This is a genomic window from Gordonia sp. OPL2, from assembly GCF_003797825.1.
In the GTDB taxonomy this organism is placed as follows: Bacteria; Actinomycetota; Actinomycetes; order Mycobacteriales; family Mycobacteriaceae; genus Gordonia.
The window spans coordinates 1-81,923 of record NZ_RKME01000026.1 but is presented as its reverse complement, the minus strand read 5'-3'; the positions used below and the strand labels follow the sequence as shown (position 1 = coordinate 81,923).

The window sequence follows — 81,923 nt, the reverse complement described above, 5'->3', positions numbered from 1 at the left end:
CCATCGAACCCCGAGACGTCGCCTAACCAAACACCGGCCAACCAGGGTCGCAACCACCGACCCCATTCCAGCATGCCCCAGGGGGTCAGCTACCCAACTCACCTCACCGAACTCTTCGGATCAGGGACCGGGGGACGCCGGATCGCGTCGCTCCTCAGGGACCACGGGACGCTGGATCGCGTCGCTCCTCAGGGACCACGAACGCCGGATCGCCTCGCTCGTCAGGGAACGCGAAACCACGCGCTCGTCCGGTCAGGGGCCGGGCGTGGCGGTGGCGAACGACATCGACACCAGGACAAACTGGCGGACCCGCCCCGGGACGCGTGCACCGCAGGTCGACAGCAGCGGATCGGACAGGTGCTCGGCCAGGGTCACCTGGACCGGCCCGTCAGATCCCTTCAGCCGCACGTGGATTCGGTGATCGGACCGGTCGACGCCAAGTGGGGCGAGTGCGTCGATCCGGTCCTCGCCGGTCTTCTCGCGGACGAAATGCTGTGCCGCCTGAACGGCGTGCGGCAGCGACGTACGGCCGCGCAACAGCGAATCGACCAGTCGCCCTTGGGTGTACCGGTGGATGAGATCGGCGGGATCGGCCACCGAATCGACGCGTCCATAGCAGAGTCCGTGCGGTAGGACCAGCATCGTCGCGGCGAACCGATCACCGCCGACGTGAGAACACTCCCACGTCCATTCGGGGTAGGCGTCGGCGATCGCCGACGTCGCTGCGCGGCCCCGGACCGCGCAGCATTGGTCGTGCTTGCCGTGTGCGCAGATCGCAACGACTGGCTCCGACGACGGCTCACCATCGGAACCGTCGAGGGCGAGGTCGAGATATCCCGACGGATCGTCCACCTCGCCGCGGTGCACGCTCTCTGCGCCCGGCTCCGCATGGACGACGAACCATCGCCAGCGCGGCGTCGCCGAGCGTCGCCCGGGTCGGCGGATCGCGACGATACGCATGCCGGTCGCCTCGACCCGACGCACGATGGCACGGCCCAGCTCGGGATCAAGGATCGACGGGGAGGTGAGGAACACCGACGGACCCCAGGGGCCGGCCACCTCGAGGAACAACCACGACGATCCGGCGGAGGCGGTGCCGAACATGGGGTCGTCGCGCTCCGCAGACTGATCGCTGCAGGGACGGCGATCGATCATCCTTGCCAACCCGTCATCGACGTCGACTGCTCCGCCTCCGAGGGACCGTCAGCATGCAGGGGTACGACGACGGCCTCCCGAAGGAGTCGACGCAGCACGACCGTTCCGTCGGCGGCATCAAGTCCCGGAAGCTGGTCCGCGCTGACGGCCGAGCCCGTCACGATCCGGCTGAGGGCCTCGCCGCAGAACGACGGGAAACCGACCGTCCGATCCGGCAGGCGCAACTCGACGCGTTCACCGGCGGGGACGACCTCGCCCACCAGTCCGCGGCGCCACCGGACAACCGTCTCGGCCGTCAGTGAGTCCGCGGCATCAACAGTCGCCAGCGGTCGGACCGCCTCGGGACGCGTACGGTCGGCATGCCGAGTCGCGAGTGCATCGGCCGCGCCGATCGCCCACGAACCCGCTCGGTTCTGCCATTCGTCGACAACCGTCGCCATCGCCGTACGCACCACCGCCGCGGTGTCGTCGCGGTCCGTGACGTCGATGCCGAGGGGCAGAGAGGCACGCAGGTCGTCGATGGACCCGGCCTCCTCGACGATCGCTGCCAGCACATCGCGCACGGTCACCGGCGAGACGCCGATCGTGAGGTGGACCGACGTCTCCCCCAGCGCTTGGGCCGAATGAATCCATCCGCGAGGCAGATACAGCGCGTCGCCCGGTTCGGGCACGACGTCGAGTACCGGCTCGTCGCGGGCACGTCGAGAGACGGCGGTTCGGTGATCGGTCCACGGTTGAGAGGACAACGGATCGCGGTGCACCGGCGCATGGATGGTCCACCGCTTGCGGCCTGCGGTCTGGAGAACGAACACGTCGTGCACGTCGTAATGCGGATCGAAGCCACGATTGGACGCTGGAGTGATGTAGGCGTTCGCCTGCACGGGGTGGCCGAGGTCGTCGACCATCCCCCGCACGAAGTCGATGACCGGTGGCCAGAGCCGGTGCAAGCCTTGGAGCACGATGGTCGCGCCGCCGCCGAACTCGGCCAATACCTTTGCCGAGTCGACCTGATCGGGCATCTCCGCACCGAATCCCTGCGGCCCGACGTAACTGTCGCGAGCGAGGAGTCCGCCGTCTCTGGCCATCCGGATGAACGGCGCCCGCACCCCGCGCTCGGCGAGCAGCTCGTCGACCATTCCGGCCGTGAGCAAGTCGTCGAAGTCGCGAGGCAGGGACGCCGAATTGCTGTGCAGCGGTTGCCGACCCCAATACTCCTTCGCGAAGGTATCCGGATCGACCGCGATACAGCGACTCAGCACCGGGCGGCCGTCATGCGGTGCCGTCTGCGCCTCCGTCGTGACCGCCGGGGTTGGAGCCACCATCGGCCGGTCCCTCACCGGCATCAGCGGTACCGTCGGCGCCACCGTCGTGCCCGCCGGGGTTGGAGCCACCATCGGCCGGTCCCTCACCGGCATCAGCGGTACCGTCGGCGCCACCGTCGTGCCCGCCGGGGTTCGAGCCTCCGTCGGCAACTCCTTCGCCGCCGGCGCCGGAGGTGGTGATGTCATCGTCATCGAGTGCCATCGGTGATCCTTTCTGCTCTCGAAGCCTCCGAGGATCGGCGACTCCTGTCTCCACTATGGGCAGCGGGGCGTCCGATGTCCCGACGTTTGGCCGGATCTCCACCGGGCGGTGCGATCGTTACGACCGCCACCGCTCACCCGTTTCGGATGATTCCCCGTCACCGGTCCCGGCAAACACGAGTCGCGCACCATTCCCGGCGTAGCGTTCTGTCGGTGAGAAAGTGGGGCGTCCTGCTCATCCTGTGTGCGGCGCAGTTCATCATGGTGCTCGACACGACGGTGATGAACGTGTCGGTCTCGGCGGTGGTGGTCGACCTCGACACCACCATCACTCAGGTACAACTCGCGATCACGCTGTACACCCTGGTCATGGGGTCATTCATGCTCTTCGGCGGCCGCCTCGGCGACATGTTCGGTCGTCGGCGGGTCTTCGCGATCGGACTGCTCGTGTACGGCGCAGGGTCCCTCATCACAGCATTCAGCCCGAACATCGGCACTCTGCTGTTCGGCTGGTCGTTCGTCGAAGGTGCCGGGGCCGTCCTGGTGATGCCGGCCATCATCTCGCTGACGGCCGCGAACTACGACGGCAAGGATCGCGCGACCGCGTACAGCGCACTCGGCGGCATCGCCGCGGCGGGCGCTGCCGCCGGACCGCTGATCGGCGGTTGGGTCACCGAGACCCTCACGTGGCGGGTCGTGTTCGCGGCAGAAACGGTTGTCTGCGTGCTCGTCATCGCGTGTATGCGGGTCATCGCCGACACCGGGCGATCCGACTCACGGCGGATGGATTGGGGCGGCACCTTCCTGTCCGCGGCAGGTCTCGGGCTGATCGTGCTCGCCCTGTTGAAGTCGGGGACGTGGGGCTTCGTCAAACCCTCCGGCGCTCTCGAGATCGGTGGCACGGAGATCACGCCGTTCGGCCTGTCGATCGTCCCGTTCATGATCGCGGTCGGCATCTTCGTCCTCATCGGGTTCGTCCACTGGGAGCGCCGCGTCATCGCGCACGGACATCCGCCGTTGATGCATCCCGATCTGCTGCGAAAACTCCAGCTGCGCAACGGCCTGGTCATGTTGATCGCGCAACAGACGATCATCGGCGGGATGTTCTTCGTGATCCCGATCTACCTGCAGTACGTGCTGCTCAAGAACGCCTTCGAAACCGGCCTCACCCTCGCCCCCATGTCCGTGGCGATGTTGATCGCAGCCTTCGCCAGTCCGAGATTCGCTGCGACACAGTCACCTCGACGAATGGTGACGATCGGTCTGCTGCTGGTGATCGTCGGGTCGTCGGTGCTGATCACCACGATCGACCCGGAGCTCGACGGGGTGATCTTCGGCATCGGGATGGCGGTGTTCGGTGCGGGATTCGGTCTCATCGCCTCGCAACTGGGCAACGTGGTGATGTCGTCGGTGGGCGGGCGTGACCGCGGGGAGGCCGGTGGGCTGCAGGGCACGGCGCAGAACATCGGCACGTCGGTGGGTGTCGCGGTGCTGGGTGCGCTGCTGATCGCCTCGCTGAGTTCCGGCTTCTCCGCCGCCAGTCAGGCGGATCCCGATGTCTCCGCGACCACCAAGACGCGGATCGCCGAGGCGTCGGCCGACGGGATCGAGATCCTCGGACGCGACCAGCTGGAGAAGGTGGCGCAGGACAACGACATCCCGGCAGATGAGGTGACGACCCTGGTCGACCACTATGTCGAAGCACAGTTGTTCGCCATCAAGATATCGATCCTGCTGGCCGTCTTCCTGGCCGCCGTCGGCCTGGTGATCGCCCGACGGCTCCCCCGAGTGCCCGCCGCCGAACTGTGACAGCCGAGTCCGGCGACGGCACGTGTCGTCAGGCGCCGAGGATCTTGGCCTTCTGAGCGGCGAACTCCTGCTCGGTCAGGATGCCCTGCTGGTAGAGCGCACCCAGCTCCTTGAGTTGTTCGATGGTGTCGGAAGCCGGGGCGGCCGCGGGTGCCGGCGCGGCGGGGGCGGCCTGCACGGGCTGCGCCGCGGGTTGGGAGTAGCGCTGCTGATTGTCGTAATCCTGTTGCGCCCAGCGGTTCGCCTGACGGCGGGCGACGCGGTTGCTGACCGACGTGGCGGTTCCGGCGATGACGGCGGTACGTGCTGCGGCTCGGATCAGTCCTGGCATGGGGATCTCCTCAGATATGGGCGGATGTGGCGTCGGTGGGTGGCGAGGTCAGGCCTCGACCTCGTCGAGTGCAGCGACGAACTCGTCGTAGGGAATGCGCCCGGTCGCGACGACCTGCGCTCCGTTGCCGCGCAGCGCGGCCGCGAACTGTGCGGCCCAGGCGTTCTCGTACACCAGCAGGGCGGCGGCCGAACCCGGCTCGAGGACCGAGGACGCCTCGGCGACGTCACTGTCGCCGATGAGATCGGCCGACGCACCGTCGAGGATCGCGAACTCGGCACCGAGCTCGTCGAGCGCCAGTTGGGCGACGGTACCGTCCTCGGATTTCATGATGAACGCGAAGTCGATGATGCGGATGATGCCGCGCTCGACCAGATCGATGAGGTGAGGGAGGGCTTCTCCGTTCGGCTGTTTGCTGCCGGACCATTCCACCACCACGTAATCGATGGGTCCGATCTCCTGAACGACTTCTTCGGCCATGGGATCTCCTCGCTGGGTCGCGATTGACAGTGACGGCCGATCGGATGGCACGGTGATCGACCTCCGCCTCGATGGTAGATCGCTGCGATGGAGGTGTGAGGCGACGACGCACATCTCATACCTATCGGGCGAGACATGGATACGCTGATCGGATGTCGAGCACCGGCGCGCCGGCCGCCACCGCCCGGGTCGTGAGCGCGGGAATCCTGGTGGCGCTGGCCGGGATCTGTTACTCGTCGTGGGTGCTGGAGTTCCTCTGGCCGAGTCCCCTCGACCCGCTGCGGAGCTTCCTCAGTGAGCTCGACGCCGCCCATCGCCCCCACCGCGAGGTGTATGTCGCCGGAGACATCACGACGTCGTGCGCCGCGATGCTGGCCGCAGTGGTCATGATGGTCCCCCGGCCACTCGTGCGTGGCTTCCCGGCGATCTGCGCCGTGGTCGCCTTCGCCGCCTTCGGCGCGTCGACCATCGCCGATGCGCTGCTGCCGATCGAGTGCATCCCCGGCGTCGACGCCGGGTGTCCCTCCGAGCCGAGCGGAATCCTGCCGCAACTGCATCACGTGCACGCACTCACCAGCACACTCGCCGTGTTCTCGATCTTCACCGTGATGATCGCGGCGATCGTCGCCGCGTTCCGGGACGGCATCTGGCCCCCGCTGCGGGTGTCCGGGACGATCGTCTTCGCGATCGTCGTCGTGGCGACGGTCTGGATGCTCGTGGCCGACAATTTGAGCGGCGACTACCGCCTGGGTCTGGCACAACGAATCCAGGTGGGTGGAATGACGGTGTGGCTGATCATCTGGGGATGGTCGATCATCGCGAGCCGCCGCCGCGACGATCGACCGTCCACAGGGTCGTGATCGGCGCTACCTGAGGTCGACGACGCCGGCGGCCGGTTCGTCGTCATACATCTGGACGATGTGGTCGGCGTACTTCGTCGCAATCGGCTTGCGCCGCAACTTCATCGTCGGCGTCAGCTCGTCGCCTCCCGGATCCCAGGCGTCGGGCACGATGGTGAATCGCTTGATCTGCTCGACCCGCGACAGAGTGCCGTTGCCCTGGCGGATCGCCGCGGTCACCTCGTCGATCACCTCACGACGACCCGCGACGGCCGCGACGTCGGCGTCGGGGATGTTGAGGTGCTTGGCCCGCGCGGCCGCCGCATCCGGATCGAGGACGACGAGCGCCGACACGTACGGTTTGGCGTCACCGATCGCGACGACCTGACCGATCAACGACGACGCGGCCTTCATCGCGTTCTCGATGTTGGTGGGCGACATGTTCTTGCCCGCCTCGTTGATGATCAGTTCCTTCTTGCGGTCGACGATGGTGACGTTGCCGTCGGCGTCGATGGAGGCGATGTCGCCGGTGGCGAGCCAGCCGTCGGCGTCGATCGTCTCGGCGGTCTTGTCGGGTTGCTTGCGGTATCCACGCATGACCACGGGTCCGCGGATGAGGAGCTCGCCGTCGTCGGCGAGCTTGGTCTCGACTCCGGCCACCGGCTTGCCGACGGTGCCGATCTTGAGGTTCTCCGCCGTGGTCATGGTGGAGACGCCCGTGGTCTCCGACATCCCCCACACCTCGAGCACCGGGATCCCGAGTCCCAGGAAGAACTGCAGGACCTCGGCCGGGATGGCCGCCGCGCCCGAACCGGCGAAGGTGATCTCGTCCATCCCGATCGCGGCACGGACCTTGTGCAGCACCAGTTTGTCGGCGAGGCCGTGCTGGACACCGCCCAGCAGGCCTTCGCTGCGGCCGTCGAGGTGTGCCTTCGCCGACGCCGCTCCGGCGCCCAGCGCCCAGGCGGCGAGATTCTTCTTGACCGGACTGGACTCCTCGGCCATCTTGGCCTCGATGCCGGCGCGGATCTTCTGCCAGACACGTGGGACGCCGAAGAAGAAGGTGGGACGCACCTCCGGCAGTGCGGCGGCGATCTCACGCGGATCGGGCACGGTGGTGACCTGGATACCGCGGACCATGTTCGCCCCGTGCGACGAGACGCGGTCGGCGATGTGCGCCGCCGGCAGGTAGGAGATCACCCGGTCGTCGAATCCGACCTCGACGTGCTGTTCGAGGGCGGCGAGCTGGGCGATCACATTGCGATGCGTGATCTCGACACCTTTCGGCGGACCGGTCGTGCCGGAGGTGTAGATGAGGGTGGCCAGATCCTCCGGTTGCACGGCACGCCAGGAGGCGTCCAGATCGAAACCGTCGGGCGCGGGTGTGGCCTCCAGTTCGGCCAGCGTCATCGCATCGCTGGCCGCACCGTCGACGACGACGGTGGTCGTCACCGCGGTGTTCGCCGCGCGGATCGCGGGCAGAAAGACCTGCTCGGTGATCACCACCGTGTTCTCGGCGTTGCCGAACAGGTACTCGATCTGCTCGGGCGAACTCGTGTTGTAGATCGAGAAGGGGATCGCCCCGAGGTGCAGTGCCGCGGTGTCGACGAGGTGGAACTCCGGTCGGTTCGTCAGCATGATGCCGACGGTGTCGCCATGGCCGACGCCCAGTGCGGCGAGACCGCCGGCGATCGCCTCGACCCGCGCAGCGTACTGCGCCCAGGTGATCTGTTGGATTCCGCCCACGGTGCGCAGGGCGACCGCGTCGGGACGGAGGGTCACCGTCTGCTGGAATGCCTCCGGGAGCGTGGCCACCGCGGCCCCGCTCTCATGTGGAAATGTGATGCGTTCTGTCTCCGCCATGACCGAAATCCTCGCTTTGCCCGACGTTGTGGTCGGCATCACAGTACCGACAGTTCGGGCGTACGGGCAGCAATCGGCGACATTGGTAATCCAACGGTAAAAATGTCACGTCAGAGCCGCATTTCGGCGGTCCGACGCCGTGGATCAGGTGGCCACCGGACGAAGCTCCCAGGCGCCGCCGCCGGTCAGCTCGAGCACCTCGGTGTGGTGCTGATCGGTGGTGCTGCGGTGACTGACCGACACCAGGATGATGTCGGGGAGTTCGGTGCGGATCAACGAGTACAGCGAGTACTCGAGTCCCTCGTCCACCGCCGACGTCGCTTCGTCCATGAACACGACCTCCGGCCGGGTCAGCAGGATGCGGGCGAACGCCACTCGCTGCTGCTCGCCCGGCGAGAGCACCTTCGACCAGTCCTCCTCGTCGGCGAGCCGGCCCGTCAGATGCGGCAGGAACACCTGTTCCAACGCGGCACGGATGGCGTCGTCGCCGACGTCGTCGGGCAACGCGGGATAGGCGACCGCGGTGCGCAGATCGCCCAGCGGGATGTAGGGGATCTGGGAGAGGAACAGGGTGCGATCGCCCGCCGGTCGGGTGAACTCCCCGTCGACGAACGGCCACAACCCGGCGAGCCCGCGCAGCAGAGTGGTCTTGCCGGACCCGGAGCGGCCCTTGACGACGAGGGCGTCGCCGGGATCCAGGGACAGATTGAGGTCGCTCACCAGGTCGTCCCCGGTCGGGGTCGAGATGTCGACGTCGGTCAGGCGGACCGCGCGGTCGCGGTCGGCGGTGGCGATCGACGGCAGCACACGCGATTTCTTGTCGGCATCCTCGAGACCGTCGAGACGGATGATCGATGCGCGCAGGTCGGCGAAATCGTCGTAGGAGTTCCGGAAGAACGACAGGGCGTCGTGCACGTTGCCGAAGGCATCGGCGGTCTGGGTCATGTCACCGAGGCTGATGCGGCCCTCGAAGAATCGTGGCGCTTGGACGAGATAGGGAAACACCACCGAGAGCTGGGTGATGCTGAAGTTCCAGCCGACGAACTTCAGGTTGCGGTAGATGATCTGCCAGTAATTCGCGATGACAGCGCCGAAGCGGGTCATCAGATTGTCGTGTTCGACACGCTCACCGCGGTAGAACGCGACGTTCTCGGCACCATCGCGTACCCGGACGAGGGCGTATCGGAAATTGGCGGTGAGACGTTCGCGCCAGAAGTTCAGCCGGATCAACGGATGACCGATCCAGAATGCGATCGCGGTGGCGATGAGTACGTACATGAACACCAGCCACACCATCATCCGCGGGATCTCGACGCCGCCGATGGTCATGGGGCCGGAGAGGTTCCAGAGGATCTGCGTGAACGACACGATGGTCACGAGAGCCGGGATCACGCCGTTCGTGGACGAGCCACCGGAACTGAACAGCAGCAACCGGCTCGATTGGGCGACGTTCGTGATGTCGGCCTCGATGCGCTGGTCCGGGTTGTCGATACCCGGCTGGATGCCGGAGTCCTTGCTGTCGTCGCCGAGGTCGACGAAGCGGTTGCGATAGAACGCACTCCCCTTCATCCAATCCGCCGTCGCGTGGGACGTCAGCCACTGACGCCACCTGATCTCGAACGCGGCGCCGATGTACAGCTCGATCAGGGTGCGCACCACATGCACGGTCGCGATGATCGCGAAGACCCACATCGAGTGCCAGAACCCCGTCTTGCCGGCATCGATCAGCTGCTGGGCCTGGGAGCCCTGTCCGGTGAGGCCCGAGCCCACGTTCTGCAGCGACGTGTAGAGGTCATTGCCCCAATAGGAGAACAGAATGGTCATCCGCACGCCGAAGATGCAGAACACCAGCAGGGCCAGAAGGTAGGCCCACGCGACGACGCGAGTGGAGGGTCCCCAGAAGAAGTCGCCGTTGACCCGCCAGAACTGTTGCCCCCAGCGGGTGAACCGGGCGATGAGGAATCCCACCACCACGAGTGCGACGAGCGATATCGCACTGGCGATCACGATCCACCTCAGAGATGTCCAGATCTCGGTGGACCAATCGATGCTGTATTCCATCAACCCCCCTCGGCATCCGCCGGCTGCGGTCGGACAGATCGCCGCAGTCTAACCCGCGCGGTGTCATCTCACCGGACGACCCGCGATCGGATTCAACCCAGGGGTCGCAACACGACTCCGGCGGCAAGGGCCGACTCGGACACGGTCTCCTGGAAGGCATTCCCGACACGGACGACATATCCCCCATGTCCGGCCTCGACGTCGCGAGCGCTGAAGGGGAGTTCGCAGCGACCGGATTCGGCGGTCCGGCGCTGCCCGAGCGTGGTCGTCGCGAGCTCGGTGCCACGCTCATCGGCGATCTGCACGGGTGTTCCCGGTCCGATCTGCATCTGCTGCACCGGGACCGACGGGCACACGAGGACACCTCGGGCGGTGAAGAAGGAGGCGTTGATCGATCCGACCAGAAGCGCGACGACCGCGATCGCGGCGAACGCCAGACCGGCGAGAGAACTGATCACCATGATCGGTGAACGGGTGCTGCGCTGCCAGGTCCGTTGCTGCAACATCGGCCCGGACTGCAGCCAATACTGCGGCTGCACCGGCGGCTGTCCGGGGTGAGGCGCAGGCTGATTCGGGATCGGATCGGTCCGGGGCGGCTGGGCCGAGGTCATGGAGAACAGTCTGCCATCGGGGGGTCTCGATACGACGCCTCGCCTGGCGGCTCGGTGTCTACTCGACCGACGAGAATAGACCGACACCGGCGAGTGCGCGACCGGCGATACAGGACCGACCGGTGTCTACTCGACCGACGAAGAACGACCGGCGGAGGAGCACCGCCGACGAGGGACCGCTGGTGGCTGCGCGCCTCAGTTCTTCGGCGGGAAGTACTTGATGAGAGCCTCCTGCACGACCGAGGTGGCCAGGGTGCCGTCGCGCATCCAGAACCTTCCTGAACCCATCCCGCGCGAGCCGGACGCCACCGGTGAGCGGGTGGCGTAGAGCATCCAGTCGTCGAACCGGAACTCGCGGTGGAACCACATGGAGTGATTGACGGTGGCGGCGAAGAGTCGATCGATGCCCCACGACAATCCGTGCGTGGTGATGATCGAGTCGAGCACGGTCGTGTCCGACGCGTAACACATCGCGGCGACGTGCAGGATCGGGTCGTCGGGCATCGGGCCGTCGGTCTTCATCCACACCCGGTTGTCCTTGAGCTTCTCCCCCGCGTCACGCACCTTCCACGTGGGGTCGTTGGCGAAGCGGATGTCGATGGGGTGCATCGCGTTCACGAACGTCGCGATGCGGTCCTCGTATCCCTTGAAGTGCTCGCCCAGCGGGGGCAACTCCTCCGGGTACGGCACCTGTGGGATCTCGACCGCGTGCTCGAGTCCGGCGGCGTTGTCCTGGAACGCGACGAGCATCGTGAAGATCTCTTCGCCGCCCTGCATCGCGGTGACCTGACGGTTGGCGAACGCCTTCCCGTCACGGAACCGTGCGACGCGATACTCCATCGGCTTGCTGACGTCGCCACCTCGGATGAAGTGGGCGTGCAACGCATGCACCGGCGGTGTGCCACGTGTCAGGGTGCGGGACGCCGAGATGACCCCCTGGGCGAGCAGTTGACCGCCGAAGGTGCGGGCGGTCTTCTGCTCTGGGTGCTGCCCGAGGAAGAGGTCGTCGTCGCGCTGCTCGACATCGAGGAGTTCGAGGAGTTTGCCGAGATCCGCGGATTGTTCGGTCATGAGAGCACACCCTATGCCCTCGGGCGCGGGGGTCTCGATACGACTCCTCGCTGCGCTCGTCGTCTACTCGACCGGCGAAAGAAGAAGACTTCTCGACTCGCGGAGCGACGGGACTCCTCCCGCGCCCCTTCGTCACGCCTCAGGGATCGATTGCTTCGGTCAGTGGTCCTGTTCGCCGATGCGGTGGACGTGAATCATGTTGGTGGAGCCCACGGTTCCGGGCGGGGCGCCGGCCACGATGACCACCACGTCACCCTCGTCGAGTCGACCGATCTTCAGCAACTGCTGATCGACCTGGTCGATCATGTGGTCGGTGGTGTCGACATGATCGACGATGAACGTCTCGGTGCCCCAACTCAGCGCGAGCTGGCTACGGACCTCCTGGGTCGGTGTGAACGCCAGCAACGGCAGCCGCGAATGCAGGCGCGCCAGCCGCCGCACGGTGTCGCCGGACTGGGTGAACGCGACGAGGGCTTTGACCTCGAGCCGCTCACCGATGTCGCGGGCGGCGTAGGAGATGATGCCGCGCTTGGTCCGCGGCACATGCGACAGCGGAGGCACATCACGCGGACCGCCCTCGACCGCACGCGCGATCTTGTCCATCGTCAGCACCGCGTCGATCGGCCACTTGCCCACCGACGTCTCACCCGAGAGCATCACCGCGTCGGCACCGTCGAGCACGGCGTTGGCCACGTCGGAGGCCTCCGCCCGCGTCGGACGCGAATTCTCGATCATCGAATCGAGCATCTGCGTCGCCACGATCACCGGCTTGGCATTCTCCCGCGCCATCTGGATGGCACGCTTCTGCACCAGTGGCACCTGTTCGAGCGGCAACTCCACACCGAGGTCGCCGCGCGCGACCATGATCGCGTCGAACGCCAACACGATCGCCTCGAGATTCTCGATCGCCTCCGGCTTCTCCAGCTTCGCGATCACCGGGATGCGCCGGCCGACGCGATCCATCACCTCGTGGACGATCTCGATGTCGGCCGGACTGCGCACGAACGACAACGCGATCATGTCCACGCCCAGCTTGAGCGCGAACTCCAGGTCCGCGATGTCCTTCTCCGACATCGCCGGCACCGACACGTTCATCCCCGGCAGCGACAACCCCTTGTTGTTGCTGACCGGACCGCCCTCGGTCACCCGGCACACCACGTCGTTGCCGTCGATGCCGGTCGCGGTCAATCCGACCTTGCCGTCGTCGACGAGCAACCGGTCGCCGACCGAGGCATCCTCGGCCAGCTGCTTGTAGGTGGTCGACACCCGATCGTGGGTTCCCTCGACATCGTCGACGGTGATGCGGACCTCGTCGCCGGTGGCCCACATGACCTCACCGTTGAGCGCACCGTCGTCGCGGAACTTGCCCAGACGGATCTTGGGTCCCTGCAGATCGGCGAGAATGCCCACGGCCTTCCCCGAGGCGTCGCCGGCCTTGCGCACTCGCTCGTAGACGGACTTGTGGTCCGAGTGCGAGCCGTGGCTGAAGTTGAGCCTCGCAACATCCATCCCCGCCTCGACGAGCTCTTTGAGACGCTCGTCGCTGCTGGTGGCCGGACCGAGGGTGCAGACAATCTTTGTACGCCGTGTCACTGTGTTCACCTTAGTCGGGTTGGGTCGCCATCTCTATCTCGGTGGCGAGTGGTCACCTGCCGGCCACATGGTGTTAGAGCAGGTCAGAGGACGGTCCCCCACCGTCGCGAACAGAATGAAACCGACGATCCCGCGCGCGTTGCGTCCGTTGTCGGCGCGGTCACCGCACCGACAGCGGCAACGCGGCCGGCCGCACCGGCGACGGCAGGTCCGATTCACCCATCAGGAACTCGTCGACGGCTCGCGCCGTCGACCGGCCCTCGGCGATAGCCCACACGACCAGCGACGCCCCCCGATGGGCGTCACCACACACGAAGACGCCGGGCGCGTCGGTCTGCCAGTCGCTGCCGCACGACAGCGCACCCCGTCCGTTCGGCTCGATCCCGAGATCGTCGAGCAGCGGTCCGCGACTCACCCCGGAGAAGCCGATCGCGAACAGTGCCATGTCGCAAGGGATCTCGAACTCATCGCTGATCGGTGTGACGACGCGGCGACCGTCGGACTCACGTCGCACCTCGACCTCGGCGAGCACCAGGGTGGTGACGTTGCCGTCGGTGTCGCCGACGAATCGCTGCACCGCGACCTGATACTTGCGTTCGCCGCCCTCGGCGTGCGCCGACGATGTCCGCATGACCAGCGGCCAGGTCGGCCACGGTGACCGGCTGTCGTCGCGGTCGCTCGGGAGCTCGGGGTTGTAGTCGAGTTGCACGACCGATGCCGCGCCCTGCCGGTGCGCGGTACCGAGGCAGTCGGCTCCGGTGTCGCCGCCGCCGATGATGACCACATGCTTGCCGGCCGCGGTGATCGGCGACGGCCCGTCGCCCTCACACTCGCGGTTGGCCGGCACGAGGTGTTCCATCGCCAGGTGCACCCCGCGCAGGTCTCGGCCGGGAACGGGGTTGTCGCGGGCCTCCATCGCGCCGATCGCCAGTACGACGGCCTCGTGCCGGGACCGCAGCTCGGCGACCGACAGATCGGTGCCGACGTCGCAGCCGGTCACGAACTCGGTCCCCTCGGCCCGCATCTGCGCGATCCGCCGGTCGATGTCGGATTTGGGCAGCTTGTACTCGGGGATGCCGTATCGCAGCAGTCCACCGATGCGGTCGTCGCGCTCGTAGACGGTGACGTCGTGACCGGCCCGGGTGAGCTGCTGTGCCGCGGCGAGACCCGCCGGTCCGGATCCGACGACGGCGACGGACTTGCCCGACCGTGCCGCGGGCGGTTCCGGACCGATGATGCCCTCGGCCCACGACTCGCTGGCGATGGTCTTCTCGATCCGTTTGATGGTGACGCTGCCGCCGGTCGTCGGCTCGCTGATCGACAGCACACACGCCGACTCGCAGGGCGCGGGGCAGACGAGTCCGGTGAACTCGGGGAAGTTGTTGGTGGCGTGCAGGCGTGCGCTCGCCGCGTCCCACCGTCCGCGCCGGACGAGGTCGTTCCACTCGGGGATCAGGTTGCCCAGCGGACATCCGGCGGTGCCGGAGTGGCAGAACGGGATGCCGCAGTCCATGCAGCGCCTCGCCTGTTCGGACACCTCGCCCAGTTCGCGCAAGGGGTTGTCCGGGTGAGCGTAGACATCGTGCCAGTCCTGCACCCGCTCGGCGACCGGCCGGTACTGCGCCTCTTTCTTGGGGATCTCCATGAACCCGCGTGGATCAGCCACGTGCCGCCTCCATGATCGCTGAATCGACGTCGCGCCCTTCGGCTTCGGCCATGCGGGCGGCATCGAGAACTCGTTTGTAATCGGTCGGCATGACCTTGGTGAAGGCCAGGCAACGCCGCGGCCAGTCGGCGAGCATCGATGCGCCGACGGCCGAGCCGGTCAGCTCGGTGTGGGTGGCGATGGTGTCACGCAGGAACCGCAGGTCGTCGGGGTCCGGACGCAGCAACTCGACCATCGCCATGTTGACCTTCGCCGGATCGAGATCGTAGACGTAGGCGATCCCGCCGGACATGCCGGCCGCCAGGTTGCGCCCGGTCGGCCCGAGGATCACCACTCGCCCACCCGTCATGTACTCACACGCGTGGTCGCCCACGCCCTCGACGACAGCGGTGGCACCGGAGTTCCGGACCGAGAAACGTTCGCCCACTCGACCTCTCAGGTAGACCTGGCCCGACGTCGCGCCGTACAGGATGGTGTTGCCGGCGATCACCTGATCCTCGGCGATGAACCAGGCGTCGGGATTCGGGGCGACGACGATCTTGCCCCCGCACAATCCCTTCCCGACGTAGTCATTGGTGTCGCCCGACAGCCGGATGGTCACGCCCGGCGGCAGGAACGCCCCGAGCGACTGGCCGGCCGAGCCGGTCAGCTTCACCACGATGGAGTCCTCGGCCAGACCATCCGCGCCGTACCGTCGGGTGACCTCCGAGCCGAGGAGCGTGCCGACGGTCCGGTTGACGTTGCGCACCGGGAGTTCCAGCGTCACCGGGTGCGCGTCCTCGAGTGCGCCCTCGGCCAGCTGGATCATGGTCTGGTCGAGCGCCCGGTCGAGCCCGTGGTCCTGTCCCCGCATCCGCCGGGTGGGACCCTTGTCCTCGTACCTTCGGAAGATCGGCGACAGGTCCAGACCGCGACTCTTCCAGTGGGCGACCGCCTCGTCGGTGTGCAGCCGTTGCGACTGTCCGATCGCCTCGTCGAGCGTGCGATAACCCAGCTGCGCCAGATACTTTCGTACATCCTCGGCGATGAACCGGAAGAAGTTGACGATGTGTTCGGCCTGCCCGGTGAACCGGGCACGCAACTGCGGGTTCTGGGTCGCGACCCCGACGGGGCACGTGTCGAGGTGACAGACCCGCATCATTATGCAGCCGGACACGATGAGCGGGGCCGTGGAGAACCCGTACTCCTCGGCACCGAGCAGCGCCGCCATGATGACATCGCGTCCCGTGCGCAGGGCACCGTCGCACTGCACCGTGATCCGGTCGCGAAGACCGTTGAGCATCAACGTCTGCTGGGCGTCGGCGAGCCCGATCTCCCAGGGGGTGCCGGCGTGCTTGAGAGAGGTCAGCGGAGAGGCCCCGGTACCGCCGTCGTGGCCGGAGATCAGGACGACGTCGGCGTGCGCCTTGGACACGCCCGTGGCGACAGTTCCCACACCGACCGCACTGACCAGCTTCACGTGGATGCGGGCCTGCGAGTTGGTGTTCTTCAGGTCGTGGATCAGCTGGGCCAGATCCTCGATCGAGTAGATGTCGTGGTGCGGTGGCGGCGAGATCAACGCCACGCCCGGCGTCGAATGACGCGTCTTGGCGATCCACGGGTACACCTTGTAGGCCGGGAGCTGCCCTCCCTCACCGGGTTTCGCACCCTGCGCCATCTTGATCTGGATGTCTGTTGCGTTGATCAGGTAGTCGCTGGTGACGCCGAAGCGTCCCGACGCGACCTGCTTCACCGCACTGCGTCGCTCGGGGTCGTAGAGCCGATCGACGTCCTCGCCGCCCTCCCCCGAGTTCGACCGACCGCCGATCCGGTTCATCGCGATCGCGATGGTCTCGTGCGCCTCGGCCGAGATCGACCCGTAGCTCATCGCACCGGTGTTGAATCTCGTCATGATCGACTCGATCGGCTCGACCTCGTCGAGCGGGATGGGGTCGCGGCCGAGATCGAAATCGAAGAGGCCCCGCAGCGTCCCGCCCTCGCGAGACAGCTTGTCGACCTCGTCGGAGTACTTCTGGAAGACCTCGGCCTGACCGGTCTTCGTCGCGTGCTGCAACAGGAAGATGGTCTCCGGGGTGAACAGGTGCAGTTCACCCTCCCGGCGGTACTGGTACTCGCCGCCGACATCGAGACGGCGGTACACCTGCTCGGTCGGGTTCTCCGGGAACGCGCGATGATGGCGCATCCGGACCTCTTCGGCGAGCTCGTCGAGACCGACCCCCTCGATCCGGGACACCGTCCTGGTGAAGTACTCCTTGACGACCGCCGACGACAGGCCGACGGCCTCGAAGGCCTGCGACGCGGTGTAGGAGCTGATGGTGGAGATGCCCATCTTGCTCATCACCTTGAGGACGCCCTTGCCCAGCGCCTCGAGGTAGTTGCGGATCGCCTTCGACGGGGGCACGCCGGTCAGCTCGCCCTCGGCGATGAGGTCCTCGATCGTCTCGAGCGCCAGATACGGGTTGACCGCGGCGGCGCCGAACCCGATCAGCAGCGCGATGTGGTGCACCTCCCGGGCGTCGCCGGATTCGACGACGAGCGCGACCTTGGTGCGCTCCTTGGTACGGACCAGGTGATGGTGCACCGCCGAGATCGCCAACAGCGACGGTATCGGCGCATGCTCACGGTCGGTGCGCCGGTCGGAGATGACCAGGGTGGTGTGGCCCTCGGCAATGGCCTGGCTCGCGCGCATCCGCAGGTCCGCGAGAGCCGCCTCGAGGCCGGGACCGCCCTCGGCCACCTCGTAGAGCCCGTGCAGCACCTTCGCCGACAACCCCGGGTTGTCGCCGTCGTCGTTGATGTGGACGAGTTTCGCCAGATCGTCGTTGTCGATGACCGGCCAGTGCAGCAGGATCTGTCGGCACGACGCTGCCGTCGGGTCGAGCAGATTCTGCTCGGGTCCCATCACACGTGCCATCGACGTCACGATCTCCTCGCGGATCGCATCCAGCGGCGGGTTGGTGACCTGGGCGAACAGCTCGACGAAGTAGTCGTAGAGCAACCGGGACCGCTGGGACAGCACCGCGACCGGGGTGTCGGTGCCCATCGAGCCGAGCGGCTCGTACCCGGACGCCGCCATCGGCGTCAGCAGCACGCGCAGGTCTTCCTCGGTGTAGCCGAAGGACACCTGGCGTCGCACCACCGTGTCGTGATTGGGCTTGTAGACGGGCCGGTTGGGCAGGGTCGCGATGTCGAGCAGGCCGGCGTGCAGCCATTCGTCGTACGGCTCGGCGTGGATCAGGTCGCCCTTGATCTCCTCGTCGGGGATGATCCGTCCCTGCTTGGTGTCGACGAGGAACATCCGACCGGGCTCGAGACGCCCTTTGGAGATGACGTCGTCCACGGGGACGTCGAGGACGCCGGCCTCCGAGGCGAGGATGACCCGGCCGTCGCGGGTCTGCCACCACCGGCCCGGACGCAGGCCGTTGCGGTCGAGCACGGCCCCGACCACGGTGCCGTCGGTGAAGGTGACGCACGCCGGGCCGTCCCACGCCTCCATCAGGGACGCGTTGAACTGCAGAAAGGCGCGCCGGCGAGGATCCATGTCGCCGACGTTCTCCCACGCCTCGGGAACCATCAGCATGACCGCGTGCGGCACGCTGCGACCGCCGAGGTGCAGCATCTCGAGCACTTCGTCGAGCGACGCCGAGTCCGACGACTCGGGCGTGCAGATCGGGAATGCGCGGCTGAGGTCGCCGGGGATGAGATCCGTGGCCAACAGGGCCTCACGTGCACGCATGCGATTGCGGTTGCCACGGACCGTGTTGATCTCGCCGTTGTGCGCGACGAATCGGAACGGGTGCGCAAGCGGCCACGATGGGAAGGTGTTGGTGGAGAAGCGGGAGTGGACGATGGCGATCGCGCTGTGGCAGCGGTCGTCGCGCAGGTCGTCGTAGTAGAGCGGCAGCTGCATCGTCGTGAGCATGCCCTTGTAGACGATGGTGCGGCTCGACAGCGACGGGAAGTACAGCCCGGTGCCCGCCTCCTCGATCTCCGGTGTCACGCGTTCGGCCTGCTTGCGGAACGGGAATATGTGGCGGTCGAGGGCGAGTCCGCCGATACGCTGCGCACCGGCGGCCGGATCGACCGTGACGAAGAGTTGCATCATGAACGGCATGCAGCCGGCGGCGGTCTCGCCGATGTCGGCGCGGGCGGCGTCGACGGGCAGTTCGCGCCAGCCGAGGATCGTGATGCCCTCGGCGTCGGCGAGGGCGCTCACGCGTTCGATCGCACGCTCACGCAGAGTGGGGTCGACGGGCAGGAAGCAGGTCCCGGCCGCGTAGGTGTTGTCGCCCTCGGGAGTCGGTGCGGGTAAGTCGAAATCGACGACTGCACGCAGCAACTCGTCGGGCAGCTGGATGAGAATGCCCGCGCCGTCGCCGCTGTTGACCTCGGCGCCCGCCGCCCCTCGATGCTCGAGATTCTCGAGCGCCAACAAGCCGTCGGCGACGATCGAATGCGATCGGCGACCGTGGACGTCGGCGACCATGGCGACGCCGCATGAGTCGACCTCGGCTTCGGGATCGTAGAGACCCTGCTTGGCCGGGAGCGCAGAAAACAACATCTCGAACCTCCACTCGACTCGTGACGAATCGCAATGCTCGATGTCCTCAGGGACAACGCTGGCCCGTGGAGCAATGACGATGCAGGGTCGGATGGGCTGATCCCGTGCACCGCGAAACCTCATCGTATCCGACCGAATCCGCCGGTGCGCTCTCGTCGGATGTGATCGATGTCGGATCGTGGTGTGATCCGGGCGACCTGTGCGGTCGGGCGCTACTTGTTGTCGGCGGGATCGGTGTCGGCGGCAGGGTCGGTGTCGTCGGCAGGGTCGGTGTCAGCGGCAGGGTCGGTGATGTTCGGGGTGTCGTCGGTGTCGGCTGTGTCCGCGGTGTCCTCGGCCGGGTTCGGGGCGTCCTCAGCCGTATCCGGGGTGTCCTCGGCGTCGTCGGCCGCGTCCGGGGAATCCTCGGCTGCGTCCGGGGTGTCCTCGGCTGTGTCCTCGGTGTCCTCGGTGTCCGCGGTGTCCTCGGCCACGCCCGGGGCGTCGTCAGCGAGTGCGTCGTCAGCGAGTGCTGGTTCGGTGACCGGCTGGTCATCCGACTCGAGGACCCAGGAATCGCCCGAGGCGTCCGAGGCCACCGGTTCGCCGTCGTCGGTGCGCGGGGTGTGCCGTGCGATCGCCGCAGCGAGCGCGGCCTGAGCAGCGCTACCGGTGTCGGGCGCGTCGACGTCGGCGCTGTGCGCCGGCGGTACGGATGCCGCCCCGGCCGTCGGAACGGGTTCGGAGGAGGGTGCCGCCGGCGGGACCGGAGGGGTGTCGAGTGTGGCGACGCGGGCGGCATCACCACGGTCGGTGTCAGCGTCGGCATCGAACCGGTCGTCGACGTAGCCGAGCTCGCCGAGTTCTTCGAGTTCCTCGGCGCGACCCGGGTGATAGATCGACAGCCCTTGTTCCCGCCCCTTCGGTGCGAGCACGAAATAGGCAGCGGCGCAGGCAAACACGACCACTGCGGTGAAGACGTTGATCCGCGTGCCGAAGATGTGGGTGGCGGGGTCGGAGCGCATGAGCTCGACACCGAACCGGCCGACGCAGTAGCCGGCGACGTAGAGCGCGAAGAGTCGTCCGTGCCCGATGCGGAACCGTCGATCGGCGACGACGAGCAGGATCACGACGAGAACGTTCCACAGGAGTTCGTACAGGAATGTCGGGTGCACGATCGCGACGACATTGCCGTTCGACGTACCGGTGATCAGGCCGGGATCGGCGAAACCGTCGGAGTCGACGCGCTCATAGATCTTCAGCCCCCACGGAACGGTGGTCTCCCGTCCGTAGAGCTCCTGATTGAAGTAGTTGCCGAGTCGGCCGATCGCCTGGGCCAGCAGGATCGGCGGGGCGAGCGCGTCGCCGAACGGCGGCAGTTTGATGCCATGTCGCCGGGCACCGATCCATGCACCCAACGCACCGAACAACACCGCACCCCAGATACCGAGACCGCCGTCCCAGATCTTCAGAGCGTCGATCGGATCCTTCGGTCCGTCGCCGAAGTAGGTGCGCCAGTCGGTGGCGAGGTGATACAGCCGGCCGCCGACGAGACCGAACGGGACCGCCCAGATCGCGACGTCGAGGACCTCACCCTCTTGTCCCCCACGAGCCTTCCAGCGGCGGTTGCCCCACCAGACGGCGACGATGATTCCGGCGATTATGCACAGCGCATACGCCCGCAGCGGGAGCGGGCCGAGGTACCACACTCCGGCCGGTGGACTGGGGATGTAGGCCAGGATCGTCGAACCCGCTTGAGGCGTCGGCACCGTCACGCCTGCCACCCTAACCGACCCGCGCGGGCGTTCCGCCCACCGCCGGGTGGCTACTCGATCGCGAGCGTGGGCAGGGCGCCGACGGCGTCGGCTACGACGTGGCGGGTGACGCCGACCGAACTCCGTCGGCCAGTTCACCGACGAGCGCCGAGAGATCCCGGGTACCGGCTTTCGCGGCGCTGACCAGCGCGGAACCGACGATCACGCCGTCCGCATAGGCGGCGATCTCGGCGGCCTGCGCCTTGTTGCGCACGCCGAGTCCAACGCCGATAGGGATGTCGGAATGGGCCCGGACACGCGCGCACAGTTCCGGCGCGGCGTCGGAGACGGCGTCGCGGGCGCCGGTGACACCCATCGTCGACGCGGCATAGATGAAACCTCGCGACGCGTCCACGGTCATCGCCAGCCGCTCATTGGTCGACGACGGCGCGACGAGATAGATCCGGTCCAGTCCGTGGTCGTCGGAGGCCGTGTGCCAGGCGGCGCCCTCCTCCGGGATCAGGTTCGGGGTGATCAGTCCGGCGCCGCCCGCGCTCGCGAGGTCGCGGGAGAACCTGTCGATGCCGTACTGCAGCACCGGGTTCCAGTAGCTCATCACGACCGACTGGCCGCCCGCGTCGGAGATCGCCTGAACGGCGGTGAACACGTCACGCACCCGGACACCCGCGGCAAGTGCGGTGTCGGCGGCCTCCTGGATGGTCGGTCCGTCCATCACCGGGTCCGAGTACGGGACACCGACCTCGATGATGTCGCAGCCCGCCTCGACCATCGCGCGAAAGAACTCGACCGACTTCTCGACGGTCGGATAGCCGACGGGCAGGTATCCGATGAGAGCGCTGCGTCCCTCCTGGCGGCACCGGGCGAATGTCGGACCGAGCCGGGACGGAGCAGTGTGGGTGATCGTCGCGGTGGTGCCGGTGCTCATACGGTCTCCCCTGTCTGCTCGCCGCCGGCGGACGCCTCGTCCTGCGACGGCGGCTTGTCGAACAGGTCGAACCACCGGGCCGCGGTGTCGACATCCTTGTCGCCTCGTCCGGACAGGCTGACGACGATCACCGCGCCCTCGCCGAGTTGCTGCCCCAGTTTGAGGGCGCCGGCCACCGCGTGCGCCGATTCGATCGCCGGGATGATGCCCTCGCGACGGCTGAGCAGGGCGAGCGCGTCCATCGCCTCGGTGTCGGTGATGGGCTCGTAGGTGGCGCGGCCGGTGTCCTTGAGGTAGGCGTGCTCCGGACCGACGCCCGGATAGTCCAGTCCCGCCGAGATCGAGTGCGACTCGATGGTCTGGCCGTCCTCGTCCTGCAGGAGGTAGGAGTACGCCCCCTGGAACGCGCCGGGTGTGCCGCCGGTGAACGTGGCGGCGTGGCGGCCGGTCTCGACCCCGTCACCGGCGGCCTCGTAGCCGACCAGGCGGACGTCGGTGTCGTCGATGAACGGATGGAAGATGCCGATCGCATTCGATCCGCCGCCGACACACGCCACGACGGCGTCGGGGAGCCGAGACGTCTGCTCGAGGATCTGTGCCCGCGCCTCCAGGCCGATGACACGCTGGAGATCACGCACCATCGCGGGGAACGGGTGCGGCCCGGCGGCCGTGCCGAAGCAGTAATAGGTGTTGTGCGCGTTGGTGACCCAGTCGCGCATCGCCTCGTTGATCGCGTCCTTGAGAGTGGCCGACCCGTTGTCGACGGCGATGACCTCCGCGCCGAGCAACCGCATCCGCGCGACGTTCAGCGCCTGGCGGTCGGTGTCGACGCGGCCCATGTAGACGACGCAGTCGAGGCCGAGCAGGGCGCAGGCGGTCGCGGTGGCGACACCGTGCTGACCGGCCCCGGTCTCGGCGATGATGCGCGACTTGCCCATCCGCGCGGCGAGCAGTGCCTGGCCCAGGACGTTGTTGATCTTGTGGGAACCGGTGTGGTTGAGGTCCTCGCGCTTGAGGAAGATCCGTGCGCCGCCCGCGAATTCGCTCAGTCGCTTGGCCTCGTAGAGCGGTGATGGACGCCCGGTGTAGTCGCGCTGCAGACGATCGAGTTCGGCGAGGTAGTCGTCGTCACGGCGAAGCTTCTGATACGTGGTGGTGACCTCGTCGATCACCGCCATCAGCGCCTCGGGGACGTGCCTGCCGCCGTAGACACCGAAGTGGCCGCCCTCGTCGGGCTCGATCGACGTGCGGGTGGTGAGGCCGACGCTGGCGGCGGGATAGGACGTGTCTGGGGAATCGGTATGCGCGGTCACGGTCTCTTGTTCGCTATCGGGGTCCGCAGGCGGAAAAGGCTGTCAGCGAACCGGTTTCGGGCAGGACGGGTGGGTACCCGCGGTGACCAGCTCGGAGACGGCGGCCCGGGGGTCGCCACTGGTGACGAGCCCCTCCCCGACCAGCACGGCGTCCGCGCCGGCACCGGCGTACGCCAGCAGATCGGCGGTGCCGCGCACGCCGGACTCGGCGATGCGGATCACCTTCGTCGGCAGGCCGGGGGCGATGCGGGAGAAGCAATCGCGGTCGACCTCGAGGGTCTTGAGGTTGCGGGCGTTGACACCGACGACGGATGCGCCGGCCTCCAGCGCGCGGTTCGCCTCCTCCTCGGTGTGCACCTCGACGAGCGCGGTCATGCCGAGGCTCTCGGTGCGGTCGAGCAGGGACGCGAGCACGTTCTGTTCCAGTGCGGCGACGATCAGCAGGATGACGTCGGCGCCGTGGGCTCGTGCCTCGTGGATCTGGTACGGACCGACGATGAAGTCCTTGCGCAGGACCGGGATGTCGACGGCGGCACGGACGCTGTCGAGGTCGTCGAGCGAGCCGCGGAAGCGGCGCTGCTCGGTGAGCACGCTGATGATCCGCGCACCGCCTGCCTCATAGGCGCTCGCCAGTTCGGCGGGGTCGGCGATGGTGGCGAGATCTCCCTTGGACGGGCTGGCACGCTTGACCTCGGCGATGACCCCGATGCCCGGCAGCTGTAGCGCCGCCATCGCATCCTTGGGGTCCGGGGCCTTCGTGGACGCCGCCTTGACAGCCGCGTAGTCGACCACGGCTTCGCGCGCGGCGACGTCAGCTTTCACTCCCTCGATGATGGAGTCGAGGACAGTCGGCGAGGTCACGACCGTTGGCCCCCTTTCGATGTTCGTGTGGTCTCAGGGTAGCCGGAGGGCCTGATCGTCCTGTGGCCGGGTTGGCTGCTCAGCGCTGGTCTCCTCGGCGTCGTTCTTCCCCGTGGTCGTCGTCGGGGACCTCGGTCGGATCGATCCCGGTGTCGAGTGCGTCCCACAACATGCGTTCGTTCGCGGGAGGCGCATCGTTACCCGCGCTGCTCGGGCCGGTCGTGGTGTCGGGGGTGCCGTCGGCGGCGTGATCCCAGTCGCTCGCCCGAGTGGCGTCCTGCGATGCCGGCCGCCCAGCCGCCGGGCCGGTCGTCGACGCCTCCGCGGCCGCCGACTTGCGCTTGTCGTGATCGGCGAAAATCTGACGCTCGAGTTCCTCCCGGCGGGCGCCGGGGGTCTTGTACTTCGACGACATCCCCGACACCCCGCCCGCGACGCGCAGCAGCAGGATTCCCGCCAGCACCGCGCACACCGTGCCGGCCAGCACGACGACCGCGGCCCACGAGTTGGTGGTGATGAGGATGATCTGGAAGCGGCCCGGGATGTCGGCGGCATCGGAGGCGTAGTCGGAGTCGGCGCCGCCGGTCACGAGCGAGATCGCCGGGATCGCCGCGAGTACTCCGGCGGCCGCGACCAGCAACGCGATGATCCGCAGGCCCCAGCCGCGGACCGAGAACGCGGCGAGGATGGCGGCGAGCAGGACGAGCGCGAGCGGGGTCAGCCAGGGACTCCAGTCCGATCCCTTGACATCGAAGTCCCGCGGCGGCGCGAGGCCGTCGGCGGCCAGCACCCGACACCAGTTGAGCCGCGACGCCGTCCAGTACGCCAGCGCGGCCAGCGCCAACAGGACCGCGGCGATCAGCTGACGACGACGCAGGTAGGCCTTCACCGCGACGGCGTTCTCATCCCCCGAGGGGTTCGGTGTGGTCATGTCGGCCCGTTCGTCGCGGCCGGGGCGGTCCCGCCGACCCGACGCATCGTCGCGGCCGCGGCCACCGCGTTGAGAACGGCCTTCGCCTTGTTACGCGCCTCGTTGTACTCGTACTCGGGCTCGCTGTCGGCGACGACGCCACCGCCGGCCTGGACGTAGGCGCGGCCGTCGGCCATCAGCGCGGTCCGGATGGCGATGGCGGTGTCCGCGTCGCCGGCGAAGTCGAGATAGCCGACGATGCCGCCGTAGAGACCGCGTCGGGTCAGCTCACGCTCGTCGATGAGTTCCATCGCTCGCACCTTCGGTGCGCCGGTCAGGGTGCCCGCCGGAAAACAGGCCGAGACGGCATCGAGGGCGTGTTTGTCCTCGCGCAGCGTGCCCGAGACCGTCGACACCAGGTGCATCACGTGGCTGTAGCGCTCGACGTGGCGGTAGTCGCTGACCTTGACGGTGCCCGGGCGACAGACGCGACCGAGATCGTTGCGACCGAGATCGACGAGCATCAGGTGTTCGGCGTTCTCCTTCTCGTCCTCGACGAGACCCTTGGCGAGGAGTTGATCCTCTTCCTCCGTCGCACCGCGCCAGCGGGTGCCGGCGATCGGATGGGTCGTCGCGACGCCGTCCTGGACGGTCACCAATGCCTCGGGGCTGCTGCCGACGATGGTGAACGGGCCGCGTCCCGTTCCGCCGGGCATGCGCAGCAGGTACATGTACGGACTGGGATTCGATGCGCGCAGCACGCGGTAGACGTCGACGGGGTCGGCGTCGGTCTCCATCTCGAACCGTTGCGACGGCACGACCTGGAAGGCTTCGCCGGCCTCGATCTCGCCGACGAGATCGACGACGATCTCGCTGTACTCCTCGAGCGTGCGCTGGGCGGTGTACTCCGGCGTCGGGCGGTCGAAGTGCGACACCGTCGACGGTGCCGGTGCGGCGAGCGCCTCGGTCATCGCGTCCAGACGGGACACGGCGTCGGCGTAGGCCTCCTCGACCCGTTCGTCCGACCCGTCCCAGTTCACCGCGTTGGCGATCAGCGTGATCGTGCCCTCGTGGTGGTCGACGGCGGCGACATCGGTCGCCAGCAGCATCATCATGTCGGGCAGACCGAGGTCGTCGATCGGTGTTCCCGGCAGCCGTTCGAGCCGCCGCACCATGTCGTAGGCGAAGAAGCCGACGAACCCGCCGGTCAGTGGCGGCATCCCGGGAAAGGGGTCCGTCGCGAGCAGGCGCAGCGACTCGGCGAGCGCGGCCAACGGATCGCCGCCGTCGGGCGCGCCGGTCGGTACCTCTCCCCACCACCGGGCCTCGCCGTCGACGACGGTGAGCGCCGACGGCGACCGCGCACCGATGAACGACCAGCGCGACCACGAGCGGCCGTTCTCCGCCGACTCGAGCAGGAACGTGCCCTCGCGGTCGCCGGCCAGTTTGCGGTAGGCCGACAGCGGTGTCTCCGAGTCGGCGAGGACCTTGCGGGTCACCGGCACGACGCGGTGGTCGGCCGCGAGGTCCAGGAACTCCTCGAGTGTGGTGGTAGCGCTCATCCCAGCGGCTCGCCGCCCACGCCCCAGTGCTGTCGCGGTACCTCGGTGATGGTCACCCAGACCGAATCGGGGTTCTTCCCGGTCGCCTTGGCATACGCCTCGGTGACCGCCGCGATGGTCTCGCGTTTGACCCGGTCGGACAGGCCGGGGGTCTGCGAGATCTGGATCAGTGGCATGGACGCCGTCACCGCCTTTCTGCTGGAGTGGTCGGGTTCATTCTCCCCCGCCGTCGGCCGCGGGCAGCAGCGACGGGGTGTCGAAACAGCTGTGGTTGCCGGTGTGGCAGGCGGCACCGACCTGGTCGACGATCAGCAGCACGGTGTCGCCGTCGCAGTCGAGACGCACGTCGTGCACGTACTGGGTGTGCCCGGAGGTCTCGCCCTTGACCCAGTACTGCTGTCGAGAGCGCGAGTAGTAGGTGCCCTGCCGTGTGGCCAGGGTTCGTTCGAGCGCGACGTCGTCCATCCACGCCATCATCAGGACGGTACCGGTGTCGCGCTCCTGTGCGACGGCGGCGAAGAGCCCGTCGTCGTTGCGTTTGAGCCGGGCGGAGAGCTCGGGATCGAGGGCCATCACGGGTGTCCTGTCCTGCTCGTCGGGCTGGTGGGTGATCGGGGTGTTCGGTCGGGGCGACGTCGTGTCAGCGCACGATGATCCCCTCGGCGGCCATCGCCGCCTTCACGTCGGGGATCGTCAGCTCACCGAAATGGAAGACCGAGGCGGCGAGCACGGCGTCGGCGCCGGCCTCGACCGCGGGAGCGAAGTCGCCGATCGCGCCGGCCCCGCCGCTGGCGATCACCGGTACGTCGACCTCCGCGCGCACCGTCGCCAGCATCCGCAGATCGAATCCGCGTTTCGTGCCATCGGCGTCCATCGAGTTGAGGAGGATCTCGCCGACGCCGAGTTCCTGGCCTCGGCGCGCCCACTCGACGGCATCGATGCCGGTCCCCCGGCGCCCGCCGTGGGTGGTCACCTCCCATCCCGACGGTGTGGGCGCCGCTCCGTCCGGCACCGTGCGGGCGTCGACCGACAGGACGATGCACTGCGAACCGAATCGCCGGCTCATCTCGGCGAGGACCTCGGGGCGTGCGATCGCGGCGGTGTTGACGCTGACCTTGTCGGCGCCGGCGCGGAGCATCGTGTCGACGTCCTCGACGGTGCGGATGCCGCCGCCGACGGTGAGCGGGATGAAGATCTGGTCGGCGGTGCGCTTGACCACGTCGATCATCGTCGTACGACCCGAACTCGATGCGGTGACGTCGAGGAAGGTGAGTTCGTCGGCGCCCTCCTGGTCGTAGCGGCCGGCGAGTTCGACGGGGTCGCCGGCGTCGCGCAGGTTCTGGAAGTTGATCCCCTTGACGACGCGGCCGTCGTCGACGTCCAGACATGGGATGACTCGTACGGCAACCGTCATGACCGACCTCCTGGGTTCGCGGTGGGTGTCGTCCCGACGTCGGGGTCGGCGCCCCATTCGTCGCCGACGACGTCGCCGATCACCGCCATGAGTTCCTCGTGTACCCCGGGCGCGGCGCACACCAGCGACGGCGACGACACCGTCCAGGGCGCGCCACTCAGATCGGTGGCCACGCCGCCAGCGGCCCGCACCAACGCCGCGCCGGCAGCGTTGTCCCAGGCGTGGCGGCCGAAAGCGATTGCGCCACCGAAGATCCCAGCGGCGGTGTAGGCCATGTCGACGCCGGTGCTGCCGGTCATGCGCAGTCGCGCGACCCGCGAACTCAGAGCGCGGATGACGTCGGCGCGACGCGCCCCCGGGTAGCGCCCCTGACCGGCGGCGTTGAACGGGCCGTAGGCGATCGCCGTGGTCTTCAGGTGCAGGGGTGCGAGCGCGGGAGCAGGCTCACCGTCGACGAGCAGCGGGCCGTCGACGTGCGCGGCGTACCGCCGACCGAGCAGGGGCAGCCAGGTGAGACCGAGCACGGGGTCACCGTCGACGAGTAGGCCGAGCAGGATGCCGGCCATCGGCACACCGGTCGAGTAGTTGTAGGTGCCGTCGACGGGATCGAGGACCCAAACAGCACCCTCGGTGACCGGCGGGCCACCGAATTCCTCACCGTGGACCGGGATCTGTGTACGGTCGGCGAGCTCGGCGGCGAGCCGGCGTTCGAGGTCCAGGTCGACCTGGGTGGCGAAATCGGTCACGCCCTTCTCGACAGCGCTCGGCGCGCCGAGGCCGGCGACGAACTCGTCGACGGCGGAGTCGAGGATGGCGCTCGCGGTGTCGAGCAGACGCTGGTGATCCATCACGTCCCGGCGACGGCCGACAGGGCCTCGGGCAGCGTGAACCGGCCCGCGTAGAGCGCCTTTCCGACGATCGCACCCTCCACGCCCCGGTCGACGAGACCCGCGATGGCGATGAGGTCGCCGAGCGCCGAGACCCCGCCGGAGGCGACGATCGGTGCCGACGTCGCATCGGCCACCTCTCCGAGCAGTTCGAGGTTCGGGCCGCCCAGCGTGCCGTCCTTGGAGACGTCGGTGACCACGTAGCGCGAGCAGCCGTCGCGGTCGAGGCGGGTCAGCACCTCCCACAGGTCACCACCGTCGGTGACCCAGCCACGTCCGCGCAGACGGTAGGACTCGCCCTCACGGATCACGTCGAGACCGACGGCGATCCGGTCGCCGTACCGCTCGATCGCGCGGGCACACCAGTCGGGGTTCTCCAGGGCGGCGGTGCCCAGATTGACGCGGGTACAGCCGGTGCCGAGGGCCGCTGCCAGCGAGTCGTCGTCGCGGATGCCGCCGGACAGTTCGACCTTGACGTCGAGTTCACCGACGACGTCGGCGAGGAGTTCGCGGTTGTTCCCGCGCCCGAAGGCGGCGTCGAGGTCGACGAGGTGAATCCATTCGGCGCCGTCGGACTGCCAGGCCAGGGCGGCCTCGCGAGGCGACCCGTAGGAGGTCTCGGTGCCGGCTGCGCCCTGCACCAGCCGGACCGCCTGCCCGTCGGCGACGTCGACGGCCGGGAGGAGTTCAAGGGTGTTACCCATCGGTGGCGGAGTTCCTGTCTGTCGGTTCGATGGTGCGTGGATCGTGGCTGCCCGCGGGAGCGCTGTCGTCGGGTCGCGCGGCGGGTGGGCGCGCGGTCCGGTCGAGCTGCTCGGCGGCGCGCGCAGCCAGGATCTCACGCTCCGCGGTGGCGATCATCCGCCGGGAGACGGTTCCGATCGCGGCGATCATCGCGAGGACGGCGATCAGTGCGACGACCAGGCCCGCGATCGGCGACCAGTGTGCGATGGCCAGGATGATCGGGATCGACACCACCAGCACGAGCACGCCGGCGCCCAGTGCGTAGAACACCATCTTGCCGAGCGAGAAGCGGGTGCCGTCGACGTTCATGCCAGTGACCGCACCCAGTTGCGCAGCAGGTGTGCGCCGGCGTCGCCGGACTTCTCCGGGTGGAACTGGGTGGCGGCCAGCGCGCCGTTCTCGACCGCGGCCAGAAACGGTCCACCGTGGTGCGCCCAGGTCAGCTTCGGCGCGGCGAGCGGCGTGCCGTCGCTGTCCATCTCCCAGCTCTGCGCGGCGTAGGAGTGCACGAAGTAGAACCGCGTGTCGGCGTCGAGCCCGTCGAACAGCACCGTGCCCTCGGCGGCCTCGACGGTGTTCCAGCCCATGTGTGGCAGGACCGGTGCGGGCAGTCGGCTGATGGTCCCAGGCCATTCGCCGCATCCGTCGGCCTCGACGCCGAACTCGACGCCCCGGTCGAACAGGATCTGCATACCGACACAGATGCCGAGTACGGGCCGGCCGCCGGCGAGACGCTGATCGATGATGCGGTGCCCCTTGACGGCCTTCAGGCCCTCCATACAGGCGGCGAATGCTCCGACGCCGGGTACGACCAGGCCGTCGCACTCGGTCGCGGCGTCGCGGTCGTCGGTGACGGTGACGTCGGCGCCGGCACGTTCGAGCGCACGCTGCGCGGACCGGAGGTTGCCGGAGCCGTAGTCGAGGATGGTGACCGCAGGTGCACTCGTCATCGGCCGCACCGCCCCGCGCCGACTGTTATCACCGGGCCCATCAGAGCGCACCCTTCGTCGACGGCACGCCGGTGACGCGCGGGTCGTACTCGGTGGCGGCGCGCAGCGCGCGGGCGACGGCCTTGAACTCGGCCTCGGTGATGTGGTGCTGATCGCGCCCGTAGAGGACCCGGACGTGCAGCGCGATACGGGCATTCAGGGCGATCGACTCGAACACGTGCCGGTTGATCACCGTCGAGTACGGCACCCCCGGATAGCCGCCGATGACCGCGGTGAGGAGATGGTCGGGTTCACCGGTGTGCACGCAGTAGGGACGCCCGGAGACGTCGACGACGGCGTGGGCCAGCGTCTCGTCCATCGGGATCCACGAGTCAGCGAAACGGCGGATGCCCTTCTTGTCGCCGAGGGCCTGCCCGAGGGCCTGCCCGAGCACGATCGCGGTGTCCTCGATCGTGTGGTGGCCCTCGACCTCGACGTCGCCCGTGGCCTCGACGGTCAGGTCGAAGCTGCCGTGCTGGCCGAAGGCGGTGAGCATGTGGTCGAAGAACGCGATACCGGTGGAGATCGACGTGACGCCGGTGCCGTCGAGGTTCAGCTCGACGGTGATCGACGATTCCCTGGTCGTGCGTTCGACTCGTGCGATACGCGGGGCGGGCGAGGTGGTCACCGGGTGTTCTCCAGATCTGTGGGCGCAAGCGTTCGGCTGACATCGAGGAAGGCGTCGTTCTCGGCCACCAACCCGATGGTGACACGCAGATGGCCGGCGATTCCGACGTCGCGGATCAACACGCCGTGGTCGAGGTAGTGCTGCCAGGTCGTCGGCGCGTCGCGGAAACGCCCGAACAGCAGGAAGTTCGCGTCGGAGTCGATCACGTCGTACCCCACGGCGGTGAGCTCGCCGACGACACGCCGGCGTTCGTCGATGATCGCGGCCACGCCGGCGAGGGTGTCGTCGCGGTGGCGCAGGGCCGCCCGCGCCGAAGCCTGGGTGAGCACCGACAGGTGATACGGCAATCGCACCAGCTGGAGCGCGTCGACGACGGCCGGGGCGGCGGCGAGATAGCCGAGGCGCCCGCCCGCGAACGCGAACGCCTTGCTCATCGTCCGGCTGACCACGACCTTCGTCGGGTACTCCTCGATGAGTTCCACCGCGCTCGGCTGCTGGGAGAACTCGCCATAGGCCTCGTCGACGACGACGATCCCGGGCGCAGCCTCGACGATCGCGCGCAGACCGTCGTTCGGGATCGAACCGCCGGTCGGATTGTTGGGCGACGTCACGAACACCACGTCGGGCCGACGGTTGGTCACCTCGGCGACCGCGTACGGGATGTCGAGGGAGAAGTCCGAGGCGCGGACCGCGTGCAGCCATGTGGTGTCCGTGCCGTCGGAGATGATCGGATGCATCGAGTACGACGGCACGAAGCCGAGGGCGCTGCGTCCGGGACCTGCGAAGGCCTGCAGCAGTTGCTGGAGGATCTCGTTGGAACCGTTCGCCGCCCACACGTTGCGCACCGACAGTGCGGTGCCGGTGGCCTGCGTCAGATACTCGGCGAGGTCGGTGCGCAGCGCGACCGCGTCCCGATCCGGATAGCGGTGCAGGTCCGCCGCCGCCTCCCGGGCCGAGTCCGCGACGTCGGCGATCAACGCGGCCGACGGCGGGTGCGGGTTCTCGTTGGTGTTCAAGATCACCGGGACCTTGAGTTGCGGTGCGCCGTAAGCACTCTTGCCACGCAGGTTGTCCCGCAGCGGCAGGTCGTCGACGGAGATGCGCCCACCGGGCACACCGGACGTGTCGGGGACCACCGAGTCCGGGGCGCTCACGACGCACCCGCGTTCGTCGTCGATGCGTCGGCGACGAAGCGTTGCTTCACCGCATCGCCATGTCCCGGAAGGTCTTCGGCGTCGGCGAGCGTGACGACCTTGTCGGCGACGGCGCGCAGCGCGTCCTCGTCGTAGTCGATGACGTGGACACCCTTGAGGAACGTCTGCACGGACAGGCCGGATGCGAAGCGGGCCGAACCCGAGGTCGGCAGAACGTGATTGGAGCCCGCACAGTAATCGCCGAGACTCACCGGCGCATACGGTCCGACGAAGATCGCACCCGCGTTGTGCACCCGGTCGGCCACGGCGGCGGCGTCGCGGGTCTGGATCTCGAGATGCTCTGCGGCATAGGCGTCGACCACGGCCAGACCGGCCTCGAGGTCGTCGACCAGCACGATGCCCGACTGCTTGCCCGACAGCGCGGTGATCACCCGTTCACGATGCTTGGTCGTCGCGACCTGGGCGTCGAGGGCGACGTCGACGGCGTCGGCGAGGTCGGCACTGTCGGTGACGAGGACCGAGGCCGCGAGCACGTCGTGCTCGGCCTGACTGATGAGGTCCGACGCGAGGATGCCGGGATCGGCGCTGTCGTCGGCGAGGATGGCGATCTCGGTCGGGCCGGCCTCCGAATCGATGCCGACGACACTGCGGCACAGGCGCTTCGCCGCTGTGACGTAGATGTTGCCGGGCCCGGTCACGAGGTCGACCGGATCGAGTACGGCACCGTCGGAATCGGTGCCGCCGTAGGACAGAAGGGCCACGCCCTGCGCACCGCCGACGGCCCACACCTCGTCGACGCCGAGGAGGGCGCAGGCGGCGAGGATGGTCGGGTGGGGCCGACCACCGAAATCCTTCTGCGGGGGCGAGGCGATCACCAGCGAGCCCACCCCGGCTTCCTGGGCGGGCACCACGTTCATGATCACCGACGACGGGTACACCGCGTTGCCGCCGGGCACGTAGAGTCCGACGCGCCGGACGGGGATCCACTTCTCGCTGACCACGCCGCCGTCGACGACCTGGGTCCGGGTGGTCGCGCGGCGCTGGTCGGCGTGCACCTTGCGGGCGCGCACGATCGATTCACGCAGGGCGTCGGCGACCGCGGGGTCGAGGTGGTCGAGCGCATCCGCGATGACCGACTGCGGCACCCGCACCGAGTCGGGCCGCACGCCGTCGAACTTCTCACCGAACTCGAGTGCGGCGTCGGCGCCGCGCTCGGAGACCTCATGGACCAACGGCGCCACCGTGTCGAGGACGGCATTGACGTCGGTGCCTCCACGGGGCAGCGCACGTCGCAGTTCTGCGAGCGTGGGCCGGGCACCGCGCAGGTCGGTTCGGGCGAGCATCGGGTTCTCCTGTGAGCCGGGAATGGTGCGCGTCGTGCGCACACGTCACCCACGAGTTTATGGGGTCCGGCGAAGTGGTTTTCCACACGGTCGCCGGGCGCCACCGACCACCGGCGGATCCGCGTCAGGAACGGGTCGGCGGCGCCGGGATGTCGAGTCCCAGGTCCAGCACGGTGACCGAATGGGTCAGCGCACCGACCGCGAGGTAGTCGACGCCGGTGCGGGCGTAGTCGGCGGCCATGTCCAGCGACAGCCCACCCGAACTCTCCAGCTTTGTCTGCGGGGAGCGCGCGTTGCGGCGCTGCACGGCCATCTGCGTCTCCCACAGCGCGAAGTTGTCCAGCAGCACCAGTTGTGGTTCGAGCGCGAGGACCTCGTCGAGTTGGGCCAACGAGTCGACCTCCACCTCGACCGGCAGACCCGGCGCGGCCGCACGGACCGCCGACAGCGCGGCGCTGACCGATCCGGCGGCCGCGACATGGTTGTCCTTGATCAGTGCGGCGTCGCCGAGGCCGAGGCGATGATTCACACCACCACCGGCGCGCACGGCGTACTTCTGCAGGTAGCGCATCCCCGGCAGCGTCTTGCGGGAGTCACGCACCTTGGCGTCGGTGCCGTCGACGGCCTGCACCCACCGCGCGGTCGCGGTCGCGATGCCGGACAGGTGGCAGATCAGGTTGAGCGCCGTGCGTTCGGCGGTCAGCAACGCCCCGGTCGGTGCGTGGACGGCCAGTACGACGTCTCCCGGCCCGACGTGGGTGCCGTCGGCGACCGACGACGTCACGTCGTACCGTCCTGCCCCGATCACCTCGTCGAGGACCGCGAGGACCACCGCGACACCCGCGATCACGCCGTCTCCGCGACTGACGATCGCGGCGTCGGTGACCGCGTCGGTGGGCACGGTCGCCTGGGTCGTCACGTCCGGACCGTGCCGGAGGTCCTCGTCGAGTGCCGTCCGGATCAGCGACCGGACCTCCTCGGTGACGGTCAGGTCGAGGTCGTCGGCCGCGGCGATCTGGCCGACGAACCCCTCACTCACCGGAACCGGGGTTGCCGATCGCGATCATGCGCTCGACGCTCTTGCGGGCGCGCTCGGCGACATCGGGGGCGACGTGCACCTCGTCGCGTCCCTCGCGCAGCGAACGCAGCAACGCCGCCGGGGTGATCATCTTCATGTACGGGCACGAGGCACGGTCGTTGACGGCCTGGAAGTCCACACCCGGGGCCGCCTTGCGCAGCTGGTGCAGCATGCCGATCTCGGTCGCGACCAGCACCTGCTTGGCGCCGGTCTCCCGGGCGGCGTCGAGCATGCCGCCGGTGGACAGGATCTTCACCTTGTCGGCGGGGACGGCGCCTTCGCCGGCGAGATAGAGAGCCGATGTCGCGCAACCACATTCGGGGTGGATGAACAGGTCCGCGTCGGGGTGGCTGCTCGCCTGGTCGGCCAGCTCGTCGCCGTTGATGCCGGCGTGGACGTGGCACTCCCCCGCCCAGATGTGGATGTTGTCGCGCCCGGTCTCCCGCTTGACGTGTGCGCCGAGGAACTGATCCGGCAGGAACAGGACCTCACGATCGGGGTCGATCGAGGCCACGACGTCGACCGCGTTCGACGACGTGCAGCAGATGTCGGTGAGTCCCTTCACCTCGGCGGTGGTGTTCACGTACGAGACGACGACCGCGTCCGGGTGATCGGCCTTCCAGTCGCGCAGTTCGTCGGCGGTGATGGAGTCCGCGAGCGAGCACCCCGCGCGTGCGTCGGGGATCAGCACGCGCTTGTCGGGGCTCAGGATCTTGGCGGTCTCCGCCATGAAGTGCACGCCGCAGAAGATGATCTCGTCGGCGTCGACCTCGGCGGCGATCCGGGACAGGGCGAGGGAGTCACCGACATGGTCTGCCACGTCCTGGATCGCGGGTAGCTGATAGTTGTGCGCCAGCAGGGTCGCATTCCGGGCGCGCGCCAGTCGGCGCACCTCGTCGGCCCACTCCGGGGTCGGTTCGACGCCGGTGTAGCCACCGGGTCCGTCGACCCATTCGGCATCGATCAGACCCATGGGTGCGGTGTCTGTCGCCGTTGCCGGTCGGTCACTCGTGATGCTCATCGCCACTCCTCTTGCGGTCATGCTCGCCGACACGGGGTCGTATCCGGCGACACGAGTTTTCGACTCATGATCGAAAACGCTGTCCATCGTAACACCGGTCACATCTGCGGCATTCCCGCCGCGATTCGAGTAGTCCACTACGCGTTTGCGCAGACCGTCGTCTCCCTAGCGTCGAAGACGTACCGAACAGCGTCGCCGACGTCCGAGAACCCGGCCGGGCCGATCACGGCGGCCGAGAAAGATTGTGAGCATCGTGATGACCATCTCCCCGCACGACAGCTTCACCCCCGACACCCTCATGCCCGGCAGATTCACGCCCCGCGCCGGCGCACCCGGCGTCATGCCCTCCGCACCCGCAGCGCCCAGGTCGACCGTCCCGGGTGGGTCACGCTCGGCGGCCGACGCCGCCCGGCGCGAGGCCGCGCTGGCCCGCCTGGCGGCCCGGAGGATGCCCCTGCCGGGAATGCCGTCGGCTACACCGCCGCATGCCGCGGCACGGCCGCACACCGCGCAGGTCTGTGCCGACCCGCGTGCAGGCGCCAATCGCCCGCACATGCGAGTGGTGCACACCCCCGAGCAGGCGATCGGCAGGTCGGGTCCCCACCCCGCCCCGACCCGCACCGCACCGCGGCCGCCGACAACGGCAGAACCGACCGCGAACCGCACAACCCCGGCGGACACGGTTGTGACCCCCGAGCGGCGCCGTCCCGGGCTGACCGACCGCGAGATCCAGGTGTTGCGCACCTGGCTGCTCACCGACTCGAAGATCATGGTCGCCCGGGAACTGTGCATCTCGATCGGCACGGTGAACACGCACCTCACCCGTATCCGCGCCAAGTACACCGCCGTCGAACGGACCGCACGCACCAAGGCCGCACTGGCGGCACGCGCGATCCAGGACGGGCTGCTCTCACTCGACGAGCTGTGACCGGCGCCGGGCGGACGGTGCATCGGCGCGGGCGATCCGTGCGTCGGCGCGCGGGCCCGGACGTGTCGCGTCGATCCCGGTGGTCACGCCCATACAATCGACGCCATGTCCGCGCCCCCGCCGAACCCGTCGTCGTCCGGTGGGACCGCCACCGCACTCCGCGTCGAGGTACTGGCCGCGGTGTTCCAGGTCCGCGAGGTCGAACCCGATCTCGCTCCCGTGCTGTGTGTCCTCTTGTGCCGCATGCCGGATGAGAGCGGATGGTCGCTGCCGGGCGGTGACGTCGCCGCCGATGAGACGCTCAAGGCGACCGCGCGACGGCTCGTCGCCGACACCGTCGAGATCGAGGAGATCGCCCATCTCGAACAACTCGCGGTGTTCTCCGCGCCGGACCGCGTGCCCGGCGTGCGCACCATCGCCTCCACCTACCTGGGCCTCGTCCCCTCGGACGCCAGGGCGTCGCTCCCGCCGTCGGCATCCTGGCAACCGGTCGACACCCTGCCGGAGGTCGCGTTCGACCACGCGGAGATCATCGACGCCGCCCGCCACCGTCTGGCCGCGAAGCTCTCCTACACCAACATCGCGTTCGCTCTCGCCCCGGAACGCTTCCCGATGTCGCAGCTGTCGGAGATCTATTGCGCGGCACTGGGTTACCCGGTGGACACCACCAACCTCCTGCGAATCCTGAGCCGTCGCGCAGTGGTCGTGTCGACTGGGACCGTCGGCAAGACGGGACGTTCGGGCGGCCGCCCGCCGGCGCTCTACGCGTTCGCCGACACCCGATTGCGGGTCACCGACGAGTTCGCGACCCTGCGCCCGCCTCTTTGAGCGGCCACCCGGTCAACGGAGCGTGAGGATCTCGGCGTCGCCGTCGGTGATCGCGATGGTGTGTTCACTGTGGGCCGTACGCGAGCCGTCCGCGGACCGGATCGTCCAGCCGTCGGGGTCGTAGACGATCTGCGCCGTGTGTCGTGCCAGCCAGGGTTCGAGCGCCAGGGTCAACCCGGGACGCAAGCGCATACCCTTGCCTGCACGGCCCACGTTCGACACGTGGGGGTCCTCGTGCATGGTGCGCCCGAGCCCGTGGCCACCGAACTCGGTGTTCACCATGTAGCCGCGGGAGATGCACACCTCGCCGATCGCAGCCGAGATGTCGCCGAGTCGATGTCCCGACCGCGCCGCGTCGATCCCGGCGGCCAGTGCCAGTTCCGTGGTCTGCACCAGGTGCTCGTCTTCCGGACGCGCGGCGCCGACGATGACCGTGCGTGCCGAGTCCGCGACCCATCCGTCGATCGCGACGGCGATGTCCATGCTGAGCACGTCGCCGTCGGCGAGGACGAGATCGTGCGGAAGGCCATGCAGGACAGCGTCGTTGACGGACAGGCAGATGACATTGCGGAACGGTCCGCGGCCGAACGACGGGGCGTAATCCCAGTAACACGAGACGGCGCCACGCCGCTCGATCAGTTCACGCGCCCGCAGCTCGAGGTCCAGCAGATTGACGCCCGGCTCGGCCCGCGACGACACGTCGTCGAGCAACTCGGCGATGAACCGGCCGGTCACCCGCATCGCGGCGACCTCGTCCGGCGACTTCAGTTCGATCACACACACCTCCTGGTATTTAAATACCAGCCTACGACACGAGACCGGTATTTTCATACCGCTGCCGGTAGTGTGTGGTCATGGTCCGTTCTCCCCTGACCCCCGAACAGATCGCCGCCGGACGGCGCCTGGGCGCACTCTTGCGTGAACTCCGGGCCGGGCGGACGGTCGTCGACATCGCCGCGGCCGCCGGGATCTCACCGGAGACTCTGCGCAAGATCGAGAGCGGACGCTTGCTGACGCCGTCCTTCGCCACCGTCGTCGCGCTCAGTCACGCTCTCGACGTGCCGATCGACACGCTCGCCGACGCCGTGACTGCGGGCGTGCCCGCTCAGATCGGCTGAACCGCCGGGGCGGGAGGATCGCCACGCGGGTCATCGGCGACGAGATCGCCGACCCCGAGATCGGCAGTGCGGGATGCCAGGGCGAAACCCAGGTAGAAGAACGCGACGGCGAACGGTGCACACAGGAACAGCACCCATGCGCCGCCGGTGCCGCCTCGGACCGCTCCGTCGAGCCAGAGGTCGGGAACGAGTTCGAACGTGGAACCCACCGGCGCCGATCGCGGGTCGTCGAAGCGCCAGTCGGCGACACGGGTTCCGATCCACGCCGCCAGGAACGACCCGAGCACGGTCGCGAGGGCGAGGAGTCCGAATCCGGCGGGACCGCGCCACGAGCGCGCCGTGAACCACGCGACGATCACCGACACCAGACCGTAGACGAGCAGCAGCACCGCGAAGGTGCCGACCGCGGCGAATTCCGCGGGGAACTCCTGTGCCGGGAGGACCGCCGAGTCGGCGCCGACGACACGACCCGACATGGCCGGGGTCACGACGGCCCAGACCATACCGACGACCGCGCCGATCAGCACGACCACCGCGAGTACGGCCACGAGTGGACCGACCGGCCGGGCGATTCGGCGAACGGACGCTGCCGGAGCGACGTCGGGCTGCGGCGAGCCCGCGGCGGCCGCCCCGACCACGGTGTCCGGCATCGACGGCTCGGTCACCGTCGGCCCAACTCCGTCGAGTCCACGGTCCCGTGCCGGGAACAGCGGGCACCCCAGCCGTCCGGCCGGACCTGGACGACCATGCGTCGCCCGCACTGGCCGCAGAACCGTGGCGGCTCGAGTCCCAACTGCGCGGACGCCGGGATCGCGTCAGCCGCCTGCAACTCGAGTTCGATACCGGTGTAGACCCCGTATCGACAGGGTTCGGCCAGCGGTCCGGGGATCTCGGGCACCGCACCGCCCGTGCGCGCCGTGTCCGAGGAGAACGGCGACTTGATGGTCACACTCACGTTCCCGAGCCTAGATGCTGTCGTTGAGTGCCTTGATGGGCATCGACAGATCGGTCAGCAGATCGAGGTCCTCCTCGGCCGGGCGGCCCAGCGTCGTCAGGTAGTTGCCGACGATGACGGCGTTGATGCCACCGAGGATGCCCTGCTTGGCTCCGAGGTCACCGAGGGTGATCTCCCGACCTCCGGCGAAGCGCAGGATCGTCCGCGGCAGCGCCAGGCGGAACGCCGCCACCGACTTGAGCGCCTCGGACGCCGGCAGCACGTCGAGGTCTCCGAACGGGGTCCCGGGACGCGGGTTGAGGAAGTTGAGCGGGACCTCGTCGGGTTCCAGTGACGCGAGGTCGGCGGCGAACTCCGCTCGTTGCTCCAGGCTCTCCCCCATCCCGAGGATGCCGCCGCAGCAGACCTCCATGCCGGCATCGCGGACCATACGCAGCGTGTCCCATCGCTCTTCCCAGGTGTGCGTGGTGACGACGTTCGGGAAGTGGCTGCGGGCGGTCTCGAGGTTGTGGTTGTACCGGTGCACGCCCATGCCCTTGAGCTGATCGACCTGCTCCTGGGTGAGCATGCCGAGGCTGCAGGCGATCTGGATGTCGACCTCGTTGCGGATCGCCTCGATGCCGGCGGCGACCTGGCTGAGCAGGCGCTTGTCCGGGCCGCGCACGGCCGCGACGATGCAGAACTCGGTGGCCCCGGTCTTGGCGGTCTGCTTGGCCGCCTCGACGAGTGACGGGATGTCGATCCACGCGCTACGGACCGGAGATGCAAAAAGGCCGGACTGCGAGCAGAAGTGGCAGTCCTCGGGGCATCCGCCGGTCTTCAGCGAGATGATGCCCTCGACCTCGACCTCAGGACCGCACCACTGCATCCGCACATCATGGGCGAGCTGCAGGAGTTCGGTGAGCCGGTCGTCGGACAACTGCAGCACCTCGAGGACCTGCGCCTGATCGAGGCCCTCGCCACGTTCGAGGACCTGGGCGCGGGCGATGTCGAGGATGTCGCCGCTCTGGGCGGGATCGCGCTGCTGGTCGGGTGCGACGGGTGCCTGGGTCACGGGAGAACTCCTTCTGTGGGCTGTCTTTCGACGTCGATCTCGGTTGTCGTCGTCGGGATGTCGGTTGTCGTCGGCGAGGATCGGGTTGCCGTCGGCGAGGGGCCGGTCTCGCGGGTGAGCCAGTCCGCGTCGATCCAGGACGGCGCCGCGCGGCGGAACTCGGCCGGCGCGAGGGCGCCCGCACCGTCGGGGAGGACGCCGACGATGGGCACACCGGTCAGACGCGGCAGGTCCGTCCGGTTGCACTCCATCGCGAGATCGGGCTCCCGGGGCCAGGATCCGATGATCAGCCCGGCCGGGCGCAGGCCACGGGCACGCACGGCGTCGACGGTCAGGTCTGCATGGTTGAGGGCGCCCAGCCCGGCCGGGACCACGATGACGACGCCGGCGTCGGCCCATGCCGCGACGTCGAGCAGGGTGAGCTCCGATGCCAGCCGGACGAGGACGCCACCGGCACCCTCGACGAGCGTGAGGTCGTGCGCGGCCGAGAGGCCGGCCACCGCTGCTGTCACCGTGGACAGCGCGAGAGCCGGGAGGCCGGCACGGCGAGCGGCGGTCTCCGGCGCCAATGGTTCGGGATAGCGGGCACATTCGGCGGTCGCGTCGGGACCGGCGAGGTTCTCGACGACGGCGAGGTCACCCGGTTCGCCGTCCGCCATGCCGGTCTGCGCGGGTTTGCACACGGCCACCGTCGAACCGGCGCGGTGCACTGCGGCGACGAGGGCGGCGGTGACGATCGTCTTGCCGACGTCGGTGGAGGTTCCGGTGACCGCGAGGACGCGGCCGGGCGCGCTCATCGGATCCCCACCCCGACGAGTGCATCGTCGACGACGCCTGCGACGTGATCGATGACGGATGCGTCGAGATCGGCACGCGCGGTGAGACGCAGGCGCGAGGTACCCGCGGGCACCGACGGCGGGCGGAAGCAGCCCACGAGCACGCCGCGGTCGCGACACCGGGCGGCTGCCGCGACCGCCGGCTGCGGCTCGCCGACGACGAGTGAGATGACGGCGGCTGCGGGATCGTCGGCCCCGACAGCACGCGCGAGCCGTAAGGCGTTGAGCCGCAGACGCTCCGGTAGCGCCGGATCGGACCGCAACAGTTCGAGCGCCGCCTGCGCGGCACCGGCGGCGGCCGGGTTGAGACCCGTGTCGAAGATGAAGGTGCGGGCCCGGTCGGTCAGATAGGAGCGCAACAGCCGGGAACCCAGGACGACGCCCCCCTGGGCGCCCAGCGACTTGGACAGGACGGTGGTCACGACCAGGTCGGGCGCACCGGAGAGCCCGAGTTCGGCGACCAAGCCGCGTCCGGCGGGACCGCGCACCCCGAATGCATGCGCCTCGTCCACCAGCAGCGCGGCCCCGTGGTCGCGGGCCACCGCGTACAGTTCCGCGATCGGCGCCGGCTCGCCGTCGATGCTGTACACCGAGTCGGTCACCACCAGCGCACGCCGTTCGGTCCGGTCGCGCAAGGCATCTCGCACTGCCTCGTGATCGCCCCGTTCGACCACCACGACGCGAGCGCGGGACAGTCGACAGCCGTCGATCAGAGACGCGTGCGTACCGGTGTCGCTGACGATGAGATCTCCGCGCCCGGCGAGCGCGGTGATCGCGCCGACATTGGCGAGGTAGCCGGACGAGAACGACAGGGCCGCCGAGAATCCGAGGAAGTCGGCGAGGTCTTCCTCCAGATCGACGTGCAGCGACGTCGTGCCGACGACGAGGCGCGAGGCCGTGGAGCCGGCTCCCCAGGTGTCGAGTGCCGCGTGGGCACCGGCGAGGACCTTCGGATGCCGCGACAGGCCGAGGTAGTCGTTGGACGCCAGATTGATCATCGTCGAATCCGTTTGCCGGACAACCGGGTCGCGGTGGAGTCCGGCCGCCTCGAGCCGGGCGGCCTCCTCCGCGATCCAGTCGAGGGCATCGACGGGCCGGTCGGTCGTCGGCAGGAAAGCTGTCGACGACGGTACGGCGCGTTCGGTGGTGGTCATCGGCTCACTCCCGCGACGAGATCGGCGGTCAGGCAGGCGTCGACCGCGGCACGGACACCACGGACGATCGTCGCGATGTCGTCGTCGGTGCAGACGAACGGCGGCATCACGTAGATCAGGTCACGGAAGGGGCGTAGCCACGCGCCGGAGTCGATCGCGGCCTCGGTGGCCGCGGCCATGTCGACGGATCGGTCGAGTTGGACGACACCGATTGCACCGAGCACGCGGACGTCCACCACACCCGGCCGATCCGTGAGATCGGCCAGTCCCGAACGCAATCCGGACTCGATGTCGAGGACCCGCGTACGCCACGGCGAGTCGAGGAGCAGTTCGACGGCGGCGACGGCGACGGCGCAGGCCAGCGGATTGGCCATGAACGTCGGTCCGTGGGCGAGCCCACCGGCCTCACCACGGCTGATCACCTCGGCGATCTCGTCGGTGCACAAGGTCGCGGCCAGTGTGAGGTATCCACCGGTGAGGGCCTTGCCGAGGCACATGATGTCCGGCGTCACGCCGGCGTGGTGGGCGGCGAAGAGCTCGCCGGTCCGCCCGAATCCGGTGGCGATCTCGTCGAAGATCAGCAAGACGCCGGCGCGGTCACAGATCCGCCGCAGGGCGGAGAGGTAGCGCGGGTCGTGGAACCTCATCCCGCCGGCTCCCTGGACGACCGGTTCGACGATGACCGCGGCGAGGCGATCGGCATTCGCGGTCACCGCCGACTCGAGCGTGCGCACGTAGTCGTCGTCGAGGGCGCCGGGCGCGTCGATCGGGCCGGGCAGCGACGGCGGCGCCGGGACGAAGATCTGCTCGGTCAGGACGTCGGTCCACATCGAGTGCATACCGCCGTCGGGGTCGCAGACACTCATCGGCGCGAATGTGTCGCCGTGGTAGCCGCCGCGCCAGGTCAGCAGGCGGGTCTTGTCACCGCGCCCCCGACTGCGCCAGTACTGCAGCGCCATCTTCGTGGCGACCTCGACCGAGACCGATCCGGAATCGCAGAAGAAGACCTTCTGCAGCGGTTCGGGTGTGATCGTCACCAGGAGCTCGGCGAGGCGTGCGGCCGGCTCATGCGTGAGGCCCCCGAACATGACGTGTGCCATCGATCCGAGCTGACAGGTGACGGCGGCGTCGAGGACGGGATGGCGGTACCCGTGAATGGCCGCCCACCAGGAACTCATCCCGTCGACGACCTCCCGGCCGTCGGCCAACTCGATCTGCACTCCGTGGGCACCGCGGACCACGATCGGCGCGGTGGGCGCGGGCATCGCACCGTACGGATGCCACACATGCTCGGCATCGATGCGGCGGATGGTTGCGTCGTCCACGTGGCTGGTGTCCTTCGGGTCGCAGGAGGCCCGGGCTGTGGGCTCCCTCACGGTCGGCGGTCCTGAACACTGTACAGGCGATTCCTGGACGGTGTACAGGCGGCGCCACCGGGCCCTCTACCCTGGGTCCGTGAGCAACACCCGAGCCGATGTCCTGCGGGCGGCGCGCGACATCCTCACCCACCACAGCCTCGCGGACCTGTCGATGCGCCGCCTCGCCGCTGACCTCGGAGTCCGTCCGAACGCGCTGTACTGGCACTTCCCCAACAAGCAGACCCTGCTCGCGGCCCTGTCCGACGACATCCTCGGCGGCATCGCAACGGCGCCGGACACGGTCGACTGGGACGAACAGCTGGCATTCCTGGCCGCCGGGATGCGCGGCGCACTCCTCGAGGTCCCCGACAGCGCCGAGGTCGTCTCGTCGAGCTGGGCCAGCGGGCTGTCGCCGAAATCCATCGCCGACGAACTCGCGGCCGCGGCACGCGGGGGTGGACTGACCGACCGCGATGCCCAGGCCGTGGCGACCGCGATCTGTCAGCTCGTCATCGGACTGACCATCGAGGAGCAGACCCGCGCGCAGATGGAACGCCTGCAGGTGACCGGTCCGTCCGGGCGCGACTTCGCCGGTGAGTTCAGCGACGGGCTGAGCGTCATCCTCGACGGCGCCCGACTGCGGGCCATCGGTCCGGCACCGATCGCCGAGGCAGCCGAAAGTAAAGAAAAGTAAAGGTCAGCGGGGGTCCGACGGCCGGTGTGTCGCGAAGGACCGAATCGGAATATCACAGCTTCGCCATGTAGATTGCTTCCCGGACAACACAGCCCCGAGAACATGACCGACCGCGCCGTCGGGTTCGTTTCGGTGAACCACGACGTTCGAGACAGGAAGACACACCCAAGGTAGTGGCAGCCCCGACCCACACCACCGTCCCGGCGTCGCCGGCCCCGGTGGACAACGTCCCCGCGTACCGCACCGACCTCGACGGTCTGCGCGGCATCGCCATCGCGCTGGTCGCCTGTTTCCACATCTGGTTCGGTCGCGTCTCCGGTGGCGTGGATGTCTTCCTCGCCCTCTCGGGCTACTTCTTCGTCGGATCGCTTCTCCGGCACGCGATCCACAGCCAGGCGACCCACGTGACGTTCCGCGACACGATCGATCCGTGGCCGCGGCTCAAGCGCCTGCTGCGGCGCCTGCTACCCGCATTGTTCACGGTGCTGATCGCGGTCGCCGTGCTCACCGTCATCGTCATCCCGCAGACGCGCTGGGTGAGCATCGGCAAGGAACTCATCGCCAGCGCGCTGTACTACCAGAACTGGCATCTCGCCTTCAATTCCCAGGACTATCTGGCGGCGAGTTCGGCGAACAGTCCGCTGCAACACATCTGGTCGATGTCGGTCCAGGGCCAGTTCTTCCTCGTCACACTGCTCGTCGCCCTCGCGTTCGCGGCGCTCGTCAAACTCGGCGCGCGACTGATCGCGCCGCTGGCCGATCCGCGTGTCATCAAGGTCCTCGTCGGCGGCGCGGTTTTCGCGGTTGCGGCCGTCTCGTTCTACTGGGCCCACATGCGGATGGGCGTCAACCAGCAGTTCAACTATTTCGACACCCTGTCGCGCCTCTGGGAGCCGCTGGCGGGCGGCCTGCTGGCGATCTGGCTGCCGTCCTGGCGGGTGCCGCGGTGGATACGAACCGTCGCCGCAGTCGTCGCGCTGGCCTTGATCATCACCTGCGGCTGGTGGATCGACGGCGTCGACTCCTATCCCGGTCCGTGGGCCCTGGTCCCGGTCGGATCGACCCTGCTGATCATCTGGGCCGGCGCGACCGCATTGGAGCGCCCGCGTGCCGGCGCGACCGGGCCGCAGGCCTTACCGCCCGTCAACCGGATGCTCGCGAGTCGGTGGCCGGTGTGGCTGGGGACGATCGCGTACTCGCTGTACCTCTGGCACTGGCCGCTCCTGATCTTCTATCTGACCTGGCGGGAGAAGGACCACGCCTCGGTTCTCGAGGGCGTCGGCCTGCTCGCGGTCTCCATCGGCCTGGCCTGGCTGACCAAGCGCTACATCGAGGATCCGCTGCGCCGTGGCGGTCGTGGCGAACCCGCGCACGCGCGCCGTGACGGCCGCGCCCGTCTGATGGGCTACACCTCCGTCGTGACCAGCATCCTGGTCGTCGGCACCCTGGTGACCGGCACCGGTATCGTCCTCTGGGACCGCCATGTCTCGACGATGGTCGTCGACACCAAGAACCTCGATCCACGGCTGTACCCGGGCGCCCGGGCGCTGCTCAACGGCGCCCCGGTACCGGCGATCGATCCTCAGCCGTCCCCGTTGATGGTGACCCAGGACTTCCCGGAGACCTCCACCGACGGCTACATGAGCAACTTCGAGGACCCCGACATCCACGTCGGCGTCTACGGCGACCCGACGGCGACCAAGACGGTCGCCCTGATCGGCGGCTCGCACGCCGAGATGTGGATCTCGGCACTGAATCTCCTGGGGCAGCGCAACCACTTCAAGGTGACGACCTACCTCAAGATGGGGTGTCCGATGTCCACCGAACTGGTGCCCAAGCAGAACGGGGTGCCCTATCCGCAGTGCCACGACTGGGTCATGCGCGTGAAGAAGAAGGTCATCGAGGACAAACCCGATGCCGTCTTCACCAACTCGACGCGCCCGCGCGACTACCAGCCCGGGGATTGGGTACCGCCGACCTACCCACCGATCTTCGACGAGTTCCTCGCCAACGACATCGCCGTGCTGGGTATCCGCGACACACCCTGGCCACACAACGCCAAGGGCCTGATCGACACGCCGACCTGCCTGGCCGACGGCGGTTCCGCCACCGAATGTGCGACGTCACGGGCCGCGGCGCTGGCGCCCGAGGATCCGGCACTCGCCCTGGAGGCGACGCGGCCGATGTTCCACGCGCTCGACATGTCGGACGGCGTATGTGACGTGGACCTCTGTCCGGCGATCGTGGGCAACATCGTGGTCTACAAGGACTGGCATCACCTCAGCGCCACCTATGTCCGCAGCCTGACCGACGAGTTGGGTCGGCAGATGGCACTGGCGTTGCCATGGACCGGACCACCCGCCCCCTGACCGGTCTCGGGCGTGCGTCAACCCACACGCGGGGGGCACGCGGCTCCGAGATGAATGCGCGACCGTTGGCGGCTAGTGTCGTGACATGAACTCGCCGAAGGTCGACGTGACCCCGTCACCGACCCCCGACACCGGAGACTCGGCCCCCGCCCAGCCCGCGGAAGTGCTCGACGTGCTCGCTCCGGAAGACCACTCGCCGCCGCCCGACCGCGTCCCGTTCGTCGTGTGGCCGGGCACCCCATATCCTCTCGGTGCCACGTATGACGGTGTGGGAACCAACTTCTCGCTGTTCTCCGAGGTCGCGACCGCCGTCGACCTGTGCCTCATCGACGGCGCCGGGATCGAGCAGCGGATTCGGCTCGACGAGGTCGACGGCTATTGCTGGCACTGCTATCTGCCGAACATCGGTCCAGGGCAGTTCTACGGCTTCCGCGTCCACGGCCCCTACGACCCGTCGCAGGGTCAGCGCTGCGATCCGAGCAAGCTGCTGCTCGACCCGTACGGCAAAGCATTTCACGGTGAGTTCGACGGCGACGCGTCGCTGTTCTCCTACCCGATGGTGACCGAGGACGACCGGGAGTCCGGTGGCGACACCGTCGAGGAGACCGCGGGTACCGATGCGGTGGACGAGGCCCCGAACGAGCCCGCGCCGGACACCGACTCCACCGACACGGACGACCGCGCCGAACCGGTCGGGACCGACGAGACGCCCACCACCGCGGCACCTCCCCGGCGCACCATGGACACCGCGACGGCCGACGCCGAGGAAGCGCTCGCACGAGCCTCCGTGGGCAGCGACGACGCGGCGGACCTCACCGAGCCCCTGCCGGTCGTCGCGCAGCATCCCGACGACATGCCGCAGCTCGACTCACTCGGCCACACGATGGTCTCGGTGGTGGTCAACCCGTACTTCGACTGGCAGAACGACCGATCGCCGAAACTGCCGTATCACCAGACGGTGATCTACGAGGCACACGTCAAGGGCATGACCGCCACCCACCCCGACATCCCGGAGCACCTGCGCGGCACCTATGCGGGACTGTGCCATCCCGTCATCATCGATCATCTGAAGTCGCTGGGCGTCACCGCGATCGAGCTGATGCCGGTGCACCAGTTCATGCAGGATTTCGTGCTGCAGGACAAGGGACTGCGGAACTACTGGGGATACAACACCTTCGGGTTCCTCGCACCGCATGTCGAGTACGCGTCCAACCCCGATCTGCCGGCGAGCGCGGTGACCGAGTTCAAGGCGATGGTGCGGGCATTCCACAAGGAGGGCATCGAGGTCATCCTCGACGTCGTCTACAACCACACCGCCGAGGGCAATCACCTCGGGCCGACCATCTCGTTCCGCGGCATCGACAACGGCGCCTACTACCGTCTCGTCGACGGCAATCCCGAGATGTACATGGACTACACGGGAACCGGCAACAGCCTCAACGGCCGCCACCCCCACACGCTGCAGTTGATCATGGATTCGTTGCGCTACTGGGTGCTCGAGATGCACGTCGACGGGTTCCGATTCGATCTGGCCTCGACGCTCGCGCGGGAGTTGCACGACGTGGACCGGCTGTCCGCGTTCTTCGATCTCGTGCAACAGGATCCGGTGGTGTCCCAGGTGAAGCTCATCGCCGAGCCGTGGGACATCGGCGAGGGCGGCTATCAGGTGGGCAACTTCCCGCCGCTGTGGACGGAGTGGAACGGCAAGTACCGCGACACCGTCCGCGACTACTGGCGTGGCGAACCGGCGACGTTGGGCGAGTTCGCCTCCCGGCTGACCGGGTCGTCGGATCTGTACGAGGCGACCGGTCGTCGACCGCTGGCGAGCATCAACTTCGTCATCGCACACGACGGATTCACCCTACGGGACCTGGTGTCGTACAACGAGAAACACAACATCGCCAACGGGGAGGACAATCGCGACGGCGAGAGCCACAACCGTTCGTGGAACTGTGGCGTCGAGGGCCCCACCGACGACCCGGACATCCTCGCACTGCGTGCACGCCAGCAGCGCAACATCCTGGCGACACTGTTCCTGTCGCAGGGCACGCCGATGCTCGCCCACGGCGACGAGTTCGGCCGCACCCAGCAGGGCAACAACAACGTCTACTGCCAGGACTCCGAACTCTCGTGGATGGACTGGTCGCTCGCCGAGAAGAACTCGGACCTGCTCGAGTTCACGCGCAGGGCCATCGCGCTGCGCACCGCCCACCCGGTGTTCCGTCGGCGGAGGTTCTTCGCGGGCAAGCCGATCCGGTGGGGCGACCAGGCGCTGGACATCGTGTGGCTCACCCCCGGTGGCGAGACCATGACCTCTGCCGACTGGGACAGCGGCTTCGGCAAGAGTCTCGCCGTGTTCCTGAACGGCGACGGGATCGGAGAGAAGGACGAGCGCGGCGAGACGGTCACCGACGACAGCTTCATCATCTGTTTCAACGCCCACTACGGTGACATCGACTTCCACATACCCTCGTCCTGGAGTCCGGAGTGGGTCGGCGAACTCGACACGTCGGATCCGACCGGTCACACCGACATCACGGTGACAGCCGGATCGACGTTCACCGTCGGCGCCCGCTCCGTGCTCGTGCTGCGCAAGACCGCGTGACCGAGCACGTGCCGACCTCGGACTCCTCGCCTCGACATGTGGGCGGCCGGCGAGAGCCGCTGGCGACGTACCGGATTCAGCTGACCCCCGACTTCGGGTTCCGCGACGTGATCGCGGTGTTGCCGGCGATCGCGGGGCTCGGGGTGAGCCACCTGTACCTGTCCCCGATCGGACGCGCGATGGCGGGGTCGACGCACGGCTACGACTGGGTGCCACCACCGCAGGTCTCCGACGACCTCGGCGGGATCACCGGGTTCCGCGAACTCCGCGCCGCGGCAACGGAAGCCGGACTCGGCGTCATCATCGACATCGTCCCGAACCACACCGGGGTCGCCGACGCCGCGCAGAATCCGTGGTTCACCGATCTGCTGACGCACGGCGCCGCCTCCCGCTACGCATCCTGGTTCGACGTCGACTTCTCCACCGACAACGGCGCCGGCGGCAAGATCGCCCTGCCGGTGCTCGCCGCCGACGGAGATCTCTCACCGCTGACCGTCTCCGACGGCGCGCTGCGCTACTACGATCACGTCTTCCCCACCGCACCCGGGTCCACGGACTCCGACGACCCGCTCGAGGTGCACGATCGCCAGCACTACCGGCTGGTCCCGTGGAACAGCGGTCTGATCGGCTATCGACGGTTCTTCACCGTCAACGAACTCGCCGGACTGCGACAAGAGGATCCGGACGTGTACGCCGGCACCCACGGATGGCTGCTCGACCTCATCGACGACGATCTCATCGACGGTGTCCGGGTGGATCACCCGGACGGACTATGGGATCCGCAGGCATATCTCCACCGGCTGCGCGCCGACATCGGCGACGGCCGGCTGCTGTACGTGGAGAAGATCCTCGCCGCCGACGAGGACCTCGAGCCCACTCTCCCAGTCGAGGGCACCACCGGCTACGACCAGCTGCGCGTGATCGACGCCGTGTTCACCGCCCCCACCGGCGTGATCGAACTCGACGAGATCCACGAACGACGCACCGGGCAGCGGGGTGATGCCGGGTGGTTGCATTCCGCCGAACGGGCCCGCAAGCTGGCAACGCTGCGCGACATGTTCCCCACCGAGCATCGGCGTCTGGTCCGGGCGATCACCCACTCCGACCCGTCGGCCGACCAGGATGCGGTCGCCGAGGCGACCGCCGAGCTCCTCGCCGATCTGGGTGTCTACCGCGCCGACTACCCGTCGCTACGCGGCAGGCTCGTGGAGACCGCCACCGAGATCGGCAGGCGCATCCCGCGTCTGGCGCCCACACTGGACCTCATCGTGCAGGCCACCGCGAGCCCGGGTGCGGCCACCTCGCGGCTCGCCCAGACCTGCGGCGCGGTCACCGCGAAGAGCGTCGAGGACAGTCTGTTCTACCGGACGGCACGCCTGGTGTCGGCGCAGGAGGTCGGCGGCGATCCGGCGAACCCGACACTCTCCCTGCGAGAGTTCCACGCGCACAACGGCCGCCGCGCCCGCGACTGGCCCCGGGCGATGACCGCGTCCTCCACTCATGACACCAAACGCGGCGAGGACGTTCGGGCCCGCATCGCCGTGCTCACCCAGGTCCCGGAACGCTGGTCACGTCTGGTCGGCGAGATCTGGACACGCACCCCGCCCCCGGACGATCTCTCCGGATACTTCCTGCTGCAGAACATCATCGGCGTGTGGCCCATCGATTCCCCCGTCGACGACGTCCTGCGGACCCGCGTGAAGGCCTACGCGCAGAAGGCGACCCGCGAGGGCGGTCTCCGGACGACGTGGACCGAGGTCGACGAACAGTTCGAGGACGCGGTCGACGAGTGGATCGAACAGGTCACCCGCGGCGAGAACGCCGTCGCGATCGGCGATCTCACCGAGCGGATCGCACCGAGCTGGCGTTCGGAGTCACTGTCCCGCAAGGCCATCACCCTGCTGGGACCGGGCATCGGCGACATCTACCAGGGCACCCAGTGGTGGGACGATTCACTGGTCGATCCCGACAATCGCCGACCGGTCGACTATCGACAGCCCACCGATCACCCGAAGGCCGCGCTGATCCGCGCCGCCCTGCGGGCACGAGCCGAGAACCGGGAGGCGTTCGGTCCCGGCGGCGACTATCTTGCGATCACCGCCGACGGGCCGGCCGCCGACCACGTGATCGCCTTCGCCCGCGGCGAGGCGGGCGTTGCCCGGGTGATCGTGGTGGCGCTGCGCTTCACCCACAGCCTCACCGACCATCGACGGGCGGCGACGACGGTCTCGTTGCCCGAGGGCAGGTGGCGCGATGCGCTCACCGACGCGACCGCGAGCGGAACCGTGACCCTCGACGATCTCGTCGGCGACGGAGTCGCCGTCCTCACGCGTATCCCACCGGACGCAGGCGCGTCACCGATCGAATGATGGGACCGAGCCCATGCTGGCGAGATGCCCGCGTCAGCCGGCCGGTGCCGGGGCAGCCGGATTCGCCGGCGCGGCCGGGGCGGTCGGCTGTGCCGGTGTCTGACCGGGGTTCTGGCCGCCCTGTTCGGGACCGATTCCCGCTTGCGCACCGCTGAGTTGGCTGACGAGCCACTGGCCGTCTTCCTTGCGCAGGTCCAGCCACAGGAGCATCAGGCTCTTGCCACCGTCTGGTGCGAGCGCGCTCTTGCCCGACACCTCCATCAGGACCGAGGTGCGTGCGGTCGTCGTGTCGAAGCTCTCCACCGACACCGACTTCACCGTCGACTCCGCGTCTTGCAGATTCAGCTGGGTGACCGCCTGCGCGGTGTCGGACTGCTGCTGTTCCAGGTGTTTGCGGAACTCCCCCGTGGACAACGGGCCGAGCAGTTCCTTCATGTCACCCACGCCGTCCTTGGTCATCGTGCCGACCAGTTTGGTGACGAACTGTTCGGAGGCGACCTTGCTGTCGTCGAACGCGGACAGCTTCTGACCCTCCTGGTGATAGCCCCAACCGAGCAGTGCGACACCGACGATGGCCGCCACCACAACGACCGCGCCGAAGGTCTTCGCGAGTCCGGCAGTGGTGAACGTCAGAGAGATCTGCTTGCCCCGCGTGGCTTCTGATGTCCGTGCCGGCGCCGGGGTGTCCGTGTCCGCGGCGGGCTCGCCGGTCCCGGAGGACACGCGCCGGTCTGCCTTGGTGCGGGCCGCCTTGGTCCGCGGGCGAGGTGCGGGCGAACCCTCGTCCGATCCTTCGGCGCGATCAGGCATGTCGGTCGCGGGCGAGCGCCCGTCGCGGCCCGCCTCGTCGGCGATGCCGGGTTCGCGTCCTTCCGCGATCGGGTCGGAGTCGTCGTTCGTCTTGTCCTGCTCGGTCATTCCTGCTCTTCACATCACTTGTCTAGTGGCACGGTCCGCGCGTTCGGGTCGTAGTTCGGCGGCGGACCGGCGGTGTCGTCACCGCGTGGTCGTGGGGCGTTGGCCGATCCGCGGATCTGCTGCGCCGGGTCCTCGGTGACACAGTACAGATTGGTCGGAACGCTGAGCTCGAGGATCTTCGTCGGCCGGACCGGGGTGACCGCGTAGTTGCAGCTGGGCCTCGGGAAGATCGACCCGAAGGCCCACCATGCACCGTCGTGGAACATCGTGAGGCTCTTGACGCTCGCGTCTCGGATCGACGGCAGCAGATTGGCGATCGCGGGGGCGCGCAGTGCGCCCTGTCGGGCGATGTCGACGAACTGCTGCAGCACGTCCGACACCGGGTCGCGGATCTGATTGAGCGAACCCGTGAGACTGGTCAGCTGCGACGGTCCGCGGCCGAGTAAGGTGCGGATCTCCTTGTCGGAAGCGACTGCCGCGTTCACGATGGTGCTCAGCGAGTCGACGGTCGTCCCGAGGTCGGGCTGGATGTTCGCCGTGGTCTTCAGGATCGTGCCGCTGTCGGAGATGAGCTTCTTGGTCTCCGGCAGGACGCGGGCGAGGTCGGCGAAGATGGTTCCGCCCGAGACGAACAGTGCGCGCAGGACGTTGTCGTCGTCGCCGTCGGAACCGAGCGCGACCTCCAGATTGTCCACGGCCGAGCGCAGTTTCACCGGGTCGATCTGTTCGACGACGTTCAGTGCCGATTCCAGCATGGTCGGGAACGGTGCGGTGACCCGGGTCTGGTTGACCTGGATCTCGTCGCCGTCGGTGAAATAGGGACCGTCGGCGGTCTGCGGCTCGAAGTCGACGTACTGCTCACCCGCGGCGGACAGCCCGAGGGCGGCCACGGTCGCGTTCCGGTTGATCTTCACGTCGTCCTCGACCGACACGGTGACGTCGACCGATTCGGGTTGCACCCGGATCTTCTCGACGTCGCCGATCCGGGCGCCGCGCAGGGTCACACCCGAGGTCTCCTGCAGGCCACCGGAGATCGGGAAGTGCACCGTCAGTTGATAGGTGCCCCGGAACGGGTCCCATCGCAGTGCACCGAAGGAGAGGTAGGCCAGCCCGACGAGCATCACGAGGACCAGACCGATGTTGCCGACCAGGATCGAGTGCCGACGCACCCAACTGAACGGTCCGGACAGCGCGCTCATCCGCAGCATCCCTTCGTCCCGGTCAGGCGGGCGAGCAGGCGGGTCAGCGTCTGCTGCAAGGCCTTCGACGCCTCGTCGACGTCGCCCACCTCGGGGAGCCGGCTTGCCGAATCGAAGCCGGCGCCCGGGTTGAGGTAATAGACCTTCGACGACAACGCCGCCGCGCTGCCCGGCGTCGACTTGACCCATTTGGGAGTGAGCACCGCGACGTTGTCCGACAGCGCCCCCAGCGTCGAGGCGCCCTCGCGCAGCCCGTTGAGAGCGGTCTGCAGGTGTCCGATCATCTCGACGAGGTTGTCGCCGTCGGAGTTGAGGAAGTCGTTCGTCGCCGCGGTGACCTGATTCGTCTTGTCCAGGGTCGTCAGGATCTGACCGATCTGTGAGTTGATCGCGTTCACCGCCGGACCCAGTTTGTTGATCGATGCCATGATCTGCGCGCGACCCGCCGCGAGCTGGTCGGTCAGCACCCGCGTGGTGCGCATCGACTCGTCGACCGCTCCGGCATTCTGGTTGAACTTGGTGATCGCCGTCGTCAGACCCTCGATGGAGCCGGACAGCGCATCCGGATCGGCGGACACCGCACTGCTGAGTTCGGTGAGGATCACCTGGACCGAGCTCAGCGAGCCGCTGTCGACCAACCCCGACGTGCTGACCAGCAGGTCCTCGACGGTCGCCGCCGCCGAGGTCGGGCCGGACAGTGTGTCACCGTTCGTCATGTAGCCGGTCGGCTGCCCCTTGGGTGGCAACAGGGCGACGAACACGTCACCGAGTGGGGTCGCCTGACGCAACTCCGCGCCCGTTCCGACGGGCAGCTTCGACGAGGTGCCGACGTTCATGGTCACGATCGCCGAATAGTCGTGCGCGACGATGTCGGACACCTGCCCGACGTCGGTGCCATAGAGCTTCACCTTGGCCCTCGTGGGCAGGTTGAGCGCGTTGTCGAACTTCGCTGTGAGCTCGATCGAGTCGCCGATGCCTCCCGGTGCCGGCAAGGGGATCTGTTCGACCGTCAGACCCGGCACGATCCCGCAACCCGACATCGTCAACACCGCGGTCACCGCCGCCGCCATGATCCCGCGGCGCCGCAACCGGCGACCCGATCCGCCGTCGGGTTGCCCCCGGAAGGGTGCGGGGTGCGTCTCTCGCACGGTCTCGCGTGTCATTTCGTCAGCTCCAGGAGTGCCGAGAAGACCCCCAGGTCGGGTCCGAAATCCTTCAGTTGTCCGGTGCGGCAACCATTCTTCTGCAGGTTGATCGCCTGGCAGAAGGTCGACAGCGCCTCGGTGTCGATCAGCGACTTGTCCAGGAGCACCTGCGCTCGCCACGCGCCCTGTTCCGCCGACACCGAGTTGCTGAGGTTCTGGAACAGCAACGGTCCGAGGTCGATGGTCTCGACGACCTGCCGGGAGAAGTCGCTCAGGTTGGACGCCAGCGCGGCGAGACGGCCGGTCGACGAACCGATGGTCCCGGCGTTGTCACGCAGGAAGGCCGTCGTGTTCTGCAGCGCGACATTGAGATCCGCCAGTGTCGCCTGCAGGCCCGGTGCCTGGGTTCGCAACATGCCCGCCACGTCGTTGATCGAGTTCGAGAACGCGGTCATCTTCGGGTAGTTCGAGACGAGGGTCGTCGTGAGCTTCTGCACGGTGCGGATGATGTCGACGAGGGCATCGCTGTTGCCCGACGCGACCGAGCCGGCCTTGCTGAGCTCGTCGAGGGCCTCGCGCATCCGTTCGCCGTTGCCGCTGGTGATGCCGGAGGTGATGTCGATCATGTCGGCCACCGGGCCCTCGCCCGGCGCATCGCCGGACAGCGACTTCACCAGACCGTCGATGGAGTCGAACAACTCGCCCACCGACACCGGGCTCTTCGTCTGGGTGATGACCGCGCCGTCGGTGAGCTTGGGACCCTCCGAATAGGTCGGCGACAGCTCGACGTGACGCGTGGTCACGATCGAGGTGTTGACGATCGCTGCGGTGGCGTCGGCCGGGATCGGAACGTCCTTGTCGACCGTGAAGGTCACCTTGACCCGATTGCCCTGCTGCTCCACGGAGGTCACCTGCCCCACCGGCATGCCGAGCACGGCGACGTCATTGCTCTTGTAAAGACCGGAGACGTCGTCGAAGTAGGCGGTGACCTCGATGGCCGACCCGAAGGCCGTCGTCCACTTCGCCGGGATGAGCGAGCAGCCGGACAGGCCGAGCACGACGAGTACCGACACCGCGGTCAGTGTCAGCGAGCGTCGGAGCGTCGTACGGCTCAGCATCCGTCCACCACCCGTGCCGTGCACAGCCAGTTGTCCGGGAAGATGCCCCAGGGCAGATAGCCGTTGGCATACGGTCCGTCGCCGATCACGTTGTTGGTGAGCCGCGCGGTGACGGGGAGGACCTCGAGCAGTTTGCGCAGGTTCTGCCGGTTCTTCTCCAGACCCTGCGACATCGTGTTGAGGTTGGCCATGATGGGGGCGAACTGGTTTCCGTTCTCCCGGGCGACCGCGCGGGCCTGCTCGGTGAGTTCGGCGATGCCGTCGAGCATGCGGGTGACCAAAGCCTCGCGGGCGGCGATCTTCTCGGCGAGCTGGCGGCCCTGGCCGACGATGATCGACAACTGCGTCTGACTGTCGTTGACGATGGAGGTCACCGTCTTGGTGTCGCTCACGAGCTGATTGATCTGGTCGCGTCGATTGGTGATCACCTTCGACATCGCGGTCAGTGAGTCCAGCGTCGGCTTGGTGACCGCGGGCGCGCCGGCCAGCTGCTTGTTGAGTGTGCGCAGCCCCTCGGCGAAGTCCTCGTCGTTGATGCCGGCGATGACCGGTGTCCCCGCCTCGATCGTCTTCTGCAGGTCGTAGGGCACGCTGGTCTGCGAGATGCGGCCGTCGGGCGCCGGTGATGTCGAATCACCCAGAGAGACATCGACATAGCGCTGCCCCAGGAGCGTCGACATCTTGATCTCGGCGGAACCGTTGGAGGTGACGTCGACATCTTGGTCGACCTTCATGGTGACCGTCACGTGATTTCCGGCGAGCTCGGTGGAGCTCACCTCACCGACGTCGATTCCCGCGACGCGCACCTTGTCGCCGGGCCGGATTCCGCCGGCCTGCGCGAAGTCGCCGACGTAGGTCTTCTTGCCGATGTGAGCTCCGGCCAGCCCCGTCACGGCCAGGACCAGCAGTACGATGACCACGGCACCGGCCAAGCCGTACCAGACGCGCCGGTTCTCGTCGAAGTGCTTGCGCCACCTGCTCATCGGCACACCTCCGAGTGTCGTGTGCCGCCGATCTTGTTGATCAGTCCCGGCGGAAAGAGGACGTCGCCGATCGCGATGTCGAGATCACATGCGTAGATGTTCAGGTAGGCACCCTGTCCGAGTACGAGCGGGAAATGACCGAGGAAGACCGGCAGCTGGCCGGCCAGGCGATCGAGCTTGGCACCGTTGGCGATCAGCGTGTTCGTAGCCGCCCGCGCATCGGTCGCCGCGCCGGCCAGCGAATCCCGGCTCTGCGAGAGCACGTCGGCGAACCCGCTCGCGGTCTGACCGATCTGCGTCACCGACTTGCCGAAGGCGGCGGAGTTGGCGTTCAGATCACGGATCAGCGTGGAGATGCTGTCGACGACGGTGGTCACCTGATTGCCCTGCAGCGACAGATCGCGCATCACCGAACTGAGGTTGTTGATGATCGCCCCGATCACCTGATCGCGGTCGGCCATGTCACTGGCGAGCGTGCCGACCTCGGCGACGGTGTAGCTCAGCGACACCTGGTTGCCCTGGAATGCCTGGATCAGGCCTTCCGAGAGTGCGTTGACCTGTTCGGGTTTCAGCGTCTCGAAGACCGGCTGGAACCCGGCGAGCAGTCGTGTCACGTCGAAGGAGTCCTCGGACGGCTGCTGCAGCGTCGATCCGGCGGCGAGGGGCTTGCTCTCCTTCCCCTCGGCCAGGGTGAGCGACAGATATCGCTGTCCGATGAGGTTCTGGTAGCGGATCGCCGCCTGCGTGTTGGTGAACACCGACTGGTCGGTCTGCACCTCGAAGGTGACGCGGGCGCGCCCGTCGTCGAGCGAGATGTCGCCGACCCGGCCCACCCGCACGCCGGCCATGCGGACGTCGTCACCCGAGGCGAGGCCGGACGCGTCGTTGAAGTAGGTCGTGTACGAGTTGGTGTTCCCCGGCAGCGATCGTTCCAGGGTCGACCAGATGACGTAGGTCAGCAGCAGTGCCACGACCCCGAACACCGTGAATCCGATCAGCGGTTTGCGGATGCTGGCCTGGCCGCGGCTCATCGGCCACCTCCCTGGCTGTCACGCCGGCTGTCACGCTGGGCACCGGGAGCCTTCGGCGCGATGGTGCTCGACTGCACAAGGGGCCCGAGCATCAGGGTGTCGGCGGCTGTCGGCTTTCGTTTGAGTGCCGTGCCGAGGGTCTTGTTGTCGGCGCCCGTGGACACCGCACCGAACTTCGCCGCATTGCGCCGCATGCCGTTGGACGGATAGATCATCAGCGGTCCCGAGCTCGTCGGTCCCGTACCCGTACCCGGCCCGACACATCCGGGTCCACGCGTCTGGCCGTACCTGCCGCCGTTGTACACCGGGCAGTTCTGCCGCGTATACCGTTCGAACGCACCGAAGCTCACGCCGATGTTCAACTGCGCGTGACCGTTCACACCGGTGAACACGGTCAGCACCTTGGCCGCGAGGTTGTTCAGTGCCGTCAGTGCCTGGGGTAGCGATTCCGGTTCCAGGACAGCCGCTCCGATCATGGTGTTGAGGTCGCGTACGACCCGCTGCCCGCGATTCCCGTTCGCCGCGAACAGCGCCTGGGTCTCGTCGAGGACGCCTTGCCCGGCGGACAGCAAAGCGGTGAGATCCTGCTGCTTCTCCGCGATGGTCATCGCGGGGATCACGCTACGACCCAGGGTGTCCAGCAGCTCGGGAGTCGACTGCGACAAGCCGCGGACGGCGTTGTTGAAGTTGTCGAACCCCGACGGCGCACCGGGCGGGAACTGCGCGTTGATGGTCTGCCAGTAGTTGTTCAGCAGCGGTACGAACGCGCCGAACACCGCGCCGCCGCCCTTGAGCGCGTCGGCGAGTGTCCCGAGCACCGATGCCAGCTCCTCCGGCGGCACGGCCTGCAGCAACGTCCGGATCTCGTTCTGCGCGTCCTGGAGTCGGAGGGTCTCCAGTGACTCGTTGGCCGGGATCGTCGCATCCGACGACAGGTGCCCGGCATCCGGTTGATCGGGCCGGACGAGTTCGACCGAGTTGACGCCGAACAGGTTCGACGGCACGGTCCGTGCGGTGACGTTGCTCGGGATGCCCTCGGCCTGATCCGGATCGATGTCGATGCCGACGTCCTTGTACGGCAGATTCCCGGGACCCACCTCGTTACTGAGCTCGATGGACTTCACCGATCCGACGATCAGCCCGTTGTACCGCACGTCGGCACTCGTGAGGAGACCGTCGCCGACGTCGGTGAGCTTCGCGGTCACCGGGACCGTGGAGGTGAACGTGCCCTGATAGCGCAGGAAGAGCAGGACGAACAGGATGAGGAGCGCGACGAGGAAGGCGATGCCGCGCAGGACATAGGTGAGCAGCGAGGGATCGCGGCCACCGGTGGCGATGTTCATCTCCTCCCCCTATCCCGAGATCTTGATTCCGGGAGACGTGCCCCAGAACACCAATGTCATGACGAGATTCGCGAAGACGATCACGATGATCGCCATCCGGATCGCGTGACCGGCGGCCACACCCACACCTTCGGGACCTCCAGAGGCGAAATAGCCGTAGTAACACTGGATGAACGTCGTCAGCAGGACGAAGACGATCACCTTGATGAACGAGAAGACCATGTCCGACGACAACAGGAACTGGTTGAAGTAGTAGAGATAGGTGCCCGCACCCTGGTCGCTCTGGAGTTGGTACATCACCTGACACGCGAGGTAATTGGCCGCGAGCGACACCGCGTACAGCGGCACGATCGCCAGGACCGCCGCCGACATGCGCGTGGTGACGAGATAGGGCAAGGGTCGGATCGCGATCGACTCGAGCGCGTCGATCTCCTCGGCGATCCGCATCGAACCGAGTTGCGCGGTGAACCGGCATCCGGACTGCGCGGTGAACGCGGTCGCCGCGAGCAGCGGCGCGATCTCGCGCGTGGTGGCGAATGCCGACAGTCCGCCGGTGACCGGGCCCATGCCGAGCAGGTTCAGCGCGGTGTAGCCCTCGATCCCGACGGTCGCCCCGCCCATCAGGCCGAGGATGACCATGACGCCGACGGTGCCGCCGCCGACGACCAGCGCACCGTTGCCCCACGCCACGTCGGACAGCAGCCGCCACACCTCCTTGCGGTAGTGCGTGAAGGTCAGCGGCACCGACCCGACCGACTTCACCAGGAAGGTGATGAGGTGGCCCATCGCCGCGATGCCGTCACGCGGACCGCGATACAGGCCCTTGGCCGCCTCGACCGGCCGCAACAGCGGCGGTACATACCGGGACGCGGTCATCTCACACCACCTTCGCCGGGACGAGCATCGAGAACAACTGGGTGAGCACCACATTGACCGTGAACAGCAGCAGGACCGAGTTCACCACGGCCGCGTTCACCGAGTTGGCCACGCCGGCGGGCCCACCCTTCGTGTTCAGCCCGCGGTCACAGGCCACCACCGCGACGATGGCACCGAAGATGACGGCCTTGATGATCGCGAATGCCAGGTCGGACGTACTGGCGAACGACGCAAAGGTGCCCGTGTAACTGCCCGGGGTACCACCCTGGAAGTACACGTTGAACACGTAGCCGGTGATGAAGCCGACGAAGCAGACGAACCCGCAGAGCAGGAAACTGACGACCATCGTCGCCAGCAGACGTGGCGAGATGAGGCGCTGGACGGGGTTGACCCCCATCACCCGCATCGCGTCGATCTCGTCGCGGATGGTGCGCGAGCCGAGGTCCGCGGCGATCGCCGATCCCACGGCCCCGGCGAGCAACAACGACGTCACCAACGGTGCGCCCTGCCGGATCACGCCGAGACCCGTCGCAGCACCGGAGAACGATGTCGCACCGATCTGCCCGGCGATGTTCGACACCTGGATGGACACGATCACGCCGATCGGGATCGCGACGAGGAACGTTGGGAACACAGACGTGCTGGCCATGAAGGCGCACTGTCGGATGAACTCTCCGAACGGGAACCGCCGCTTGACGATGTCGACGAAGAGGACTTTGAAGACCTCGACGAACATGCCCATCTGGCGCCCGAACGTGTCGAACGAGGCCACGACGTGTTCACGGAACCACCGGCGTATCCCGCCGGAGCTCCGTGCCCCGCCCCCGTTCGACGTCACCGCGTCAGTACTCAATCCCCTACCCTCGCGTTCGACTCCCCACACCCGGGGTAAGTCATATCACATATATGTTCTGGATCGAGACGCATGGTCGACTCCGTGCTGTCATGTACATCCCCCCGGATGAGCCGATCCCCCGGCCGGTAATATACCTCGCTTTGCTCCCAGTGCTGTGTCACGGGTCACACTACCGAGATCTGCGCCTTCAGTACGGGCGACATACCTTGTGTTGAGTGACCGATGAGTCGAGGACTGCCGACACCATAACTGGGACGAGCGACCAGAGGTGGGAAAACCCCTTCATTCCGGTCCCGGCGAGTCCCCATCCCTTGCCGGAGCCGCCGTCGTCACCTGCAGAGCTGCGGGTCTGGGCGCCGGACGCAGAGACCGTGACGCTGGTTCTCGACGAGCCCGGCGCCGACGAGCCCCGGCAGGTCGGCATGCGGCGTGACACGACATCCGCCGGCTGGTGGGTCCCCACCGACGCCCCTGAGCTCGACGTCTCGCCCGCGAGGTACCGCTATGCGGTCGACGGTGGCGATCCCGTCCCGGATCCGCGGGCGCCCCGACTCCCCGACGGTGTCCACGGTTCCGCCGCCCTGTACCGCGCCGACGAATCGGTATGGCACGACGACGGCTGGACCGGGCTCGACATCCGCGGGGCCGTGCTCTACGAACTGCACATCGGCACCTTCACCACCGACGGCACGTTCGACGCGGCGATCGACCGCCTCGACCACCTGGTGGACCTCGGGGTCGACGTCGTCGAGGTCATGCCGATCAACTCGTTCAACGGCGCCCATGGGTGGGGCTACGACGGCGTGGCGTGGTTCGCGGTCCACGAGCCGTACGGCGGCCCCGACGGTTTCGCCCGGTTCGTCGACGCCTGCCATCGCCGTGGACTCGGCGTCGTGCTCGACGTCGTCTACAACCATCTCGGGCCGTCGGGCAATTATCTGCCCAGGTTCGGTCCGTATCTGACCGAGGGCACGACCAGCTGGGGATCGTCGGTCAACCTGTCCGAGCCTGACTCCGACGAGGTCCGGGCGCTGATCCTCGACAACGCCCTGCGCTGGTTCGCCGAGTTCCACGTCGACGGACTGCGGCTGGACGCGGTGCATGCCCTCGTCGACCACAGCGCGGTGCATCTGCTGGAGGAACTGGCGGTCGCCACCGATGCGCTCGCAGTCGAGCTCGGTCGACCCCTGTCGCTCATCGCGGAGAGCGACCTCAACGACCCGCGGTTGATCCTCCCGCGCGACCTCGGCGGCTACGGCCTCACCGCACAGTGGGACGACGACATCCATCACGCCGTCCACACCGCCGTGTCCGGAGAGCGGCAGGGTTACTACGCCGACTTCGGCAGCCTGGAGGCACTGGCGAAGGTGTTGCGGGGAGGCTTTTTCCACGACGGCACCTATTCGTCGTTCCGCCGCCGTCGCCACGGGCGCCCGATCCCCACCGGTGTTGTCTCCGCCGCCTCGCTGCTCGCCTACACATGCAACCACGATCAGGTCGGCAACCGCGCGATCGGCGATCGCCCGTCGGCCTATCTCGACGGCGGGCAACTCGCCGTCAAGGCGGCACTCGTCCTGCTGTCCCCGTTCACGCCGATGCTGTTCATGGGCGAGGAGTGGGCGGCGGGCACACCGTTCGCATTCTTCACCTCCCACCCGGAGCCAGAACTGGCCGACGCCGTCCGCAACGGTCGGCGCAGCGAGTTCGCCGACCACGGCTGGGACAGCGCCGACGTCCCCGATCCGCAGTCGCCGGCCACATTCGAACGCTCGCGACTCGACTGGACCGAGCCCGAGCAGCCCGAACACCACCGGATACTGACGTTCTATCGTCGGCTCATCGCACTGCGCCGGGCCGAACCCGACCTGCACCGCGGCGACTTCGCCTCCATCAGCACCGCCTTCGACGACGACGCCGGATGGTTCGCGATGTTCCGCGGCGATTGGGCGGTCGTGTGCGTGTTGTCGGCGGAGGAGACGGTCGTACCGATCGACCTGCGTCCCGAGCTGTCCTGGGCGGAGCCCACTCTCGGGGAGGACGGTGTCCGCAGCCCCGGCCACAACGTCGTCATCGGGCGGCTGTCACGTCCGTGAGCGACGTCGTGCGCTCACGTCAGATAGTCGTAGGCGGGGGTTCCCGGTTCGAGCCGTTCACAGTGCAGCCGCGAATGCGACATCCGATCCATCAGTCCCGCAAGACCTTCGGGCTCCCCGAGCTCGACGCCGACGAGGGCGGCACCGGTCTCGCGGTTGTTGCGCTTGACGTATTCGAACAGCGTGATGTCGTCGTCGGGCCCGAGCACGTCGTCGAGGAACCGGCGCAGCGCGCCCGGCTCCTGTGGGAAGTCGACGAGGAAGTAGTGCTTGAGTCCCTGGTGCACCAGCGAACGTTCGATGATCTCGCCGTAACGCGAGACGTCGTTGTTGCCGCCGGAGATCAGACACACGACCGTGGCGTCCGGCGGTAGGTCGAGGTCGGTGAGAGCAGTGACGGCGAGGGCGCCCGCGGGCTCGGCGATGATGCCTTCGTTCTGGTACAGCGCGAGCATCGTCGAGCAGATGGCACCCTCGTCGACGTGCATGATGTGTGCGGTGCCCGGCGACGGCGTGTGCCGGACAGCCGCGTCGAGGACGGGCACGGCGGGCCGCGGGGCGACGTCGGCGAGCACGGGATGCGCCGCGATCGTCGCGCCGAGCTCGGCCATCACCCGATGACCGATGGAGCCGATCCGTTTGACGGCGGCGCCGTCGACGAACGGGTCGATCGTCTCGAGGGTGACCGGGCCGCCCGCGGCCAGTGCCGCCGACAGGGAGACCGCACCGGTGGGCTCGACGCCCACGATCGCGACGTCATCGCTCAGGGAACGGAGGTAGGTCGCCATCCCGGCGAGGCAACCGCCACCGCCGACCGGTGCGACCACCACGTCGGGGAGCCGGCCGAGCTGGTCAACGATCTCGTGGGCGATCGTGCCCTGACCGGCCGCTGTCCGGGTGTCGTCGAAGGCGTGGATCCATGCGGCCCCGGTGCGCATGACATCGGCCTGAGCGGCCGCCGCGGCGGCGTCGTAGGTCTCCCCCACGGCGATCAACGTGACGAAATCGCCGCCATGCCAACGGATTCGATCACGCTTCTGTTTCGGGGTCGTCGTCGGTACGTAGATCCGACCGGAGACCTGCATGGTGCGGCACGCATAGGCGACACCCTGTGCGTGGTTGCCGGCGCTCGCAGCGACGACCCCGCGGGAGAGTTCCTGCTCGGACAGCTGGGCCATCACGTTGTAGGCGCCGCGGATCTTGTAGGAGCGAACCGTCTGCAGGTCCTCGCGCTTGAGGAAGACGCGTGCGCCCGCGCCCGCGGACAGTCGCGGCGCGTCCTCGAGCGGGGTGCGGGCAATGGCGTCGGCAATTCGCGGGACGGCGGCGACGACGGCGTCGCCGGTCAACGAGGGATGCTGATGAACCGGTGCCTGCTGGGTACTCACGACCTCCATGCTCTCACCTGCACGTGTCGTCGGCGCGCGCGGTGTTCGCGGGGCGGTGGGCGTAGGTGGTCGACGTGACGTGGTCGACGGGCCTAGACTCCGCAAGAGGTCAACGATCTGTCGTCCACCGCCGACAGCGCGCCGGAACGGCGAACCGAATGGTGGGACGACGCACACCGATGTGGGAGGCCCACCATGTTCGGACGTACCTTCTCGAACCCGCCGACGTCATCCCGGCCCGGTATCCCCCGTCGCCGACGACGCCGCGTCGTCGCAGCGATGTCGGCGGCGGCGGTCACCGCGGGCCTGGCCACCGCTGTCACCGCCCCGCAGGCAAATGCCGCACCGGTCTGCCCTGGCGCGGGCCAACCGGCACGCCTGGTCGGCACGGTGCCGGGTGCGGCACTGGAGGGCCTCACCGTCGATGCGGGTGGTCGGCTGTACACGACGGATCTCAATTCCGGGCGCGTGTTCCGGTTGTCGCGGCCGGGAGCGCCGGCCGTACCGATCGCACGGGTACCCGACGGAGGCGCGGGCGCGCTCGCGTGGGCGCGCGACGGCGCACTGCTCGTCGGCTACGGGGCCGATGCGCGGGTGGTCGCCGGAGATGCGCTGCGGCACGCCGGGATCGCGCGACTGAACACCGCAAACCTGGCATTGCGCCCATGGGTCCGCGGCCTGTCCGCCGCCAACGGCATGGATGTCGCGGGCAACGGAATCGTCTATGCCACCAACGATTTCGGCAATCTGATCGGCCGTGTCCAGCCGAACGGGACGGTTCAGGCGAACTGGGGATCGCTGCCGAGTGCGAACGGGGCCGTGCTCGGTCGGGGCGATCGCTGGTTGTACGTGTCGCGAACCTTCGTCAATCCCGGCGTGAGCCGGGTCTCGACGGCGAACCCGCGGGTCGTGCAGAGTCTGTTGAACCTCGGCGGTGACATCACCGCGACTCCCGACGGGCTGACCCTGGATTCGCGCGAGCGACCGGTGGTGCCGTTCAATGCGGCGGGACAGGTCGTTCGGATCACCGCACCGGGACGCTACTGCGTACTGGCATCCGGGCTCCCGCTGTCGAGCGTGCTCTCCTACGGCCGCGGCGGTCAGGGCTTCTCCGCCGGACACCTCTACCGTGCCGGCTTCGATGGCCGGATTTATGAGATCCCCGGCGGATTCGACCCGGCGGCGACGGCTGCGCATCCGGGGTCCTGACTGCTGCACGTCGCAGACGTGAGGGCGTGGTCGCCCGGCAATGGATGGTCGCCGTCTGCGTCGATCTCGATGCCGTCGGCGAGACGGCGACTGCCGTCAGTGGGTCTCAGGAACGGGGATGCAGCGCGTACCAGGCGCGCTCGGCCCACCACACGGCGATGAGAGCCAGGCCGGAAGCCCACGCGACCGCGGCCGCGGAGCCGGTGATCGTCAGCGCGATCAGCGCCACGACCAGTGCGGCGATCACGGCATGCACCTTGTAGGCGGGCCACCGCACGCCGGCGATGTCGACAGCGGGTGCGTCGGCTGCACGGCCGTGTCCGGAACGTACCTCGACCGTGGCTGTCGGATTCGCTGCGGTCATCGTCACTCCTCGATGTCGGCGGTGATCGCGGGCTGGGCGATCTCCACATCGTCGAGTGTAACGCAGACGGAACTAAAATGTTCGGGTGACCGAAACCCAGGCTTCGGCGACGCGGCTACCTTCGGCTTCTCGCAGGTCAGCCGCCCATACAGCTCGGGCCGAGCAGTGCCTTCAGATCACCCATCAACGCTGAACTCGGGGTGACGCGCAGCGCATCGGTGAGCCGCAGGAGTGTCGAGCGCTGCTCACTGACCAAGGTCACGTGGACGTCGGCGGTTCCCGGATGCCGCGACAGCACCTGCTTGAGGGCCTGCACCCGATCGGGTGTGCACGCGCGGGCACTCAAGGTCAGGGCGACGGGTTTGGCCGTGCCGACGGCGGCCAGATCCGGCACCGCGAGATCGTTGGCGCTGATCATCGTGCTGTCATCGCGGACGTTGACCCGCGCCTTGATGAGCACGATGTTGTCCGCGACGATGTCGAGCCCGAAGACGGAGAACGAGCGCGGGAAGAAGTAGACCTCGACACCGCCGACCATGTCCTCGAGGGTGACGACAGCGTACGGCTCGCCCTTCTTGTTCACCCGGCGGTTCACCGACGAGATGATCCCGCCGATGGTGATCTGCGCGCCGTCGGGGACCGACCCCTCGAGCAGTGCGGTGATGGACGTGTCGGTCTGTGCTGCGATCGCGTGCTCGACACCGCCGAGCGGGTGTCCGGACACGTACAGCCCCAACATCTCTCGTTCGAGAGCCAGCTTGTGCTTGGAGTCCCACTCCTCATCGGGCACCTTGACGGCGAACACCTCGGCCATGGTGTCGTCGGCGCCGCCGGCGTCACCGAACAGATCGAACTGGCCGATCGCCTCGGCCTTTTTGGTACCGATCACCGATTCGACGGCGTCACCGTGGATCAGGAACAGACCCTTGCGTGGATGCGACAGCGAATCGAAGGCACCGGCCTTGATGAGCGATTCGGTGACCTTCTTGTTGCAGGCCGTCACGTCGATCTTGCCGAGATAGTCGGAGAAGCTCGTGAACTTCCCCTTCTCCTCGCGGGCCGCGAGGATCGACGAGACGACACCGGTGCCGACGTTGCGCACCGCGGCGAGACCGAAGCGGATGTCGCCCCCGACGGCGGCGAAGTTGCGCTGCGACTCGTTGACGTCCGGTGGCAGGACGGTGATGCCGAGCTTGCGGCAATCGGCGAGGTAGATCGCCGCCTTGTCCTTGTCGTCGCCGACCGACGTGAGCAGACCGGCCATGTACTCGGCCTTGTAGTTCGCCTTCAGATAGGCGGTCCAGAACGAGACGAGGCCGTACCCCGCGGCGTGCGACTTGTTGAACGCGTACCCGGCGAACGGGAGGATGGTGTCCCAGAGCGCCTTGATCGCCGCGGACGAGAAGCCGTTGGACTTCATGCCCTCCTCGAAGCCCTCGAACTCGGCGGCGAGGACCTCGGCCTTCTTCTTGCCCATCGCGCGGCGCAGGATGTCTGCTCGTCCGAGCGAGTATCCGGCGACCTTCTGTGCGATCTGCATGATCTGCTCTTGGTAGACGATCAGACCGTAGGTGTCGGCGAGGATCTCCTTGAGTGGTTCCTCGAGCTCGGGGTGGATGGGCTTGACCGGCTGGCGCCCGTTCTTGCGGTCGGCGTAGTCGTTGTGGGCGTTCATGCCCATCGGTCCCGGACGGTACAGCGCAAGAACGGCGACGATGTCCTCGAAACCGGTGGGCTGCATGCGCTTCAGGAGTTCGCGCATCGCGCCGCCGTCGAGCTGGAACACACCGAGCGTGTCGCCACGCGCGAGCAGTTCGTAGGTCTTCGGGTCGTCGAGCGGCGCCGCGTCCAGATCGAGATCGATGCCGCGGTTGGTCTGGATGTTCTCGATCGCGTCACCGATGACGGTGAGGTTGCGCAGACCGAGGAAGTCCATCTTCAGCAGACCGATGGCCTCACACGACGGGTAATCCCAACCGGTGATGATGGCGCCGTCCTGGGCGCGCTTCCACACCGGGATCGCGTCGGTCAGCGGCTCACTGGACATGATGACCGCGCAGGCGTGGACGCCGGCGTTACGGATCAGACCCTCGAGTCCGAGGGCGGTGTCGTAGATCTTCTTGACGTCCGGGTCGGTCTCGATGAGGGTGCGTACCTCGGAGGCCTCGGCATACCGCTCGTGATCGGAGTCGGTGATGCCCCAGACCGGGATGTCCTTGGCCATGATGGGCGGCGGCAGCGCCTTGGTGATGCGGTCGGCGATGGCGAAGCCCGGCTGGCCGAACTGGACACGCGCGGAGTCCTTGATCGCGGCCTTGGTCTTGATGGTGCCGAAGGTGATGACCTGGGCCACCTTGTCCGAGCCCCACCGTTCGGTGGCATAGCGCACCATCTCACCGCGGCGGCGATCGTCGAAGTCGATGTCGATGTCGGGCATCGAGACGCGCTCGGGGTTGAGGAACCGCTCGAACAGCAGACCGTGCGGGATCGGATCGATGTTGGTGATCCCGAGCGCCCAGGCGACCAGAGAACCGGCCGCCGATCCGCGCCCCGGACCCACCCGGATGCCGACCTCCTGCGCGTGGCGGATCAGGTCACCCACCACGAGGAAGTAGGCCGGGAACCCCATCTGGATGATGACGTCGAGTTCGTAGTTGGCGCGCTCCTGGTACTCCTGGGGCACCTCGGCGCCCGGGAACCGACGGTCCCGGAGTCCCTCGGCGACCTCCTTGCGCAGCCAGGTCTGCTGCGACTCCCCTTCGGGCACAGGGAAGATCGGCATGCGGTCCCGGTGGGTGAACACGTCGGCATAGCTCTGCACGCGCTCCCCGATCTCGAGCGTGTTGTCGCAGGCGCCGGGCACGACGTCGTCCCAGAGAGCGCGCATCTCATCGGCGGACTTCAGGAAGTAACCGTCGCCGTCGAACTTGAAGCGTGTCGGGTCCGAGAGCGTCTTGCCGGTCTGCACACACAGCAGGGCCTCGTGACTCTTCGCGTGGTCCTTGGTGACGTAGTGGCAGTCGTTGGTGACCAGCGGCTTGATGCCGAGTTTGCGACCGACCTCGAGGAGTCCGTCGCGGACGCGCCGCTCGATCTCGAGGCCGTGCTCCATGAGCTCGAGATAGAAGTTCTCCTTGCCGAAGATCTCCTGCCACTTCGCCGCCGCCTCGAGCGCCTCACGCTCCTGTCCCAGCCGAAGTCGCGTCTGGACCTCGCCGGACGGACATCCTGTCGTCGCGATGATCCCCTCGGCGTACTGCGCGATGAGGTCGGCGTCCATGCGCGACCACTTGCCGAGTTGTCCCTCGATGGACGCCAGCGACGACAACTTGAACAGGTTGCGCAGGCCGGTGGCGTTCTCCGCGACCATCGTCATGTGCGTGTACGCACCGCTGCCGGAGACGTCGTCGTCCTTCTGATCGCGGGTGCCCCAGGTCACGCGCTTGGTGTTGAACCGCGATTCCGGCGCGATGTAGGCCTCGATCCCGATGATCGGGGTGATGTCGTTCTTGACCGCGGTGTTGTAGAACTCGCTCGCACCGAACATGTTGCCGTGGTCGGTCATCCCGATCGCCGTCATGCCGAGGCGTTTGGCCTCGGCGAACAGCGGCGACACCTTCGCGGCACCGTCGAGCATGGAGTACTCGGTGTGGTTGTGCAGGTGGACGAACGAACTGGACATCGGCAAGTGGGGTCACTTTCGGGTCGCGGGGTCGTGATCACTGTATGTCGCGGCACCGACGCTTTCGCGCGTTGTCGGCGTGTCGGTGATGCGTGTCGGGAAACGTGTCGACACGCGTCGTCGGGCAGGTCGCTCAGCCCTCGCGGAGAAGATCCAGCGCCGCCTGGAGATCGGCGGGATACGCACTGGTGAACTCGACGCGACGACCGTCGGCGGGGTGCGCGAAGGCGAGCGACCGGGCATGCAGCCACTGCCGTTCGAGACCGAGCCGCTGCGCCAGGACCGGGTCCGCGCCGTAGGTCAGGTCACCGCAGCAGGGGTGATGCAGCGCGGAGAAATGCACACGGATCTGGTGGGTGCGTCCGGTCTCGAGGTGGACGTCCATCAGCGACGCCGACGCGAACATCTCGAGCGTGTCGTAGTGAGTGACACTCGGTTTGCCGTTGGCGGTGACCGCGAACTTCCAGTCGCTGCCCCGGTGACGGCCGATCGGCGCGTCGATCGTGCCGGACGGCGGGTCGAGGTGTCCCTGCACCAGCGCGTGGTATCCCTTGTCGACCTCCCGATCGCGGAACGCACGTTTGAGCATCGTGTACGCGTTCTCGGACACCGCGATCACCATGACGCCCGAGGTGCCGACGTCGAGCCGGGACACGATCCCCTGGCGTTCCTGGGCGCCCGAGGTGGAGATGCGGTAGCCGGCCGCGGCGAGTGCACCGACGACGGTCGGACCGGTCCACCCCTGCGACGGATGCGCGGCGACGCCGATCGGTTTGTCGACGACGATGATGTCGGAGTCGTGGTAGATGATGTCGAGTCCCTCGACGGGTGTCGGCTCGACGCGCAGCGGCTCGGCCGGCTCCGGCAGGGTGACGTCGAGCCAGGCTCCGGCCGAGAGCTTGTGGGATTTGCCCACGGCGACGCCGTCCACCGTGACGTCCCCGTCCTCGGCGAGCGTCGCCGCCACCGTCCGCGACAACCCCAGGATCCGCGCGACGCCGGCGTCGAGCCGCATCCCGTCGAGTCCGTCCGGCACCGGCATCGAGCGGGACTCACGCATCGGCGTCCCCCACCCGGCCGCCGGTGCGCCCGGTGTCGTGGGCCGTGCCGGGATCGGGGTCGTCGGGATCGAGGTCGCCGCGATCGTGTCGTGCGGCCCATCCGGTGCGGGATCCGTCGTACTCGAAGCCGAAGAGCGACAGCGCGACCAACAGGATCGCGCCACACACGACGGCGGAGTCGGCGACGTTGAACACCGGCCACCATCCGACGGACACGAAGTCGACGACGTGTCCGCGCAGCGGTCCGGGCGACCGGAAGATGCGGTCGGCGAGGTTGCCCATCGCACCGCCGAGTACCAGACCGAGGCCGAGGATCCACCACGGTGAGCGCAACCGTCCGCTGTAGCGCACGATGCCGATGACCACGCACAGCGCCACGATCGTCAGGATCCAGGTGTAGCCGGAGGCCATGGAGAACGCCGCACCGCTGTTGCGGACCAGCCGCAGGGTCACCACGTCACCGATGATGTGCACCGGCCGCATCGGGTCGAGATTCGCCACCGCCAAGGTCTTGGTCAGCAGATCGAGGCCCACCACGGTCGCCGCGATCCCGAGCAGGATCGCCACCACGGTCCGCCGACGGCGCCCCTCGGACGTGCTCGCCGACTCGACGCCCTCGGGCTCGGCACCCTCGTGCGGCCCGGGTGTCGCTTGGCTCATGACTCCATCATCCACCTCACCATCATCCACGAGCCCTGCAATACCCTGGCTGCCGTGTATCCCCGCCGCACCCGTGTCGCCGTCGCCGCAGCCCTCCTGATCGGACTCGCCGGGTGTGGTGCGGACGAGCAACCCGACGCCGCGGGGTCCGGCACGGCGCAGCAGGGCGGCTGCGCCACGGAGACGACGTCCGGCCGCGAGGGCGTCGATCTGCTGGCGATCCCGCCGGCGAAGGTGACGCTGACGAACCCGGGGTCCGGCGAACGGAAGGTGGCCGCCGCGGCGCCCGACCGGAACAGCCCACAGTCGGCGACGCTCGTGACGACGTCGTCGGTGGCGGCCGTCGGGGACGAGCAGGCCCAGACCGTCGAGATGCCGCTCGAGGCGCGTTTCCACTGCACCGACTCGACGGATGTGGAGATGGTGCTGGGCACGGTCACCTCGCCCGACGCGGAACTCAACGGGCAGCTACGGCCCGTCGCGGGCTCGCAGGCCGGTCTCGCGATCGGGCCCGGCTCGATGCCCATCTCGCTCCGGCTGCTGCCCGCGGAGTCGGCCGGATCACAGGCACGGCTCGCGGTCGAGCAGGCCCTGGTGCAGTCGTTGCAGCTGTCGGTCCCGCTCCCGACGGAGCCGATCGCGGTCGGCGCGACGTGGCGCGCCGAGCGCACGATCAACTCGGCCGCGACGGTGACCCAGCACATCGACGCCACACTCACCGCCTGGGAGGGCAATCGCCTGACCATGGACGTGACCGTGGACGAGACGCCGGTCAACTCCGTCTTCGTGATCCCCGGTTCCGATCAGACGCTGAACATCAGCCGGTTCAGCAACTCCGGCACCGGTCAGGTCACTCTCGACCTCACCCGCGGGCTCCCGGTGTCGGCCCGCATCGACGTCGACGGCGCGCGCGAACTCTTCGGTGCCGATCCGGCGCAACCCCTGATCCAGCGCACCTCGCTGTCGGTCGGCTGGCGCTGACCGGACCACGGCCACACGCCCTGCAGTCGGCGGCCAGAGCCTCGGCACGCAGGCGCCCCTGGGAAAAGCAACGGGCCGGGACAGCGATCGCTGTCCCGGCCCGTTCCCTGTCGACCCGGTCACATCAGGTCGATCTCGTCAGATCAGTTGGGCGCCTTCGACGACGCTCCACCGGCATCTGTACACATCGGGGTGGTGACGTTGTTCGCGGTGATCAACGGGCACACCGTGTTCTTCGACAGCTTCCACCGTCCGTCGACGTAGACGATGCTCGCGTCGAGCTTGGTCGGCGGGTTGTCGGGCAGCTTCACCTGCACCTTGACCGTCGCCTTGTTCGGCCCGGCCGGGATCACCGGCGGGAAGATCTCGTAGGTGACGTCCGGGTTGTCCTGCTTGGCCTTGACCAGCTCGTCGAAGATCTTCGGATCCGCCGAGGAACCCTCCACCAGCTCGGTCTTCTGCGAGTTCGGCACGTTCGGGTCCAGCGCCGTGTTGAGCATCTCGTTCAGGGTGGCGACCGACGGCCGCTGATTCGGGTTGGTCACCCCGCTGTCCCCACCGCTGCCGGCATCGGCCGAGGAGGCCGCGGACGACACCGTCGGCACCTCCGGGATGTCGCTGTCATCGCTGCCACAGGCCGCAACCGATGCGACCGATGCCGCGATCAGTGCGGCAGTCACGATCTTCGGAAACTTCACCGATCTCCCTTACTGTCGTTCGTCCGGCCCACGGCGGATCTCCGCCCCCGCAGGTCCTGGCAGTTTCTGGCCGGATTGTCCCCCTCGGGCCCGCCAAAACTCACACCACTATGCCAAATCCACGGCGACGCCCCCAACAACCGCTCTCCGGGGACATCGACGTCGCAGCCGCAACGGTCGGCACCGAGAGAAGGTTCCCCGACGGCCGGCGCCTTAACCTTGACCACCATGGCGACCACTCGAATCGTGCTGATCACCACCGGCGGGACCGTCGCCGCACAGAGCACCCCGGACGGCGCGGTCCCGGCTCTGTCGGCTCGCGATCTGCTCCCCGACGGGCCCCTCGCGGAGATCTCGACGGTCGACCTCATGTCGGTGGACAGTTCCGCCATGACGGTGGGCGATCAGTTCGCGATCGTCCGCGCGATCCATGCCGCGCTGTCGGACCCCGCCGTGGACGGCGTCGTCGTGACCCACGGCACCGACACCCTCGAGGAGACCGCCTACCTCGCCGACCTCTTCCATGGCGACGACCGGCCGGTGGTGTTCACGGGTGCGCAGCGTCCGGCGGATGCGACCGATTGCGACGGCCCGGCGAACATCGCCGCGGCGTTCGCCGCGGTGGCCGACCCGGCGATCCGGGGGCGCGGCGTGGTGATCGAGTTCGGAGGTCAGACCCGTTCCGCGCGTGGAATTTTCAAGGCGTCGACGACGGATCTGGTCGCCTTCGACAACATCCATCACGCATTGCCCCGCCAGTACGTCGGCGACGCCGTCCCGACGGCGGCGCGGATCCGAGTCGACGCACTCGGACTCTATCCGGGCGTCTCCCCCGGACTGATCGCCGCGGCGGTGTCCCAACAGGCGGCGGGCATCGTGCTGTCGACGACCGGCTCGGGCAACACCCATCCCGACATCACCGCCGAGGTGAGCGCTGCCGTACACGCCGGGGTGGTCGTGGTGGTCACGTCCCGGGTCCCCTCCGGCGCCGTGATCCCCACCTACGGCGGAGGAGGCGGGGCCGTCGACCTCGAACGCGCCGGCGCCATCGTCTCGCGGTGGCTGCGTGCCCCGCAGGCGCGGATCGCCACCCTCGCGCTGCTGTCCACCGGGGGCGACGTCGACGCGGTCCGGGCGTTCTTCGCCGAGACCGCCCGCGCCTGACCCGCCACCGAAGGCTGGTACGGCACCGCGACGAGTCAGTCCGGGTCCGTGGACGGCAGGTCCGGCCAGGCGAGGCTGTCCCGCGGATCGGCCCGGCGCAGTTCGGGGTCGTCGGCGCGGAAGGTCACCGCCCGCCCCGGGCCGGTGGCGCGGGTCTCGAAGCGAACCGTCACCACGCCGTGGCCGCTGCCCTGGACCCACCCGTGACCGTGATCGGGGTGTGTGAGGTCAGCGCCTGTCTCCCAACGGTTCTCGTCCTCGCCGGACCCGGTGTCAGCGGAGCTGCCGAGCACCGGCGCGGAGTCGGTGGACGGGCCGGCCGCCACGAAACCGGCCTCGACATCGGTCTCGACGCCGTCCTCGGCGACGATCACCGGACGAACGTCCGTGCCGTGCTCGTCGTCCAGATCGCCGAAGAGCGAGAACTGTTGCACTGCGGTCAAACCCGAGTACCCGACGCCGACCAGCCGGATCGGCCCGATACTGCGCGGATCGAGGGCGAGACGTTGCGCGGCGGAGATGAGTACGCCGAGTTCGGTGGTCGCGGCGGGCAGTGTCATCGATCGGGTCAGCACGGACATGTCCGAACGCTTGAGCTTGAGCACGACGGTGCGCGCCCCTCTCCCGTCGGACAGGAGTCGTCGGTGCGCACCCTCGGCGGCCGACTCGATCGCCGGCCGCAGCTCGGACAGTTCGACGAGATCGCGGGGAAAGGTGGACTCGGCGCTGATCTGTTTCGCCGACGCCCGTTCGGCGACCGGGCGGTCATCGATTCCCTGCGCAAGCCGGTGCAGAGACGGACCGAGCGTTGCACCCAAGACGGAGACGACCTCCAGGTCCGACATCGCGGCGAAGTCGCCGATACTCTCGATACCCAACCGGTGCAACCGATCACCCGAGACCGGGCCTATCCCCCACAACTTCCGAACGGGCAACTCGTGCAGGAACTCGAGCTCGACTGCGGGCGAGATCGCCATCACCCCATCGGGTTTCGCCAGTCCCGACGCGATCTTGGCGATCTGTTTGCCACTGCCGAACCCGACCGACGCCGAGATCCCCACGGTCTCGCGGATCCGACGACGCAGTCGTTCGGCGAACTCGGTCACCTCGTCCACCGACGCGCCCGCGAGTTCCTCGGGCTCGCCGAACGCCTCGTCGAACGAGAGCATCTCGATCACCGGGATGGCGTCGCGCACAAGGCCGAAGATGCGCGCGCTCACGACCCGATAGACCGTCCCGCGCGGCGGCAGCACCACGGCGCCGGCACCGACGAGACGTCGCGCCTGATGCATCGGCATCGCCGACCGCGCGCCGAATGCCCGAGCCGCATAACTGGCACCCGCCACGACCCCACGGCCGCCGGTTCCGCCCACCAGCACGGGGCGACCCCGCAGCGTCGGGCGCGTCAACTGCTCCACCGACGCGAAGAAGGCATCCATGTCGAGATGCATCACCCAGCGGGCGCTGCGCCGCGCTCCGTCGTCCCGTCTGCCGGCATCCGGTCCGCCACCGTCGAGGTCGCCACCATCCAGTCGGCCACCCTCCAATCGGCCACCGTCGGCAGCGGCCCCGGACGGACCGGGACTCGGGAACGGGCTGTCGGAGACCACGTGACGAATCGTAGTTCCGCGGCGTCGGCGTCAACGGCTCGGACCTCGGGACGAGGACCCGACGACCCCCTCACGCGCCTTCTCGGGGAGACCTCGCCGGGACCGGCGTTCAGGAGCGGATCTCGAACACCGGCAGGTCATCGAGGTGGGCCGCGAGGGTCGCGTCGTCGGGGTCGGTGGTCATCCCCTCAGGCAGGAACCGACCGACCTCCCACCCCCACTTGTCGAGGTAGGCGCGGATCATCGGGCCCCGCAGCGCCGGCTCGACCTCGACGAGGCGGACGGTCCGCCGACGGCGCCCGCGGCGCAGTTCGGCGGTCGGGTCGACGCGGACGTTGCGCACCCACTGCGTCACGCCGCGCGGCGCCACCAGGTACTCGCGCCCCTCGAACGGCATCGGGTTCACCGGGACGGTCTGCGGTTTCCCGCTCGTGCGACCGGTGACCGTCAGTGTCTGCGCACCGGCCAGATTGATGCCGCGTTCGGCGAGCCAGCGCACCGTTCGGTTGAAGCCGTTGTCCATCCCCTGGGGCGGGCGGTAGTGCGTCGTGGTCATGGTCTCTTCCTCTCGTCGTCCTCGCAGCTCACGAGGTGGAACCCGGTTTCGAGAGCACTGCTCTCGGATTTGAGTCTGCACCAGGTTGCGCCGTAAATCAAGAGCAGTGCTCTCGAATTGTGCGAGACTGTTCCCATGACCACCGGGACACGAGCCGCCAACCGGGCCGCCATGGAGTCCGAGATCCGCCGCCTGGCCCGCGCCCACCTGCGCACCCACGGCGCTGCCGGTCTGTCGCTGCGCGCCATCGCGCGGGAGATGGGTGTGGTGTCGTCGGCGGTCTACCGCTACGTGCCCAGCCGTGACGACCTGCTGACCATGCTGCTCGTCGAGGCGTATTCGGACCTCGCCGACGCCGTCCACGACGCGATCGCCGACGTGGCTGAGGACCGACCGCGCGAACGTCTGGTCGCCGCGACCCGGTCGTTGCGCCGCTGGGCCGTCGAGGACCCCGCGCGCTGGGCGCTGCTCTACGGCAGCCCGGTTCCCGGGTACGCGGCGCCGGCCGAGCAGACCGTCGGTCCGGGCACGCGGGTCGTCGCGATGCTGATCGCCGAGGTCGGCCGCGCCCACGAGGCGGGACACCTGCCCGCCGACGACGCCGTGCCGGACTCCGTGGTACGCGACTTCGACGCGATCCGAGCCGAATTCGACAGCGCGCTGCCCGATTCCGCGCTCCTCGTGGCCACCACACTGTGGGCGGTGACCATCGGGGCCATCAGTCTGGAGGTCTTCGGCCAGTACGGATCGGACACCTTCGGCCATCCGGAGGCGCTGTTCGCCGCGCAGGTCGAGCGCGCACTGGAGCCGATGGCAAGGTGAACCGGCGGACCTCGGGTCAGACCTGCGTCAACGCGAGATCCGGCGCGGCTCAGCGACGCCGAGCAGTTTCTCCGGATTGCGGGTGGCGTAGATGTCGGCGACGAGTCCGTCGACGACGTCGAGGACGAACACGCCCTGCAGTTCACCGTCGAAGAAGATCCGCATGCCGGGCAGACTGTTGAAGATCGCCGGCTCGACCCGGAAATCGTTGAGTGTCGGTCCGACCCGCGCGAACCCGGCCATCAGGCGGGCCACCGCGAGAGCACCGCGAATGGGCCTGCGGACCGCGCTCGCCTTGCCGTCGCTGTCCGCGGTGAACACGATCTCCGGCGACATCATGGTCATCAGGCCCTCGACGTCCCCCGACGCCGCGGCCGCCATGAACGCGTCGGTGATCTGGGCGGTGCGGGCGGCATCGACCGGCTCGAAACGGCGACGGCGCGCGTGGACGTGCTCGCGTGCCCGATGGGCCATCTGGCGTACCGCGGAACCGGACTTGCCGACGATGCCCGCGATCTCGTCATGGGAGAAGCCGAACACCTCACGCAGGACGAACACCACCCGCTCGTCGGGGGTCAGGGTCTCGAGCACGACGAGCATCGCGGTCGACACCGACTCGGCGAGCACGACGTCGGCCGCGGCGTCGTGCTCGTCGAGCAGGATGGGCTCCGGCAGCCACGGACCCACATACTGTTCCCGGCGCCGCGACAACGCGCGCAACGCGTTGAGCGCCTGTCGTGTCACGAGCGTCGCGAGGTACGGTTTCGTGTCGTCGACGGTGTCGAGATCGACGGCGGCCCAGCGGAGATAGCTCTCCTGCAGCACGTCGTCGGCGTCGGTGGCCGAGCCGAGGATCTCATACGCGACGGTGAACAGCAGCGGCCGCAGCTCGACGAAACGTCGAGCGTGCTCCTCACCCGCCGAGGTCACGCCCGCACCTGGTCGGCGGAGCGGTCGACCACCGGACCAGGCCGACCCGAGAATGTCGGGAACGAGCCGGGACGACGGGCCTCCCACCGCAGACCCCACAGGACGCTGCGGCAGACCAGCTCCTTGATCCCGGCAGCCGCCCGTCCGGGGATGATCACGCCGACAGGCGTGTCGTCGCGTCGCGTCGCCTGGATCACCGCGCCGTGACGGCCCAGCGAGGTGCACTGTCCGACGAACACGACCCCGAGGGTCCCCGGCTGCCTGCCCACAAGACGGGCGAGAACGACGTCGGCGGCGTGTGGTCCGGTCTGATTGGCTGCCTGACAACTCATCCGGATCGTCATACCGGACGGGGCGACGGCGTCGCCTGCGCCGACGATGCGTGGATCATCGACACTGGTGAGCGTGTCGTCGGTGACGATCCGGCCGAGTCCGTCGGTCGTGAGTCCGCTCGCGGCGGCGACACCGGGCACACCGAATCCGGCAGCGATCACGGTCGTCGCGCTCGGCAGGGTCGCCTCGGCCGCCTGCCCCGCAGCCCCTATCCCGGGCTCCACACGGGTGTCCACGACGGTGACGGTATTCGCCTCGACTGCGGTGACGCGGCGTTCTTCCAGGATCTCGACTCCCAGCTGCTGCAGGCGTCGCCGAGCGGATCGTCGGGCACGGGGACCGAAGGACGGCGCCAGCACGCCCGAGGAGACGAGCCGAACCGTGCGACCCGCCTCGGCCAGCTCCGCGGCCATCTCGATCCCGGTGAGGCCGCCGCCGACGACGGTCGTCACCACCTCCGAGGCGTCGCAGCCCGCCTCCGCGCGATCGGAGTCCGCCAGATGCGCTCGGAGCCGTTGCGCCTCCTCCCACTCACCCAGCACGAAGGCGTGGTCGGAGGCACCACGGATGGCGTCCACCGACGTCCCCGTCGACCCGACCGCGTAGATCAGGTGGTCGTAGTCGAGCGTGTCGCCGGAGGCGAGTTCGACCGTGCCCGCGGCGACGTCGATCCGGGCGGCCGTGTCGACGACGAGTCGCACCCGGGATCCGAGCACGGTATCGAATTCCTCTGCGGCGGTGCCGGTTCCGTTGATCCACTGGTGGAGACGGATTCGGTGCACGAAATGTGGACGCGCATTGACGAGCGTGACGTCGACGTCGGCCGAGCACAGGCGGTTGGCAGCCATCGTGCCCGCGTAACCGCCACCGAGGACGACGATCCGTGGGCGGGATGTGGTGGTCATGATTGCTCCTCTCGAAGGTGGACAATCACGGGACACCACGCGCCGCCGATCTGTGACACGGAGTGATCCAGATCACAGAGTCGACACCGCCTATGCCTGCGGCGCCGCCTTCGCCACATCCGCGCTCACGCCGTCACCGAGCTCGATCGCACCCGCGGGAGACTCCGACGTGACGTCGAACGTGACCGCGAGCACCTCGCCCGCGATCAGGTCGGCGTGCGTCCGCGCCCAGTCGAGGCGCTCGGCAGGCACGACGAGTCGCACCGTGATGCGGTCGGAGACGTCGAGTCCCAGGGTCCGTCGGGCGTCCTGCAGTTCACGGACGCGGTCCTTGGCCCAGCCTTCCGCCTCCAGCTCGGGGGTGACGGTGGTGTCGAGCACCACGAGTCCGCGGCCTCCGGGCAGCTCGGCCGTCGAGTCGGGCTCGACCGCCACGAGCCGGCGGGTGTACTCCCCGTCGTGCAGCTCGATACCGTCGGCGACGATCACCTCCGCGCCATCGTCGCCGGTGCCCACCGACCAGTCGCCGGACTTGACCGCCTTGATCGCACGCTGGACGTCCTTGCCGAGACGCGGACCGGCGGCGCGGGCGTTCACCGCGATCTCATGGCGGCCGTAGACGTCGGCGTCGGTGGCCAGTGTCACCGACTTCACGTTCATCTCGTCCTTGATGAGGTCCGTGTACGGACCGAGCTGTTCCGCTGTGGGCGACGCGACGGTCAGACCCGACAACGGCAGCCGCACCCGCAGCTTGTTGGCCTTGCGCACACTCGAGGCCACCGAGCAGACCTCCTGCACCTCGTCCATCGCGGCCACGAGATCCGCATCGGCGGGCAGATCCTCGGCGGCCGGCCAATCGGTCAGATGCACCGAGCGCTCGCCGGTCAGGCCACGCCAGATCGCCTCGGTGGCCAACGGCAACAGCGGCGCCGCGAGTCGGGCCGCCACCTCGAGCACGGTGTACAACGTGTCGAAGGCATCGGCGTCCTCGTCCTGCCCGGCCCAGAAGCGCGCACGCGAACGACGGACATACCAGTTGGTCAACGACTCGACGAACTCGCGGAAGGCGTCAGCGGCCCCGGAGACGTCGTAGGTGTCGAGCGCGCCGGTCATCACCTCGCGCGTCGCGGCGAGCTTGGCCAGGATGTACCGGTCGAGCACGTGCTCGCTGTCGGTACGCCAGACGGCCGGTCGCTCGGCGTAGAGCTGCAGGAAGCTGTACGCATTCCACAGAGGGAGCAGAGCCTGACGAACCCCCTCCCGGATGCCACGCTCGGTCACGACCAGATTCCCGCCGCGCAGGATCGGGCTGGCCATCAGGAACCAGCGCATCGCGTCCGAGCCGTCGCGGTCGAACACCTCGTTGACGTCCGGGTAGTTCCGCTTCGACTTGGACATCTTCTGGCCGTCGTCGCCGAGAACGATGCCGTGCGCGGCAACCGATTTGAACGCCGGTCGATCGAACAGCGCGGTCGCCAGGACATGCAGGTTGTAGAACCATCCGCGCGTCTGCCCGTTGTACTCGACGATGAAATCACCGGGATTGTGCGCCGGCACCCCGCTCGCCCCGGCACCCCCCGTCGC

The 81,923-nt window shown here is 68.2% G+C and carries 71 protein-coding genes; 14 read left to right on the top strand and 57 right to left on the bottom strand.

Annotated elements, in window-relative coordinates:
* Positions 1–252 precede the first annotated feature (252 nt).
* The 3 genes from EEB19_RS20925 to EEB19_RS20915 are packed head-to-tail and all read right to left on the bottom strand — an operon-like array spanning position 253 to position 2,679.
* The gene (locus EEB19_RS20925) at positions 253–1,155 is read right to left on the bottom strand and encodes a sucrase ferredoxin (RefSeq protein ID WP_187589282.1); all 903 of its coding nucleotides are present in this window, start codon (positions 1,153–1,155) and stop codon (positions 253–255) included.
* Complete coding sequence (locus EEB19_RS20920) at positions 1,152–2,414, bottom strand: cupin domain-containing protein (protein WP_187589293.1); 1,263 nt, start codon at positions 2,412–2,414, stop codon at positions 1,152–1,154. Before EEB19_RS20920 ends, EEB19_RS20925 begins: the two co-directional genes overlap by 4 nt.
* Positions 2,415–2,424: 10 nt before the next feature.
* Positions 2,425–2,679 (bottom strand): BatC protein, encoded by a 255-nt coding sequence (locus tag EEB19_RS20915; RefSeq protein WP_187589281.1) that lies wholly within the window; start codon positions 2,677–2,679, stop codon positions 2,425–2,427.
* A gap of 212 nt (positions 2,680–2,891) precedes the next feature.
* On the opposite strand from EEB19_RS20915, the gene EEB19_RS20910 reads away from it, so the two are divergent.
* Positions 2,892–4,487 (top strand): MFS transporter, encoded by a 1,596-nt coding sequence (locus EEB19_RS20910; RefSeq protein ID WP_262365824.1) that lies wholly within the window; start codon positions 2,892–2,894, stop codon positions 4,485–4,487.
* 28 nt (positions 4,488–4,515) lie between these two features.
* Here EEB19_RS20910 and EEB19_RS20905 read toward each other — a convergent pair whose 3' ends face one another.
* Positions 4,516–4,818 (bottom strand): SHOCT domain-containing protein, encoded by a 303-nt coding sequence (locus EEB19_RS20905; protein WP_187589279.1) that lies wholly within the window; start codon positions 4,816–4,818, stop codon positions 4,516–4,518.
* Between the two features lie 48 nt (positions 4,819–4,866).
* Complete coding sequence (locus tag EEB19_RS20900) at positions 4,867–5,298, bottom strand: DUF6325 family protein (RefSeq protein ID WP_187589278.1); 432 nt, start codon at positions 5,296–5,298, stop codon at positions 4,867–4,869.
* Between the two features lie 152 nt (positions 5,299–5,450).
* Here EEB19_RS20900 and EEB19_RS20895 point away from each other — a divergent pair, with 152 nt between their 5' ends.
* On the top strand, positions 5,451–6,158 hold the full coding sequence (locus EEB19_RS20895; protein ID WP_187589277.1) for a DUF998 domain-containing protein: 708 nt from the start codon (positions 5,451–5,453) through the stop codon (positions 6,156–6,158).
* A 6-nt stretch (positions 6,159–6,164) separates the two neighbouring features.
* Here the strand turns inward: EEB19_RS20895 and EEB19_RS20890 are convergent, their stop codons facing one another.
* From EEB19_RS20890 to nadA, 25 genes are all read right to left on the bottom strand, one after another.
* Positions 6,165–8,000, bottom strand: coding sequence for a long-chain fatty acid--CoA ligase (locus tag EEB19_RS20890; RefSeq protein ID WP_187589276.1), 1,836 nt, complete (start codon positions 7,998–8,000; stop codon positions 6,165–6,167).
* 144 nt (positions 8,001–8,144) lie between these two features.
* A complete protein-coding gene (locus tag EEB19_RS20885) occupies positions 8,145–10,061 on the bottom strand; it encodes an ABC transporter ATP-binding protein/permease (protein ID WP_187589275.1) in 1,917 nt (638 codons plus the stop codon).
* A 92-nt stretch (positions 10,062–10,153) separates the two neighbouring features.
* Positions 10,154–10,672 (bottom strand): hypothetical protein, encoded by a 519-nt coding sequence (locus EEB19_RS20880; protein WP_187589274.1) that lies wholly within the window; start codon positions 10,670–10,672, stop codon positions 10,154–10,156.
* 195 nt (positions 10,673–10,867) lie between these two features.
* Entirely contained in the window at positions 10,868–11,743 is an 876-nt protein-coding gene (locus EEB19_RS20875; protein WP_187589273.1) for an acyl-CoA thioesterase II, read from the bottom strand.
* 159 nt (positions 11,744–11,902) lie between these two features.
* Positions 11,903–13,336 carry a pyruvate kinase gene (gene pyk, locus EEB19_RS20870; protein ID WP_187589272.1) on the bottom strand — a complete coding sequence of 478 codons (1,434 nt, stop codon included), beginning with the start codon at positions 13,334–13,336 and terminating at the stop codon, positions 11,903–11,905.
* 160 nt (positions 13,337–13,496) lie between these two features.
* A complete protein-coding gene (locus EEB19_RS20865; RefSeq protein ID WP_187589271.1) occupies positions 13,497–15,002 on the bottom strand; it encodes a glutamate synthase subunit beta in 1,506 nt (501 codons plus the stop codon).
* The gene (gene gltB, locus EEB19_RS20860) at positions 14,995–19,563 is read right to left on the bottom strand and encodes a glutamate synthase large subunit (protein ID WP_187589270.1); all 4,569 of its coding nucleotides are present in this window, start codon (positions 19,561–19,563) and stop codon (positions 14,995–14,997) included. The genes EEB19_RS20865 and gltB overlap by 8 nt, the downstream gene beginning before the upstream one ends.
* A gap of 212 nt (positions 19,564–19,775) precedes the next feature.
* The gene (lgt, locus tag EEB19_RS20855; RefSeq protein WP_262365823.1) at positions 19,776–21,317 is read right to left on the bottom strand and encodes a prolipoprotein diacylglyceryl transferase; all 1,542 of its coding nucleotides are present in this window, start codon (positions 21,315–21,317) and stop codon (positions 19,776–19,778) included.
* 91 nt (positions 21,318–21,408) lie between these two features.
* The gene (gene trpA, locus EEB19_RS20850) at positions 21,409–22,242 is read right to left on the bottom strand and encodes a tryptophan synthase subunit alpha (RefSeq protein ID WP_187589269.1); all 834 of its coding nucleotides are present in this window, start codon (positions 22,240–22,242) and stop codon (positions 21,409–21,411) included.
* The gene (trpB, locus tag EEB19_RS20845; protein ID WP_187589268.1) at positions 22,239–23,555 is read right to left on the bottom strand and encodes a tryptophan synthase subunit beta; all 1,317 of its coding nucleotides are present in this window, start codon (positions 23,553–23,555) and stop codon (positions 22,239–22,241) included. The genes trpA and trpB overlap by 4 nt, the downstream gene beginning before the upstream one ends.
* A gap of 42 nt (positions 23,556–23,597) precedes the next feature.
* Positions 23,598–24,416 (bottom strand): indole-3-glycerol phosphate synthase TrpC, encoded by an 819-nt coding sequence (trpC, locus tag EEB19_RS20840; protein WP_187589267.1) that lies wholly within the window; start codon positions 24,414–24,416, stop codon positions 23,598–23,600.
* A 79-nt stretch (positions 24,417–24,495) separates the two neighbouring features.
* A complete protein-coding gene (locus EEB19_RS20835; RefSeq protein WP_187589266.1) occupies positions 24,496–25,347 on the bottom strand; it encodes a TIGR02234 family membrane protein in 852 nt (283 codons plus the stop codon).
* The gene (locus tag EEB19_RS20830) at positions 25,344–26,888 is read right to left on the bottom strand and encodes an anthranilate synthase component I (protein WP_187589265.1); all 1,545 of its coding nucleotides are present in this window, start codon (positions 26,886–26,888) and stop codon (positions 25,344–25,346) included. The genes EEB19_RS20835 and EEB19_RS20830 overlap by 4 nt, the downstream gene beginning before the upstream one ends.
* The gene (locus EEB19_RS20825; protein WP_006895384.1) at positions 26,885–27,064 is read right to left on the bottom strand and encodes a 4-oxalocrotonate tautomerase family protein; all 180 of its coding nucleotides are present in this window, start codon (positions 27,062–27,064) and stop codon (positions 26,885–26,887) included. Before EEB19_RS20825 ends, EEB19_RS20830 begins: the two co-directional genes overlap by 4 nt.
* 37 nt (positions 27,065–27,101) lie before the next feature.
* Entirely contained in the window at positions 27,102–27,461 is a 360-nt protein-coding gene (hisI, locus tag EEB19_RS20820) for a phosphoribosyl-AMP cyclohydrolase (RefSeq protein ID WP_187589264.1), read from the bottom strand.
* 67 nt (positions 27,462–27,528) lie between these two features.
* On the bottom strand, positions 27,529–28,302 hold the full coding sequence (hisF, locus tag EEB19_RS20815) for an imidazole glycerol phosphate synthase subunit HisF (RefSeq protein WP_187589263.1): 774 nt from the start codon (positions 28,300–28,302) through the stop codon (positions 27,529–27,531).
* Complete coding sequence (locus EEB19_RS20810) at positions 28,299–29,150, bottom strand: inositol monophosphatase (protein ID WP_187589262.1); 852 nt, start codon at positions 29,148–29,150, stop codon at positions 28,299–28,301. The genes hisF and EEB19_RS20810 overlap by 4 nt, the downstream gene beginning before the upstream one ends.
* On the bottom strand, positions 29,150–29,893 hold the full coding sequence (priA, locus tag EEB19_RS20805; protein WP_187589261.1) for a bifunctional 1-(5-phosphoribosyl)-5-((5-phosphoribosylamino)methylideneamino)imidazole-4-carboxamide isomerase/phosphoribosylanthranilate isomerase PriA: 744 nt from the start codon (positions 29,891–29,893) through the stop codon (positions 29,150–29,152). Before priA ends, EEB19_RS20810 begins: the two co-directional genes overlap by 1 nt.
* Complete coding sequence (locus EEB19_RS27055; protein WP_262365822.1) at positions 29,886–30,242, bottom strand: hypothetical protein; 357 nt, start codon at positions 30,240–30,242, stop codon at positions 29,886–29,888. The genes priA and EEB19_RS27055 overlap by 8 nt, the downstream gene beginning before the upstream one ends.
* On the bottom strand, positions 30,239–30,883 hold the full coding sequence (hisH, locus tag EEB19_RS20795) for an imidazole glycerol phosphate synthase subunit HisH (protein WP_187589260.1): 645 nt from the start codon (positions 30,881–30,883) through the stop codon (positions 30,239–30,241). The genes EEB19_RS27055 and hisH overlap by 4 nt, the downstream gene beginning before the upstream one ends.
* A gap of 40 nt (positions 30,884–30,923) precedes the next feature.
* Complete coding sequence (gene hisB / locus EEB19_RS20790; RefSeq protein WP_187589259.1) at positions 30,924–31,550, bottom strand: imidazoleglycerol-phosphate dehydratase HisB; 627 nt, start codon at positions 31,548–31,550, stop codon at positions 30,924–30,926.
* The gene (locus EEB19_RS20785) at positions 31,547–32,704 is read right to left on the bottom strand and encodes a histidinol-phosphate transaminase (protein ID WP_187589258.1); all 1,158 of its coding nucleotides are present in this window, start codon (positions 32,702–32,704) and stop codon (positions 31,547–31,549) included. Before EEB19_RS20785 ends, hisB begins: the two co-directional genes overlap by 4 nt.
* Positions 32,701–34,047 (bottom strand): histidinol dehydrogenase, encoded by a 1,347-nt coding sequence (hisD, locus tag EEB19_RS20780; RefSeq protein ID WP_187589257.1) that lies wholly within the window; start codon positions 34,045–34,047, stop codon positions 32,701–32,703. Before hisD ends, EEB19_RS20785 begins: the two co-directional genes overlap by 4 nt.
* A gap of 124 nt (positions 34,048–34,171) precedes the next feature.
* Complete coding sequence (gene nadC / locus EEB19_RS20775) at positions 34,172–35,086, bottom strand: carboxylating nicotinate-nucleotide diphosphorylase (protein ID WP_187589256.1); 915 nt, start codon at positions 35,084–35,086, stop codon at positions 34,172–34,174.
* Positions 35,079–36,146, bottom strand: a complete 1,068-nt coding sequence (gene nadA / locus EEB19_RS20770) for a quinolinate synthase NadA (protein ID WP_187589255.1) — start codon at positions 36,144–36,146, stop codon at positions 35,079–35,081. The genes nadC and nadA overlap by 8 nt, the downstream gene beginning before the upstream one ends.
* Positions 36,147–36,486: 340 nt before the next feature.
* Here nadA and EEB19_RS20765 point away from each other — a divergent pair, with 340 nt between their 5' ends.
* Both EEB19_RS20765 and EEB19_RS20760 read left to right on the top strand, forming a co-directional pair.
* Positions 36,487–37,074 carry a LuxR C-terminal-related transcriptional regulator gene (locus EEB19_RS20765; RefSeq protein WP_187589291.1) on the top strand — a complete coding sequence of 196 codons (588 nt, stop codon included), beginning with the start codon at positions 36,487–36,489 and terminating at the stop codon, positions 37,072–37,074.
* A 105-nt stretch (positions 37,075–37,179) separates the two neighbouring features.
* Positions 37,180–37,902, top strand: coding sequence for an NUDIX domain-containing protein (locus EEB19_RS20760; protein ID WP_222929964.1), 723 nt, complete (start codon positions 37,180–37,182; stop codon positions 37,900–37,902).
* Positions 37,903–37,914: 12 nt separating this feature from the next.
* On the opposite strand, the gene map is transcribed toward EEB19_RS20760, so the two are convergent.
* The gene (map, locus tag EEB19_RS20755; protein WP_187589254.1) at positions 37,915–38,679 is read right to left on the bottom strand and encodes a type I methionyl aminopeptidase; all 765 of its coding nucleotides are present in this window, start codon (positions 38,677–38,679) and stop codon (positions 37,915–37,917) included.
* 77 nt (positions 38,680–38,756) lie between these two features.
* Here map and EEB19_RS20750 point away from each other — a divergent pair, with 77 nt between their 5' ends.
* Positions 38,757–39,020 carry a helix-turn-helix domain-containing protein gene (locus EEB19_RS20750; RefSeq protein ID WP_187589253.1) on the top strand — a complete coding sequence of 88 codons (264 nt, stop codon included), beginning with the start codon at positions 38,757–38,759 and terminating at the stop codon, positions 39,018–39,020.
* On the opposite strand, the gene EEB19_RS20745 is transcribed toward EEB19_RS20750, so the two are convergent.
* From EEB19_RS20745 to EEB19_RS20720, 6 genes are read right to left on the bottom strand one after another with little or no spacing between them, the layout of a single operon-like run.
* A complete protein-coding gene (locus tag EEB19_RS20745) occupies positions 39,008–39,685 on the bottom strand; it encodes a DUF2567 domain-containing protein (RefSeq protein WP_262365821.1) in 678 nt (225 codons plus the stop codon). The genes EEB19_RS20750 and EEB19_RS20745 overlap by 13 nt on opposite strands.
* On the bottom strand, positions 39,682–39,969 hold the full coding sequence (locus EEB19_RS20740; RefSeq protein ID WP_262365827.1) for a hypothetical protein: 288 nt from the start codon (positions 39,967–39,969) through the stop codon (positions 39,682–39,684). The genes EEB19_RS20745 and EEB19_RS20740 overlap by 4 nt, the downstream gene beginning before the upstream one ends.
* Positions 39,970–39,985: 16 nt before the next feature.
* A complete protein-coding gene (gene bioB / locus EEB19_RS20735; RefSeq protein ID WP_187589252.1) occupies positions 39,986–41,029 on the bottom strand; it encodes a biotin synthase BioB in 1,044 nt (347 codons plus the stop codon).
* A complete protein-coding gene (gene bioD, locus EEB19_RS20730) occupies positions 41,026–41,826 on the bottom strand; it encodes a dethiobiotin synthase (RefSeq protein WP_187589251.1) in 801 nt (266 codons plus the stop codon). Before bioD ends, bioB begins: the two co-directional genes overlap by 4 nt.
* On the bottom strand, positions 41,823–43,019 hold the full coding sequence (locus EEB19_RS20725; RefSeq protein ID WP_187589250.1) for an 8-amino-7-oxononanoate synthase: 1,197 nt from the start codon (positions 43,017–43,019) through the stop codon (positions 41,823–41,825). Before EEB19_RS20725 ends, bioD begins: the two co-directional genes overlap by 4 nt.
* Positions 43,016–44,344: an adenosylmethionine--8-amino-7-oxononanoate transaminase gene (locus EEB19_RS20720; RefSeq protein WP_187589249.1), complete on the bottom strand. Its 1,329-nt coding sequence runs from the start codon at positions 44,342–44,344 to the stop codon at positions 43,016–43,018. Before EEB19_RS20720 ends, EEB19_RS20725 begins: the two co-directional genes overlap by 4 nt.
* A 130-nt stretch (positions 44,345–44,474) precedes the next feature.
* Between EEB19_RS20720 and EEB19_RS20715 the strand changes: the two genes are divergently transcribed.
* From EEB19_RS20715 to treY, 4 genes are all read left to right on the top strand, one after another.
* On the top strand, positions 44,475–45,071 hold the full coding sequence (locus tag EEB19_RS20715) for a TetR/AcrR family transcriptional regulator (protein WP_187589248.1): 597 nt from the start codon (positions 44,475–44,477) through the stop codon (positions 45,069–45,071).
* 173 nt (positions 45,072–45,244) lie between these two features.
* On the top strand, positions 45,245–47,440 hold the full coding sequence (locus EEB19_RS20710) for an acyltransferase family protein (RefSeq protein WP_187589247.1): 2,196 nt from the start codon (positions 45,245–45,247) through the stop codon (positions 47,438–47,440).
* An 85-nt stretch (positions 47,441–47,525) separates the two neighbouring features.
* Complete coding sequence (gene glgX, locus EEB19_RS20705) at positions 47,526–50,045, top strand: glycogen debranching protein GlgX (RefSeq protein WP_187589246.1); 2,520 nt, start codon at positions 47,526–47,528, stop codon at positions 50,043–50,045.
* Entirely contained in the window at positions 50,042–52,414 is a 2,373-nt protein-coding gene (treY, locus tag EEB19_RS20700; RefSeq protein WP_262365820.1) for a malto-oligosyltrehalose synthase, read from the top strand. Before glgX ends, treY begins: the two co-directional genes overlap by 4 nt.
* Positions 52,415–52,447: 33 nt before the next feature.
* Here the strand turns inward: treY and EEB19_RS20695 are convergent, their stop codons facing one another.
* From EEB19_RS20695 to EEB19_RS20655, 9 genes are all read right to left on the bottom strand, one after another.
* A complete protein-coding gene (locus EEB19_RS20695; protein WP_187589245.1) occupies positions 52,448–53,332 on the bottom strand; it encodes a hypothetical protein in 885 nt (294 codons plus the stop codon).
* Positions 53,333–53,346: 14 nt separating this feature from the next.
* Positions 53,347–54,540: an MlaD family protein gene (locus tag EEB19_RS20690; protein WP_187589244.1), complete on the bottom strand. Its 1,194-nt coding sequence runs from the start codon at positions 54,538–54,540 to the stop codon at positions 53,347–53,349.
* Complete coding sequence (locus tag EEB19_RS20685) at positions 54,528–55,601, bottom strand: MlaD family protein (protein WP_262365826.1); 1,074 nt, start codon at positions 55,599–55,601, stop codon at positions 54,528–54,530. The genes EEB19_RS20690 and EEB19_RS20685 overlap by 13 nt, the downstream gene beginning before the upstream one ends.
* A gap of 89 nt (positions 55,602–55,690) precedes the next feature.
* Positions 55,691–56,794 carry an MCE family protein gene (locus EEB19_RS20680; RefSeq protein ID WP_187589242.1) on the bottom strand — a complete coding sequence of 368 codons (1,104 nt, stop codon included), beginning with the start codon at positions 56,792–56,794 and terminating at the stop codon, positions 55,691–55,693.
* A complete protein-coding gene (locus tag EEB19_RS20675; RefSeq protein ID WP_187589241.1) occupies positions 56,788–57,777 on the bottom strand; it encodes an MCE family protein in 990 nt (329 codons plus the stop codon). Before EEB19_RS20675 ends, EEB19_RS20680 begins: the two co-directional genes overlap by 7 nt.
* A complete protein-coding gene (locus tag EEB19_RS20670) occupies positions 57,774–58,808 on the bottom strand; it encodes an MCE family protein (protein ID WP_187589240.1) in 1,035 nt (344 codons plus the stop codon). The genes EEB19_RS20675 and EEB19_RS20670 overlap by 4 nt, the downstream gene beginning before the upstream one ends.
* Complete coding sequence (locus EEB19_RS20665; protein ID WP_187589239.1) at positions 58,805–60,151, bottom strand: MlaD family protein; 1,347 nt, start codon at positions 60,149–60,151, stop codon at positions 58,805–58,807. Before EEB19_RS20665 ends, EEB19_RS20670 begins: the two co-directional genes overlap by 4 nt.
* Before the next feature lie 9 nt (positions 60,152–60,160).
* Positions 60,161–61,027 carry an ABC transporter permease gene (locus EEB19_RS20660; RefSeq protein ID WP_187589238.1) on the bottom strand — a complete coding sequence of 289 codons (867 nt, stop codon included), beginning with the start codon at positions 61,025–61,027 and terminating at the stop codon, positions 60,161–60,163.
* Between the two features lies 1 nt (position 61,028).
* Complete coding sequence (locus EEB19_RS20655) at positions 61,029–61,880, bottom strand: ABC transporter permease (RefSeq protein WP_187589237.1); 852 nt, start codon at positions 61,878–61,880, stop codon at positions 61,029–61,031.
* Positions 61,881–62,167: 287 nt separating this feature from the next.
* On the opposite strand from EEB19_RS20655, the gene treZ reads away from it, so the two are divergent.
* Positions 62,168–63,976, top strand: a complete 1,809-nt coding sequence (gene treZ, locus EEB19_RS20650) for a malto-oligosyltrehalose trehalohydrolase (RefSeq protein ID WP_262365825.1) — start codon at positions 62,168–62,170, stop codon at positions 63,974–63,976.
* 14 nt (positions 63,977–63,990) lie between these two features.
* On the opposite strand, the gene ilvA is transcribed toward treZ, so the two are convergent.
* A complete protein-coding gene (gene ilvA / locus EEB19_RS20645; RefSeq protein WP_187589236.1) occupies positions 63,991–65,373 on the bottom strand; it encodes a threonine ammonia-lyase IlvA in 1,383 nt (460 codons plus the stop codon).
* 270 nt (positions 65,374–65,643) lie between these two features.
* Between ilvA and EEB19_RS20640 the strand changes: the two genes are divergently transcribed.
* Entirely contained in the window at positions 65,644–66,573 is a 930-nt protein-coding gene (locus EEB19_RS20640) for an SMP-30/gluconolactonase/LRE family protein (RefSeq protein WP_187589285.1), read from the top strand.
* A gap of 106 nt (positions 66,574–66,679) precedes the next feature.
* Here EEB19_RS20640 and EEB19_RS20635 read toward each other — a convergent pair whose 3' ends face one another.
* From EEB19_RS20635 to lspA, 4 genes are all read right to left on the bottom strand, one after another.
* The gene (locus EEB19_RS20635; RefSeq protein WP_187589235.1) at positions 66,680–66,937 is read right to left on the bottom strand and encodes a hypothetical protein; all 258 of its coding nucleotides are present in this window, start codon (positions 66,935–66,937) and stop codon (positions 66,680–66,682) included.
* 136 nt (positions 66,938–67,073) lie between these two features.
* The gene (gene dnaE / locus EEB19_RS20630) at positions 67,074–70,619 is read right to left on the bottom strand and encodes a DNA polymerase III subunit alpha (RefSeq protein ID WP_187589234.1); all 3,546 of its coding nucleotides are present in this window, start codon (positions 70,617–70,619) and stop codon (positions 67,074–67,076) included.
* A 133-nt stretch (positions 70,620–70,752) separates the two neighbouring features.
* Positions 70,753–71,679 (bottom strand): RluA family pseudouridine synthase, encoded by a 927-nt coding sequence (locus tag EEB19_RS20625; protein WP_187589233.1) that lies wholly within the window; start codon positions 71,677–71,679, stop codon positions 70,753–70,755.
* Positions 71,672–72,340, bottom strand: a complete 669-nt coding sequence (lspA, locus tag EEB19_RS20620; RefSeq protein WP_187589232.1) for a signal peptidase II — start codon at positions 72,338–72,340, stop codon at positions 71,672–71,674. Before lspA ends, EEB19_RS20625 begins: the two co-directional genes overlap by 8 nt.
* A gap of 54 nt (positions 72,341–72,394) precedes the next feature.
* On the opposite strand from lspA, the gene EEB19_RS20615 reads away from it, so the two are divergent.
* Positions 72,395–73,321: a hypothetical protein gene (locus EEB19_RS20615; protein WP_316245480.1), complete on the top strand. Its 927-nt coding sequence runs from the start codon at positions 72,395–72,397 to the stop codon at positions 73,319–73,321.
* 143 nt (positions 73,322–73,464) lie between these two features.
* Here the strand turns inward: EEB19_RS20615 and EEB19_RS20610 are convergent, their stop codons facing one another.
* Positions 73,465–74,019 (bottom strand): hypothetical protein, encoded by a 555-nt coding sequence (locus tag EEB19_RS20610; protein WP_187589231.1) that lies wholly within the window; start codon positions 74,017–74,019, stop codon positions 73,465–73,467.
* Between the two features lie 228 nt (positions 74,020–74,247).
* On the opposite strand from EEB19_RS20610, the gene EEB19_RS20605 reads away from it, so the two are divergent.
* Positions 74,248–75,183: an asparaginase gene (locus tag EEB19_RS20605; protein WP_187589230.1), complete on the top strand. Its 936-nt coding sequence runs from the start codon at positions 74,248–74,250 to the stop codon at positions 75,181–75,183.
* 35 nt (positions 75,184–75,218) lie between these two features.
* On the opposite strand, the gene EEB19_RS20600 is transcribed toward EEB19_RS20605, so the two are convergent.
* Complete coding sequence (locus EEB19_RS20600; protein WP_262365819.1) at positions 75,219–76,793, bottom strand: DNA polymerase IV; 1,575 nt, start codon at positions 76,791–76,793, stop codon at positions 75,219–75,221.
* A 109-nt stretch (positions 76,794–76,902) separates the two neighbouring features.
* Positions 76,903–77,349 (bottom strand): nitroreductase/quinone reductase family protein, encoded by a 447-nt coding sequence (locus EEB19_RS20595; protein ID WP_187589229.1) that lies wholly within the window; start codon positions 77,347–77,349, stop codon positions 76,903–76,905.
* Positions 77,350–77,484: 135 nt separating this feature from the next.
* Between EEB19_RS20595 and EEB19_RS20590 the strand changes: the two genes are divergently transcribed.
* Complete coding sequence (locus tag EEB19_RS20590; protein WP_187589228.1) at positions 77,485–78,171, top strand: TetR/AcrR family transcriptional regulator; 687 nt, start codon at positions 77,485–77,487, stop codon at positions 78,169–78,171.
* Between the two features lie 27 nt (positions 78,172–78,198).
* On the opposite strand, the gene sigJ is transcribed toward EEB19_RS20590, so the two are convergent.
* The 3 genes from sigJ to EEB19_RS20575 form a co-directional block, all read right to left on the bottom strand.
* Entirely contained in the window at positions 78,199–79,101 is a 903-nt protein-coding gene (sigJ, locus tag EEB19_RS20585; RefSeq protein ID WP_187589227.1) for an RNA polymerase sigma factor SigJ, read from the bottom strand.
* Positions 79,098–80,339 (bottom strand): NAD(P)/FAD-dependent oxidoreductase, encoded by a 1,242-nt coding sequence (locus EEB19_RS20580; RefSeq protein WP_187589226.1) that lies wholly within the window; start codon positions 80,337–80,339, stop codon positions 79,098–79,100. Before EEB19_RS20580 ends, sigJ begins: the two co-directional genes overlap by 4 nt.
* Positions 80,340–80,429: 90 nt before the next feature.
* Positions 80,430–81,923, bottom strand: a 1,494-nt coding sequence (locus tag EEB19_RS20575) for a class I tRNA ligase family protein (RefSeq protein ID WP_187589225.1), incomplete at its 5' end; no start/stop codon positions are given.

Excerpts from the sequence above, each read along its gene's own strand:
- EEB19_RS20665 (WP_187589239.1), bottom strand. The coding sequence starts at position 60,151 with ATGAACATCGCCACCGGTGGCCGCGATCCCTCGCTGCTCACCTATGTC.
- EEB19_RS20695 (WP_187589245.1), bottom strand. The coding sequence starts at position 53,332 with ATGACCGAGCAGGACAAGACGAACGACGACTCCGACCCGATCGCGGAA.
- EEB19_RS20890 (WP_187589276.1), bottom strand. The coding sequence starts at position 8,000 with ATGGCGGAGACAGAACGCATCACATTTCCACATGAGAGCGGGGCCGCG.
- hisH (WP_187589260.1), bottom strand. The coding sequence starts at position 30,883 with ATGACGAGTGCACCTGCGGTCACCATCCTCGACTACGGCTCCGGCAAC.
- EEB19_RS20915 (WP_187589281.1), bottom strand. The coding sequence starts at position 2,679 with ATGGCACTCGATGACGATGACATCACCACCTCCGGCGCCGGCGGCGAA.
- EEB19_RS20830 (WP_187589265.1), bottom strand. The coding sequence starts at position 26,888 with ATGAGCGCTACCACCACACTCGAGGAGTTCCTGGACCTCGCGGCCGAC.
- lspA (WP_187589232.1), bottom strand. The coding sequence starts at position 72,340 with ATGAGCCAAGCGACACCCGGGCCGCACGAGGGTGCCGAGCCCGAGGGC.
- EEB19_RS20875 (WP_187589273.1), bottom strand. The coding sequence starts at position 11,743 with ATGACCGAACAATCCGCGGATCTCGGCAAACTCCTCGAACTCCTCGAT.
- hisD (WP_187589257.1), bottom strand. The coding sequence starts at position 34,047 with ATGCTCGCCCGAACCGACCTGCGCGGTGCCCGGCCCACGCTCGCAGAA.
- EEB19_RS20675 (WP_187589241.1), bottom strand. The coding sequence starts at position 57,777 with ATGAGCAGGTGGCGCAAGCACTTCGACGAGAACCGGCGCGTCTGGTAC.
- EEB19_RS20590 (WP_187589228.1), top strand. The coding sequence starts at position 77,485 with ATGACCACCGGGACACGAGCCGCCAACCGGGCCGCCATGGAGTCCGAG.
- bioD (WP_187589251.1), bottom strand. The coding sequence starts at position 41,826 with ATGAGCGCGCCCGGCCGCGTCCTCGCGGTCACCGGAACCTCCACCGAC.
- EEB19_RS20685 (WP_262365826.1), bottom strand. The coding sequence starts at position 55,601 with ATGGCGGCGGCGGTGACCGCGGTGTTGACGATGTCGGGTTGCGGGATC.
- EEB19_RS20880 (WP_187589274.1), bottom strand. The coding sequence starts at position 10,672 with ATGACCTCGGCCCAGCCGCCCCGGACCGATCCGATCCCGAATCAGCCT.
- EEB19_RS20680 (WP_187589242.1), bottom strand. The coding sequence starts at position 56,794 with ATGCTGAGCCGTACGACGCTCCGACGCTCGCTGACACTGACCGCGGTG.
- EEB19_RS20765 (WP_187589291.1), top strand. The coding sequence starts at position 36,487 with ATGCCCTCCGCACCCGCAGCGCCCAGGTCGACCGTCCCGGGTGGGTCA.
- EEB19_RS20905 (WP_187589279.1), bottom strand. The coding sequence starts at position 4,818 with ATGCCAGGACTGATCCGAGCCGCAGCACGTACCGCCGTCATCGCCGGA.
- EEB19_RS20670 (WP_187589240.1), bottom strand. The coding sequence starts at position 58,808 with ATGAGCCGCGGCCAGGCCAGCATCCGCAAACCGCTGATCGGATTCACG.
- hisI (WP_187589264.1), bottom strand. The coding sequence starts at position 27,461 with ATGGCCCTCGATCCCGAGCTCTCCGCCCGGCTCAAACGCAACGACGAC.
- EEB19_RS20580 (WP_187589226.1), bottom strand. The coding sequence starts at position 80,339 with ATGACCACCACATCCCGCCCACGGATCGTCGTCCTCGGTGGCGGTTAC.
- EEB19_RS20760 (WP_222929964.1), top strand. The coding sequence starts at position 37,180 with ATGTCCGCGCCCCCGCCGAACCCGTCGTCGTCCGGTGGGACCGCCACC.
- EEB19_RS20810 (WP_187589262.1), bottom strand. The coding sequence starts at position 29,150 with ATGGATCACCAGCGTCTGCTCGACACCGCGAGCGCCATCCTCGACTCC.
- priA (WP_187589261.1), bottom strand. The coding sequence starts at position 29,893 with ATGGGTAACACCCTTGAACTCCTCCCGGCCGTCGACGTCGCCGACGGG.
- EEB19_RS20725 (WP_187589250.1), bottom strand. The coding sequence starts at position 43,019 with ATGACCACCACCGAACGCGCCGTACCGTCGTCGACAGCTTTCCTGCCG.
- nadA (WP_187589255.1), bottom strand. The coding sequence starts at position 36,146 with ATGAGCATCACGAGTGACCGACCGGCAACGGCGACAGACACCGCACCC.
- EEB19_RS20835 (WP_187589266.1), bottom strand. The coding sequence starts at position 25,347 with ATGACCACACCGAACCCCTCGGGGGATGAGAACGCCGTCGCGGTGAAG.
- dnaE (WP_187589234.1), bottom strand. The coding sequence starts at position 70,619 with ATGTCCAGTTCGTTCGTCCACCTGCACAACCACACCGAGTACTCCATG.
- EEB19_RS20660 (WP_187589238.1), bottom strand. The coding sequence starts at position 61,027 with ATGACCGCGTCCCGGTATGTACCGCCGCTGTTGCGGCCGGTCGAGGCG.
- EEB19_RS20605 (WP_187589230.1), top strand. The coding sequence starts at position 74,248 with ATGGCGACCACTCGAATCGTGCTGATCACCACCGGCGGGACCGTCGCC.
- EEB19_RS20635 (WP_187589235.1), bottom strand. The coding sequence starts at position 66,937 with ATGACCGCAGCGAATCCGACAGCCACGGTCGAGGTACGTTCCGGACAC.
- EEB19_RS20625 (WP_187589233.1), bottom strand. The coding sequence starts at position 71,679 with ATGCGTGAGTCCCGCTCGATGCCGGTGCCGGACGGACTCGACGGGATG.
- gltB (WP_187589270.1), bottom strand. The coding sequence starts at position 19,563 with ATGTTGTTTTCTGCGCTCCCGGCCAAGCAGGGTCTCTACGATCCCGAA.
- glgX (WP_187589246.1), top strand. The coding sequence starts at position 47,526 with ATGAACTCGCCGAAGGTCGACGTGACCCCGTCACCGACCCCCGACACC.
- EEB19_RS27055 (WP_262365822.1), bottom strand. The coding sequence starts at position 30,242 with ATGAACGTCGACGGCACCCGCTTCTCGCTCGGCAAGATGGTGTTCTAC.
- ilvA (WP_187589236.1), bottom strand. The coding sequence starts at position 65,373 with ATGGAGGTCGTGAGTACCCAGCAGGCACCGGTTCATCAGCATCCCTCG.
- hisF (WP_187589263.1), bottom strand. The coding sequence starts at position 28,302 with ATGACGGTTGCCGTACGAGTCATCCCATGTCTGGACGTCGACGACGGC.
- EEB19_RS20750 (WP_187589253.1), top strand. The coding sequence starts at position 38,757 with ATGGTCCGTTCTCCCCTGACCCCCGAACAGATCGCCGCCGGACGGCGC.
- EEB19_RS20825 (WP_006895384.1), bottom strand. The coding sequence starts at position 27,064 with ATGCCACTGATCCAGATCTCGCAGACCCCCGGCCTGTCCGACCGGGTC.
- EEB19_RS20595 (WP_187589229.1), bottom strand. The coding sequence starts at position 77,349 with ATGACCACGACGCACTACCGCCCGCCCCAGGGGATGGACAACGGCTTC.
- EEB19_RS20900 (WP_187589278.1), bottom strand. The coding sequence starts at position 5,298 with ATGGCCGAAGAAGTCGTTCAGGAGATCGGACCCATCGATTACGTGGTG.
- EEB19_RS20885 (WP_187589275.1), bottom strand. The coding sequence starts at position 10,061 with ATGGAATACAGCATCGATTGGTCCACCGAGATCTGGACATCTCTGAGG.
- EEB19_RS20925 (WP_187589282.1), bottom strand. The coding sequence starts at position 1,155 with ATGATCGATCGCCGTCCCTGCAGCGATCAGTCTGCGGAGCGCGACGAC.
- EEB19_RS20690 (WP_187589244.1), bottom strand. The coding sequence starts at position 54,540 with ATGCTGCGGATGAGCGCGCTGTCCGGACCGTTCAGTTGGGTGCGTCGG.
- EEB19_RS20895 (WP_187589277.1), top strand. The coding sequence starts at position 5,451 with ATGTCGAGCACCGGCGCGCCGGCCGCCACCGCCCGGGTCGTGAGCGCG.
- EEB19_RS20640 (WP_187589285.1), top strand. The coding sequence starts at position 65,644 with ATGTCGGCGGCGGCGGTCACCGCGGGCCTGGCCACCGCTGTCACCGCC.
- trpA (WP_187589269.1), bottom strand. The coding sequence starts at position 22,242 with ATGAGCACCGGCACCACCGCGACGATCACCCACACTGCTCCGTCCCGG.